This window comes from Micromonospora sp. ZG13 (assembly GCF_059359355.1).
In genome coordinates this window covers 1-113,344 of record NZ_JCADBQ010000004.1, presented here as the reverse complement: position 1 = coordinate 113,344, position 113,344 = coordinate 1, and the positions used below count along the sequence as shown (strand labels likewise).

Genomic DNA, 113,344 nt, shown 5'->3' with positions numbered 1-113,344 from the left:
GCCCGTTCCACCGGAGTGGAACGGGCCGTTCGAGGTGTAGCCCCGACCGGATTCGAACCGGCGCTACCGCCTTGAGAGGGCGGCGTCCTGGGCCGCTAGACGACGGGGCCAAGACTTCACTGCTTCCACCACCCTTGCGAGCGGTGCCGCTGTAGTCTAGCGGCGTCCCCTCGGGAGACGGAAATCGGGGCGGCCGGGCCGGTCGGGAGCGGCGCGATCTCCCGCCCCGTCGCGCCACCCGGGGAGGCGCCGGCGCGGGAGATCGTGGAGGCGTGGGCGCGGGACATGCGAAACGGCCCGCCCCACCGGAGTGGAACGGGCCGTTCGAGATGTAGCCCCGACCGGATTCGAACCGGCGCTACCGCCTTGAGAGGGCGGCGTCCTGGGCCGCTAGACGACGGGGCCAGAACCTGCTCGCGGCACCACCCTGTCGGGCGGTGCCGCTGGACTCTATCAGAGAGAACCCCGATCCCCTGTCGGGAACCGGAGCCGTCTCCTACGAGATCCAGCGCCCGAGACTCTCGCGAACCTCGGCTGCGCTGGGGTACCAGGACTCGAACCTAGACTAACTGAACCAGAATCAGTCGGGCTGCCAATTACCCCATACCCCATTGGCCCCTTGCGGTGCCGGGATCAAACTTTACCCTCCCGGCGCCAGCGGGCCAAATCGAGCCCCCCCAAACCGCCCCTGAACTGCGGAAACAGGGCCTCGACGCGGATCAGGCGACGGGCACCACCGGGTTGGTCAGGTCCCCGATCCCCTCGATCCGCACGGTGACCGTATCCCCGTCCAGGAGCGGGCTAACCCCGGCGGGCGTGCCGGTGAGCACCACGTCGCCGGGGAGCAGCGTCATCACGTGCGAGACGTACGACACGAGCGCCGGCACGTCGAAGACCATGTCGCGGGTCCGGCCGATCTGGCGGACCTCCATCTCCTCCGGGTTGCGACCCACCTCACAGCGGATCTCCACGTCGCGGACGTCGAGCCCGGTGGTGATCCACGGCCCGATCGGGCAGAACGAGTCGAAGCCCTTGGCCCGGGTCCACTGGCCGTCGGAACGCTGGAGGTCCCGGGCGGTGACGTCGTTGGCGCAGGTGTAGCCGAAGATGGCCCGCTCCGCGGCGGCCCGGTCGGCCCGTCGGGCGCCCGGCGCGCCGATCACCACCGCCAGCTCGGCCTCGTGCTCGACCTGCTTCGAGAAGATCGGCAGCCGGATCGCGTCCCGGGGGCCGATCACGGAGGTGGACGGCTTGAGGAAGAGCAGCGGCTCCTTGGGCACCTCGCTGCCGTGCTCGGCGGCGTGCTCGGCGTAGTTGCGGCCGACGCAGACGACCTTGCTGGGCAGGATCGGCGAGAGCAGGCGGACGTCCGACAGCGCCCAACGGGCGCCGCTGAAGGTGATCTGGCCGAACGGGTGGCCCTCGATCTCGGCGACGGTCAGACCCTGCGGGCCCGCCTCCGGCTCGCCCTCGACGACCCCGAACGACATTCCCTTGGCATGAGCAAAACGAGCGATACGCACCAGGCCAATCTAGCCCCGGCGAACCGCGCCCCGGCCGAGGCCGCGACGAGGCGCGCGGACCGAGCACCGGCACACCCTGACGGCCCGGGCCACCGGCGCACCCGGAGGCCGGGAGCACCTGCCCCGGACGCCGGGCGGTGCACCATACGCCGCCGGCCGCCCGGCCGGGCCGAGTTCACGACTTCGTACCCGCCCGGCGTCGCCGCGCCCCTAGCGTCGGCTCCGGAGGTTCGTTCGTATGCCTGCATCGACACGACACCACAGGGCCCTCGCAGTGTTCGTACACTGCCTCGGCATTCTCGCCGCCGTGCCGGCACTGCCCGCGGCGGCCCCACCAGCGGCGGCCGCGCCACCACCACCGGTGGTCGCACCGACGCCGGAGCCGGCGATGCCGTCGGCGCCCCCGGCGGTGCCCACCCCGACCCGGGCCGCCCCGCCGGTGGCGAAACCGCCGGTCACGGTCGCGGTGGTGCCGGAGAACACGCCGGCGCCGCGCTACCGCATCCAGGTCCGCAACAGCGGCGGTACGCCGGTGGACACCACGGTCCGGCAGGAGCTGCCGCCCGGCGCCTCGGCGACCGCCATCACCGACGGGGGCCGGGCCACCCGCGGCGCCGGGCAGTCGGCCACCGAGGTGACCTGGCAGCTGAAGCTGCCCGCCCGCAGCACCACCACCCTGGGCACGGCGCTCACCACCGCCGCCCCGGCCCGGCCGCTGACCGCGCCGGCCTGCGCGTTCGCCCGCGACGGCAGCCGGCCGTACGACTGCGCGACCGCGACCTGGAGCGCGGCCGCGCCGGCCGCGGCGCCCGAGCGGACCGAGGCGCCGCCGTGGCGCCGGACGCCGGTGCTGCTGGCGGGGCTCGCCACGGTGGCGGTGCTCGCGGTGGGCGGGGCATGGACGTGGCGCCGACGCCGGCGCCCGGTCGCGGCGGCCCTGACCGACGAGGGGCCGGGGACGGTCTACCCGCGCCCGGCCGCACCGCGCCCGGAGCAGCTGCGCCGCAAGCCGTCCGTCTGGTTGATCGTCCCGGTGGCCGCCGTGGTGCTCGCGGGCACGCTGGGCACCGCCGCCTGGACGGCCACCCGCAAGGTCGCCTCCGTCGACCCCGACAGCCAGCCGACCAGCGGCGCGTGGGTCGGCCGTGGGATCAACGGGGTGGTGGGCGAGCCGCTGCGCGAGTCGGCGTTCGAGTTCACCGTGTACCGGGTGGCGTGCGAGCCCGGCACGGCGGCCCGGCAGTGCCAGGCCACGGTCGGGGTGCGCAACCTCACCCCCGAGCAGCAGAGCTGGCACGGCCGGTTGCAACGGGCGTACCTGCCCGACGGCAACTTCGTCAGCACCGACGAGCAGGCGACCCGGGCGGCCAACCAGGGCCGGGACGTCTTCGCCCAGCCGATGGCCGCCGGTAGCCGGGCGGTGCTGCCGCTGGTCTTCACCGTCGACGGGAAGGCGCCACCGCAGCAGTTGGAGCTGCGCAGCGGGGTGTTCTCCGCCGGGGTCCGGGTGGACGTGCCCTGACCGGGCGCGGGGCGGCGGTCGTACCCTGGGGTCCGTGACCGCCCCCCTCGCCCCGACCGCCGTGCTCGACGCGGCGCGCTGGCAGGCCCGGCGCCGGGCGCACGAGCGGGACGACAAGGGTCCGGACCGTTGACCAGCATCCCCGCCGCAAGCTGGCTTCCCCTCCTGGAAGCTCACGAGAAGCGCGCCGACTCCCTTACCGCAGGCCACCGCGCCCGCAAGGCCACGAGGGAACGCCACGCGATCGATGACTTCTTGTACGACTACTACGGCACCCGCCCCTCCGTGCTCCGACGGTGGCACCCCGGCGTGGGCGTCTCCTTGGAACCGGGACCGCACGGCTCTGCCCCGCACCGGCAGTGGCGTTGGTATGCCACGGACGCGGACGGGATCGTGAGCTTCGACGTCGCAGCGTTCCTCGCCGACCGGGCCGAGTCGGTGCGCTTCATCCATCGACTCTTGTCCGCCATCTCGTCACGACCAGCCTTCACTGGCTGCTTCGGCCTGCATGAGTGGGCGATGGTGTACCGCCAACGTGAGCATCGGCATCCACTCCCCTTGCGACTTGGGCAAGAGGGAACTGACGCGGTGGTCGAGTCTCACCAGATCCGCTGCACGCACTTCGACGCGTTCCGGTTCTTCACCCCTGACGCGGTTGGCCTCAACCGGCTCCAACCAACGAGGGAGAGCCAGGTAGAGCTTGACCAGCCGGGCTGCCTGCATGCCTCGATGGACTGCCACAAGTGGGCAACCAAGCTGGGCCCTGCGGTTCCGGGGGATCTGGCGCTCGACTGCTTCGAGTTGGCGAGGGACATCCGGCTGCTCGACATGCAGGCGTCCCCGTACGACTTCTCCTCCTACGGGGAACCGGCAGTAGCCATCGAGACTCCTGAGGGCAAGGCCGAGTACGTCGCGCGGCAGCGCGAGTTCGCGCAGCGTGCCGCGCCGCTGCGGGCGCGACTGGTCGCCGAGTGCGACCGGCTGCTGTCGACGACCGACGGGTGAGCGGGCCCACCCGGCTACCGTCTGCTTCATGAGCCGTGACTGGCTGCGCCGGATCTCGACGACGGCGGCACAGCCCTGCCTGCCAGAGAGCCGCCAGAAGTGCGATCAGCCCCACCGCTTCTGAGACACGCCTAGTCGCCGTCGACGCGGCGGTCGCGCTTGCGCTGCGACCGGCGCTTCTTCTCGGCCAGACGGCGCTCCTTCGCGCCGCGCGAGGGGCGGGTGGGCCGGCGGGGCGGGGGCGGCGGGGCGGCGGCCTCGCGCAGCAGCGCGGCGAGTCGTTCCCGGGCGGCCTCCCGGTTGGCCAGCTGCGCCCGGTGCTCGCTGGCGGTGACGGTCAGCACGCCGTCGACCAGCCGGCCGGCGAGGCGTTGCAGGGCGCGCGCCCGCAGCGGCTCGGGCACGCCGGGCGAGGCGGCCAGGTCGTAGCTCAGCTCCACCCGCGAGTCGGTGGTGTTGACGCCCTGCCCACCGGGCCCGGACGACCGGGAGAAGCGTTCCCGCAGCTCGGCGGCGGGCACGGTCCATCGGTCGGTCACCCGCAGTCCGTCGTCCACTCCCCGAGGCTAACGCCCCTGCCGCTCGCTCGGGGTGGCGGACGGGCCGGGGGTCCGCCCCGGTGCGGCGGGGTCGTCGTCCGGGCCGGCGGCGGCGTACGCGACCGCGCCCACCAGCAGCAGGGCGATGATCCCGATCTTCGTGGTGGCCACCTTGATCAGCAGCCACGCGGCGCGCCGGGCGCCGGGCACGGTCTTCCTCACTGTCTGGTAGTCGGCCCACCCGCGTCGTGCCCGGGCGTACGCCGACCCCACACCGGTTCCGATCAGCAGGCCCACCAGCAGGAGGGCCACGATTTCAGGACGCTCCACCCACGCCAGTATCCATACTCAGCGTAATATTTCCATTGGCCGATCATTCCGGGCCGGGTATCCGACAGTTTTCACATTCCCAGCCCGCCGGCGCGGCTCGTACGCAGCTCAGCCGCCCTTGCCGATGATCGTGTCGGCGGTCTGCTGCACCTGCTCGATGGGAATGGCGAAGCCGATGCCGATCGAGCCGTTGCCGTCGATCGTGGCGATGGCCGTGTTCACCCCGACCACCTCGCCGCGCGCGTTGACGAGCGGGCCGCCCGAGTTGCCTGGGTTGATCGAGGCGTCGGTCTGCACGGCGGTGTGCCGGTTGTCGCCGAGGCGCACCTGCCGGTCCAGGGCGCTGACGATCCCGGCGGTGACGGTGCCGGGCAGCCCCAGCGGCGAGCCGACCGCCAGCACCGGCTCCCCCACCCGCGTGGCGCCCGGCTTGGCCAGCGGCAGCGCCGCCAGGCCGGCCGACGGCGGCACCCGGAGCACGGCGAGGTCGCTGCGCGGCTCCCGCCCGACCACCTCGGCGGCGAACCGCCGCCCGTCGGGCAGCTCCACGGTCACCGAGCCGCCGCGCCCCTTGGCCAGGATGTGGTCGTTGGTGATGATGTGCTGCTGGTCGTCGACGGCGAAGCCGGAGCCGGTGGCCGAGGCGCCGCCCGCCCCGCCCACCAGCACCGACACCACGCCCGGCACGGTCTTGCCGGCCGCGGTCACCAGCTCCGCCGGGACGGGGGCCGCCGAGGCCGCCGCCGGGCCGGGTGCGGTGTCGCGTCCGGCCACGACGCCGCCGGCCACCGCCCCGGAGACGGTCGAGAGGGCCACCACCGCCAGCGCCGCCAGCGCCAGCCCCCCCGGGCGCCGTCGGGCCGGACCGCCGTCCGGTCCGGCCCCGTCCCACCGGGGCCGCCCGTGGAGATCCAGCTCCGGCGAGATGAACCAGGGGCCGCGCGGTTCGCCCAGCCCGGTCTGCACTGCCATGCGTACGCTCCTCACGTGTCCTTCTCGACGGTGGCCGTACGGGATCAGGGCAGCCGGGCGAACCAGCGCATCGAACCGGCCGCGGCGCCCATGGCGAACACCAGCCCGAGGCCGATGAACCGGGCCGAGACGTCCTGCCGTTCGGTGCGGTAGCCGACCGAGGTGCCGATGTCGTCGTAGACGGCGCGCAGCTCGTCGCTGGTGCTGGCCTCGTGGAACCCGCCCCCGGTCTCCTCGGCGACCGCGCGCAGGGTCTGCCCGTCAACGGGCACCTGGATCGGCCGGCCGCCCCGGTCCACGGTGCCGCTGGGGGTGCCGAACGAGATGGTGTGCACCGGCACCTTCATGTCGATCGCCTCGGACGCCGCCTCCATCGGGTCCATGCCGGAGGTGTTCGCCCCGTCGGAGAGCAGGATGATCCGGGCCGGCGGCGGGTCCTTCGCCGCCTGGCTGTCGAAGCCCTTCACGGCGCCGAGCGAGGTGCTGATGGCCTCCCCGATGGCGGTGCCCTGCACCCCGGTGGCCCCCTCGACCAGCCGCTCGATGCCCTCGTGCAGCCCCTCCCGGTCGGTGCTCGGCGGCACCAGCACCGCCGCGCTGCCGGCGAACGCGACCAGCCCGACGTTGAACTCGTCCGGCAGGCCGTCGACGAAGCGCCGGGCGGACTCCTTGGCGGCACTGAGCCGGTCCGGTTCCACGTCGCCGGCGAGCATCGAGGTGGAGACGTCGACGGCGACCATCACGGTGGCCCGTTCGCGGGGCACCCGCACCTCCGCCGTGGGTCGGGCGAAGCCCACCACCAGCAGCGCCAGCATGGCCAGGAAGAGCCCGGCCGGCACGTGCCGCCGCCAGGCGGGGCGGTGCGGCGCGACCCGGTCGAGCAGCCGCAGGTTGGTGAAGCGGACGGCGTACCGGCTGCGTCGGCGCTGCATCAGCAGGTAGCCCACGGCCAGGGCGAGCACCCCGAGCAGCAGCCAGAGCCGGACGGGCGACTGCCAGATCACGCCGCACCTCCCCGGGCCGCCCGGGCCGGGGCCGCCGCGAGCCGCCGCTGGGCGTGCACGTGCCGCACCATGTCGGCGCCCCAGTCCCGGTCGGTACGCAGCGGCAGGTGCGTGGCCCCGCTGCGGCGCAGCGCCTGGCGTACCTGCTCGCGCTGGGCGCTCGCCGCGGCGGCGTAGCGCTCGCGCAGCGCGCGGTCGCCGGTCCAGACCTCGCGCCGCCGCCCGGTCTCCGGGTCGACCAGGGTGACCAGGCCGACGTCGGGCAGCTCCAGCTCCCGGGGATCGGTCACCTCGACGGCGAGCACCTGGTGCCGCACGGCGAGGCGGCGCAGGGGCGCCTCCCAGGACGGTGCCCGCCCGGGGTCGTCGGGCAGTGCGTCGAGGAAGTCCGAGACCACCACGACGAGGCCACGGCGCAGCGCCACCCGGTGCACGGCGGCCAGCCCGTCGGCCAGGTCGCCGCCCGCAGGCGGCGGGTCGTCGCCGTCGTGCCCGCCGACGCGCGGGGCGGTCAGCAGGGCCCGGAGCAGCCCGAGCAGGTGGGTGCGCCCGCTGCGGGGCGGGAACCGGCGCAGCCCGTCCGGGCCGAGCACCTGCGCGCCGAGGCGGTTGCCCACGCCGGCGGTCAGGAAGCCGATCGCCGCCACGGCCGCCACGGCCAGCTCGCGCTTGTCCAGCTCGGCGGTGCCGTACTCCATGCTGGGGCTCGCGTCGACCAGCAGCCAGGTGGTCAGCTCCCGGTCGGCGTCGACCTCACGTACGTGCGGGACCGTGGTGCGGGCGGTCACCGCCCAGTCCATCCGGCGCACCTCGTCCTCACCGGGCCGGTACTCCCGGCTACCGGCGGTCTCGCTGCCCGGCCCGGGCAGCAGGCCACGGTAGCGGCCGTGCAGCAGCCCGTCGAGCCGGCGGGTGACGGTCAGTTCCAGCCGGCGCAGGCGCCGGTCGGAGGTGAGGTCGGCCAGTCCCGGTGCGGTCGGCACGCCGGTCGGCGCGCTCCCGCGCCACCTCATGCCGCCGCCAGGTCTGCCGCGTGTTCCGGGTGGCCGGCCGCGACGCGGGGCGGCGGTACGGCCTCCACGAGCCGCCGGACCACCGCCTCGGCGGCCACCCCGTCGGCGACCGCGTCGAAGGAGAGCACCAGCCGGTGGGCGAGCACGTCCGCCGCCAGTTCCCGCACGTCCTCGGGGAGCACGTACTCGCGGCCACGCAGCAGCGCCTGCGCCCGCGCGGCGCGGACCAGGCCGAGGGTGGCCCGGGGGCTGGCCCCGTACGCGAGCAGCGGGGCGATCTCGGGCAGACCGAACCGGCCGGGGTCACGGGTGGCGAAGATCAGCCGGACGACGTACTCGGCGATCGCGTGGTGCACGAAGACGTGGGCGGCGCGGGCCTGGAGTTCGCGCAGCCGCTGCGGGTCGAGCACCCGCCGGGGGACGGGCCGGTCGGCGCTCATCCGGTAGAGGATGGCGAGTTCGTCGGCGTCGCTCGGGTAGTCGACGACGATCTTCATCAGGAAGCGGTCGCGCTGCGCCTCCGGCAGCTGGTAGACCCCCTCCGACTCGATCGGGTTCTGGGTGGCCAGCACCAGGAACGGGTCCGGTACGGCGTAGCTGTGCCCGCCGATCGAGACCTGACGCTCGGCCATCGCCTCCAGCAGGGCGGACTGCACCTTGGCCGGGGCCCGGTTGATCTCGTCGGCGAGCACCAGGTTCGCCATGACCGGGCCCAGCTCGATGTCGAAGTCCTCGCGCGAGGCCCGGTAGATCCTGGTGCCGACGATGTCGGAGGGGACCAGGTCCGGGGTGAACTGGATCCGGGAGAAGGTGCCGCCCACCACGGTGGCCAGGGTCTGCGCGGCCAGCGTCTTGGCCACCCCGGGCACGCCCTCCAGCAGGCAGTGCCCGTTCGCGACGAGGGCGGTGAGCAGGCGCTCGACGAGCCGATCCTGCCCGACGATCACGCGTTTGACCTCGAAGAGCGTCTGTTCCAGGTCGGCCGGGGTCGCATCGGGATCGGCCGGGCTGGGCACGCTGGCCAGGGTGTCCGAGATGTCCGTCACGGTGCTTGCTTCCCGTGCCGACGGCCGGACAAACGTCGGATTATCAACCCCGGGCCGCCCCTTACCGGCCCGAACCAGGACAACCTTCCCGACCACCGTCGACGGACACGGCCACGCCCCAACCAGCGTCGATCATGCGGTGGTGGCGCCCCGCGCAGGGCACGATTCCCACCACCGCCTCGTGATCGACCTGCGAAGGGGCGGGACGACGCGGCGGCGCCGGCCCTCGCGCGTGGCGGGGGCCGGCGTCGTCAGCGGACGATCAGTTGGCGATGACCAGGTGGAACGGCCGGTCGGCGACGCTTCCCGACGAGTTGCGGGTCTGGACGAAGACCGCATTCGGCGTCTGGAGCCGAGGCGCGACGGAGATCTCGCCGCCCGGGGGAACGTTGTACGGGTCGGTGGTGCCGATGGTCGCCACGAACGTCTCCAGCGAGACGTTGTAGTTGAACAGCACCTGGTACTGACCGGGGCCGTACCGGGTGGCGGAGACCGCCTCGGGCGAGCCGCGGAGCAGGGTGCCGCCGCTGGAGACGACGGCGGAGGCGACGGTGCCCGGCGCGGTCGCCTGGGCGGACGGGCCCTGCGCCAGGGCGGCCTTGGCCTTGCGGGCCTCGGCGGGGGTCACGGCGGGCTGGCCGCCGGAGCCGGGCTGCCGGACGGCTGGCTGGGCGACCTCGGCGGGTGCCTTGGCCGCCGGCTGGGCGACGGCGATCCCGCCCCCGGCCAGGGTGAGCGCCAGCGCGGCGAACGCCACCGCCACCGCCTTGCGTCGGAAGAGTGTGGTCATGACAGGTCTCCCTTTTGTTGACCGTGCGGATTCGGCCTGTCCCACCGATCGAGGGACGGCTGATTTCCATTTCGTGGGCCCGGGGAAATGAGCGACAACCGCCTGGAGCCCGCACCTCAGGCCGCACCCTAGATGTTGTCGCCTCAACAATTTCCACCGGCTCTGAGCTGGCATTACTACTCAGAGTTTCGACGTCTCAACCCACTGGAAGGTAGCACCGCAAAAAGTGGGACGTCAATAGTTGATCACGCTCTGTTAATGGTTTCGTTCCGCCCCGGGAAATTGTGAAAAGCGAGCGCTCAGCCATTCACGAATGCGTCGGAGGCGGCGCGCCGCCGCGCCTGGTGTCGCCCCGTCCGGGGCCGTACCCGGGGGGCGCGGGCGCTACCCTCCAGTGGTGATCATCGAGGCCCCGCGGCGGGCACCGGGCGGCCGGGCGGCACGGCTGCGCACCGCGCTCTGCTGGGCCGCCGTCGCGCCCGGGGCCGCCTGGGCGGCCGTACGACTCGGCGGGCTCGACCGGGGACCGCTGGTGCAGCTGCTCGCCTTCACCCCGTACGCCGCCGCCGCGAGCGTGCTGCCGCTGCTGCTCGCGCTCGCCCTGCGGCGCCGCTGGCCCGCGGCGGTCGCGGCGCTGGCAACGGCGGCCCTGGTGGCCGTGGTGGTGCCCCGGGCCCTGCCGTCCGGGCAGCCCGCGGTGACCGGCCCGACGGTGCGGTTGTTGACCGCCAACCTGCTGGCCGGGGCCGGCGACGCGCGGGCGCTGGTCGACCTGGTCCGGCGGCACCGCGTCGACGTGCTCGCCGTGCAGGAGTTCACCCCGCAGGCCGGGGCGGAGCTGGACCGGCTCGGCCTGGACCGGCTGCTCCCCCACCGGCAGCTCGACCCACGGGTCGGCACCGTCGGCTCCGGGCTCTACGCGCGGTTCCCGATCGGCGAGGGCGGCGTCCGCCACAACCGGGGCGGCTGGGGCTTCGACCAGTCCCACGGCACGGTGGCGGTCCCCGGGGCGCCGGCGGTGCGGGTCGAGTCGGCGCACCCGTCGGCCCCGTACGCGCTGGACCAGGTCGGCCACTGGCGCGCCGACCTGGCGGCGCAGCCGCCCGCCACCCCGGACGGGCCGCTGCGGATCCTCGCCGGCGACTTCAACGCCACCCTCGACCACGCCCCGCTGCGCGCCCTGCTGGACACCGGCTACGTCGACGCCGCCGACCAGGCCGGCGCGGGCCTGGTCGGCACGTGGGGCCCGTACGACGGGGACCCGATCCCGCCGGTGGTGATCGACCACGTGCTGGTCGACCGGCGCATCGCCGTGCGGGCCGTCACGGTGCACCGGGTGCCGGGCAGCGACCACCGCGCCGTCCTGGCCGAGCTGCGCCTCCCGGCCGGCTGACGGCTCAGACCCGGGCCCGGTCGAGGCCGTAGGTGAGCGCGTCGACGAGGGCGTGCCAGGACGCCTCGACCACGTTGGGGTGCACGCCGACTGTGGTCCAGTCGCGGCCGGCCCCGTCGACCGTCTCCAGGAGCACCCGGGTCACGGCGCCGGTGCCGTGGGTGCCCTCCAGGATCCGCACCTTGTAGTCGGCCAGCACGAAGTCGCGCAGCTCCGGGTAGTGCCGGGCCAGCCCCACCCGCAGCGCCTCGTCCAGGGCGTTGACCGGACCGTTGCCCTCGGCGGTGGCGATGACCCGTTCCCCGCGTACGCGGATCTTGACGGTCGCCTCGGAGACCACCGACCCGTCCTCCCGGTGCTCGACCAGCACCCGGTACGACTCCAGCGCGAACGGCCTGGCGGGCGCGGTGTCCAGTTCCGAGCGGACCAGCAGCTCGAACGACGCGTCGGCGGCCTCGAACGACCAGCCGCCGGCCTCCAGCTCCTTGACCCGCCGGGTGACCCGCGACAGCGCCTCCGGATGGCCGGCCAGGTCCAGGCCGAGCTCGCGGCTCTTGAGCTCGACGCTGGCCCGGCCGGCCATCTCGGTGACGAGGATCCGCATGTCGTTGCCCACCACCTGTGGGTCCACGTGGTTGTAGAGCAGCGGATCCACCTTGATCGCGCTCGCGTGCAGCCCCGCCTTGTGGGCGAAGGCCGCGGCCCCGACGTACGCCTGGTGGGTGTCGGGGGCGATGTTGGCGATCTCGGCGATGGCGTGGGAGACCCGCACCATCTGCCCCAGGCAGCCGTCCGGTAGGACGGGCAGCCCGAGCTTGAGCTGGAGGTTGGCGACCACGGCGAAGATGTCCGCGTTGCCGGGGCGCTCGCCGTAGCCGTTGGCGGTGCCCTGGAAGTGGCGTACGCCCGCCTCGACGGCGGCGACGGTGTTGGCGACCGCGCAGGACGTGTCGTTCTGGCAGTGGATGCCGAGCAGTTCCGGACCGACGCCGAGCCGCGCGGTCAGGTCGGCGATGGCGGCGGTCACCTGGGACGGGAGCATCCCGCCGTTGGTGTCGCAGAGCACCACCCGTTCGGCACCGGCGGCGAGCGCCGTCTCCACCACGGCGGCGGTGTAGGCCGGGTCGGACCGGTAGCCGTCGAAGAAGTGCTCCCCGTCGACGAAGACCCGCCGCCCCTCGGCGACCAGGTGCGCGACCGTGTCGCGGATCATCGCCAGGTTCTCCCCCGCGGTGGTGCGCAGCGCCCGCTCGACGTGCCGCAGGTCCGCCTTGGCGACCAGGGCGACCGCCGGCGTCTGCGCGTCGAGCAGCCCACGCACCTGCGGGTCGTCGGCGACCGGAACCCCGGCCCGCCGGGTGGCCCCGAACGCGACCAGCAGCGCGTGCTTCAGGTCGAGTTCCGTGCGCGCCCGCCGGAAGAACTCCGTGTCCTTCGGCACGGCGCCGGGCCAGCCTCCCTCGATGAAGCCGACCCCGAACTCGTCGAGCAGCCGGGCCACCGCGAGCTTGTCGACCACCGAGTAGCTCAGCCCCTCGCGCTGGGCGCCGTCGCGCAGCGTCGTGTCGTAGACCTGGAACGTCATCAGGGAGTCCTTTCTCAGAGCAACAAAAAGACCCCCCGCGGATGCGGGAGGTCTGCGCGCTCGGCGGAGGGGAGGCCGGCGCGCTAGGTGCGAATAATCAGGTGGGTGCTGGTCACGGTCGCCACTCTGCCACCCGCCCTCTCGTTTTGGGAGGCAGAATCCACATGGCGGGACGGTGACGGAGGGTCGCGATACCGCATCGACGGGCGGCGCGCCGGCACAACCCGCCGCCGGTGATCGACTTCACAAGTCACCTGGCCGCCATCCGGCGGAAACGGGGCTGCGGCAGAATCTGGAATTGATCCAGTTACCGGCCTTCGTGCCGCTGTCAAGGAGGACCTGTGCTCACTGTCGGTGACCGCTTCCCCGAGTACGAACTCACCGCCTGCGTGTCGCTGGACGCCGACAAGGCGTTCGAGTCGATCGACCACAAGTCCCACCAGGGGAAGTGGCGCGTCGTCTTCTTCTGGCCGAAGGACTTCACCTTCGTCTGTCCGACCGAGATCGCGGAGTTCGGCCGGCTGAACGAGGAGTTCGCGGACCGGGACGCCCAGGTCCTCGGCGTGTCGGTGGACAACGAGTTCGTCCACTACGCGTGGCGCAAGGACCACCCGGACCTGCGCGAGCTGCCGTTCCCGATGCTCAGCGACGTCAAGCGTGAGCTGACCGCCGCCTGCGGCGTGCTCGGCGAGGACGGCGTGGCCCAGCGGGCCACCTTCATCGTCGACCCGGACAACGAGATCCAGTTCGTCATGGTGACCGCCGGCTCCGTCGGCCGCAACGTCTCCGAGGTGCTGCGGGTGCTCGACGCCCTCCAGACCGACGAGCTGTGCCCGTGCAACTGGAACAAGGGCGGCGAGACCCTGGACGCCACCAAGCTCCTCGCCGGCGCCGGGGCCTGACCATGGGTCTGGACGCGATCAAGGCGGCTCTGCCGGAGTACGCCAAGGACATCAAGCTCAACCTCGGCTCCACCATCGCCAACAGCACGCTGACCCCGACCCAGGCCTGGGGCACCGCCCTGGCCTGCGCGGTGGCCGGGCGCAACCCGGAGGTGCTGCGGGAGATCGCCGCCGAGGCGGCCGACCACCTGAAGCCGGAGGCCGTCGAGGCGGCCAAGGGCGCCGCCACGATCATGGCGATGAACAACGTCTACTACCGGGCCAAGCACCTGATCGGCGACGAGCAGTACCAGTCGATCCCGGCCCGGCTGCGGATGCAGATCATCGCCAAGCCGGGCGTGGACAAGGCCGACTTCGAGCTGTGGTGCCTGGCGGTCTCGGCGATCACCGGCTGCGGGGTGTGCCTGGAGTCGCACGAGAAGACCCTGCGCAACGCGGGCTTCAGCCGCGAGCAGGTGCACGAGGGGCTGCGCATCGCCGCCGTCGTGCACGCCGCCGCGGTCACCCTGGACGCCCAGGCCGCGCTCGCCTGACGCGTACGCCCGGTGGGCCGGTGCCGCGCTCGCGGCGCCGGCCCACCGTCGTCTCCCACCCACCGTCGTCTCCCACCCACCGTCGTCTCCCGCCCACCGCCGTCTCCGGCACCCGCCCCGCCCGGCCCTCGTTTCCGGTGCCGACCGCCCGGGTAGCTCCCGGAGGAGGCAGAGGACACCGGACCGGCGAGACGACTGGCGACAGTCGGGGCAGGAGTTGTCAGATGGACAGGCTCGACCCGCACAGCACCCACGGCAGCCCGGACCCGCTGCGCGGCGGCGGCCAGGGCGAGTTCGCCGGTGGCGCCCCCGCCGGCACGTTCGACCCGTGGCGTTACCGGGACACCGCGAGGGTGGCCGACGCCGACCTGGTCGGCTACAAGGTCGAGGCCACCGACGGCGGCATCGGCAAGATCGACAGTGCCAGCCACGAGGTCAACGACAGCTACCTGGTGGTGGACACCGGCCCGTGGATCTTCGGCCGGAAGGTCATGATCCCGGCCGGCACCGTCAACCACGTCGACCACGACGAGCGCAAGGTGCACGTCGACCGGAGCAAGGACCAGATCAAGGCCGCCCCGGAGTACGACGAGACCGCCGACACCGACCCGACCTACCGGGACCGGCTCGGCGGCTACTACGACGAGACGTACTCGGCCATCCCGCCCGGCACCGCCCGCTAGCCCGGCAGCACCGGCGCGCCACGGCCTCCCGCGGATCGCGGGGGGCCGTTACCGTGTCGGGGTGGACGCTGTCGAGGCCGGTCGCCGGATTCCCTTCACGACGATGTTCAACTTCCGTGACGTGGGCGGCCATGCCGGCCACGACGGCCGCCGGGTACGCACCGGGCGGCTCTACCGCTCCGACTCGCTGCACCGTCTCGACGACACCGACCGGGAGGCGTTCGCCGCCCTCGGCGTCCGCACGGTCATCGACCTGCGCCGCCCGTACGAGGTGGAGCGCGACGGCCGCGTCCCCCACTTCGACGGCCTGACCTGGCACAACATCCACCCCGAGCACGCCGAGTGGGGCGAGCGGCCCTACCGCCCCGGCACCGACCTGGCCCGCTACCTGGCCGACCGGTACGCCGACCTGGCCGGCACCGGCACCGCCGGGCTCGCCGAGGCGATCGGGCTGATCGCCGAGGACGCCAGCGCCCCCGTGGTGGTGCACTGCGTCGCCGGCAAGGACCGCACGGGCATCGTCTGCGGCCTCACCCTCGCCGTGCTCGGCGTGGCCGACGACGAGATCGCCGCCGACTACGCCCTGAGCACCGAGGCCGGCGAGCGCTACCGCGCCTGGTTCGAGGCCACCGGGCGGCAGAGCGGGCACACCCTGCCGGTGCTGACCTGCCCCGCCGAGGCCATGACGCTCTTCCTCGCCGAGCTGCGCGAGGCCCACGGCTCGGTCGAGGGCTACCTGCGCCAGGCCGGCGTCACCGACGCCCAGCTCACCGCCCTCCGCGAGCACCTGCTCGACTGAGCCCGTCCCGGCGGCGGCGTGCCGTCCCCGCGCCCGACGAGGCGGGGGCGGGGACGGTGTCGCCAGGGCCGTCAGAGGATGCGGCGCACCCAGCCGTGCGGGTCGTCGACCTTGCCGCGCTGGAGGTCGACGAGCTGCTGGCGCAGGGCCATCGTGACCCGGCCGGGCTCGCCGCCGCCAACGAGGAACTCGCCGTCGGGGAAGCGCACCTCGCCGATCGGGGTGACGACCGCGGCGGTGCCGCAGGCGAACACCTCGCGCAGCCGGCCGCTCGCGGCGTCGGCCTGCCAGTCGGCGAAGCTCACCGGCCGCTCCTCGATGCGGTGCCCGGCGTTGGCCGCCAGGGTGAGCACCGACTCCCGGGTGATGCCGGGCAGGATCGTGCCCGTCAGCGGCGGGGTGACCACCGTGCCGTCGTCGTAGACGAAGAACACGTTCATGCCGCCCAGCTCGTCGACGTAGCGGCGCTCCACCGCGTCCAGGAAGACCACCTGGTCGCAGCCGTGCTCGATCGCCTCGGCCTGCGCCACCAGCGAGGCGGCGTAGTTGCCGCCGCACTTCGCCGCGCCGGTGCCGCCCGGGGCGGCCCGGGTGTAGTCCGGGGAGACCCAGACCGTCACCGGCTTCACCCCGCCCGAGAAGTACGCGCCGACCGGCGAGGCGATCACCACGTAGAGGTATTCGTTGGCCGGCCGGACGCCGAGGAACACCTCGCTGGCGAACATGAACGGCCGCAGGTAGAGGCTGCCGTCCTCGCCCTCGGGGATCCACTCCCGGTCGATCTCGACGAGCTGGCGCAGCGAGTCGACGAACGACTCCTCGGGCAGCGGCGGCATCGCCATGCGTCGGGCGGACGCGGCGAAGCGCGCGGCGTTGGCCTCCGGACGGAACATGGTGACCCCGCCGTCGGTCGTCCGGTATGCCTTCAGCCCTTCGAAGATCTCCTGCGCGTAGTGCAGCACCGCGGCGGCCGGGTCCATCGGGATCGGCGCCCGCGCCTCGACCCGGGCGTCGTACCAGCCCTTGCCGTCGGCGTAGCGGATGGTGACCATGTGGTCGGTGAAGACCCGGCCGAAGCCCGGGTTGGCCAGCAGGGCGGCCCGGTCGGCGACGGATACCGGCGCGGGATTCGGACGGATCTCGAAGTCGAGCTTGTCACCACCGCTCATCGCGCTGACCTCCCTGCGGGACAACGGCACGCGGGTCCGCATGCCGAGAAACCTGGTGCGAGAAACTTACCCCGAACGGTCGTTCAGGGGGTAGCGCCGCCCGGGCGTACCGGCAGCGCCGGACGGGTGGACGCCGCCGGGCCACGGTGCGGCCGGGCGGCGTCGCGGGGAACCTCCGGGTGGGTGGCCGGCGGCCTCAGGCGGTGGCGTACCCGGCCAGCCGGTCGCCGACCTCCTCGGTGCGCAGTGCCGCGCCCGGGGTCCGACCGGCCAGTTCCACGCCCACAGCGGCGGTGACCCGGGCGGCGGCGTCGGCGTGCCCGAGCTGGTCGAGCAGCAGCGCCGCCGAGAGTACGGCCGCCACCGGGTCGGCCACCCCGCGACCGGCGATGTCCGGCGCCGAGCCGTGTACCGGCTCGAACATCGACGGGTACGCCCCCTCGGGGTTGATGCTGCCGCTGGCGGCGAGTCCGATCCCGCCGGTGACGGCGGCGGCGATGTCGGTGAGGATGTCGCCGAACAGGTTGTCGGTGACCACCACGTCGTAGCGCTGGGGCTGGGTGACCAGGAACATCGCGGCGGCGTCGACGTGCTGGTACTCCGTGGCCACGTCGGGGTGCTCGGCGGCGACGGCCTCGAACGCCCGCGCCCACAGCGAACCGGCGTGGGTCAGCACGTTGGTCTTGTGCACGAGGGTGACCTTGCGCCGCTCCCGGCGCGTGGCGCGGGCGAAGGCGTCGCGGATCACCCGCTCCACGCCGTGCCGCGTGTTCAGGCTCTCCTCGGTGGCGACCTCCGCCGGGGTGCCCCGGTGCAGCGCGCCGCCGGCGCCCGCGTAGAGGCCCTCGGTGCCCTCGCGGACCACCACCAGGTCGACCTCGCCGGGCTTGACGCTCGCCAGCGGGCCGGGCACGCCGGGCCACAGCCGCGACGGGCGCAGGTTGACGTACTGGTCGAAGGCGAAGCGCAGCTTGAGCAGCAGCCCCCGCTCCAGCACGCCCGGCGGGACGGTCGGGTCGCCGACGGCGCCGAGCAGGATCGCGTCGTGCCCGGCCAGCTCGGTCAGCACCGAGTCGGGCAGCACCTCGCCGGTGCGGTGCCAGCGGGCGGCGCCCAGGTCGTACTCGGTGGCGTCCACCCCCGGCAGCACGGCGTCGATGACCTTGCGGGCCTGCGCGACCACCTCGGGTCCGATCCCGTCCCCGGCCACCACCGCGATCCGTGCCACGTCCCTGTGCTCCCTCGCCTCGCCGTTTCGTCGACCGTACGCCGCCGTCCCGTCCCCCGGTACGAACCTTCCAGAATGCGGGAAAGTCGGATGCACAGGATCCTCCCAGGTGGCATTCATGGGGAGGTCATCTCCGCTGCCTAGCGTGATGGCGAGCGGGTCGACGGGGGCCCGTGACGGAGGCCACGACGACGCGGCCGGCGTCAGCGAGGGAGCAGCGTCATGCGGATCGACCAGCAGCCACGGACCCGCTGGGTGGACCAGTCCGCCTTCCAGCCGCGCCGGCCCGACCTGCGGCTGGGCGCCCGCAGCCACCGCGCCGACCGGCCCGGCACCGTCGGCGAGGACCGGATCGCCGTCCAGCACACCGTGCGCACCTCGACCGCCGAATACACGCTTCTGCTCAACGCCCCCGAGTGGCTGGGGCGGCGCGGCATCGGAGAGGCGCTGCGCGACGCGGTCGCGGAGCTGCGCGCCATCGACCTCACCTACGGCCCGACCCGGCCGGAGAGCCTGGTCTCCCGACTGCGCCGGGACGAGATCAGCGCCGACTCGTACCCGCCGCTGGCCGACCTGGTGGACCGCTGCGCGGCGATGCGGGCCGCCACCGACGGCTGGTTCGACGCCTGGGCGGTGCCCGGCGGCTTCGACCCCGGAGGGCTGCTCGGCGGGTGGGCGGTGGAGCGGGCCGCCGCCCGGCTGCGCGCCGCCGGGGTGCACGACTACGCCGTGCTCACCGGCGCCGACCTGGTCGTACGCGGGCACGCCGCGCACGGCGGCCCGTGGCGGGTGGCGGTGCACCACCCGACGGACCGGCAACGGGCGCCGCTCGTGCTGGAGATGACGGCGGGCGCGGTCGGCACCTCGGGGGTGAGCGGCCGGCAGGGGCACGTGGTCGACCCGCACACCGGGGAGCCTGCCGACCAGCTCGTCGCCGCGACGGTCGTCGGGCCGGACCTCGCCGTCGCGGACGCCTACGCCACCGCGCTCTACGCCGCCGGGCCGGCCGGGCTGGCCTGGTTCCGCAACGGGTCGGACTACCGCGCGCTCTTCGCCCACCGCCGCTGAGCCCTGCTGCTCAGCGAGTGCGCCGACTGCCCGTACCGGGCGATCGGCCGGCCCCAGCCGGCCGCTGCCGCGCCATCAGCGATGTGTTGCGCGGGAGTGGGTGCGGCGTTTGGTGGGTGCGCTGCCGGCGGGCCGCCGGGAGGAATGCGCGATCGGCCCCCACGGTCTCGGCAACGACCGTGAGGGCCGGTCAGCGACGAGTGCGCGTGGCTCGCGCAATCGAGGGGTGCGGGCCGGTCGGCCGGACGTCGACCTCGCCACCCGAAGACGGGCCCACGTCGCGAGCTCGGCCAGTGACCGCACCGGTACGCTAGCGAATCGACGCAACTCAACGCAAGGGTCTCCACTGCGGACCGTCGCGACAGGAGCGTGCCGAACCGGCGGCGGGGCGATTTCGACGCGGTGAACGGGGAATGGCACGCTGTCCGCCGTGAGTTTCGATCTGAGCGTGTGGGCCCTGGCGGACGGGGCGACACCCGAGGACGTGCGGGCGGCGGTGCTGCGGTGCCGGCAGGGGCAGCACGTCGACCGGCACCCGGACCCGCGGGTGGTGGCCTTCTACCGGGCCATCACCGGCAGCTACCCCGACCGCCCGGCCGGCCCCGGCAGCCCGTGGGCCGTGACGCCGCTGCACGCGGCCGCCGACCACGTCGAGCTGAACCTGCACCCGACCTGCGAGGACCAGGTGCTGCTCGACATCGAACGGCTGGCCGGCGCGTACGACCTGATGCTCTTCGACGCCCAGGACGGCTCGGTCTACCCGCCGCCGGCCCGGCTGCCCGGCTGACCACTGCCCGAGTACGACGAAGGGCCCGGCGAGATCCGCCGGGCCCCCGCTGTCGCGCGCTCAGGTCACTCGTCGCGCAGATCCGCCGCGCTGGCCGCGACCGCGCCGATCGAGTCCGCCGCCGAGGTGAGCAGGTCCGCGCCGAGCGCCTGGTCGACGGTGAGGGTCATCAGGGTCTCGCCGCCGGCCTCGCGACGGGCCACCTGCATCGCCGCGATGTTGACGCCGGCCTCGCCGAGCAGCGTGCCGACCGTGCCGACCACGCCGGGGCGGTCGGCGTAACGCAGGAAGACCAGGATCCCCTCCGCGCCGATCTCCACGTCGAAGCCGTCGACCTCGGTGAGCTTGAGCACGTCACGGGCGCCGGCGGTGGCCACCGTGCCGGAGACGCTGACCGTACGACCGTCGGGCAGCGCGCCGCGGACGGTGACCAGGTTGGGGTGCTCGACGGTGTCGGTCTGGGCGACCAGGGTGACCTCGACGCCGCGCTCGGCGGCCAGGTGCGGGGCGTTGACGTAGGTGACCTGCTCCTCGACCACCGAGCTGAACAGCCCCTTGGTGGCGGCGAGCTTCAGCACCGACACGTCGTGGTTGGCGATCTCGCCGCGCACCTCGACGGTGACGCTGGCGGCGACCCCGCCCGCGACGGCGGTGAAGGCGCGACCGAGCTTCTCGGCCAGCGGCAGCAGCGGGCGCACGTCCTCGGCCACGACGCCGCCGGCCTGCACGTTCACCGCGTCCGGCACGAACTCGCCCTGCAACGCCAGCTTCACGCTCTTGGCCACGGCCAGGCCGGCCTTGTCCTGTGCCTCGCCGGTGGAGGCGCCCAGGTGCGGGGTGGCGACCACGTTGTCGAAGGCGAACAGCGGCGAGGAGGTGCAGGGCTCCTTGGCGTAGACGTCCACGCCCGCGCCGGCGACCCGGCCCTCGGCGATCGCGTCGGCCAGGGCCTGCTCGTCGACCAGCCCGCCCCGGGCAGCGTTGATGATCCGGACGCCCGGCTTGACGACAGCCAACTCCTTCTCACCGATCAGGCCGACGGTCTCCGGGGTCTTCGGGAGGTGGATCGAGATGAAGTCGCTCTCCCGCAGCAGCTCCTCCAGGCCCACCAGGCGGACGCCGAGCTGGGCCGCGCGGGCCGGCTGGATGTAGGGGTCGTACGCGATCAGCCGGGTGCCGAAGGCGGCGATGCGCTGGGCGAAGAGCACGCCGATGCGGCCGAGGCCGACCACGCCGACGGTCTTGCCCTGGATCTCGACGCCGGTGTACTTGGACCGCTTCCACTCCCCCGCCTTCAGCGCGGCGCTGGCGCTGGCGGTGTTGCGTGCCACGGCGAGCAGCAGCGCGAGGGCCTGCTCGGCGGCGGAGACGATGTTCGAGGTGGGGGCGTTGACGACCATGACGCCCCGCGCGGTGGCGGCCGGCACCTCGACGTTGTCCAGACCCACGCCCGCCCGGGCGACGACCTTCAGCCGGGGCGCGGCGGCGATCGCCTCGGCGTCGATCTGGGTGGCGCTGCGCACGATGACGGCGTCGGCCTCGGAGAGCGCCGAGAGCAGGGCCGGACGGTCGGTGCCGTCGACGTGGCGGACGTCGAAGTCGTGGGCGAGCACCTCGATGGCGGCGGGGGCGAGTTCTTCGGCGATCAGTACGACAGGAGTCATTGGTCCTCGTAGTTGTCGTCAGAGCGGTGGGCCGGGCTGCGGGACGCCGCGCTGCGCCCTGCGCTGATCCGGGCCATGGCCGTCAGGTGCCGGCTACGCACCTACCCGCGATCGTAGGTGGCCGGCCGGCCGGCAGGTCCCGGACCGTGGGGTGAGTGCCCTCACAACGGGTGACGACGCGCCGGTGAACGGCGCGCGACGGGGCGCCCGGGTCACCTGGGGGCGGCGAGCCGGCGCGGCGGGCGGTGGTGCGGCGGACAGGGAGCGGCCCGGTCCGGGCGCCGGGGAGAGCGCCCGGGCCGGGCCGCGGGGGTGACGCGTCAGGCGGTCTCGGTGATCGGGCGGTCGACCCAGCTCATCATGCCGCGCAGCTTGCGGCCGGTCTCCTCGATCGGGTGCGCCGCGCCCTCGGCCTGCCACTTGCTGAAGTTGGGCCGGCCGGCCTCGTCCTCGGCCACCCACTCCCGGGCGAACTCGCCGGACTGGACCTCGCTGAGGATCTTGCGCATCTCCTCCTTGACCCGGGCGTCGATGACGCGCGGCCCACGGGAGAGGTCGCCGTACTCGGCCGTGTCGGAGATGCTGTAGCGCATCTTGGCGATGCCGCCCTCGTACATGAGGTCGACGATCAGCTTCAGCTCGTGCAGGCACTCGAAGTAGGCCACCTCGGGGGCGTAGCCCGCCTCGGTGAGCACCTCGAAGCCGGTCTGCACGAGCGCCGCCGCGCCGCCGCAGAGCACCGCCTGCTCGCCGAAGAGGTCGGTCTCGGTCTCCTCGGTGAAGGTGGTCCGGATGGCGCCGGCCCGCGTGCCGCCGATGCCCTTGGCGTACGACAGGGCCAGCGCGAGGGCACCGCCGCTGGCGTCCTGCTCGACGGCGACCAGGCAGGGCACGCCCTTGCCGTCGGCGTACTGGCGGCGGACCAGGTGACCCGGGCCCTTCGGCGCGACCATCGCGACGTCGACGTCCGCCGGCGGCTTGATCAGGCCGTAGCGGATGTTGAAGCCGTGGCCGAAGAAGAGCGCCTTGCCCGCGGCCAGGTTCGGCGCGATCGACTCGGCGTAGATGCGGCGCTGGGCGGTGTCCGGGGCGAGGATCATGATGACGTCGGCCTCGGCGGACGCCTCGGCCGGCGTGAGCACCCGCAGGCCCTGCTCCTCGGCCTTGGCCCGGCTCTTGGAGCCCTCGGGCAGGCCGACCACCACGTCGACTCCGGAGTCGCGCAGCGACAGCGCGTGGGCGTGGCCCTGGCTGCCGTACCCGATCACCGCGACCTTGCGACCCTGGATGAGGCCCAGGTCGGCATCGTCGTCGTAGTACACCTCAACGCTCATGGTTTCCCTTTCGTACGGCGGCCCGGGCGGCCCGTCGTGGATCTGTGCGGTGTCGGTCCCGGGCGGCGCGCGCCGGCCGGGTCGGGCGGTCCCGGCCGGCGCGCGGGGGCGCCGGCCGGGTCGGGGTCAGGCGGCCCGGAGCGAGGGCCCGGCGGTGATGGAACGCGAGCCGCGCCCGATCGCCACCAGCCCGGACTGGACCATCTCCTTGATCCCGAAGGGTTCGAGGTCGCGCAGGAGCGCGTCGAGCTTGTCCGGCGTGCCGGTCGCCTCGATGGTCAGCGTGTCCGGGGCCACGTCGACCACCCGGGCCCGGAACAGGCCGACGGTCTCCAGCACCTGGGCGCGGGCCGCGCGGTCGGCGCGCACCTTGACCAGGAGCAGTTCGCGGGCGACCGAGACCTGCGGGTCCAGTTCGACGATCTTGAGCACGTTGACCAGCTTGTTGAGCTGCTTGGTGACCTGCTCCAGCGGGGACGACTCGGCGTTGACCACGATGGTGATCCGCGAGACGTCCGGGTTCTCGGTCTCGCCGACGGCGAGGCTGTCGATGTTGAAGCCCCGCCGGGAGAACAGGCCGGAGACCCGGGCCAGGACGCCCGGCTTGTTCTCCACCAGGACGCTCAGGGTGTGCATGGTCATCAGATGTCATCCTCGTCGAAGGCCGGGCGGACGCCCCGGGCGAACATGATCTCGTCGTTGCTGGTGCCGGCGGCGACCATCGGCCACACCATGGCGTCCTTGCCGACGACGAAGTCGATGACCACCGGCGCGTCGTCGATCGCCATCGCGGCGGCGATGGTCCTGTCGACGTCCTCGGCGTTCTCACAGCGCAGCCCCACGCAGCCGAGGGCTTCGGCCAGCTTGACGAAGTCGGGGATGCGGTGCTTGTGGGTGCCGAGGTCGGTGTTGGAGTAGCGCTCCCCGTAGAACAGGGTCTGCCACTGCCGCACCATGCCGAGGTTGCCGTTGTTGATCACGGCGATCTTGACCGGGATGCCCTCCAGGGCGCAGGTGGCCAGTTCCTGGTTGGTCATCTGGAAGCAGCCGTCGCCGTCGACCGCCCACACCACCGTGTCGGGCTTGCCGACCTTGGCGCCCATCGCCGCCGGCACCGCGTAGCCCATGGTGCCGAGGCCGCCGGAGTTCAGCCAGGTGTACGGCTTCTCGTAGGAGATGAACTGCGAGGCCCACATCTGGTGCTGGCCGACCCCCGCCACGTAGATCGCGTCCGGGCCGACCAGCTCGCCGAGCCGCTTGATGACGTGCTGCGGGGAGAGGGTGCCGTCGGCCGGCTCCTCGTAGCCCAGCGGGTACCGGTTGCGCAGGTCGTCGAGCTGGGTCCACCAGTCGGCGAGGTCGGCCCGCCGGCCGGCCGCCTGCTCGGTGCCCACCGCCGCGATCAGCTCGTCGATGACGTGCCGGGCGTCGCCGACGATCGGCACGTCGGCGTGCCGGTTCTTGCCGATCTCGGCCGGGTCGATGTCGGCGTGCACCACCGCCGCGTCCGGGGCGAACGAGTCCAGCTTGCCGGTGACCCGGTCGTCGAAGCGGGCGCCCAGGGCCACGATCAGGTCGGCCTTCTGCAGGCCGTAGACCGCGGCAACCGTGCCGTGCATGCCGGGCATGCCCAGGTGCTGCGGGTGCGAGTCCGGGAACGCGCCGAGCGCCATCAGCGTGGTGACGACCGGGATGCCGGTCTGCTCGGCCAGCCGCCGCAGCCCCTCCGTGGCGCCGGCCTTCAGCACCCCGCCGCCGACGTAGAGCACGGGGCGGCGGGCGCTGGACATCAGCCGGGCCGCCTCGCGGATCTGCTTGCCGTGCGGGTGCAGGGTGGGCCGGTAGCCGGGCAGGTCCAGCGTCGGCGGCCAGGTGAAGGTGGTGGGCGCCTGGAGGACGTCCTTGGGGATGTCGACCAGGACCGGCCCGGGACGGCCGGTGGCCGCCAGGTGGAACGCCTCGGCCAGCACCCGGGGGATCTCCTCGGCCTCCTGCACCAGGAAGTTGTGCTTGGTGATCGGCAGGGTGATGCCCTGGATGTCGGCCTCCTGGAAGGCGTCCGTGCCGATCGAGGGCCGCGCGACCTGGCCGGTGATGGCCACGATCGGCACCGAGTCCATGTACGCGTCGGCGATCGGGGTGACCAGGTTGGTCGCCCCGGGGCCGGAGGTGGCCATGCAGACCCCCACCCGGCCGGTCGCCTGGGCGTAGCCCGTCGCCGCGTGCCCGGCGCCCTGCTCGTGGCGGACCAGGATGTGCCGCACGGTGGAGTCGTAGAGCGGGTCGTACGCCGGCAGGATGGCGCCACCCGGGATGCCGAAGACGACGTCGACGCCGAGCGCCTCCAGCGACCGCACGAGGGAGCCGGCGCCGCTGACCTGGGCCGGGGCGGGTGTGCGTACCCCCGGGACGGCCGGGGTGGCCGCGGCGCGGACGGCGCCGGCGTGCTCGGCGTCGCTCGCGGGCTCGGCGGACGTGCGGGCCCGCCGGGCGGAGTGGGCGAGTGTCTCTGGCGTGGGTCTCGTCATGGCGGTTCAGGCCTTCGGCTGGAGTGGGTGCGGCTGTTCGAGCGGGTGACGCGGGCGGCGCCCGGCGTCGATGGGTCCGACGGCAACAAAAAAGCCCTCGTGCAGGATGCACGGGGCCAGCGCACTCTCGACGTGGAGAGTGCGCTCAGGTAAGTACTCGCAGCGACCGGTACGACGACATGCGGTCAAGCCTGACGCATCTCACGCGATGAGTCAACTGATCCCACATGTTGGTTCACGGGTCGCCGGCTTTCACCCGTCCGGGGCGCCTAGGGACCCCACTCCACCTGCGCGGACCCCTGCTCGGAGGGGCGCTGGGCGGGCAGCCTCGGCAGCCGCCGGGGCGGCGCCGCGGGCGGGCCGGCCGGGGCGGGCGCGGCGGGGGCCGGGCGGGCGCCCGGGGACGTGGCCGCCTCCAGCATCGCCTCCAGGTGCTCGGCCGGTACGCCCCAGCCGAAGAGCGCTCCCTGACCGAACCGGCAGCCGGCGGCGACCACGGCGGCCAGCTCGGTCGGCGTGGTCACCCCCTCGGCGATGACCTCCAGACCGAGCTGGTGGCCGAGGCGCATGACGATGTCGACCATCGGCGCGAACGCCGGGCCGTCCCTGCCCACCGGCCGTACCGGCTCGTGCTCCGCGACCAGCCCGTGGTCGATCTTGAGAATGTCGATCGGCAGCCGGCGCAGCTGCCCGAGCGAGGAGTAGCCGGCGCCGAAGTCGTCCAGCGCGATCCGGACCCCGGTGGCCCGCAGCGCCGTCAGCCGCCGGATCAGCTCGTCCAGGTCCGTCGCGACGGCGTGCTCGGTGACCTCCAGCACCAGCCGCTGCGGCGGCACGTGGTGGGCGCGCAGCGCCTCGGCCACCTGGACCACGTACTCCGGGGCGTGCAGCTCCCGGGGCGACACGTTGACCGAGACCCAGACGTCGTGCCCGTCGGCCAGCCAGCGGGAGAGCTGGTGGCACGCCTGGTGCAGCACCCAGGCGCCCAGCTTGGCGATCATCCCGCACTCCTCGGCCAAGGGGATGAACTCGTCCGGGCCGACGTTGCCGAGCACGGGGTGGCGCCAGCGCAGCAGCGCCTCCGCGCCGACCGGGCGTACCGAGGGCAGCGAGGCCACCGGCTGGAACACCAGGCGCAGCTCGTCGCGCTCGATGGCGCCGCGCAGCTCGTGCTCCACCGTGGTGCGCCGGCGTAGCAACTGGTCGTACGCGGCGTCGTAGCGCTCGATCCGGTTCTTGCCGCGCTGCTTGGCGTAGCGGAGCGCCAGGTCGGCGTGGCGCAGCAGCAGCTCCACGTCGGGCTCCCCGGCCCAGCCGGCCACCCCGATGCTCACCGACAGGAAGACGGGCCCCTCCGGCTGCTCGTAGGCGCGCCCGAGCACCCCGAGCAGGCGCTCGGCGACCCGGTCCGCTTCGGCGGGCTGGCCGTGCATCAGCACCGCGAACTCGTCGCCGCCGAGCCGGGCCGCCACGTCGCCGGGGCGCAGGTTGGCGCGCAGCCGCTCGCCCACCTCGGCCAGCACCGCGTCGCCCACGTCGTGGCCCCGCATGTCGTTGACGTGCTTGAAGCCGTCGAGGTCGAGCCCGAGCAGCACGCAGGGGGCGCCGGCACCGGCGCAGCGGTGCAGCGCCCGCAACAGCCCCCGCCGGTTGGCCAGCCCGGTCAGCTGGTCGGTGTGCGCCAGCTCGCGGAAGTGCGCCTCGCGCTCGGCCAGCCGCCGGGCGTAGCCGCGCACGTCGTGCAGCGTCAGGTACTGCCGGGTGACCAGGGCGAAGCCCTCCACGCTGCCGGCGACGATGCCGAGGGCGTCGAACCGGCCGTCCTGGAGCAGGTGGTACATCGCCGAGGCGGCCATGGCGAACATCGGGACGAACGCGTACGCGCCGTCGCGGCGGATCAGGTCGTGGGGCGGCTGGACCGCCGCGTCCAGCCGACGGGCGGCCCACGCGACGGCGACGAGGCCGGCGGCGAGCACCCCCGCCCCGGCCAGCGCCACGGTCGGCCCGGCCTGGCAGAGCCCGGTGGCGACGCCGAGCCCGCCGCAGGTCACGGCGGTGGCCCCGGCGCCCAGCCAGGCGGCGCGACCGCGCGGCGGCGGGGCGCGGAAGGCCACGATCAGGGCGAGCCCGGCGGTCAGGGCCGCGCTGACCGTGGCGAGCAGGATCGGCACGCAGGCCGCCGGGGTGGCGTCGCCGAGCAGCCGGGTGGGCTCGGAGAAGAGCACCCAGCCGACGAACCAGAGCGCCGTGGCCATCACCAGGCCGTCGAGCGCCAGCCGGGCGGTGGCCGCCGCCGGGGCGGCCACGCCGGGCAGCCGGAGCAGCCCGGCGGAGAGCAGCAGCCCGCCCACCGCCGTGCCGATCGACACGACGCCGGCCCAGCCGGTGCTGCGGCCCGGGGCGTGCCCGTCGTGCCCGGCGGTGGTGAGCGCCACGCTCACCCCGAGCAGCAGGGTCACCAGCGCCACCCCGGACGCGCCGGCGAGCAGCGCGTACGCCTGCCGGGGCGGCCCCGAGCGGCGGCGGGCCTCGACGGCCGACAGCGCGGCGGCCGCCGTGGCCACCAGCCCGCACAGCACCGCGACCGCGACCATGCCCGGGGGGAACTGCACGTGCCAACTGTGCCGGATACGCGCCCAGCGCGGGAGCCCGGGTGTGCAACCTTTGGGACACGGCGCGCACGCCCGCCGGCCGCCGGGGCGGCGGTGTCACACTGGTGGACATGCCTGAGCTGCGGTCGAAGACCTCCACGCACGGTCGGACGATGGCCGGCGCCCGGGCCCTGTGGCGGGCCACCGGGATGACCGACGACGACTTCGGCAAGCCGATCGTCGCCATCGCGAACAGCTTCACCCAGTTCGTACCCGGTCACGTGCATCTCAAGGACATGGGCGGCCTGGTCGCCGAGGCGGTGGCCGAGGCCGGCGGGGTGGGCCGCGAGTTCAACACGATCGCCGTGGACGACGGCATCGCCATGGGCCACGGCGGCATGCTCTACTCCCTGCCCAGCCGCGAGCTGATCGCCGACGCGGTGGAGTACATGGTCAACGCGCACTGCGCGGACGCCCTGGTCTGCATCTCGAACTGCGACAAGATCACCCCGGGCATGCTGCTGGCCGCGCTGCGGCTGAACATCCCCACCGTCTTCGTCTCGGGCGGGCCGATGGAGGCCGGCAAGACCGTGGCGATCGAGGGCGTCGTGCACTCCAAGATCGACCTGATCGACGCGATGATCGCCTCCTCGAACGAGTCCGTCACCGACGACCAGCTCGGCGAGATCGAGCGGTCGGCCTGCCCGACCTGCGGCTCCTGCTCCGGCATGTTCACCGCCAACTCGATGAACTGCCTCACCGAGGCGATCGGTTTGGCGCTGCCCGGCAACGGCTCGACGCTGGCGACCCACGCCGCGCGCCGGTCGCTCTTCGTCGAGGCCGGCCGCACCGCCGTGGAGATCGCCAAGCGGTGGTACGACGGCGACGACGCCTCCGTGCTGCCCCGCGCGATCGCCAGCCGGGCCGCGTTCGAGAACGCGGTGGCCCTGGACGTGGCGATGGGCGGCTCGACCAACACGATCCTGCACCTGCTCGCCGCCGCCCGCGAGGCCGAGCTGGACTTCGGCGTCGCCGACATCGACGCCGTCTCCCGCCGGGTGCCCTGCCTGGCCAAGGTCGCCCCGAACTCCCCGCAGTACCACATGGAGGACGTGCACCGCGCCGGCGGCATCCCGGCCATCCTCGGCGAACTGGACCGGGCCGGCCTGCTGCACCGCGACGTGCACGCGGTGCACTCCCCCGACCTGGAGCGCTGGCTCGCCGACTGGGACGTCCGGGGCGGGTCGGCGACGGCGCAGGCGGTCGAGCTGTTCCACGCCGCCCCGGGCGGGGTGCGTACCGTCGAGCCGTTCTCCACCACCAACCGCTGGTCGTCGCTGGACACCGACGCGGCCACCGGCTGCGTACGGGACCTCGCGCACGCCTACAGCGCGGACGGCGGGCTGGCCATCCTGCACGGCAACCTGGCGCCGGAGGGCTGCGTCGTGAAGACCGCCGGGGTGCCCGAGGAGTGCCTCACCTTCCGGGGCCCGGCGAAGGTCTACGAGTCCCAGGACGACGCGGTCGAGGCGATCCTCAACAAGCGGATCGTCGCCGGTGACGTGGTGGTGATCCGCTACGAGGGGCCGAAGGGCGGCCCCGGCATGCAGGAGATGCTCTACCCCACCTCGTTCCTCAAGGGCCGGGGGCTGGGCCGCTCGTGCGCGCTGCTCACCGACGGGCGCTTCTCCGGCGGCACCTCCGGGCTCTCCATCGGGCACGTCTCACCGGAGGCGGCCTCCGGCGGGCTGATCGCCCTCGTCGAGCCCGGCGACGAGATCGTCATCGACATCCCGGCCCGGTCGATCGAGCTGAACGTCGCCGCCGATGTGCTGGAGGCCCGGCGGATCGCGCAGGAGAAGCGCGACAGGCCGTACACGCCGGTCGACCGGCAGCGGCCGGTGTCCGCGGCGCTGCGCGCGTACGCCTCGATGGCGACCTCGGCCAGCGACGGCGCCTACCGCCGCGTCCCGGAGTAGCCGCCCGTGGCGGGGTCGGAGAACGGCAGACTCGTCACAAGAGTGCGCTGACCCGTCACCTGGCCGGCGCCCCGGCGAGGATGCCTGAGTCAGGAGAAGCGCGGTGCCCATCGTCGACATGCCTGTCCTGCACGAGCGGATCGTCACCCACATCTGCGCCACCATCGGGCCGATGTTCGCGCGACGCGCATCGGAGACGCTCTACGCGGTGGCGCTCACCACGGACAGCGACGTCATCACGGTCCGCCTGGCGGCGCACACCGAAGAAGCCCTCGGGCTGCTCGTCGATGCCGCCGACGAGCACGCCGACTACTACCGCTGGTGGCCCGACGAGTGGGTTGTCGCCGACGACGACGGGACGCCCGAGCATGGCGTCCACTCGATGGCCCGGATCAGCCGGGACATGTTCGACACCCACCTCGCCCTGGGCAACGATCCGAAGGCTCACGGCGAATGGTGCGAGCGGGCCCGCGCGACACTCGAAGGCGCCCTGGGCGACCGCCGCGTCCGGGCGAGCATCGCCGCCGTCAGTCCCGCCTGGCACCCCGTGCTGTTCGTCACGGACACGGACGGCGATCAGCGCCCCACGGTACGCAGCATCGATCTCCTCAACACCGGCCACCCGAACCCCGACCTCGTCGCTTCCGCCCGCAGCTTCTTCCACGAGACGGGAACGTGACGACGCCTCACCCGGCCCTGGTGGCCTCCTGAGCGGCGTCACCGGTCAGGCCCTCCCCGCCGGGCAGCACGACGGTGCGGGCGTACCGGATGGCGGCCGGGGTGTCGGGGAAGACCAGGCCCTCGCGGCGCAACCGGTCGGCGACGCCGAGGGTGGCCAGCACCTGGTCGTGGCCGGGGTCGATGCCGGAGAGCAGCACGGTGATGCCGCGTTCGGAAAGCCGGAGGATGGCGTCGCCGAGCACCTGCGCGCCGGTGGCGTCGAGGGTGGTCACCCGGGACATCCGCAGGATCACCACGCGCACGTCGGCCACGTCGGAGAGTTGGAGCAGGAAGTTGTGCGCGGCGGCGAAGAAGAGCGGGCCGTCCAGCCGGTAGGCCACGATGTGGTCGGCGAGCAGGGCACGCTCCTCGGCGCTGTGCTCGCCGGGATCGAGGGCAACCTGTTCCACGCGGGCCGTGCGGGCCACCGCGCGCAGGGCGATCACGATCGCCACGCCCACCCCGACCGCCACGGCGGTCACCAGGTCCAGGGCCACCGTGACCGCGAAGGTGAGCACCAGCACGAGGGCGTCGCCCCGGGTGGCGCGGGCCAGCGCCCAGAGCGACCCGGCCTCGACCATCCGGACGGTGGTGGCCAGCAGGACACCGGCCAGGGCGGCGAGGGGGATCCGGCCGACCAACGGGGCGGCGGCCAGCACGATCCCGGCGAGGGCGACGGCGTGGGTGAGCGCGGCCAGCTTCGAGCCGGCGCCGGCGCGCACGTTCACCGCCGTACGGGCGATGGCGGCGGTGGCCGGGATCCCGCCGAACGCCGGGGCGGCGAGGTTGGCCAGCCCCTGGCCGAACAGCTCGCGGTCGGGGTCGTGGCGCTGGCCGACCGTCATCCCGTCCGCCACGGTGGCGGAGAGCAGGCTCTCCAGGGCGGCCAGCGCGGCGACCGCGAGGGCGGAGGGCAGCAGGACCCCGACGGCGTCGGGGTCGAGGAAGGCCAGCGAGGGCGCGGGCAGGCCGGCGGGCAGGGCGCCGATGCGGGCCAGCTCGACCGGGGCGGTCTCGGCCAGGACCGTAGCGACGGCCACCCCGAGCAGGGAGAACGGCCAGCCGGGACGCCAGCGTGCGCCGAGCAGCATCACCGCCGCGACGCCGAGGGCCACCGCGATCGGGACCGGCCGCGGGTCCGCGACGAACCGGGCGACCGCGTCGGCGGCCACGGCCCAGACGCGGTCGCCGTGCGCGTCGGTCACCCCGAGCGCCGCCGGCACCTGTTGCAGGGCGATGACCACCGCGATGCCGGCGGTGAATCCCTCGATCACGGGGACGGGGAGGTAGTGGACGTACCGGCCGAGGCGGGCGAGGGCCAGCGCGATCAGCACCAGCCCGGCCAGTGCCCCGACCATCAGCACACCGGTGGGGCCGAACTGCTGGACCACCGGCACCAGCACCACGGTCATCGCCCCGGTCGGCCCGGAGACCTGGAGGTGGGAGCCGCCGAAGACGGCGGCGACGGCGCCGGCCACCACCGCCGTCACCAGCCCGGCCTGCGCCCCGAGCCCGGAGGTGACGCCGAAGGCCAGGGCCAGCGGCAGCGCCACCACCGCCACGGTCAGCCCGGCGAGCAGGTCACGCCGGGGCGAGCGGCGGACGGCCTGCCAGTCGGCGCGCGGCGGCAGCAGCCCGAGGAAGCGCTCACCCAGGCTGAGTGCCTGGCTCACCGCTGCGTCCCGGAGGACCGCAGCTCGTCCAGCAGCGCGTCCCGGTCGGTGAGGACCGCGCCCAGGATGCGCCGCCCGGCGGCGAGCAGGTCGGCCACGTCGGGGGTGCTGAGCGCGTACATCACCAGGGCACCCTCGCGACTGGAGGTGACCATGCCGGCCCGGCGCAGCACCGCGAGCTGCTGCGACAGGTTGGACGCCTCGACGTCGATGGCCGCCAGCAGGTCGCGGACCGGCTTCGGCCCGTCCTGGAGCAGTTCCAGGACCCGGATCCGGACCGGGTGGCCGAGGGTGCGGAACAGCTCCGCCTTCGCCTGGTAGAGCGGCACCGACACGTCAGCCTCCGTCACGCGACCCACATCCGGTTGCCGACTTTAGCACTTGCGAAAACCTTCAACTAGTGCGTCATCACCTCAGCCGGCGACGGTGTCGCTGACGTGGCGCAGGACGGGGCGGGTGGTCAGGGCCGCCGGGTCCAGTGGGACGCCGGTGCTCACCGTGAAGGTCGCCGTCTCCCCCGGTAGCAGGGTGACCAGCGCCTCGTCGACCTCGGCCGTCGGGTCGAGGCGGTCCGGGAAGAGCGTCACGTCGCGCAGGATCGTGCGGGCGGTGACCCGGACCCGCTGGCCGCCGTCGACCGGCTCGACCGTCGCGTCGTACCCGGCCGCCGGCCAGTGCGCGTCGCGGTCCTCGGCGAAGAACCACAGCGCCCGCCCGGCCGGGTCGCCCGCCTCGGCCACCAGCAGCTCGCGGCGGGCCTCCTCCGGCCGCGCCAGCTCCGCCGGCAGCGCCAGCTCGATCCTGGCGTACGCGGCGACGTCCAGCTCCAGCGTCGTCTTCGCCCGTGGCTCCCCGGCCAGGGTCAGCCGGGTCACCGACGCGCTCGCCCGCCACGGCACCGGCCCGTCGTTGACGGCGACCAGGGCCAGGCCGCCCGCGCGGGGCTGGACGGTCAACAGCCGGTCGGCGTACGCCCGACGCAGCGCGTACCACAGGGGCTTGCGGCGGCCGTCGCCGTCGACGGCCGACCACGAGGTCACCGGCCAGCAGTCGTTGAGCTGCCAGACGATCGTGCCGGCGCAGACGTCCCGGTGGGAGCGGAAGTGCTCGACGGCGAGCTGGATCGCCCGCGCCTGGTTGAGCTGGGTGAGCCAGTGCCAGTCGTCGAAGTCCGCCGGCGCCGGCAGGTGCGCGTCGAGCCCCCGCCGGAGCTTGGCGTCGCCGTCGACGGCCTTCTGATGGTGCGCCATCCCGGGCGAGTCGGGCGCGAGGGGCTCGTCCGACAGCGCCCGGCGCAGCGTCGCGTACGCGGGCGGGGCCTGGTAGCCGAACTCGGCGACGAAGCGCGGCACGTACTCGCGGTACTTCGTGTAGTCGTCGGTGTTCCAGACGTCCCAGATGTGCGTGGTGCCGTGCGCCGGGTCGTTGGGGTGGATCTCCTCGCTGCCCGACCACGGGCTGCCCGGCCAGTACGGCCGCGTCGGGTCCAGCTCGCCGACGATCCGGGGCAGCAGGTCGAGGTAGTAGCCGCGCCCCCAGCTGCGCCCGGCGAGGGGTTCCTGCCAGTCCCAGTCGTGCCAGCCCCAGAGGGTCTCGTTGTTGCCGGTCCAGAGCACCAGCGACGGGTGCGGCGCGAGCCGCACCACCTGCTCGGCGGCCTCGGCGGCCACCTCGGCGCCCAACGGCTCCTCCTCCGGGTAGGCGGCGCAGGAGAAGAGGAAGTCCTGCTGCACGAGCAGGCCCGCCTCGTCGGCGAGGTCGTAGAAGTCGTCCGACTCGTACCGGCCGCCGCCCCAGACGCGCAGCAGGTTGACGTTCGCGTCGGCGGCCTGCCGGAACCGGTGCGCCAGCCGGTCCCGGGTGATCCGGGTGGGGAACGCGTCGTCGGGGATCCAGTTGACCCCCCGGACGAAGACCGGGGTGTCGTTGACGTGCAGGGCGAACGGGGTGCCGTGCGCGTCGGGGGTGGTGTCGAGGCGTACGGAGCGGAAGCCGATCCGGCGCGTCCACGTGTCGAGCGGGCGCGCGTCGGCGTCGTGCAGCGTCACCTCCAGCGGGTGCAGCGGCTGCTCGCCGTACCCCCGGGGCCACCACAGCGCCGGGTCGCGGACGGTGAGGGTCAGCACGGCCGTGCGTCCGCCGGCCGGGATGCTCGCGTCGGCCGTGGCGCCGGCGACGGTGGCCCGCACGGTGAGCGGCGCGTCCCCGGCCCGCTCGACCTCGACGTGCAGCTCCACCCGGCCGTCGCCGGCCTCGACGGTCACCACCGGACGTACGACGGCCAGCCGCGCCGTCGACCAGGCGTGCAGCCCGATCTCCTGCCAGATGCCGGCGGTGACCAGGGTCGGCCCCCAGTCCCAGCCGAAGTTGCAGGCCATCTTGCGGATGAACGGGAACGGCTCCGGGTAGGCGTTCGGCCGGTCCCCGAGCCGGTCCCGCTGCGCCTCGGCGTAGCGGTAGGCGGAGTCGAAGCGTACGGCGAGGGTGTTGGACCCGGCGACCAGCCGCGACCGGACGTCGAAGCGGTGGCCGCGGTGCATGTTCTGGGCGCGGCCGACCTCGGCGCCGTTGAGGGTGAGCGTGGCGACGGTGTCGAGGCCGGCGCAGACCAGGTCGATCCGCTTGTCGTCGCCCGGCTGATGGTCGAAGGTGGTCTCGTAGACCCAGTCGGTCCGGCCGATCCAGGCCAGGCCCTTCTCGTTGTCGTCCCGGTACGGATCGGGGATCAGGCCGGCGGCGAGCAGGTCGGTGTGCACGCAGCCGGGTACGCTCGCCGGCACCGCGCGCCCGACAATCGCGGCCGGCACCTGCGGCCCCGGTACCGCCCGCAGGGTCCAGCCCTCGTGCAACGCTTGCCGGGTCACGACTTCACCGCACCTTCCATGATTCCGCGGACGATCTGACGGCCGCCGATGAAGAGCATCACCAGCAGCGGGAGGGTGGCGACCAGGGCGCCGGCCAGCACGCGCCGGTACAGCACGTAGTTGCCGCTGGCCAGGTCGGACAGCGCGACCATCGAGGTCGGGTAGTCGGTGCCGCCGAGGGTGATCAGCGGCCACTGGAACTCGTTCCAGGTGGCGACGAACGTCAGCAGGCCGAGCACCGCCATGGCGGGCCGGACCGCCGGCACCACCACGCTCCAGAAGATCCGCATGGTGCTCGCGCCGTCCATCCGCGCGGCCTCGACCAGTTCGTCGGGCACCGCGTCGAGGATGAACTGCCGCATGTAGAAGACCCCGAACGCGCTGACCAGTCCGGGCACGATCACCGCGAGGAGGGTGCCGTTCCAGCCACCCTCGCCGGGCATCCGGCCCATCAGGATGTAGAGCGCGACGACGCCGAGCTGGTTCGGCACCGTCATGGTCAGGATGACCATGACCATCAGCGCGTTGCGCCCCTTGAACCGCAGCTTCGCGAAGGCGAAGCCGGCCAGCGAGCAGAAGAAGAGCACCGACGCCGTCACCACCGACGACACGATCACGCTGTTGCCGAGGGACTGGAGGAAGAACACGTCCTGCATGGAGAAGACCTCCCGCAGGTTGGTGACCAGCTGCCCGCCGGGCAGCACCTGCGGCGGGATCTTCGCCAGCGCCTCGTCGGTGTTCGTGGCGATCACGAACATCCAGTAGAGCGGGAACGCCGAGAACGCGATCACGACGCTCAGGAACAGGTAGGTCCAGACGGTGCCGGGAAGGTGCTGCGGCGCCCGGCCCGTCAGCGCCGCCCGCCGGGAGTTCGAAACCTTCACCTGTGCCTCCCTCCGTTCGCGACTGCGGGGCTCGCAAGCTCACTCCTCGCGCTCACCTGTGCCTCCCTCCGTTCGCGACTGCGGGGCTCGCAAGCTCACTCCTCGCGCTCACCGCCTGCCACCGCCCAGGCGGTTGGTGAGCAGGGCGTTGACCGCCGCGACGAGCAGGATGACCAGGAACAGCGCCCAGGACATGGCGGCGGCGTAGCCGAGGTTGAGGTCCCGCCAACCGACCTTGTAGATGAGCTGCGCGACGGTCTGCCACTGCCCGTCGTCGCCGCCGAGGCCCAGCGCCGGGTTGGCGTCGAAGAGCATCGGCTCGGTGAACAGTTGCAGGCCGCCGATGGTGGAGAGCACGACGGTGAAGATGACCACGGGCCGGATCATCGGCACGGTGATCCGCCACAGTTGGCGCCACGGCCCGGCCCCGTCGACGGCGGCGGCCTCGTAGACGTCGCGCGGGATGGACTGCATGGCGGCCAGGTAGAGCAGCGCGTTGTAGCCGATCCACTTCCAGTTGACCATCGTGGCGATGGCGATCCAGGAGGACCACTTGGCGGAGCGCCAGTCGATCGGCTCGGTCTCGCCGATGCCGAGCAGCGACAGGGCCCAGTTGGCGATGCCGGTGTCGCGGGCGAAGACCACCGAGAAGATCAGCGTCGACGCGGTCACCGGGGTGATGTACGGCAGCAGCACCCCGACCCGGAACCAGGTCTGGGCCCGCAGCTTGCGGTTCAGCAGCGACGCGACGATCAGCGCCAGCAGCAGTTGCGGCACGGTGGAGAGCAGGAAGATGCCGAAGGTGTTGGAGAGCGCGTTGAAGAAGTCGTCGTCGGTGAAGAGGCGGCGGAAGTTCTCCAGCCCGGCCCAGCCGGTGCGTGTCGGGTCGTCGAGCCGCCAGTGGCGCAGGGCGACGACGCCGTTGAAGACGATCGGGAAGAGCCCGAAGACCGCGAAGAGCAGGAAGAACGGGGCGATCAGCAGGTACGGCACGTAGCGCATGTCGAAGCGGTGCAGCCGCGTACGCCATGGGCCGGGCTCGTGCGGGCGGTCGCGGCGGCGGGCAGTCGCGCCGGGGTCCCGGCCGGGCCGGGGCGTCGCGGGAGCGGCACGGGTGGTGGACATCGGGGACCTCCAGGGACCGAAGGGGTACGGCCGGCCGGCCGGGGCGGGTCGTGGGGCGGCCCGCCCCGGCCGGGGTCGGCGTGCGGTCAGGACTTGGCGGCCTTCTCGGCCTCCTTGACCGCCTCGGTCCACGCCTGGTCGGGCTTGCCCTTCAGGTTTCCGGTGGCCAGCCGGTTGAGGACGTTCTCCACCGCCACCCGGGTGGGGCCGTTGCGCCGGCCGAGGTACTGCGGGGTCAGGTTCTCGGCCGTCTTCGAGAAGATCTGCCCCACCGGGGCGTCGTTGAAGAAGGGGTTGGTGAAGTCCCTGATCGCCGGGTCCTGGTAGAGCGCCGGCTGGGAGGGCAGGTTGCCGACCTTCTTGAAGATCTCGATCTGCTGCTCGGGCTGGATCAGCCACTCCACGAACCTGTACGCCTCGTCGACGTTCCTGCCCTGCTTGGGGATCGTCAGGAAGGAGCCGCCCCAGTTGCCGCCCCCGCCGGGGATGGCGGCCACGTCCCACTTGCCGCTGGTGCCGGGGGCGGTGTTCTTGATGTGCCCCTGCATCCAGGCCGGGCAGGCGAGCACGGCGAAGTTGCCCTTGACGAAGCCGCTGTTCCACTCGGGCGAGAACGCGGTGAGGTTGGCCGAGAGGTCGGCGGCGATGGTCCGGGCCGCGACGTCGAAGGCGACCTTCGGGCCGCCGTCCATCTTCAGGGTCTCGCTCTCGTCGTAGAAGCCGACGGGCTGCTGGCCGAGGACGGGGTTGAAGACGTTGGTGCCGGAGTCGATGAACTTCTTGCCGCTGCGGGCCGTGTACTGCTGGCCGACCTCGATGAACCTGTCCCATGTGGGCCAGAGCGCGGAGACCTGGTCGCGTGCGGTGGGCAGGCCGGCTGCATTGAACAGGTCGGTGCGGTAGCACATGGCCAGGCCGCCGACGTCGGTGCCGAGGCCGATCTGGGCCTTGCCGTCGGGTGTCAGGGTCTGCTTCCACTTCCACGGCAGGTACTTCTGCTCGTACGTGCCGGCGCCCTTGTCGAGCAGGTTGACGAACTTGTCGGCCTGGCCACGGAACTGCACGACGAAGCCCTCGTCGACGGCGGCGATGTCCGGCGCGCCGGAGCCGGCGACGAGCTTCTTCTGGAGGTCCTCGTGCTGGGCGTTGTACTCGCCGGTGTTCAGGCTGATCTTGACGTTCGGGTTCGCGTCCTCGTACTTCGTCTTGAGCTCGTCGAGCCCGAAGTCGCCCCAGAAGTTGATTTTGAGGGTGACCGGGCCGCCCGCCCGGGAGTCGCCGCCACCCCCGCTGTTGCCGCTGCACGCCGCGACCATGACCAGGCTGACCGCGCCGACGGCGGCCGCCCTGGCCCAGTGCGTCAGGGACCGTCTCATGTCATCCTCCGCGCCAGATGGGAACGCTCCCGGACATCGAGAGCCGTTGACTGAACCGGATAAGTGACGCCACCGTACGGGCCGGTCCCGGTAGTGTCAACGGGCCGTCAACGCGGTCGCCTCGCGGAAACCTCCCCGCCTCATGGGAGCGCGATCGGGGGAGGTGAAGATGGCTCGCGGGGCGGCGGGAGCCCGCGCCGGGAGGGCGGATGGCGTCGCCGACACATCGAGGCCAAGGTGACTTAACCGGGAAAGGCGGTGACCCGATCCGCGCCACGTGCCGGTCGGACCGGCCCGGCCGCCGGTCGGTGCAGTAGCGTGGACCGCCGCCGGTCGTCCCGGCCTCGCGGTGACACCCGCCCGGGCGGGAGAAGTGGAGGTGTACGCCGGTGAAGCGGCCCACGATCGCCGACGTCGCCCGACGCGCCGGGGTGTCCAAGGGAGCGGTGTCCTACGCGCTGAACGGGCAGCCCGGGGTCTCCGAGGCCACCCGGCAACGGATCCTCGCCATCGCCGCCGAGATCGGCTTCAGCCCGAGCCGCGCCGCCCGCTCCCTCTCCGGCGCCACCGCCGACGCGGTCGGCCTCACCCTCTGCCGGCCGGCCCGTACGCTCGGCATCGAGCCGTTCTTCATGGAGCTGATCAGCGGCGTGGAGGCCGAACTCTCCGCCCGGTCGTACGCCCTCACCCTGCAGGTGGTGGCCGACCAGGAGGCGGAGGTCGCGGTCTACCGGCGGTGGTGGGGCGAGCGGCGGGTCGACGGCGTCCTCGTCTGCGACCTGCGCGCCGACGACCGCCGGGTGCCGGTGCTGGAGGAGTTGGGCCTGCCCGCGGTGGTGATCGGCGGCCCGGGCGGCACCGGCGGGCTGGCCAGCGTCTGGTCCGACGACGCGGCGGCGCTGGTCGAGACCGTGGAATACCTGTTCGCCCTCGGCCACCGCCGGATCGCCCGCGTCGGCGGCCTGCCCGCCCTGCTGCACACCGAGATCCGCGCCGAGGCGTTCACCGGGGTGTGCCGGCGGCTCGGCCTGACCGACGCGGTCACCGTGCCCGCCGACTACACCGGCGAGGAGGGGGCGCGCGCGACCCGGCGGCTGCTCAGCTCGGCCGGCCGCCCCACCGCCGTGATCTACGACAACGACGTGATGGCGATAGCGGGACTGTCGGTGGCCCAGGAGATGGGCCTCTCCGTGCCGGGCGACCTGTCCATCGTGGCCTGGGACGACTCGCCGCTCTGCCAACTGGTGCACCCGCCGCTGACGGCGCTCGGCCGGGACATCCCGGCGTACGGCGCGCACGCCGCCCGGCAACTGCTCGCGGTGATCGGGGGCGCACCGGCCGAGCGGGTCCAGGACGAGACGGCCCACCTGACGCCCCGGGGCAGCACGGCCCCGCCGCGCGCGAGCTGAGGCGGGGCGCGCCGGCCTGGGCGCCCCGCCCGTCGACCTCCTGCACCGCTCACGCCGTCACCACCGGCAACTGGAGCTCGGTGACGCCCTTCTCCGGGGCGTCCGGGCAGTAGTCCACGTACAGCTCGCGGGCGTACCCGGCGGCGCGCCAGCCGTTCGCCTCGATCCAGGCGGCGAGCGCCTGCATGCTGCCCGCGACCTCGTCCATCGGCCCGTGGTGGATGATCGTCGCGGCGGCGGGCACCGGGGGCAGGTCGACGACGGCGAAGCCCCGCGCCGCCGAGGGATCGGCGGCGACCGGCACGCCGGCGTGCACCACCACGGCCTCGCCCTCCCCCGCCGGCTCGTACCAGGCCAGCCCCGGGCCGCAGGGGGTGACGCCCGCCTCGTCGAGACGCCGGAACAGCTCCGGGTAGAGCGGCTGGATCACGGTGGAGATGTCCGGCGTCTCGTAGCTGCGGGCCACCCCGCTCAGTTCCGCCACGCGAACGGCGGGCAGTTGCTTGAGTACGACGTCCTGGCTGGTCATCCGACCCTCCGTCTCGATCATGCGGAGCCTCGCCTCGACCCCGGCCAGCCGGGCGGTGTCGGCCGCCAGCTGGGCCTCCAGCTGGGACCGGCGCAGCCGCAGCATGCCGCGCAGCTCGGCGACCTCCACGGTGTCGTCGAGGATGGCCTGCACCTGCCCGAGGGTGAGCCCGAGTTCCTTGAGGGCGATCACCCGGTTGAGCCGGTGGAGCTGCTCGGCCCGGTAGAAGCGGTACCCGGTGTGCGGGTCGACGGCGGCCGGGCGGAGCAGCCCGATGCCGTCGTAGTGGCGCAGCATGCGGACCGACACCCGACCCAGCCTGGCGAAGTCTCCGATGGTGAACATGGCCCCTCACACGTTCGGCCCTGACACGGTGTCAGAGTCAACCAGGCGGGGCGGCCCGGGCGGGTCTCCCGTCAGCGCGAGGCCGTCGGGAACTCCTCGAAGTACGCCTCGACCCGCTCCGCGGTGGCCGGGCGGGCCAACGCGAAGCCCTGCCCGTACCGGCAGCCGGCCCGCCGCGCGCCGTCGATCAGGCCGGCCGACTCGAGTTCCTCGGCGACGATGTCGAGCCCCAGCCGGTCCCCCACGTTCACCACCACGTCGATGAGCGGGCGCTGCGGGTCCGCCGGGTCCACCAGCTGCGGGCCGACCTTGAGCAGGTCGATCGGCAACCGGCGGAGCTGGGCCAGCGAGGCGTGCTCGGCCCGGAAGTCGTCCAGCGCGGTGCGCACGCCCAGCGAGCGCAGCCCGGCCAGCCGGGCCACCACCGTCGGCAGTTCGGCGCCCACCCGGGGCTCCGCCACCTCGACCACCAGCCGCTCCGGCGTCAGCCCGTACGCGTCCAGCACGGCGGCGGTGCGCGGCACGAAGTCGGGGGCGGTCAGTTCCCGGACGGTCACGTTCACCGCCATCCAGAGCTGCCGGCTCCCGGCCGACCAGGCGGCGAGCTGCCGGCACGCCCGGTCCAGCACCCAGCAGCCCAGCTCCCCCACGATGTCGAGGTCCTCGGCCACGGGCAGGAACTCGGCGGGCAGCACCGTGCCGAGCACCGGGCTGCGCCACCGCAGCAGCGCCTCCGCGCCGACCGGCTGCCCGTCGGCCAGGTCGAGCACCGGCTGGTAGACGAGGTCCAGCTCGCCCCGGGCCACCGCACCGGGCAGCTCCCGTTCCAGGTCGAGCCGGCGGACGAGCTGCTCCTCCAGGTAGGCGTCGTACCACTCGACCCGGTCCCGGCCGAGCTGCACGGCCCGGCGCCGGGCCAGGTCCGCCTGGCGCAGCACGTCCTCCGGGCCGCCGTTGCCGATCTCGGCCAGCCCGACACCGGCCCGCAGCCGCAGCACCGCACCGGCCACCTCGTAGGGCTGGGTGAGCGCGCCGAGCAGCCGGGTGCCCAGCGCGTACGCCAGCACCGGGCCGGCCTCGGTGACCACGGTGAAGCCGGTGGCGGTGACGTCCGCGAGCAGGTCCCGGGGGCCGACGACGGCGCGGGCGCGGCGCAGGGCCTCGGCCAGCACGGCCTCGCCGACCTGGTGCCCGTCGGAGGCGGGTCCGGCGTTGTGCAGGTCGACGACGAGCAGCGCGCCGGGGGTCGGCGCGTCCCGGAGGGCGGCGAGGGCCCGCAGCAGCGCCGGGCGGTCCAGAGGCGTGCCGGGCCGGCTCCGGTCGGTCGATCCGGACCGCTCCGGCGCGGCGTCGGCACGGGCCGGCGGCGGCTCGTCCGCCCGCAGCAGGTCGCGCAGCACCAGCGGCGGGGCCAGGGCCAGGGCGAGCAGGATCGCCGTCAGGTCCGGCGGGCCGCCGTCGCGCAACTGCCAGCCGATGGCCGCCACGGCCGCGACGGCCGGGACCACCGCCCGGGGCCACGCCGTGGTCGGCACCTCGGGCGGGGCCGGCTCCGCGCGGGTCGCCCGCCGCGCCCCGGCCGCCGTCAACAGCACCCCGCCCACCAGCGGAGGTACGGACAGCAGCGCCGCCCGCTCCGGTGCCGCCCCGGCCGGAAGCGCGGCCAGCAGCACCAGCCCGGACAGGGTGAGCGCCGCCCCGGCCCGGCAGCGGGCCGCACCCGTGCGCCGGTGCGGCCCGGTCAGCACGACGAGTACGGCGAGCGCGAGCCCGCCCAGGGCCACGGCCACGGCGAGCCGGACCGGCGGATCGAGGGGGCCGCGGGGCAGCAGCAGCCAGCCGGCCAGGACCAGCCCCAGGCCGGCGGCGCTCGCGTCGACGGCCCGGCGCAGGCGGGCCCGGGCGGACGGGTCGGAGGAGCGCGGCACCGCGGGCAACCCCGCGACGAACAGCGCGGCGGCGGCGGCCAGCCCCGCCACGGCGACGGCGGACCGGTGGCCCGGCCCGGCGAGCGGCAGCACGGCGGCGGTGAGCCCCGCCGTCACCACCGCGGCGTCGAGCAGCACGGCGACGCGGCGGGAGGCGGCCGGGCGCCGGCGGGCGGCGCGGGACCGGGCCGGAACCTGCGCGGGGGCGGGGAGCGGGGGCGCGGCGGCGAGGCGGGACAGCCGCGTACCCGCCAGGGCGCAGCTGGCGGCGGCGGCCAGCGCCACCACGGCCAGGGCGGGCATCCGGCCGAGAGCGCCGGCGAGCAGGAGCAGCGTGACGGCGGCGAGGACGAGGACGTCCGGCCGGGAGGGACGAGGGACGGACGCGTGTTGCGGGTACGCGAGGGGCACGGCGGTCGCCTTCGTGAGGGGGCACGGGCGGTGCGACGGTGCAGGGCGTCGGACCCGGGGTGAGTCCGCTGCCCATCAGTCGGCAACGACCGGCCGCGAAGGCGGTGACGCCCACCAGCCAGTGACCTCCGTCACCGACGCCGCCGGTCCGGCCGGCTCGGCCCGCCGCGTACCGGCGCCGACAGGGGTGGGATCATCGGAGGGTGACCAGCCCAGACACCGTCCACTTCCGGCACAACCAGGCGATCCTGGCCGCCGCGATCGTCGCCTTCTTCGGCGCCCTGCCGGTGGCCGGCGCCCGGTGGTACCTGCTGCCGGTGCTGCTCGTCCCGCTCGCCGTCGCGGTCTGGGCGTGGCGGGCCGGCACCGACGCGGACGCCCGCGAGCTGCGCCTGCGCGCCCTGGTCGGGCAGCGCCGGATCGGCTGGGAGCGGATCGTCGAGCTGGCCGCCGACCCGCGCGGTCGGGCGGTCGCCCGGCTCGACGACGGTCAGCAGGTCACCCTGCCGGCCGTACGCGCCGCCGACCTGCCCCGGCTCGTCTCGGCCACCGGTCAGAGCCTGCCCGGCGCGGCCGGCTGAGCACCGCCGGGCCGCTACTGAGCACCGCCGGGCCGCTCAGTAGCCGTCCACCACCGTGTTGATCAGCGGCTCACCGGCCGCGAACCGGCGGACCTGCTCGGCGACCAGCCGGTAAGCGCGCGGCAGCAGGCCGCGTACCGAGCCGGCGACGTGCGGGGTGAGCAGCACGTTCGGCATCGTCCACAGCTCGTGGTCGGCCGGCAACGGCTCCGGATCGGTGACGTCCAGCGCGGCCGAGATCCGGCCGGTACGCAGCTCGGCGGCCAGCGCCTCGGTCCGGGCCACCGGCCCACGGGCGGCGTTGACCAGCAGCGCGCCGTCCCGCATCGCGGCGAGGAAGCTCTCGTCGACCAGCCCCCGGGTCTGCTCGGTCAGCGGCACCAGCAGCACCACCACGTCGGCCTCGGGAAGCAGCCCCGGCAGCTCCTCGACGCCGTGCACGCCCTGCTCCGGGCGGGCGGTCCGGGCCACCAGCGTGAAGCTCACCTCGAACGGCGCCAGCCGGTCGCGTACCGCCGTGCCGATGGAGCCCGCCCCGACGATCAGCACCCGCTTGCCGGCCAGCTGATCGGTGGGGGCCACCTCGTCGTACGCCCACTCGCGCCGGGCCTGCGCGCGGGCCAGGGCGGGGAAGGCGCGCAGCTGGGACAGGATCGCCGCGACCACCCACTCTGCGGTGGACGGATCGTGCACCCCCCTGGCGTCGCAGAGCGTCACCCCGGACGGGACCCGGCCGGCCCACGCGTCCGCCCCGGCGGAGAGCAACTGCACCACCGCCAGGTCGGGCAGCTCGCGCAGCAGCGCGGCGGCGTCCCCGCCGGACAGGAAGGGCGGCACCCAGAACCGGACACCGGCCGTCTCCGAGGGAAGCCGGGAGACGTCCTCGGCCACCTCGACCGTGACCTCCTGCGGCAGCTCGCCGAGGAGCGCCTGACCGTCCTGGTGCGGAATCCATACCTTCACGCCCGCCGACGATAGGCTCCCGGTGCCTCCGCCCGTCGGGCGGGGCGGCTGCGGCACCCGGACGGGTGGACCGCCGGCGCAGTGATCAGGGCGACGCTGCGACGGCCGAGGCGATTGCGGTCCGCAGGGGGTATAAGGGAGGACCGGAGTGCCGGTCGGCCTCCATCCGGCACGGACAGGTGGTCAATGACCGACGGCTCGCGCGACGACGGCCCCGAGCGGGCCGATCCGATCTCGGCGCTCCGCGACCCCGATCGGCTGCGCTCCCTCGCGGAGACCCGGCTGACGGCCGCACCCGACGAGGCGTTCGACCGGTTCGCCCGGCTGGTCGGGGACCTGCTCGACGTGCCGGTCGCCCTGGTGTCCCTGGTCGACGCCGAGCGCCAGTTCTTTCCCGGCGAGGTGGGCCTGGTCCGGCCGTGGGCCGCGCGGCGGCAGACGCCCCTGAGCCACTCGTTCTGCCAGCACGTCGTCGACCTCGGGACCCCGATGGTGCTGCCCGACGCCCGGCTGCACCCCGCCCTGCGGGACAACCTCGCCGTGCCCGAGCTGGGCGTCGTCGCGTACGCCGGAATGCCGCTGACGGACCTGGAGGGTCGCGTCCTCGGCTCGCTCTGCGCGATCGACGACAAGCCCCGCGACTGGACCGCCGAGCAGTTGCGGACGCTCGCCGACCTGGCCGCCGCCTGCTCCTCCGAGCTGCGGTTGCGGATCGCCCTCGACGGTGCCGAGCAGGCGCGGCGGCGCGCCGAGGAGGCCAACGGCCGGCTGGAGCTGCTGGCCGGGCTGGCCGGCACGCTGGCCGGAACGCTCGACGTGGCCACCGCGCTGCGCCACCTGCGCGACACGATGGTGCCGCTGCTGGCCGACTGGTCCCTGGTGACCCTGGTCGGGCCCGACGGGGCGCCCCGCGACGTGACCGCCGCCCACCGCGACCCGGCCCGGGCCCCGGACGTCGCCCGCTTCGCCGAGCTGATGCGCACCGGGCTGAGCGCCCACTCGATCACCCGGGCGGTGCTGCGCACCGGCCGGCCCGTACTGGCCGCCGCGGCGACCCTCGACGACGTGCGCCGGGGCACGGTCGGGCCGGAGATGCCGGAACTCGCCGCCCGCCTCGGTTTCTCCTCGCACCTCAGCGTGCCGATCATCGACGCCGGGCGGGTGCTCGGCTGCGTCACCCTGATCAACGGCCCGCAGCGGCGCGACTTCGACGACAGCGACCTGCTCATCGCCGAGGACATCGGCCGCCGGGCCGGTCAGGCGATCGGCAACAGCCGGATGTACGGCGAACAGCGGCACGTCGCGCACGTGCTGCAACACAGCATGCTGCCGGAACTGCCGGTCACCCGGGACCTCGAACTGGCGGCCCGCTACCAGCCGGCGGCGGACCGGGTCGAGGTCGGCGGCGACTGGTACGACGCCTTCCGCCAGCCGGGCGGGGAACTGATCGCGGCGATCGGCGACGTGGCCGGGCACGACATCGAGGCCGCCGCGACCATGGGGCAGCTGCGCAACCTGGTCCGGGGCAACGCGTACGGCCGGCCCGACGCGGTCGACGAGCTGATGAGCCGCCTGGACGAGACGATCCGCGGGCTGCACCTGCGGACGGCGGCCACGGCGGCCCTGGTGCGGCTGCACGCCGACGACGCCGGCGGCCAGCGGGTCACCTGGTGCAACGCGGGGCACCCCCCGCCGCTCGCGGTCCGGGTCGGGGGCGCGGTGGAGCTGCTCGCGGGGGCGCCGGAGCCCCTGCTCGGGCTGAACCGGCCGGTACGGCGCACCACCCGGCACACCCACCTGGCCACCGGCGACACCCTGCTGCTCTACACCGACGGGCTCATCGAACGGCGGGACCGGCCCATCGACGAGGGGATGACGGAGCTGCTCGCCCGGCTGGCCGGCACCGACCGGCTGCCGCTGGGCGATCTCTGCGACCTGCTGCTGACCACCGCCCCCCGGCGGGAGGACGACGTCGCGCTGCTCGCCGTCCGGGCGATCTGACCGCACCACGGAACCGGTCCGATCCGACGGCCCCGGTCCGTCGCCGTGGCCGGCTACCCTGGGCCGGGTGAGCGCCCGTCCCCCGTACCCTCGCACCCGCCGTCTGCGGACGGCCCTGGCGGCCTCGTGCGCGGCGCTGCTGCTGGCGACCGCCGGTTGCAGCTTCGGCGAGCCGGAGCCCGACCCGGCCGGCGAGCCGCCCACCTTTCCGACGCCGTCGGCGACGGCGAGCGCTGGCGGCACCGGCCAGGAGGTGGTCACCACGGTGCTGGCCAAGGGCCTGCGGGTGCCGTGGGCGATCGCCTTCCTGCCCGACGGCGCGGCGCTGGTCACCGAGCGGGACAGCGGCCGGATCCTGCGGGTCGGCCCCGAGTCGGGGCCCGACGGGCTGAAGGTCACCCCGGTGCAGACCATCTCCGACGTGGCAGCCTCGGGTGAGGGCGGGCTGATGGGCATCGCCGTCTCGCCCGACTACCAGCGGGACAATGCGATCTTCGTCTACTACACGACCGAACGGGACAACCGGATCGTCCGGCTGGAGTTGGGCGGCACGCCCACCCCGATCCTCACCGGCATCCCCAAGGCCGGCATCCACAACGGCGGCGGCCTCGCCTTCGGCCCGGACGGCCTGCTCTACGCGAGCACCGGCGACGCCGGCGACCGGCCGCAGGCGCAGGACGTCAAGCGCCTCGGCGGCAAGATCCTGCGGATCACCAGGGACGGCAAGCCGGCGCCCGGCAACCCGTTCCCGAACTCCCCGGTGTGGTCCCTGGGCCACCGCAACGTCCAGGGCATCGCCTGGGACGCCGGCAAGCGGATGTACGCCGTGGAGTTCGGCCAGAACACCTGGGACGAGATCAACCAGATCACCAAGGGGCGCAACTACGGGTGGCCGACGGTCGAAGGGCGTGACGACGACAAGCGCTTCGTCAACCCGATCGCCCAGTGGCCGACGTCCGACGCGTCCTGCTCCGGGCTGACCGCCGCCGACCGGCTGCTCGTCACCGCGTGCCTGCGCGGCAAGCGCCTCTGGCTGGTCGAGCTGACCGACACCGGCACCGTGCTCGGCCAGCCGCGCGAGCTGCTGACCGACCGGTTCGGGCGGCTGCGGGCGGTGGCCGCCGCGCCGGACGGCTCGATCTGGGTGAGCACCTCCAACCACGACGGGCGGGGCCAGCCGGCGCCCGAGGACGACCGGCTGCTGCGGTTGGTCTTCGCCGGTGGCGGGGCCGGCCGGAGCTGACGCACCGGCTCGTCCGGGTTTCCCAAGATCCTTCAGTGGGCAGGTCAGAATCTCACCATGGACGGCCAGGAGAACGAAGAGCACGCGAACCGGGACGAGGACGTCCCGGCGACCGGTCGCGCCCCGCGCCCGGCACCCCGGCGCGACGGCGCCGGAAGGACCGGCCGGCGAGCGCTGCGCAGGACCGGGGTGATCCTGGCGGTCCTCGCCGTCGCCCTGGTCGGCGTGGTGATCGGCGTGCTCGCCGGCGGCCGGGTGAGCACCGACATCGGCCCGTTCCAGGCCGACCTCTCGGTCGCGCCGGCTGTCGGCGGCGGCACCACCGTCGACATCCCGCCGCTGGGTGCGCTGCTGCTCGACAGCCACGACGGGCCGACCCACCTGACCGTGGAGCTGGGCGCGCTGGACCAGAGCCGCACCGAGGCGCTGCTCGACGATCCGGCGAGCATCAACCGGGCGAGCCAGTCGGCCGTCGACGACGTCCGCGAGGGTGTGCTGCGGCTCGGGCTGCGGACGCTCGCCTCGGCGGTGCTGGTCACCCTGCTGCTGGCCCTGCTGGTCTTCCGCGACACCCGCCGGGCGGCCTGGGCAGGCGCTCTGGCGCTGGTGGTCACCGCCGGCAGCCTCGCCGCCGCCGCCACCACCATCCGGCCGGAGGCCATCGAGGAGCCGCGCTACGAGGGGCTGCTGGTCAACGCGCCCGCGATCGTCGGTGACGCCCGGCGGATCGCGAACGACTACACCCGCTACGCCGAGCAGCTCCAGCGCATCGTCGGCAACGTCAGCCAGCTCTACACCACGGTGTCGTCGCTGCCGGTCTACGAGCCCGCCCCCGGCACGACCCGCGTACTGCACGTCTCGGACATGCACCTCAACCCGACCGGCTGGCAGCTCATCCGCACCGTCGTCGAGCAGTTCGGCATCGACGTGGTGATCGACACCGGGGACATCACCGACTGGGGCTCCGAGCCGGAGGCCTCCTACGTCGGCTCGATCGGCCTGCTCAAGAAGCCGTACGTCTACATCCGGGGCAACCACGACTCGGGTCGGACCGCGGCGGCCGTGGCCCGCCAGCCGAACGCGATCGTGCTGAGCAACACGACCACGACGGTCGCGGGGCTGACCATCGCCGGCATCGGCGACCCGCGCTTCACCCCCGACAAGAACACGTCGCCGGCCGGCAGCGGCCTCACCCAGCAGACCGCGGACCAGCTCATCGGCGTCGGCGACCAGCTCGCGGCCACGGTTGCCAGCTCGCCGCGCCCCGTGAACATCGCGCTGGTGCACGACCCGGCCTCCGCCGGCCCGCTCTCGGGCACCTGCCCGTTGGTCCTCGCCGGGCACACCCACGCCCGGCAGGTCTCGAAGCTGCCGGAGGTGCCCGGGAAGGGCCCCACTCAGCTGATGGTGCAGGGCTCCACGGGCGGTGCCGGCCTGCGCGGCCTGGAGGGCGAGAAGCCCACCCCGCTGACGATGACCGTGCTCTACTTCGACAAGGACAAGCTGCTCCAGGCGTACGACGACATCACCGTCGGCGGCACGGGGCAGGCGCAGGTGAACCTGGAGCGGCACGTCGTGGAGGACCCGCAGGCCGGCGTGCCCGCGCCGGTCACCCCCACCCCGACCCGCTGACCCTGATCCGCGCTGATCGCTGGGTGCCGAGCGGGCCGCGCCAGTAGCCAGCCTGTCGGCGTCCCGGTGGCTGACCGTCCGCTCCGGGTTCGTCCCGACCAGTTGCCGCAGCGCAAACTCCGTTCACCGGCGTTACGCTGCGTGGCCACCAGCGTCCACGGCAACCCAGGCCCTCAGACGCTTTGCTCTGCAGCCACGGACGCACCAGTAACTCCAGGTAGCGATCTGCGGCCAGCCGCCGGTCGGTCGAGTTGACATTTTTCCTGTTCAGGAGAGTGGTGCGCCGGTGGCTGCAGAGCAAAGGGCGGGAACGGTTGGCGGCGCACCCCACACCGCCCACCACTCTCCGTAACGTCAAACAGTCGTCACTCTGAGTGACGACGAGGGCTCGCCGAACGCCGGTACGCGCCGCGCCGCAAGCCCCGCACTGACTCGACACGACACATGCCGAAGTGTCAGCGTCAGCGCAGGGACAGGGCCGCGAGGGCGGCGTTGACGATGCTGCCGGGCAGCAGGTCGTGCAGGTCGTACAGCTCGTGGACGCTGCCGGACTGGCCGAACTCGTCCACGCCCAGCGGCACCGCCGGGGCGGCGAGCGCCGAGCCGAGCCAGGCCATGGCGTGCGAGGCGGCGTCGTGCACCGTCACCACCGGCACCCGGTCGGCGAACGCCGAACGGAGCGCGCCCGGCACGCTCGGCACCGTGGCCGTGCGTACGCCCTGGCGGAGGGTGCGCTGCCAGGCCCGGTAGAGCCGGTCCAGCGAGGTGACGTCGACGACGTGCGCGGCGATGCCCTCCTCGGCCAGTTCCGCCGCCGCCGCGAGCACCTCGGGCAGCACCGCGCCGGAGGCGGCCAGCTGCACCACCGGGGCGTCGGCCAAATGCGGGTACGCCTCGTGGGCGTCGACCAGGCGGTACGCCCCGGCGACCGCCTGCCGGCGCAGCACCGCGTCGCCGAGGCGGGCCCGTGCCGCCTCGAAGGGCGCCTGGTCGATCGGGCGGGTGCTGAGCCGGAAGTAGTACGCGCCGTCCTCGGCGGGGGCGGCCGTCGCCGACGGGGCCGCCCCGCCGGCGATCTGGCCCAGCGCGTCGCAGAGCAGCCAGTCCAGCGTGGCCGCGTACGCGGGTTCGAGGAACGTCACCCCGGGCAGCTCCAGCCCCACCGAGGCGGTGATGGTGGACTGGTGGGCGCCGCCCTCCGGGGCGAGCGTGATGCCCGACGGGGTGCCGGCGACCACGAACCGGGAGCCGGAGTACGTGCCATAGAGGAACGCGTCCAGCCCGCGCAGCACGAACGGGTCGTAGACCGTGCCGACCGGCAGCAGCGGTTGCGCCGACAGGTCCCACGACAGGCCGAGCTGCCCCAGCAGCAGGAACAGGTTCATCTCCGAGATGCCCAGCTCGATGTGCTGCCCGGCGGGGCTCTCCGTCCAGCGCAGCATCCGGTCCTCGGTCCAGGAGCGCTGCTCCGTCGGGGCGAAGACGCCGGTCTTGTTGATGAACCCGGCCAGGTTGGTGGAGGTCGCCACGTCCGGCGCGGTGGTCACCAGGTAGCGGCCCACCTCGGGGTTGCGGGCCAGCTCGACCAGCACCCGCCCGAAGACCTCCTGCGTCGAGATCGGCTTGTTCGCGCGTACCCGTGTCGTGTCGGGGACCGTGACGCCCAGCGCTCGCTCGCGGGGCGCGCGGGACAGCGCCTCCCGGCGCTCGTTGGCCCGGATGCCGGCCGGAGACGCCGGGTCCAGCCGGTCCCACTCGGTCTCGCGCGTCAGCCCCCGCGCGGCCCGCAGCGCGTCGACCTGCTCGCTGCTCAGCAGCGCCGAGTGGTTGCGCGGATTGCCGGCGATCGGCAACCCCCACCCCTTCACGGTGTACGCGAAGATCACGCTGGGCCGGTCCGTGACCGCGTCGCACTGGGCGTACGCGTCGAGCATCGCCGCCATGTCGTGCCCGCCCAGGTCGGTCACGAGCGGCCCCAACTCGTCGTCGCCGACGTCGGCGATGAACGCCTCGATCCCGTCGGGCGCACCGTCGAGGAACTGCTTGCGCAGCGCCGCGCCGGTCAGCCCGAACAGCGACTGGTACTGCTCGTTGGGCATCGCGTCGATCCAGTCGCGCAGTGCCCCGCCGCCCGGCCGCGCGTACGCCTCGGCGAGCCGGCGGCCGTACTTGACCTCGACCACGTGCCAGCCGGCGGCCTCGAACTGACCCCGCCACTGGTTGATCCGCACCCCGGGCACCACCCGGTCCAGCGACTGACGGTTGAAGTCGACCAGCCACGTCACGTTGCCCAGCCCGGTCGTGGCCGGGTCGGCGACGGCCTCCCAGATGTTCCCCTCGTCCAGCTCAGCGTCCCCGATCAGGGCGACGAACCGGGAGTGTGGGCGGGCGCCGAAGTGCGCGTCGACGTAGCGGCGGGTCGCCGCCGCGAAGAGCGGCGCCGCCGCGCCGAGCCCGACGGAGCCGGTGGAGAAGTCGACCTCGTCGGGGTCCTTCGTCCGCGACGGGTACGACTGGAGCCCGCCCCGGGCGCGCAGCTTCGTCAGGTAGGAGCGGTCGAGGTTGCCCAGCAGGTACTGGATGGCGTGGAAGACCGGCGAGGCGTGCGGCTTGACCGCCACCCGGTCCTCGGCGTCGAGGTGCGCGAACCACAGTGCCGTCATGGCGGTGACCAGCGAGGCGCTGGACGCCTGGTGCCCGCCCACCTTCACCCCGTCGCCGGTGTCCCGGTCGTGGTTGGCCGCGTCCACGATCCGGGTCGCGAGCCAGAGCACCCGCTGCTGGATCTCTTCGAGGACGTCGAGGTCGGTACGGTTCACGGTCGACTCCAGGGGTCCGGCAGTCACCGTTGACGGCCGGTCGGGGGCGGGCGGGTCGCGAGGGTGGGCCTCTACGGGTGCGCAGCCGCCGCGTGCGACGGGCGCACGCGGCGGCTCGATGCGGTGGAAGGGGCCCTCCCGTACGGAGGGCGTCGGAAGGTCCCCTCCCCTGCCGGTTCAGGCGCCGAGGCGCTCCAGGATCAGCTCCCGGACCGTCTTGGCGTCGGCCTGGCCACGGGTGGTCTTCATGACCGCCCCGACCAGGGCGCCGGCCGCGGCGACCTTGCCGCTGCGGATCTTGTCGGCGATGTCGGGGTTGGCGGCGATCGCCTCGTCGACGGCGGCGGTGAGCGCGCCCGTGTCGGAGACGACCTCCAGGCCCCGGTTGGTCATGATCTCGGTCGGCGAGCCCTCGCCAGCCACCACGCCCTCCAGGACGGTACGGGCCAGCTTGTCGTTGAGCTTGCCGGCGTCGACCAGGCCCTGGAGTTCGGCGACCTGCGACGGGGTGGCCCCGATGTCGGCCAGCTCCACGCCGGTCTCGTTGGCGCGCCGGGACAGCTCGCCCAGCCACCACTTGCGGGCCGCCGCCGGGGAGGCGCCGGCGGCCACGGTCTGCTCGATCAGCTCGACCGCGCCGGCGTTCAGCACCGACTGCATGTCCAGGTCCGACAGGCCCCACTGCTCCTGGAGCCGGCGCCGGTGCAGCCGGGGCAGCTCCGGCAGCGCGGCCTTCAGCTCGGCGACCCAGGCGGCGTCCGGCGCCAGCGGCACCAGGTCGGGCTCCGGGAAGTACCGGTAGTCGGTCGCGGTCTCCTTGGACCGGCCCGGCGTGGTGTCGCCGGTGTCCTCGTGGAAGTGCCGGGTCTCCTGGGTGATCCGGCCGCCCGCGTCAAGCACGGACGCCTGCCGGATGATCTCCGACCGGACGGCCCGCTCGACCGAGCGCAGCGAGTTGACGTTCTTGGTCTCGGTGCGGGTGCCCCACTCCTCGCCGGGCAGGTTGAGGGAGGTGTTGACGTCGCAGCGCAGCGAGCCCTCCTCCATCCGCACGTCGGAGACGCCCAGCGACCGGATCACGTCGCGCAGCTCGGTGACGTACGCGCGGGCCACCTCGGGGGCGAGCGTGCCGGTGCCGGGGACCGGCTTGGTGACGATCTCCACCAGCGGGATGCCGGCCCGGTTGTAGTCGACCAGCGACTCGGTGGCGCCGTGGATGCGCCCGGTGGCGCCGCCGACGTGCAGCGTCTTGCCGGTGTCCTCTTCCAGGTGCACCCGCTCGATGCCGATGCGCACCAGCTCGCCGTCGACCTCGACGTCCAGGTAGCCCTCGAAGCACAGCGGCTCGTCGTACTGGCTGATCTGGAAGTCCTTCGGCATGTCCGGGTAGAAGTAGTTCTTCCGCGCGAACCGGCACCACTCGGCGATCGAGCAGTTGAGCGCCAGGCCGATCCGGATGGTCGCCTCGATGGCGGCCTTGTTGGCGACCGGCAGCGAGCCGGGCAGGCCCAGGCAGACCGGGCACACCCGGGTGTTCGGCTCGCCACCGAAGTCCGTCGGGCAGCCGCAGAACATCTTGGTGTTCGTGCCCAGCTCGACGTGGGTCTCCAGGCCAATCACCGGTTCGTAGCGCGCCACGACCTCGTCGTACGCGGGCAGTGTCGTCGTCATCTGAGCTCCTGCCTCACAGTGCCGGTGGGGTGAACGTGCCGACGGCGCTCTCCAGCGCGGCGGCGACCCGGTACATGCGGTCGTCGGCCATCGTCGGGGCCATGATCTGGAAGCCGACCGGCAGCCCGTCGGAGAGCCCGCATGGCACCGAGATGCCCGGCCCGCCGTACAGGTTCGTCGGGATGGTGAACAGGTCGGCCAGGTACATCTGGTAGGGGTCGGCGGTGCGCGCGCCGAGCGGGAACGCCACGAACGGGGTGGTCGGCGAGATCAGCGCGTCGACCTGCTCGAACGCGGCGGTGAAGTCCCGCGTGATCAGCGTACGGACCTTCTGCGCCTGCCCGTAGTAGGCGTCGTAGTAGCCCGACGAGAGCGCGTAGGTGCCGATCATGATGCGGCGCTTGACCTCGGCGCCGAAGCCGGCCTCCCGGGTCAGCGACATGACCTCCTCCAGCGACCGGTTGCCGTCGTCGCCGACCCGCAGGCCGAACCGGACGCCGTCGAACCGGGCCAGGTTGGAGGAGGCCTCGCTCGGGGCGATCAGGTAGTACGCCGGCAGCGCGTACCGGAAGTGGGGGCAGGACACCTCGACGATCTCGGCGCCCAGCTTGGTCAGCGCGTCGACCGACTCGCGGAACGCCGCCATCACGCCCGGCTCGGCGCCCTCGCCGACGAACTCGCTGACGATGCCGAGCTTCACGCCGGTCAGGTCGCCGGTCGCGCCGAGCCTGGCGGCGGCCACCACGTCCGGCACGGGCTGCGGGATCGAGGTGGAGTCGCGCGGGTCGTGCCCGCCGATCACCTCGTGCAGCAGCGCCGCGTCCAGCACGTTGCGGGCGCACGGGCCGGGAGTGTCCAGGGAGGAGGAGAACGCCACCAGGCCGTAGCGGGAGGTGCCGCCGTAGGTGGGCTTCGCGCCGACGGTGCCGGTGACGGCGCCGGGCTGGCGGATCGAGCCGCCGGTGTCGGAGCCGATCGCCAGCGGCGCCTCGTACGCGGCCAGCGCCGCCGCGCTGCCGCCGCCCGAGCCGCCCGGGATGCGGCTGAGGTCCCACGGGTTGTGCGTCGGCCCGTACGCCGAGTACTCCGTGGAGGAGCCCATCGCGAACTCGTCCATGTTGGTCTTGCCGAGCATCACCGTGCCGGCGGCGCGCAGGCGCTGCACGATCGTCGAGTCGTACGGCGGGCGCCAGCCCTCCAGGATCTTCGACCCGACAGTGGTCGGCACGCCCTTGGTGGTCAGCACGTCCTTCACGGCGACCGGCACGCCGGCCAGCGGGCCCAGTTCCTCGCCGGCGGCGCGGCGGGCGTCGACGTCGGCGGCGGCGGCGAGCGCGCCCTCGGAGTCGACGTGCAGGAACGCGTTCACCCGGTCTTCGACGGCGCCGATGCGGTCCAGGTGCGCCCGGGTGACCTCGACGGCGGAGGTCTCACCGCTGGCGACGAGCCCCGCGATCTCCGTCGCGGTCAGTCTGGTCAGATCGGTCATGACGCCGCCTCGCTTCGCTCACCGGCGCCCTGACCGACGAACCCGCCGAGCCTGATGATTCGCTCGCTGCGCTCGCTCATGACGCCACATCCTCGTCCAGAATCCGCGGTACGCGGAACCGCTGCTGCTCGGCGTCGGGCGCGCCCGACAGCGCCTCCTGCGGGGTCAGCCCGGGCACCACGACGTCCTCGCGCAGGACGTTGGTCAGCGGCACCGAGTGCGACGTCGGCGGGATGTCCGCCGCGGCGACCTCGCCGACCTGCGCGACCGCCTGGAGGATCACGTCGAGCTGGCCGGCGAAGGTGTCCAGCTCCTCCTCCGTTACGGCGAGCCGCGACAGTCGCGCCAGGTGCGCGACCTCCTCGCGGGAGATGGCGGCCATCGGTGCCCCCTTCGTGACGGTGCTTGCGGGTCGGACCGGGTGTCGGCCGCGCGGCCGAGGTGCGTGACGCGCGGTGACCGGAGCGAGTCTATTGTTCCGCCCCGGCGGCGCGTCCCCGACTCCCCCTCCGGCGCGGCGGGCAGGGGTCCTCGTCCGCCGCCGCGCCGCGCGGGCGGTGGCCCGGGTGCCTCGACCGACGCGCCGTGCCACCGGTGTCCCGGGTGCGTCGGGTGGGCGGCTCAGCGGGCGTGTCGGCGGGGAATCTCGGTGTCGGGGCTGGGCGTAGGGCGAACGGGCCGGTAGCGGGCCAGCCAGCCGACGAGTTCCTCGGCCGGCATCGGCCGGGCGTAGAACCAGCCCTGCGCCGCGTCGCAGCCCGCCGCGTGGAGCATGCGCCAGGTGCGCTCGTCCTCGACGCCCTCGGCGACCACCCGCAGCCCGAGCGCCTTCGCCAGCTCGATGGTCGACTTGACGATCGCCGCGTCGTCGGCGTCGTCGGCCATCCCCAGCACGAAGGAGCGGTCCACCTTCACCTCGGACAGCGGCAGCCGCCGCAGGTGCTGGAGGGAGGAGTAGCCGGTGCCGAAGTCGTCCAGGGCGATGCCCACGCCGATGCGGTGCAGCCGGGTGATGGTGGCCAGCACGCGACGTGGGTCGGCCATCAGGGCGCCCTCGGTGATCTCCAGTTGCAGCCGCTGCGGCGGCACCCCGTAGCGGGCGAGCCGGTCGGCGATCTGGTCGGCGATCTCGCCGGTGTGCAGGTCACGCACGCTGACGTTGAGCGCCGCCGGCAGGTGCGTCCCGGCGGCCGACCACTTGGCGAGCTGTTCCACCACATCGTCCACCACCCGGCGGGTGAGCAGCCGCATCACCGCGCTCTGCTCGGCGACGCGAATCAGCTCCTCCGGGTCCACCATGCCCCGGCGGGGGTGCCGCCAGCGCAGCAGCGCCTCCACGCCGACCACCTCGCCGGTCGCGATGGCGACCTGCGGCTGGTAGTACATCGTGATCTCGCCGGCGTCGGCGGCCGGAGCGGCGTCGGGGTCCCGCCGGCCGGTCGCGTCGTGGCGGGGACCCCGCCGGCCCGCCGGGGTGCGGCCGCCGCCGGGCTCCCCCGCGCCGTCGTCGACGGGCGGGCCCTGCCGGCGTACGACGGCGGCGCCCTGCCCGCCGGGGTGCCCGGCGCCGTTGCGGCGGCCCGGACCGTCGCCTTGGTCGGGGCCGTCCACCGCGGCGGTCGCCGCCCGGCGGCGGATCGGGTCGGCGGCGGTGACGATCCGGTTGATCAGCTCGTCCCCGGGCGGCGGCCCGGACCGCTGCCGACGGCGGCGCAGCCGCCAGCGACCGGCTCCGGGGGTGAGGTCCGCGACGTCGGCGGAGAGCGTGGCCCCGTCGCCACCCCGGGTGGCGCCGGCCCGCCCGTCACCCGGCAGGCGGCCGCCCGGCGTCGGCCCGGCCGCGACGGCCACCGCCTGGTCGCCCGGGGCGCCGTCGGCGCCGACGTCCGCCGGTCCGGCCGCGACCTGCCCGGCGGGCGGGGCGGTCGCCGGACGGCCCGCCTCCAGCACCCGGCGCAGGTCGGCGAGCAGGCCGAGCCGCTCGGCGGAGTTGTGGTCGGACTCGGCCGCGTAGACCGCCACGGTGTCGTTGCGGTGCTTGGCGTCGTACATCGCCACGTCGGCGTGGCGCATCAGGGTCGCGAAGTCCTCGCCGTGCTCGGGGAAGAGCGCGATGCCGATCGAGCCGCCCACGTCGAGCGGCAACCCGTCCAGCGACACGGGTTCGGCCAGCGCCCGGACCACCCGGCCGGCCAGCTCACGGGCCTCGTCGGCGTCGGTCAGGCCGGTCGTCACGATGGCGAACTCGTCTCCGCCCAGCCGGGCGACCATGCCCTCACCGACCACACCGGTCAGCCGGGCGCTCACCTCGACCAGCAGCCGGTCGCCGACCGCGTGCCCGAGCGCGTCGTTGACGTTCTTGAACCGGTCGAGGTCGATCAGGAGCAGCGCCAGCCGCGCGCCGGGCTCGCCGCGGGCCGCGCGTTCGGCGTGCACGTGCACCTGCTCGCCGACCTCGGCCAGCAGCGCCTTGCGGTTGGGCAGGCCGGTGAGCGGGTCCAGGGAGGCGAGTTGCTGCTGCTCGACGCTGAGCCGGGCCATCCGGTAGACGGCGAACAGCGGCACCAGCACCAGCGGGATCAGCGCGGCGCTGGCCCGCGCCGCCGCGACCAGCACCGGGGCGAGCAGCAGCAACGAGCCGGTGGAGAGCAGCTCGAAGCCCAGCCCCTGCCGCAGGCTGGGCCACCAGCGGTCGCCGAACCGCAACCGGACGGCCGCGCTGACCAGCGCGTAGTTGACGGCGAACCAGGCCGCCGTCGCGCCGCCCACCGCCAGCACGTCCGTGCCGCGCAGCCGGCCGCCGTCGAAGATGCTGCCGGGCCCCAGCGACGTGACCACGTACGCGGCGCCCAGGGCGGCCGCGTACTGGGCGGCGTTGAACGCCGTGCGCCACGGGGCGTGGCCCATCCGCCAGCCCGAGACGACGACGGCCACGGCCTGCACCAGCAGCGCCGGGCCGAAGCCCCAGCCGAGCAGGATGGCGAAGGTGAAGCAGGTGGACGGGAAGACCGCGGAGGTCTGCCGGCGCCCGGGCGGCACGAACGGGCGCGCGTCGCAGCCGACGGCCAGGGCCGCCATCACCCAGAACGCCACCGGCAGCCGCGGCAGCTCGGCCGGAAGGTCGAGCAGCGGGCGTACGCAGAGCACCGCGGCCAGCGCGACGACCGACCAGACGAAGGCGAAGAACGGGCGCGCCCGGCCAGGCGGAACGGAGTTGCGCGAGTCTGCGGCCTCCATCACACCTCCCGAGGGCTCGGTCCACGGGGCGTGACCCGGTCGCACGCCGTGCCACCAATGAAACGCCCTCCGTGTCGCAATGCCCGGCACGACAGTCGCGAATCGGTCGTAGTCGTAATTAAGTTGGTATCTCGACCTGCCCCGCCGGGTCCACGCGCGACGTGCCGCGCCCGCCGTCACTCCTCGACGCGGGCGACCTCCCGGGCGGCCTCCGGACCGGCGTCGAGCAGCACCCGGAAACCCCCCTCGTCCAGGACCGGCACCTTGAGGCTGGCCGCCTTGTCGGCCTTCGAGCCGGGGTTCTCCCCCACCACCACGAAGGACGTCTTCTTGGAGACCGACCCGCTGACCTTGCCGCCCCGGCTCTGGATCGCCTCGGACGCCTGGTCACGGCTGAACCCGGGCAGGGTGCCGGTGACCACGACGGTGAGCCCCTCCAGGGGGCGCGGCCCCTCGTCGACCGCCTCCTCGGCCATCCGCACGCCGGCCTCGCGCCACTTGCGGACCACCTCGCGGTGCCAGTCGACGGCGAACCACTCCCGGATGCTCGCCGCGATCGTCGGCCCCACGCCGTCGACCGAGGAGAGCTCCTCCTCGCTCGCCCGGTCGATCGCCTCGATGGAGCGGAAGTGCCGGGCGAGCGCCTGCGCGGCGGTGGGGCCCACGTGCCGGATGGACAGGCCCACCAGCACCCGCCACAGGTCGCGCTCGCGGGCCACGGCCAGGTTGTCGAGCAGCTTGGCGGCGTTGCTGCCGAGCGTGCCGTCCTTGTTGACGAAGAAGGGCGACCGGGCGAGCTGCTTCTCGTCCAGCGAGAACAGGTCGCCCTCGTCGGTGATGACCTGCGCGTCGAGCAGCGCCGCCGCGCCCTTGTAGCCGAGCGCCTCGATGTCGAACACCTTGCGGCCGGCCAGGTGGAAGACCCGCTCCCGCAGCTGACCGGGGCAGGTGCGGGAGTTGGGGCAGCGGATGTCGACGTCGCCCTCCTTCGCCGGCGCGAGCGGCGTGCCGCAGGCCGGGCAGGTGGTGGGCATGACGAACGGCCGGGCATCGGCGGGACGCAGGTCGACCACCGGGCCGAGCACCTCGGGGATCACGTCGCCGGCCTTGCGCAGCACCACGGTGTCGCCGATCAGGACGCCCTTGCGTTCGACCTCCCGGGCGTTGTGCAGGGTGGCGTACGCGACGGTGGAGCCGGCCACCTTGACCGGCTGGAGAACGGCGCGCGGCGTGACCCGGCCGGTGCGGCCGACCTCGACGTCGATGTCGAGCAGCTTCGTGTTCACCTCCTCCGGCGGGTACTTGAAGGCGATGGCCCAGCGCGGCGCCCGGCTGGTCGAGCCGAGCCGGCCCTGGATGGGGACCGGGTCGACCTTGACGACCACGCCGTCGATCTCGTGCTCGACGTCGTGGCGGTGCTCGGCGTAGTAGGCGATGTATTCGGCGACGCCGGCCAGGTCGGGCACCACCCGCCAGCGGTCACTGGTCGGCAGCCCCCACGCCCGCAGGGCCGCGTAGGACTCGGACTGCGCCACCGGCTGGAAGCCGCGGCGGGCGCCGATGCCGTGCACCACCAGGCGCAGCGGCCGGGAGGCGGTGACCCGCGGGTCCTTCTGGCGCAGGCTGCCGGCGGCGGCGTTGCGCGGGTTGGCGAACGGCGGCTTGCCCTGCTCGACCAGCCCGGCGTTGAGGTCGGCGAAGGCGGCCACCGGGAAGTAGATCTCGCCCCGGACCTCGACGAACTCGGGCACGTCGCCGAACTCGGCCGACGTGGCGAGCTGGCCCGGCACGTCGCGGATGCTGCGCACGTTGGCGGTGACGTCCTCGCCGGTGCGCCCGTCGCCCCGGGTCGCCGCCCGCACCAGCCGGCCGCGCTCGTAGGTCAGGTTGATGGCGAGCCCGTCGACCTTCAGCTCGCAGAGGTAGGGCACCGGGCCGCCCGCGTCGCGCTCGACCCGCTCGGCCCAGGCCGCCAGTTCCTCGTCGGCGAAGGCGTTGTCGAGGGAGAGCATCCGCTCGGCGTGGGCGACGGGGGTGAAGTCGGTGGAGAAGGTGCCGCCGACCCGCTGCGTCGGCGACTCGGGGGTGCGCAGCGCCGGGTACTGCTCCTCCAGCGCCTCCAGCTCGCGCAACTGCCGGTCGAACTCGGCGTCGGGGATGGTCGGCGCGTCCAGCACGTAGTAGCGGTACTGGTGTTCCGTCAGCTCCTGACTGAGCGTGGCGTGCCGTTCCCGGGCATCGGGGGTCGGCTCGGCGCCGGCGGCCGCCTCCTGTGCCGGAGTGACCTGCTGGGCGATGGCTTCCTCGGACACCGTGCGACCTCCCGTGATTCCGCTACCTCGGCACCGTATCGGTCCGGTGGGACAATCCGGCGGCCACCCGTCGCGCCCGGACGGCGTCGGGGCCCCGGCCGTGCGAGGATCGCCGGACGGCGGTGCCGCGCGGGCGGTCCGCACCGCCGTCGACGCCGCGGCCTGCGCGCCGCACCCACTGACCAGGCGGGGGTACGGATGCCGGAATGGCTGCTCTGGGCGGCGGGGATCGTGCTGGCCGTGGCCGCCGGCTGGGCGTGGAACGACCGGCGGGGCGACCGCGACGACGCCGGGCGACCGCCGAGGCGTCCGGGTGCCCGGCCCGGCCGCAGGACACCGCCGGGCGGCCCCGGACGGTCGAGCGCGCCGCCCCGGCCGCGCACCGCCGAGCGGGCCCCCGACGGGGCGCCGCGCCCGGGCGAGATCTGGTGGGCCGACGTCCCGTACGCCGACGGCACCGGCTCGAAGGTGCGGCCCTGCCTGGTGCTTCGCGCCGACGGCGGGGGCGCCGACGTCCTGAAGATCACCAGTCAGGACAAGAGCTCCCGGGACGACCACGTGCTCATCCCCACCCGCCGGTGGGACCCCGACGCCGACCACGACAGCTTCGTCGACCTGGCCGAGCCGGTGCACGTCGCGCTGGCCGACTTCGCCCGCCGCGCCGGCGACTGCGATCCCGCCCTGTGGCGTCGCATCCGCCGCCTCCCCCACCTGCCGGGTGCCTGACCCTCACCCCGGCCAGCCGGGTGCCTGACCCGACCCGCCTGTCGGGCACCCCAGCGGCGACGGCGTGGGCTCAGTCCCAGGCCCTGGCGAGGGCGGTGAGCTGGTCGGCGTACTCGATGCGGGCGGCCCAGGGCGCGGGCCAGGCCGCCATGCCCCGGGCCGTGCCGACGAAGGCGCCGGCCAGCGCGGCGATCGAGTCGGAGTCGCCGGCGGTGGTGGCGCCCCGGGCCAGCGCGGCCACCGGGTCGTCGGCGTGCCGGATCGCGCAGAACAGGGCCGTGGCCAGCGCCTCCTCGGCGATCCACCCCTCGCCGGTGTGCCGGCACGGGTCGCCGCCGTCGTCCGGGGCGGCGAGCGCGGCGTCGAGGCGGCCGAGGACGGCGAGGCACTCGTCCCAGCCCCGGGCGACGAAGTCCTCCGGGGTGTCCACCCCGGGGCGCTGCCAGAGGTCGCCGAGCCAGTCGGCGCGGTAGACCCGCCGCTGGTCGCGGGCCCGGTCGGCGAGCAGCCGGGGCAGCTCCGCCAGCGCCGCGCCGTCGCGCAGCAGTCGCACCGCGTACGCGGTCAGCTCGCTGGCGGCGAGGCCGGTCGGGTGGCCGTGGGTCAGCCCCGCCTGGAGCTGCGCCAGCCCGGCGAGGGTGTCGAGGTCGACGTCGACCAGGCCGACCGGGGTGACCCGCATGTTGGCCCCGCAGCCCTTCGAGCCGGCCACCGTCGCCTCCTGCCAACGCATCCCGCGCTCCAGTTCGGCGCAGGCCCGCAGGCAGGTCATGCCCGGCGCCCGGTTGTTCTCCGGGCTGGCCGCCCAGTCCAGGAAACGCTTGCGCAGCAGCGGCTCGACCGCCTCCGGGGTCAGCGCCGGCGCGTCGTGCAGCGCCCAGCCGACCGCCAGCGCCATCTGCGTGTCGTCGGTCACCAGCGCCGGCTCGCCGGCGAGCTCGCGGGGGCCGGCCGGCCCGTAGCGGCGAACGATCTCGGCGACGGTCAGGAACTCGGTCGGCTTGCCCAACGCGTCACCGTAGGCGAGGCCGAAGAGGGAACCGGCGGCCCGCCGGAGCGAGGTGTCGATCATTCCGCGATCATGCCGCCCGCACACAACCGGCACCACCCGGCGGGCGGCCCACCGCACCCGGCGGCGCCCGCGCGCTCCGGCGGCGGCGCAGGGATCGGCCCGGCCCGGCCGTGGTGCCGGCGGCCCGGCCCGGGCGCCGGCGACGCGTCGGCCAGCGTGGAGCGGACGCTCAGACGGAGAAGACCAGGCAGAAGGGGTGACCGGCCGGGTCGGCGTAGACCCGGAAGTCGTCGCCCTCGCCGGGCAGCCGCCGGGCACCGAGCGCCAGCACCCGCTGCTCGGCCGCGTCCACGTCCGCCACCTGCACGTCCAGGTGGAACTGCTGCGGGCGCTCCGGGTCGGGCCACGCCGGCGGGCGCAGGTCGGGCGCCGTCTGGAAGGCGAGGCGGTGACCCGAGCCGGCGATCACGACCCAGCCGTCGTCGCTGGCGTCGGCGTCGACGGGCAGGCCCAGCAGCTCCGAGTAGAACCCGGCCAGGGCCCGGGGATCGGGGCAGTCGATGACCACGGTGCGCAGTTGTCCGATCATGCCGGCCATCCTGCCCCGCCCGTACGACGGGAAACCTCAGTCCTCGGCGAGCCGCCGGCCCGCGTCCCGGCAGGCGGCGAGCACCGCGCGCGCGTACTGCCCGGTCGCGTTGGCGAGGCCGCAGGCGGGGGTCACCACGACCTGCTCGGCGAGCTGCCGGCGGGGGAACCCGAGGCGGTCCCAGAGCTGGCGTACGCGATCGGCGACCTGCGCCGAGGTCGGCGCGCGACCGGCGGACGACGGCGTGGTGGGGACGGCGCCGGCCAGCAGCCCGAGCCCCGCGTCGATCGCCTCGCCCAGCGGATCCAGGTCGGTGACCAGGCCGAGGTCGAGGGCGACGCCGATGGCGCCCGTCGAGCGGATCAGCTCCAGCGGCACGTCCGGCGCGCAGCAGTGCACCACGGTCGGCACCCCGGCCGCCTCGACGACCGTGCGCAGCAGCGACGCGGCGGCGCTCGGATCGACGGCCCGGTACGCGCCGAGCCCGCTCTCGGTGGGCACCCGCCCGGCGAGCACCGTCGGCAACGACGGCTCGTCGAGCTGGAGCAGCACGGTGGCGCGCGGCATTCGGCGGGCGACCGCCGCGACGTGCCCGCGCAGCCCCTCCGCGAGCGAGTTCGTGAGATCCCGGACGGCGCCGGGGTCGCGCAGCATCCGGCCGCCGATCGGCAGCTCCAGGGACGCGGCCAGGGTCAGCGGGCCACCTGCCTGGATCTTGACCGGCCCCGCGTACTCCTCCGCCTGCTCGGCGAGCTGGTCGAGGTCGCGTTCCATCAGGTCGCGGGCGCGGCGCACGTCCCGCCCCGGGCGCGGCGCGATCCGCCAGCGGGCGGCGTACAGCTCCACCGGCAGCTCGACCAGCAGGCCGGCGGTCCGGCCGATCAGGTCGGCGCCGGGGCCCCGCGCCGGCAGCTCCGGCAGGTGGGGCAGGGCGGGAAGCTCACCGAGGACGATCCGCTGCGCCTCGGCGATGTCGGTGCCGGGAAGCGAACCGATGCCGGTCGCCGCGCCGGCCGGCCAGGGCCACACCTGATCTGTCACGGCCGAAGACTATCCGGTACGCAGACGCCCGCCACCCGGCCGCCGGGGCACCGGACCGGGGTGCCCGGCCGGAGGCACGCTCCCGGTCGGGCGTCAGCCGGCGATGGTGGCGGAGCCGAGCACGACGTCGCCGGCCGGGTCCGGCCGGTACGCCACGATCGCCTGGCCGGCGGCGACCCCCCGCACGGGGCGGCGCAGCTCGGCGCGCAGACCGTCGGCGGTCAGCTCGACCGTCGCCGGCACCACGTCCCCGTGCGCCCGCAACTGCACCTCGCACTCCAGCGGCGCGTCGGGGCGCGGGCCGCCCGTCCACACGGGGCGCTCCGCGCGCACCCGGGAGACCTCCAGCGCCTCGGCCGGGCCGACCGTCACGGTGTTGGTCTTCGGCGTGATGGACAGCACGTAGCGCGGCCGGCCGTCCGGCGCCGGCCGGTCCAGGTGCAGCCCGCGCCGCTGCCCGACCGTGTACGCGTACGCGCCGCTGTGGCTGCCCACCACGGCGCCGGTGGCGGCGTCCACCACCTCGCCGGGCGCCTCGCCGAGACGCTCGGCGAGGAAGCCGCGGGTGTCCCCGTCGGCGATGAAGCAGATGTCGTGGGAGTCCGGCTTGTCGGCCACCGCCAGCCCGCGCCGGGCCGCCTCCTCGCGCACCTGCGCCTTCGTCGAGTCGCCGAGCGGGAACACCGACCGGTCCAACTGCTCGCGGGTGAGCACCGCCAGCACGTACGACTGGTCCTTGGGCAGGTCGACGCTGCGACGCAGCAGGCCGTCCGCGCCGAGCCGGGCGTGGTGGCCGGTGACCACGGCGTCGAAGCCCAGGGCCACGGCCCGGTCCAGCACCGCGGCGAACTTGATCTTCTCGTTGCAGCGCAGGCAGGGGTTGGGCGTACGGCCGGCCGCGTACTCGGCGACAAAGTCGTCCACCACGTCGGAGTGGAAGCGGTCGGCCATGTCCCAGACGTAGAACGGGATGCCGATGACGTCGGCGGCCCGCCGGGCGTCCCGGGAGTCCTCCAGGGTGCAGCAGCCGCGCGCACCGGTGCGGTAGGTCTGCGGGTTGCGGGCCAGCGCCAGGTGCACGCCGGTCACGTCGTGCCCCGCCTCGACGGCCCGCGCCGCCGCGACCGCCGAGTCCACCCCGCCCGACATCGCCGCCAAGACCCTCACCGGCTCACTCCCTTCACCCCACCGACCCTATCCCCATCCCCGACCCGTCCAGCCACCGGCGATCGAGCAGTCGTGGCGGGGCACGAATGCCGCCGGAGACCACGCTCCGGGCGCCACGACCGCATGGATCGACCGCCTCGCGGCGAGGTCAGCGGGGCGTGCGGAGGGCGGCGGCGCGGCGGGCGCGGTCGACGGCGGCCGGGAGGGCGGCGATCAGCGCGTCCACGTCGGCCGCCGTACTGGTGTGGCCGAGGGTGAAGCGCAGTGAGGAGCGGGCGCGGTCGTCGTCGGCGCCCATGGCGATCAGCACGTGCGACGGCTGGGCCACCCCGGCGGAGCAGGCGGAACCCGTCGAGCAGGCGATGCCCCGCGCGTCCAGCAGGAGTAGCAGGGCGTCGCCCTCGCAGCCGGGGAAGGAGAAGTGCGCGTTGCCCGGCAGCCGGTCGGTCGGGTCGCCGTTGAAGACCACCTCGGGCACCGCGTGCCGGACCCGCTCCACCAGGTCGTCGCGGAGCGCGGCGACGCGGGCCGCGTACTCCTGCTGGCCCTTGACCGCCGCCTCCACGGCGACCGCGAAGGCCACGATGCCGGCGGTGTCGAGGGTGCCGGAGCGTACGTCGCGTTCCTGGCCGCCGCCGTGCAGCAGCGGGGTCGCCGACACGTCGCGGGCCAGCAGCAGGGCGCCCACCCCGGTGGGCCCGCCGAGCTTGTGCCCGGTGACGGTCAGCGCGGCGACCCCGGCGGCGGCGAAGTCGACCGGCACCTGCCCGACCGCCTGGATGGCGTCGGTGTGGAACGGCACCCCGTACTCGGCGGCGACGGCGGCCAGCTCGGCGACCGGCTGCACGGTGCCGACCTCGTTGTTGGCCCACATCGCGGTCACCACGGCGACCCGGTCGCCGTGCGCGGCCAGCTCGGCGCGCAGCTCGTCGGGGCTGAGCCGGCCGGCGGCGTCGACGGTGAGCCAGCCCACGCCGGCGTCCTCGTGCTCGACGAGCCAGTCCACCGCGTCGAGCACGGCATGGTGCTCGACGGCGCTGGAGACCACCCGGTCGCGCCGCGCGTCGGCGGCGCGGCGGGACCAGAAGATGCCCTTCACCGCGAGGTTGTCGCTCTCGGTGCCGCCGCCGGTGAAGACGACCTCGGAGGGGCGGGCGCCCAGCGCGGCGGCCACCCGTTCCCGCGACTCCTCCACCCGTCGCCGGGCACGGCGGCCCGCCGCGTGCAGTGAGGACGCGTTGCCGACCTCGCGAGCGGTGGCGACGTACGCCTCCAGTGCCTCGTCGAGCATCGGAGTGGTCGCCGCGTGATCCAGGTAAGCCATCGCCGTTCAGCCTACGACCGGTTCGTGGCGGCCCGGATGCCGGAGGGCCCCGTGCGACGGCCACGGATGCCGGCACCGGGCGGGGAGTGCGGTCCTCCCCGCCCGGTGCCGGGCCTGCCCGGTGCGCGGCCCGGCCGTGTCGGAGGCACCGCCGTGCGACCTGTCAGGCGGGCACCGCCGTGACGACGATGTTGTCGCGGTACTTGCGGGCCTTCGCGTCGAACGGCCCACCGCAGGTGATCAGGGTCAGCCGTGGCTTGCCGTCGCGGGCGAAGTACCGGTCCAGCGGGATCCTGGTCTTGTCGTACTCCTCCCGGGCGACGACCCGGTACCGCCGGGCCTCGCCGTCGCTGCCGGTCGCGGTGAGGGTGTCGCCCTCGTCGAGCTCGCGCAGGCGGTAGAAGGCGCCCTTGCCCTGCGTGGCGCTGTCCACGTGGCCGGCGACGACCACCGAGCCGGCGTCGGTCTCCAGGCCCGGCCCGTACCGGTACCAGCCGATCTGGTCGACGCTGGGCGGCACCTCGAACTCGTTGGTGCGCGCGTTGATGCCGACCGCGTTCACCGTGGCGGTGACGTCGATCGCGGGGATCTCCAGCCGTACCGGCGGGACGACCCTCGTACCGGCCGGCAGTTCCCCCGTGGTGACCGGGACCGAGGCGGCGTCGCCGGTGGTGACCGACGGGGCCGGCGTGGGGCTGGCCAGGGCCGCCGCCTCGTCGACGCCGACGTCCTCGGCCGGCCGGGAGGCGCAGGCGACGAGGGTCGCGACGGTGAGCGCGGCGACGCCGGCGGCCATGGCCGCCAGCGCCCCGCGGTGACGCACCGTCACCTGCGACCGGTCCGGGCGGTGGCCACCCGCGCCCCGCCGCCGATCAGCAGCAGCGCGCCGGCGCCGGTCAGCACGTACCACCAGGTGTCCACGCCGGTGCCGGCCTGGCCGCCGTCGCCGCTGGGCACCCCGGCCGGGGCCGAGTGCAGGCCGGTGATGGTCTGCGCCACGACGCCGAGGTTCTTCGCGTCGGCCGAGCCGATCGCGTACACGATCGTCGCGGTGCCCTCCTTGAGGTCGAGGTCCGCCGGCCCGATCGCCACGGTGTCGGTGCCGGCGAGCACCACGTCGGCCTTGACGGCACCCGCGTCGACGTCGCCCTTGGCCTCGTTCGGGTTGGTGAGGTCCTCGAAGACCGGGGTGCCGCCGGCGCGCACGTCCACCGCCGGCGCGGCCGCGGTGTGCCGGACGATCAGCCGGGCCTTGCCGGCGGCGACCTTGCCGGTGTCGTTGACGAACGGCGTGATCTTCGGCTTGCCGGCCGCGTCGAGGTGGGCGGCGATGCTGATGTTGGCGCCGCCCGGCACCGCGGCGTCGTCGACGCTGAGGATGGCCTGGGCGATCGGCTCGCCGGGCTTGGTGAGGGCGATGTCGTACGCGCCCTCCTCCAGGTTCAGCGGGCCGGCCACGTCGCCGGGCTTGAAGTTGTCCAGCGTCTTCTCGCCGTTGACGTACACGTCGACCGGGGTGTCCGGGATGCCGTGCACGACGGAGACCTTGGACGAGGCGGCGTACGCGGGGGTGGCGGTGAGGGCGCCGGCTCCGGCGAACGTCAGCGCGGCGACCGCGCCGCCCGCGGCGACCCGACGGAAGTACGAGAGCTGCATGTCTGCCTCCTGGTAGTTAATGCTGATTCGTCAGGCCTGGTGTGCAAAACGAGTTACGCCCGGCCCACCGCCGCCGGATGCGCCCGGGAGCAACTTCTTTTCGTCCGCCGGATCCGCATCCACCGGCCGCCTCCGGAGCGAAGAGCTACCGACACCAGACCGACCGGAAAGGTGGGGCGATGACTGTGGGAGTTACAGTCGGGCATGCCCCCTGGAAGGCGAGCCGCCCTGTGACAGCGGCACGGCAGGAGCCGGACCCACCCGAGGACGACCTGGCCACGCGTTTCCGCGCGGGCGACGAACTGGCGCTCCGGCAGGCGTACGACCGGTACGGCCGCGCCGTCCTGCACCTGGCCACCAGCACCCTGGCCAACCGCAGCGACGCCGAGGACGTGACCCAGACCACCTTCGTCGCCGCCTGGCTGGCGCGGGACACCTTCGACCCCGGCAAGGGCTCGCTGGTCGGCTGGCTGCTCGGCATCGCCCGCCGCAAGGTGATCGACCGGCTGCGGGCCTCGGCCCGCGAGACCCGGGTGGTCGAGACGGTCCGGCAACTGCCGGAGCCGGCGCGTCCGGGGCCGGATCCGGACACCGTGGTCGACCGGCTGGTGGTCGCCGACGAGCTGGCCCGACTGCCCGACGACCAGCGGCGCATGCTGGAGTTGGCGTTCTTCGACGACCTCACCCACCAGCAGATAGCGACGGTGACCGGGGTGCCCCTCGGCACGGTCAAGAGCCACATCCGCCGCGGCATGGCGAGCTTGAAACGCAGATGGGAGGTGGACGGTGCCGCACCTGGACCACGACCGGCTGGTCTTCCTGGCGCTCGGTGAGACCGAGGCGGACGCCACGGAGACCACCCACCTCGACACCTGCGCGCCCTGCCGGGCCGAGATGGACACCCTCCAACACGTCGCCGGCCTCGGCGCCGACGCCCAGGGCCTGCACGACCTGCCCGATCCGCCGGAACACGTCTGGCAGGGCATCGTCGCGGAGATCCGCGCGGCGGAGGCCCTGCCGGCGCTGCCCGGGCCCCGCGCCGAGCGGTCCGCCGACGAGCGCGCCCCGACCGACCGGCCGGGCGACGCCGACGGGGCGGGCGGCGTGGTCCTCGCCCCGGCCCGGCGGCGGGGCCGGTGGTCGCGCTGGGCCACGACCGCCGCGACCGCGACGGCCGCCGCCGTGGTCGGCGTCGTCGGCACCCTCGTCGCGATCGACGGGAGCGGGCCGGCGCCGGAGCCCGCCCCACCGCAGGTGGTGCTGGCCAGCGCGCCCCTGAAGGCGTACGGCGAGACGCCGCCGGACGCCAGCGGCGAGGCCCGGGTGTTCGACAACGGCCGACTGCACCTGCACCTGGCGAATCTCCCGGACGTCCCGGGGTACTACGAGGTATGGCTCATCAACCCGCGGAACATGGAGATGTTCTCGGTCGGTGTGCTCGGCGACGCGACGGACGAACTGCTGCCGCTGCCACCGAACGTGGACCTTGAGGCATACTCGGTTGTCGACGTCTCCGCCGAGGCGTACGACAACAACACCGCCCACTCCGGCAAGAGCCTGTTGAGGGGCACTCTGACGGGCTGATCGGCGGGCCGGCTCAGCTCCCCGGCCCGCCGATCAGCTCCCATCGCGGCCCGGCCGCCACCTCCGCAGGTCAGCCGAGGCGGCGGCCGAACCGGCCGAACCGCTTGTCGAGCGCGACGACGGCCGAAGCCACGACGGCGATGCCCAGGATCCGCAGCCACGCCTGCCCGTCGATGGGCGCCGTACGGAACAGGTCGTTCATCACCGGCAGGTAGGTCAGGGCGAGCTGGCCGAGGGCCTGCACGAGCACCCCGGCGATCAGCCAGCGGTTGCTGAACAGGCCCAGGCGCCACGGCGAGCGGGTCAGGGAGCGGCAGCTGAACAGGTAGAACGCCATCACGGTGACGAAGAGGTTCACCGCCGCGGTCCGCGCCTGCGCCAGGTCGGCCCCGCCGGCACGCTCCCACTCGAACAGCCACCAGGCGCCCACCACCAGCAGCGCGGAGACCAGCAGCACCCGGACCACCAGTGCGACGGTCAGCAGGGGCTGACCGGGATCGCGGGGCGGCCGGTCCATGATCCCGGGTTCCTTCGGCTCGAAGGCGAGCGTCAGGCCGAGGAACACCGCCGTGGTCATGTTGATCCAGAGGATCTGGCTCGGCAGGATCGGCAGCGCCGAGCCGAGCACGATGGCGACGAGGATGACCAGTCCCTCCGCCGTGTTGGTGGGCAGTGTCCAGGTGATGAACTTCGTCAGGTTGGCGAAGACGCCCCGCCCCTCCGAGACGGACGCCTCGATGGTCGCGAAGTCGTCGTCGATGAGCACGACGTCGGCGGCCTCCTTGGCCACCTCGGTGCCGCTGCGGCCCATCGCCACCCCGATGTTGGCCGCGCGCAGCGCGGGGGCGTCGTTGACCCCGTCGCCGGTCATCGCGACCACCTGGCCGTCGGCCTGCAACGCCTCCACCAGCCGCAGCTTCTGCTCGGGCGAGACCCGGGCGAACACCGACGCCCCCCGTACGGCCGCGGGCAGCTCCCCGGCGGGCAGCGCCGCCAGGTCGGCGCCGGTCAGCACGTCGCCCGGGCCGGGCTCGGCCCGCAGCAGCCCGATCCGGCGCGCGATGGCGGTGGCGGTGGCGAGGTGGTCCCCGGTGATCATCTTCACGTCGATCCCGGCGCGGTGGCAGGACGTCACGGCCGCCGCCGCGGCGGCCCGGGGCGGGTCGAGCATCGCGTGCAGCCCGGTGAAGACCAGCGTGCCGGCCAGTTCCTCCTCGACGAGCCCGTCCGTCGGGCCGACCGGCCGCATCGCGGTGGCGAGCACCCGCAGGCCCTCGCCGGCCAGCTCGTGGGCGGCGGCCAGCACGGCCGGGGCGTCGAGCGGTCCCGTCGAGCCGTCGGGGCGCAGGGCCGACCCGGACCATTCGACCACCCGCTCCACCGCCCCCTTGACGAGCACCACCCGCCCGCCCTCGGGACGCTCGTGCAGGGTCGCCATGAACTGCCGTTCCGAGGTGAACGGGACGGCGGCCACCCGGGGCAGCTCGGCGGCGACCTCGTGGGCGTGCAGCCCCACCTTGGCGCCCGCCACGAGCATCGCGCCCTCGGTGGGGTCGCCGAGCACGACCCAGCGACCGTCCTGCTCGTCGAGGCGGGCGTCGTTGCAGCCCACGCCGGCCAGCAGCGACCAGCGCAGCGGGCCCTCCCCGGTCGGGGCCGGACCGCCCGCCGGGTCCCGGATCTCGCCGGTGGGCACGTAGCCGGTCCCGCCGACCTCGTAGCGGCCCTGCGGGGTCCAGAGCACCTGGACGGTCATCTGGTTCTCGGTGAGGGTGCCGGTCTTGTCGGTGCAGATCACCGTGGTGCTGCCCAGCGTCTCCACCGCCGGCAGCCGCCGGATCACCGCCCGGCGGCGGGCCATCCGGGACACGCCGATCGCCAGGGTGATCGTCACGGCGGCGGGCAGCCCCTCCGGGATCGCGCCCACGGCGAGCGCCACGGCGGCGGTGAACGTCTCCCCGGCGTCCTGCCCCCGCACCAGGCCGATGCCGAAGGTCACCGCCGCGAGGAGCAGGATCGCCACGGTGAGCAGCCGGCTGAACCGGGCGAGCTTCACCGTCAGCGGCGTGTCCAGCACCTGCGCGCCGCCGACCAGGCGGTGGATGCGGCCCAGCTCCGTCTCCGCCCCGGTGGCCACCGCGACGCCGACCGCCGTGCCGCCGGTGAGCAGGGTGCCGGAGTGCAGCAGGTTGCGGCGGTCGGCCACCGGCGCGTCGGCCGGCACCACCAGCTCGTCCTTGCGGACGGGCAGCGACTCGCCGGTCAGCGCCGACTCGTCGGCGCGCAGCTCGGCGGCGCGTACGAGCCGCAGGTCGGCGGGGACCTTCTCCCCCGCCTCCACGAGCACCACGTCCCCGGGGACCACGTCGTCGGACGGCACGGGGCGTTGCCGGCCGGCGCGCAGCACCCGGGCCTGCGTACGCACCATCGCCCGCAGCGCGTCGAGGGCCGCCTCCGCGCGGGACTCCTGGAGGAAGCCGACGACGGCGTTGACGAGCACCACCCCGAAGATCACCGCCGAGTCGACGTACTCGGCGAGCAGCAGGGTGACCACACCGGCGGCGACCAGCACGTAGATCAGCGGGTTGTGGAACTGCCGCAGCAGCCGGCGCAGCGCCCCGCCCTCGGCCGCGCTGGGCAGTACGTTGGGCCCGTACCGCTGGAGCCGCGCCGCCGCTTCCTCGTCGGTCAGCCCGTGCTCGGTGTCCGTGCCGAGCAGCAGCACGACCTCGGGCACGGCGAGCGCGTGGTGATCGCCCTCGGGCGTCCTGGCCGGCATCGGCACACTCCTGTTCGACACGGGGACGGCCGCGCTGGGCACTCCGGGTGGAGCGTCTCCATGGTCGCAGGCCGGCGCGGGGCCCCGCCGGTCGTTCCGGGGCGCCGCCTGCGGAAAAAGGCGCGGGCCGGGAACCGCGTCGCGGTTCCCGGCCCGCGCCCGGGCGGACGTCAGCTCACTTGCGCTTGCGGATCTCGTCCGCGGCCTGCGGGACGATCTTGAACAGGTCGCCCACCACGCCGAAGTCGGCCAGCTCGAAGATCGGCGCCTCGCCGTCCTTGTTGACCGCGACGATGGTCTTCGAGGTCTGCATGCCGGCCCGGTGCTGGATGGCGCCCGAGATGCCGAGAGCGACGTAGAGCTGCGGGGAGACCGTCTTGCCGGTCTGTCCCACCTGGAACTGGTGCGGGTAGTAGCCGGAGTCGACGGCCGCGCGGGACGCGCCCACGGCGCCGCCGAGCAGGTCGGCCAGCTCCTCGACCAGCTTGAAGTTGTCGGCGTTGCCGACGCCCCGACCGCCGGAGACGACCACGCCGGCCTCCGTGAGCTCCGGGCGGGAGCCCTTCTGCTCGGCCACCCGGTCGACGACCTTGGCCAGCTTGTCGGTGTCGGCGACCGCGACGGTGAGCTGCTCGACGGCCGGGCTGGCCGCCGCCGGGGTCGGGTTGACCGAGTTGGGCCGGACGGTGACGAGCGGCAGGCCGCGGGTGACCTTGGACTTGACGATGGTGGAGCCGGCGAAGGCCACCTGGGTGGCGGTGCCGTCGGCGGCCAGGCCCACCACGTCGGTCAGGATGCCGTTGTCCAGCTTGACGGCCAGCCGGGCGGCGATCTCCTTGCCCTCCTGGGAGGAGGCGAGCAGCACGGCGGCCGGCTGCACCCGCGAGACCAGCTCGGCCACCACGGTCGCCTTGGGGGCCACCAGGTAGCCGTCGATCTCCTCGCTCTCGGCCGCGTAGATCTTCTCCGCGCCGTACTCGCCCAGCTTGGCGCTCAGCGCCTCCGCGGCGCCGGGGCCGCCGAGCACGACCGCGCTCGGGGTGCCCAGCTCGCGGGCGAGGGTGAGCATCTCCAGGGTGACCTTCTTGACGCCGAATTCCCGGGTGGCTTCGACGACGACGAGAACCTCAGACATGTCCAGACCTCTCACACGAACTTCTCGGTGGCGAGGAACTCGACCAGCTTCACGCCGCCGTCGCCCTCGTCGGTGATCTTCGCGCCGCCGGAGCGCGGCGGCCGCTTGCTGTGCTCCAGCACGGCGCTGGTCGCACCCTCGAAGCCCACCTCGGCCGGGGCGACCCCGAGGTCACCCAGGGAGAGCGTCTGCACCGGCTTCTTCTTGGCGGCCATGATGCCCTTGAAGGACGGGTAGCGCGGCTCGTTGATGGTGTCCCAGACGGAGACCACGGCGGGGGTGGTGGCGGTGACCACCTCGTAGCCCTCCTCGGTCTGCCGCTCGACGGTCAGCGTGGAGCCGTCGACCGTGAGCTTGCGGGCGCCGGTGAGCGCCGCGACGCCCAGCCGCTCGGCGAGCATGTGCGGCATGACCTGCACCCGGCCGTCGGTCGACTCGCTGCCGCAGAGCACCAGATCGGCGTTGAGCTGACCGAGGGCGGCGGCGAGCACCTTCGAGGTGGCCACGGCGCAGGAGCCGTGCAGGGCGTCGTCCACGACGTGCACGGCCTTGTCCGGGCCCATGGAGAGCGCCTTGCGGATCGACTCGGTCGCCCGGTCCGGACCCATGGTCAGGACGGTCACCTCGCCCCCGTGGGCCTCCTTGATCTTCAACGCCTCCTCGATGGCGTACTCGTCCATCTCGTTGATGACGTTGTTCGCCGAACCGCGGTCGACGGTGTTGTCGTCACTGCGCAGGTTGCGGTCCGCGCCCGAATCGGGCACCTGCTTGACGAGTACGACGATGTTCATCGCGCTTCGACGACCCTCCTGTTGGTGTTGCGATCGCTCGCCCGGTCTGGGGCGCAGCCTCGCGCTTCCGTTGACGCCGGTCAACCGCGCGGTGCTGTGCAGTTGCCCACGGCGCAATGTTACCTGCCAGTAGCATCTGCCCCCGGCGACCTCAGGGTGACACAGCTCACCGACGGCCATGCGGGCGGGTAATCTGACGAATCGGGAGGTGTCGCGAAATGTCAGAAAACACCAGCGCCGGCCGCGCCGACGCCCCGCGACACCGCTGTCGCCGGACCCGACCCGAGGCGTACCGGTGCGCCTGCGGCCGGCTGCGCGACCGGTGCGTGCGGGCCACCGTCCGGGCGCTCTGGTCGCCGACCCGATGCGCCGCCCACGGCGAGACCACCCACCCCGACGCGCCCCTCGGGCCCGGGGGCGACCACGGCGGCCGCCCGCACCGGGACGCCGGCGCGGCTCACGCCGGCTGATCCAACGCGTCCCTGATCCGCTCGATGGCCGCCGCCTCGGCCGGGGCGACCCCCCGGTGCGCACCGGCCACCCGCTCGGCCGCCGAGAGCACCACCTCGCGGTAGCCGGCCACGTCCCGGGGCGACTTCTCCCGCAGGATCCGCACCGAGCGGCCCAGCGCCGGCAACACCACCGCCTCGATCTCCAGGGCCGAGTCCCGGGGCAGCTGCGGCAGCGGACCGCTGGTCAGCGCCTCCTTGACCACCCCGCTGCTGTCGGCCATCGCACCGGAGGCGGCGAAGCTCTCCCGGAACAGGGCGAGCATCCCCGGGTCCGCGTTGGCCACCAGGAACACCGCCCCGAACGCGCCCGTCTTGAGGGTCAGCCGTTCCTCGGCCGTCAACCGCTGCTCCATGATCACGGAGTGTAGACGTACGGGGTGGTGGTCGTGACCGGGACGAGACCGAGCCGCTGGAGGATCGACCGGCTCTCCGGCGAGCAGTCCACCTGGAGCAGCGTCCTGCCACGCTGCTCGGCCAGGCGCGCCCGGTACGCGACCAGCGCCCGGTAGACGCCCCGCCGCCGCCACTGCGGCAGGGTCGAGCCGCCCCAGAGGGTCGCGAAGCCGGTGTTCGCCTGGTAACGGACCCAGCCGGCGCTGACCACCGTGTCGTCCGCCTCGGCGACGACGACCGTGATGGACTGCGGGTCGGCCTCGATCTCCCTCGCCAGGCCGGTCACCAGGTGGCTGCGGTCGTCGTGCCAGACCGCCTCCTCCATCGCGGCAATCCGCTCCAGGTCCTCCCGGGCACTGACCTCGCGCAGGCGTACCCCCTCGGGCAGCACGGGCACGGCGGCGGCCAGCGCCGCGACCGGACCGACCACGACGGTCTCCTCCGCCTCCGCGACGAACCCGGCGGCGCGCAGCCGATCGGGCAGGTCGGCCGGCTGGTCGTGCCCGTTGAGCTTCCACTCCACCGCCTCGCCGCGCCGGCGGAAGAACTCCACCTGCCGGGCGATCAACGCGTCCAGCTCGGCCCCGGCGAGCCCGTCCAGCGTCCGGTACGTGAGGAAGCCGCGCTGGTCGAGGCCGAGGACGCGGACCAGCGGGCCGTCCCGTTCCACGACGACCCCGGCCGGCAGCGGATCCGGAATCTCCGGGCGGATCTGGGCGTCGTAGGCGTCGCGCAGCGTGCGGGCGTCAAGATCGGTCATCCCTCGAGGCTACGGCCGGCCGGAAACGGATAATGGTCACGTGTGGCAGGCGATCAGGCGGTGGTTCGACCCGCGCGAGATGCGGGCGGTGGGCAGCACCCCCGACTACCGCTTCTCGCTGGCCAACGAGCGGACGTTCCTGGCCTGGCTGCGTACCGGGCTGGCGCTGGTCGCGGGCGGCCTGGCCGCCGCGCAGTTCCTGCCGCCGGCGCACCTGCGGGAGGTGATCGCCATCGCGCTGCTGCTGCTCGGCGGCACGGTGGCGGTGCGCGCGGTCGACCACTGGGCGCGTACGGAGCGGGCCATCCGCCTCGGCGAGGAACTGCCCGCCTCACGCTTCCCGGCGGTGCTCGCCCTCGCCGTCGGCCTCGGCGCGTTGCTGCTGGTGGCGGCGGTACTGGCCCGGGCGGTCGGTGGCCGGTGAACCGGCCCGGCGGAGCCGGCGGCCACGGGGCGCAGCCGCCGGGGCGGGACCGGCCGGCGCGCGACCCCGGGCTGCAACCCGAGCGAACAAGGCTGGCCTGGCGGCGTACGGCCCTGGCGCTCACCGTGATCATGGTGCTGACCGTGCGGCTCGCGCTCACCGGACCGCCCGCCGGCGGGGCGTTCGGCGCGCTCGTCGCCGGGGCCGCCGTGCTGGGCTGGGGCGCGGCGCTGACGGTCTGCTGGCGGCGGGCCACCGGCACGGGCCCGGCCCCCGGCTACGGGCGCTCGCTACCCCTGATCGCCCTCGCCACGGCCGGCTTCGCGCTGCTCGGCACCCTGCTGGCGGCGCGCGGACTGGGTTGACGGGAGTCGGTGCGCCATGATTGACCCATGGCCCGGCTCTACGTCCTCCTCTTCGTCGTGCAGATCGTCCTCGCCGTCTGCGCGCTGATCAGCTGCCTCTCCGCCGAGGAGGGCGAGATCAAAGCCCTGCCCCGGATCGCCTGGGTGCTGATCATCCTGTTCTTCCCGCTGCTCGGCTCCCTCGCCTGGTTCGCCGCGGGGCGCGAGCGCGTCGCCGGGCGACCCGCCGGCGGAGCGCCGAAGGGTCGGCTCCTGCCGCCCCGGGAGCGGCCCCGCCCGGTCGCCCCCGACGACGACCCCGAGTTCCTCCGCTCCCTCGGCGAGCGCTCCCGGCAGGAGGACGGGGAGCTGTTCCGCCGCTGGGAGGAGGACCTGCGCCGCCGCGAGGACGAGATGCGCCGCCGCGACGGCGAGCCGCCGCGCGAGGAGGACCGCCCCGAGGGTTCCACCCCCGGCGCCTGAGCCCCGCGCCGTCGCCGGTCGCCCGGCGACGGCGGCGGGCCCGACTCAGGCCAGGTTCGACGAGCGGGGGTACGCGTCCGCCGGGTCGGTGAGCACGTTGACCAGGTACGGCACGCCGGCGTCGAACGCCCGCCGCAGCGCCGGCCCGAGGTCGCCGGCCTTCGCCACCGTCTCGCCGGCCCCGCCCAGGGCGCTCACCACGTGGTCGTAGCGCAGCTCCGGCTGGAGGTCGGCGGCGACGTCGTAGCCGTACATGGCGCGCATCGGGTGCTTCTCCAGGCCCCAGATGCCGTTGTTGCCGACCACGATCACCACGGGCAGCTTCTGCCGCGCGAGGGACTCGACGTCCATCAGCGAGAAGCCGGCCGCGCCGTCGCCCATGAGGACGCAGATCTGCCGGTCGGGGTGGCTGACCCGGGCGCCCATCGCGTAGCCCATGCCGGTGCCGAGGCAGCCGTACGGGCCGGGGTCGAGCCAGGTGCCGGGCTGCGCGGGCTCCAGGTAGCGGCCGGCGTACGAGACGAAGTCGCCGCCGTCGCCGATGGTGATGGCGTCGCGGGCGAGGACCTTGCGCAGCTCGCCGTAGACCCGGGCGGGCCGGATCGGGTCGGACTCGGCGGCCATCTCCTCGGCGTCGCGGGCCTTCGCGGCGTCCTCGGCCGTACGCAGCTCGGCGATCCAGTCCGCGTGCTCGGCCCGGTCGCCCGGGTGGTCGGCCAGCGCGGTGAGGATCAGCCGGAGGTCGCCGGCGGGGGCGGCGGCCGGCTGCACGTGCCCGGCGCGCTGGCTGGGCGCGTCGACGACGTGCACCACCTTCGCGTCGCCGAAGTCGCCGAAGCTGAGCCGGAAGTCGAGCGGGGTGCCGATCACGACGACCACGTCGGCGCCCTTGAGTGCCACGCGACGGGCCTTGGCGAAGGCGAGCGGGTGCTCCGGCGGCAGGGCGCCCCGGCCCATCCCGTTGGTGAAGACCGGCACCTGGAGCGCCTCGGCGGCCGCGCGCAGCGCGTCGACCGCGTCCCCGGCGTAGACGTCGGAGCCGGCGATGATCACCGGACGGTGGGCGGCGGCGATGAGGCCGGCCGCCTTCGTCACCTCGTCGGGGTCGGGCTCGACCGGCGCGATGCCCGGCAGCGGGGGCAACTCGGCGTCGGAGACCGAGAAGACCGCCTCCAGGGGGAAGTCGAGGAAGACCGGGCCCCGGTGCGGGGTGAGCGCGGTGGTCAGCGCCGCGGTCACCGCGCGCGGGATGTCGTCGGGGCTGAACACCGTCTCGGCGTGCTTGGTGACCGGGGCGACCAGCGGCAGGTGGTCCATCTCCTGGAGGCTCCCCGAGCCCCAGCGGAACTGCGGGGCCCGGCCGCCCAGCACCAGCACGGGCGAGGCGTTGAAGTACGCGCTGGTAAGCCCGGAGACGCCGTTGGTGACGCCGGGGCCGGCGGTGAGCACGGCGAGGCCGGGGCGGCGCTGGAGCTTCGCCACCGCCTCGGCGGCGAAGACGGCCGACTGCTCGTGCCGCACGTCGTAGATGGGGAAGCCGGTCTTGTGCGCGGCGTCGTAGAGCGGAAAGACGTGCCCGCCGGAGAGGGTGAACATCTCCCGCACCCCGTACGCGCGCAACGCCGCGAGCGCGAGCTCCCCGCCGTGACCTTCAATCCGCTCCGTCATCGCCGCTCCCCTTCGTCCGCATGGCCGGTGTCACACGCTACTCACCGGTAGGCGGAATGTGAACAGTTCTCGTTCGACGCCGGGACCGGCGGGTCGCCCCGCCGGCCCGCGCCCGGTCAACGGCCGGTGAAGTCCGGCTTGCGCTTCGCCACGAACGCCGCCATGCCCTCGCGCCGGTCCTCGGTGGCGAACAGCGCCGCGAAGAGCTGACTCTCCCAGGCCAGACCGGAGTTCAGGTCCATGTCCAGGCCGCCGTCGACGGCGAGCTTGGCGGCGCGCAGCGCCTGCACGGGCCCGGTGAGGTACGGGCGGACCAGCTCGACCGCGGTGTCGTAGACCTGGGCCGCCGGGGCGAGGCGGTCGGCCAGACCGATGCGCAGGGCCTCCTCGGCGTCGACCATCCGGCCGGACATGATCAGGTCCTTGGCCCGGGCCGGGCCGACCAGGCGGGCCAGCCGCTGGGTGCCGCCCGCGCCGGGGATGATGCCGAGCTTGATCTCCGGCTGCCCGAGCTTGGCGTCCTCGGCCACCACCCGCCAGTCACACGCCAGCGCCAGCTCGCAGCCGCCGCCGAGGGCGTAGCCGGTGATCGCGGCGACGACCGGCTTGGGGATCCGGGCGATGGCGCCGAGGGCGCTGGAGAGGTCGGCCGCGCGGTCCGCCATGTCCACGTAGGACATGTCGGCCATCTCCTTGATGTCCGCGCCGGCCGCGAAGACCTTCTCCCCGCCGTACACGATGACGGCGCGGACGCCCGGGTCGGCGGTGGCCGCCGTGGCGGCGGCGCGCAACTCCTCCTGCACCTGGGTGTTCAGGGCGTTCATCGGCGGCCGCTCCAGCCGGATGGTGCCGATGCCGCCCTTGGTCTCCAACCGCACGAACTCGCCCACGCTGGCCCTCACTTCCTCGTCGAAGTCGCGTGCCAACCTTACGGCCCGGATCGTTGGGGTAAGTAGTGTGGTCTCAGGCCCGCCACCGGGAGTACCGCCATGATCACGTACTACGACGACAGGTCCGTGCAGGTCACCTCGACCGCCGTCCGGGTGGACGGCCGGACCTTCCGGCTGGCCGAGATCAGCATGGTGTGGCACCGGCGTGGCAGCCGGTCCTGGCGGGTGCTCGCCGGGCGCGGCGCGATCGGCGCGGCGCTCGCCGGCCCCCTGGTCGCCGCCGCCCTCGGCATCGCCCTCGCGCTCTGGCTGGACCGCTCCCTCACCATCACCATCGCCATCGTCGGTGCCTCGGTGCTGATCGGGCTCGCGGTCGGCCCCGTCGCGGACTTCCTCTTCGAGCACCTCGACCGCTCCTACGCGCGGGGCAGCCGGCAGTTGGAGATCTGGGCCCGCTGGCGCGGCCAGCCGGTGCGGCTGCTGTGCACCGGCGACGCGCTGCGCTTCGGCCAGATCTACCGGGCGGTGCAGCGGGCCGTCGAGGCGGGCCAGCCGGTGTCCCCCCGCCGCCGCTAGAACCCGATCGGCCCGTCCGGCAGCATGCCCAGGCCGCGCAGCAGTCCGAACAGGTCCTGCTCGCCCCAGAACTGCACGATCCGGCCACCGTCCAACCGGTACATCTTGCAGGCGCTCTGCACCGCCGTCGCGCCGGTGGCGTCCCGCCGGTAGGTCTGCGCCAGCGACACCACCACGCGGTCGTCGGCGGCGAAGATCTCGACGATCTCCTGGTCGAGCACGGTCAGCCCCGGCGAGGCGACGGCCCCCTCGACGTGGTGCCGCCCCCGGACCGGGCTGCCGGAGCCGTAGATCAGCACGTCCTCGTCGACCACCGCGCGCAACTCCGCCAGGTCCTTGGTGACGAAGGTCCGCAGGTAGCGGCGGACCACCTCGACGTTGCGCTCCTGCTCCGTCATGACCGGTCACGGTACCGCCCCGGACCGCCTCGGACCGCCCCCGGACCGCCCTCGGACGCCCCCCGCCGGGCGAGGTGGCCTGCCGCCCGCGCTGTCGAGCTGCCCCGTCCGAAGGGGCAGGCGCGCCGGCCGCCCCCGGCTCGCACGCCCCGAGCGGTCCCATGAACGGGGCAGCTCGACAGCCGCCCGGACGGGCTCCCGGGAGTCGCTCCGACGCCGGTGTGCGGTGGCGCTCCGACGCCGCTTCGACACCGTTGCGGTGGTGCCCCATCGCGGTTGCAGTGAGACCAAAGGCGGACGAGGCGCACCCGTCGCAAGGCAGCGGCAGTACGCCTCGCGCGCCCTTTGGAGCTGATGACGTAAACGACTCAGCCGGTCCGGCCTCCCCGACGAGCGCCAGCGACCCAGAGGGCGATGTCACAAACGATTCAGCTCCAAAGGACGGGCGCGACACCACCCCTGCCCGACACCACCTCCGCCCGACACGGCCCCCGCCTGACACCACCTCGCCCGGCACGGCCCCGCCGACAACGCCTCCGGTAGAGCGGGCCGCGCGAGCGGCGCGACCCGGCCGGCAGTGGTTAGGCTTAGTGATGACCATCTATTACCGGGACGACGCGGTGCAGGTGACGTCGGAGTCGATCCGGGCCGGCGGGCTCGCCGTGGCGATCGCCGACGTGACGTACGTCTGGCACGCGCAGGGGCCGAAGACGCTGGCGGTACGGGGGCGGGTGCTGGGTCGCGGCGTCCTGGTCCTGCTCCTCTCGCTGCCTCCGCTGGTCGCGGTGGTCTGCGTGCTCTCGCTGGCCTGGTCGGCGCAGGACAGGGGCGAGTGGCAGCTGGCGCTGATCATCCTCGCCGCGTGCGTCGTCGGCGCGCTGGCCCTGGCCCCCTTCCTGGAGATCCCGCTCGGCTGGCTCGACCGCTCCTACGAGCGGGGCAGCAAAGTGCACGAGCTCTGGGTCCAGCACCACGGCCGGGAGGTGCTGCTGCTGCGCACCCCCGACGCGCTGCGGTTCGGGCAGATCTACCGGGCGGTGCAGCGCGCGGTAGAGCAGTACACGGACTCCTGACCACGGGGCCTGCCGCCCTGTCCGGCGGTACGGGCGCGGGCGACGCACACTTGGTGCCATGGTGATTCCCCTCCCCCGGCCCGCCGCGGTCGTCGGTCTGACCCGATCCGCCCTCGATCAGGCCCTCGGCTCGGCGGCCTCGTTCGCCGCCGTGCCGGCCCGCGCGTTCGCCGTGCTGGACTCGGTGGAGGCCCTGCTGAAGCGGGTCGACGGCATGGTGGACCGCATCGACGGCGTGGTGGACCGGATCGAGCAGACCCTCGACCGCACCGACCGGGTGCTCACCGACGCCGATGGCGCGGTGCGGGAGGTGGCCGTCATCAGCGCCGCCGCGACCACCGCGATCGAGACGGCCACCGAGGTGGCCGCCGCCGCGGCCGTCGTGGTCGGCGAGGCGGAAAAGGTGTCCCGTACGGCCGGTGCGGTGGTCGCCGAGGCCGACGCGGTGGCCGTACGGGCGGCCGGCACCGTGGGCACCGCGGCGGAGGCGGCGGCCACCGCCGCCGAGCTGCTGACGGCGTACGAGCCGGCGCTGCGCCGGGGCGCCCCGATGGCGAACCGCTTCGTCGAGCAGCTCAGCCACGAGGAGGTGAACGCCGCGATCCGGCTCGTCGACGAACTGCCGAAGCTCAAGCAGCACCTGACGGCGGACATCCTGCCGATCCTGGCCACCCTCGACCGGGTCGGGCCGGACCTGCACGACCTGCTCGACGTCACCCGCGACCTGAAGCTCGCCGTCGCCGGCATCCCCGGGCTGGGCATGCTCCGCCGCCGGGGCGAGAAGCTCACCGACGACACCGAGGCGTGACCGAAGGACGTACGGCCCGTGGCCGGGCGGCTCAGGCAGGAACGTAAAGCTCGTCGATCTCGGCCCGGGTGGGCAGCGCCACGGAGGCGCCGAGCCGGCGGGCGCAGGCCGCCCCGGCCGCCGCCGCCCAGCGCACCGCGTCGACCACGTCCCGGCCCTCGCCCCAGGCCACCGCGAGCGCGGCGGTGAAGGCGTCCCCGGCGGCCGTGGAGTCCACCACGTCGACCTTGACCGCCGGCACGTGCACGGCGGTGCCGTCGCGGTCGCCGTACCAGGCGCCCTGCGCGCCGAGGGTGAGCACCGCCCGGGGCGCCAGGTCGAGCAGGGCCGACGGCTCGTCCAGGCCGTGGCCGGTGAGCGCATGGGCCTCGGTCTCGTTGACCACCAGCAGGTCCGTCGCCGCCAGCAGCTCCGGCGGCACCGGCACCGCCGGGGCGGCGTTGAGCACCACCCGGGCGCCGGCCGCCCGGGCGACGACGGCCGCCTCGGTCACCGTCGCGACCGGGATCTCCAGCTGCGCGAGCAGCACGTCCGCCCCGCGTACGGCGGTCAGCTCGGGCTCGGTCAGGCCGGTCATCGAGGCGTTGGCCCCCGGGCTGACCAGGATCGCGTTCTCGCCCTCGGCGTTGACCATCACCAGCGCCACCCCCGACGTGCCGTACGTCGTGCGGAGCTGCCCGGTGTCGACCCCGGCGGCGGTGATCCGCGCCCGCAGGGTGACGCCGAACGAGTCGGAGCCGATCGCCCCGAGGAAGGCGCAGGAGGCGCCGGCCCGGGCCGCGGCGACGGCCTGGTTGGCGCCCTTGCCGCCGGGCACCATGACGAAGTCGGTGCCGAGCAGGGTCTCCCCCGGCCGGGGCAGGGCGGGGGCGGTGCCCACCAGGTCCATGTTGGCGCTGCCCACCACGACGACCCGGGTCTGCCGCATCGTCACCTCCCCGTCAGGCGGCGCGGGCGGTGAACCGGTCGCCGGAGCGCTGCACGGCCAGCGGCAGCCCGAAGGTCTTGGAGAGGTTGTCCCCGGTCAGCGTGGCGTCGAGGAGCCCCTGCGCCACCACGCCGCCCTCGCGCAGCAGCAGCGCGTGCGTGAAGCCGGGCGGGATCTCCTCCACGTGGTGGGTCACCAGCACCAGCGCCGGGGCGTCCGGGTCGTACGCCAGCTCGGCCAGCCGGGCGACCAGGTCCTCCCGGCCGCCCAGGTCGAGCCCGGCGGCGGGCTCGTCGAGCAGCAGCAGCTCCGGGTCCGTCATCAGCGCGCGGGCGATCTGCACCCGCTTGCGTTCCCCCTCGGAGAGGGTGCCGTAGGTGCGCTCGGCGAGGCCGCCGATGCCGAGCTGGCCCAGCAGCGCGCGGGCCCGGGCCTCGTCACTGCTGTCGTAGCTCTCCCGCCAGCGCCCGAGCACCGACCAGGCGGCCGTGACGACGACGTCGCTGACCCGCTCGTCGGCGGGTACCCGCTCGGCGAGCGCGGCGGTGGAGAGCCCGATGCGGGTGCGCAGCTCGTTGACGTCGGTGCGGCCGATCCGCTCGCCGAGCACGTGGGCGGTGCCGGTGGTCGGGTGCAGCCGCCCGGCGGCGAGGTTGAGCAGGGTCGTCTTCCCGGCGCCGTTAGGCCCGAGCACCACCCAGCGCTCGTCCAGCTCGACCCGCCAGTCGACGTCGTGCAGCAGTGCCGTGCCCGCCCGGCGTACGCCGACGCCGTCGAGGCTGACCACCAGATCCTCGTCCCCAGTCACCCGACCATCCAACCACGCAACGCCGGGGCGCCCCCCACGGGCGGCGCCCCGGCCATAGGGTGGGGCGCCGTGTCGTTGGTCACCACAACCGGAGGACGGTCCATGCCCGGTCGCAGCGGGGAGCCACGCGGATGAGCGCGGTCATCGAGATCGAGGGTCTGCGTAAGACCTTCCACAGCGTGCGGCAGGGCCGCCGGGTGGCGGTCGACGGCTTCGACCTGCTGGTGGAGGCCGGCCAGATCCACGGTTTCCTCGGCCCCAACGGGTCGGGCAAGACCACCACGCTGCGCGCCCTGCTCGGGCTGGTGCGGTCCGACGCGGGCCGGATGACGGTGCTGGGCGTCCCCTCGCCGGCCGGGCTGCCCCTGGTGTCCGGGCGGGTCGGCGCGATCGTGGAGAGCCCGCAGTTCTTCGGCAACTTCACCGGCCACCGCACCCTGCGCCTGCTCGCCCGGGCCGGCGGCGTGCCGGTCGCCCGGGTCGACGAGGTGTTGGAGCGGGTGGGCCTGCGGGACCGGGGCGACGAGCGGGTCAAGGGCTACTCGCTGGGCATGAAGCAGCGGCTTGCGGTGGCCTCCGCCCTGCTCAAGGACCCGGAGCTGCTGATCCTGGACGAGCCGGCGAACGGGCTGGACCCGGCCGGCATCCGGGAGATGCGGGACCTGATGCGTTCGCTGGCGGAGGCCGGCGTGACCGTGCTGGTCTCCAGCCACATCCTCGCCGAGATCCAGTTGATCTGCGACCACGTGACGATCATCTCGCGGGGCCGGCGGGTGGCCGCCGGGCGCGTCGACGAGGTGCTGGCCGGCTTCGACCGGCACGAGCTGCTGGTGCGGGTGGACGATCCGCAGCGTGCCGTGGAACTGCTGACGGCGGCCGGGCTGGCGGCGACCGGGCACGACGACCACCTGGTGGTGGCCGACGTGGACGACGCCACCGAGGTCAGCCGCACCCTCGGCGAGGCGGGCCTCTGGGTACGCGAGCTGACCCCGCTGCGGCCCGACCTGGAGAGCGTCTTCCTCGAACTGACGGGCACGGCGGCGCACCCGGCGCTGCCCCGGCAGGTGGACGACTCGGTGCTGCCCGACGGCGGGCCCTCCGAACCGGTGATCGACCTCGACGTGCGGGGAGTGGACGCGTGAACCTGGTCCGTGCCGAACTGGAGCGTCTCGGCGCCCGGCGCTTCGTGCAGCTCATGCTCGTCCTGCTGGTGCTCGCGTTCGGCGTCACGGCGGCGACCACCCTGGCCAACTCCCACCGGCCCAGCGCCGAGGAGATCTTCGAGGCCCAGCGCAGCGCCGCCGCGGCGCGCGGCGAGCTGGAGCGCGTCCACCAGCTCTGTCTGGACCGGCAGCGCGGCGCCGTGCTGGCGGACGACGTGCGGGAGTACGTCCCGGACGACTGCGGCGAGGTCGACCCGGCCCTGATGGAGCGGGCGCCCGTGGCGGCCGACTTCCTCCACGGGGTGTTCACCTTCGCCGAGGAGGCCGGCTCGCTGCTCTACTTCCTCATCGCCTTCCTCGCGCTCTTCGGGTTCCTGGTCGGCGCCTCCTACATCGGCGCCGACCTGAATTCGGGCGGCGTGGTCAACCTGCTGCTCTGGCGTCCCCGGCGGATGACGGTGCTCGGCACCAAGCTGGGCACCCTGCTCGGCGCGACGGCGCTGCTGTCCGTGCTGGCCTCGGCGGCGTACCTCGGGACGTTCTGGCTGATCGGTCGGTTCGCCGGGCGGCCGGGGCGGCTCGACGGGGAGTTCTGGGGCTCGCTGGGCGCGACCTGGGGCCGCGGCCTGCTGCTGGTGCTGCTGCTCACCGTCATCGGGTTCGCCGTCGCCACCCTGGGCCGGCACACCTCGGCGGCGCTCGGCGCGATCGCCGGCTACCTGGTGGTGTGGGAGCTGGGCGCCCGGCTGGTGATGGAGATCCTGGACGTCGTCAAGGTGGACCGGTACATGCTCTCCAGCCACGCGGCCGCCCTGCTCAACGGCCGGATCGAGTTCTGGGACTACCGGGCGTGCGACAACGGGGTTTCCAATTCCTGCAACGGCCTCTACGTGATCACCTGGCAGTCGTCGCTGGTCCTGCTGCTCGGGCTGACCGCTGCCCTGACTGCCGCCGCCTTCGTGGCGTTCCGCCGCCGCGACCTGATGTGACGCCCGGCCGCCGGCGACGTCGCGGGCACGGGGCGCGGGGCGGGAACCGCGCGGGCGCGGCAAGACCTTGCAGGATGCCGGCCGGCGATGAAATATTCCTTCACATGTCGCCCGCCTGCCGCCGCACCCGCCGAACCCGGTCGGCGGCCGGCGGCGCGCGGCCCGCGCCGGCGGGCGGCCGGGCCCGGTCAGCCGACGGTCGAGCCGAAGACCTCGTCGCGGACGGCGTCCAGGGCGGTACGCAGCGCACCCCGCAGGATCGGCTCCTCGGTCAGCCCGGTGGGCACCACCCGGGGGCGGACCAGCGTGATCGCCGCGACCTCGTGCTGCACCCGCTCGGCCAGCGCCGCCCCGCCGGCCTGGCCGACCTCGCCGGCGAGCACCACCAGCGGCGGGTCCAGCACCACGCAGGTGCTCGCCACGCCCAGCGCCAGCCGGCGGGCCACCTCGTCGAGCATCGGGCCGCCGGCCGTGCCGTCGGCCACCGCCGCCCGCACCGCGGCGGCGGCGCTGTCGTCCGGGTAGCCGTGTGCGCGGGCCAGCTCGCGGACCGCGTCGCCGCCGATCAGCTGCTGGAACGCCGGCTTCGCCCGGCGGGAGACGTCACGCGGGATGGGCGCGCCGGGCACCGGCAGGTAGCCGATCTCGCCGGCCGCGCCGCTGCTGCCGTGGTGCAGCCGGTTGCCCAGCACGATCGCCAGGCCGACACCGGCGCCGACCCAGACCAGGACGAAGTCCGTCAGGCCCTGGGCCGCGCCCGACTGCGCCTCGGCGACGGCGGCCAGGTTCACGTCGTTCTCGAAGACCACCGGGGTGTGCAGGTCGTCCCGGAGCGCCGCGAGCAGACCGGTGTGCCAGCGGGGCAGGTTGAAGGCGAACGTGATGTCCCCGGTGCCGGGGTCGACGAGGCCCGGGGTGCCCAGCACGATCCGGCGTACGCTCGACAGCTTCGCCCCGGCGCTGCTCGCGGCCTGGACCACCGCGTTGTGCACGACCCCCACGGGGTCGTCGGTGTCCTGGGTCGACTGCTCGACGCGGCCGATCACCGCCCCGGTGATGTCCGCGCAGGCCGCGACCACCCGGTCGGCGCCCACGTCCACCCCGACCACGTGCGCGCTGCCGGGCCGCACGGCGTAGAGCTGGGCGTTCGGCCCCCGCCCGCCGGCCTGCTCGCCGACCCGGGTGACCAGGCCCCGCTCCTCCAGCCGCTCGACGAGCTGGGAGGCGGTGACCTTGGACAACCCGGTCAGCTCGCCGAGGCGGGCCCGGGTCAGCGGCCCCTGCTCCAGCAGCAGCTCCAACGCCGCGCGGTCGTTCAGCGCCCGCAACAGGCGGGGGGTGCCGGGCAGCCGGGTCGCACTCATGCCACGTCCTCTAGTTTTGGTAAACCTTGCTAACTGTAAACCGACCTGCGAGCGGGTAGCCGACAGCGTATCGGCCGCCCGGGAGCGGGGTGGTCGGCCGACCCGGTACGTCACCGACCCCCGCCGGTACGACCTCCGTACCGCCGGGGACGAAAGGGGAAGATCACGTGGGGCTGGATCCAGGACTGCGCCGGCTCGCGCTCGGCACGCTGCTCGCCGCGTACCCGGGGCCGGTTCCCCCGGGCTGGGCGGTCGACCTGGTGGCCGAGGGGCTCGCCGGGCACACCCTGTTCGGCACCAACGTCCACGACCCGGCGCAGGTGGCGGCGAGCACCGCCGCCCTGCGGGCCGGCCGCCCGGACGTGCTGATCGCGATCGACGAGGAGGGCGGTGACGTCACCCGGCTGGCGCACGCCACCGGCAGCCCGTACCCGGGCAACGCCGCGCTCGGCGCGATCGACGAGGTGACGCTGACCCGCCGGGTCTACGAGGCCATCGGCGCGGAGCTGGCCGGCCTCGGCGTGACTGTCAACCTCGCGCCGACGGTGGACGTGAACACCGCCGACGAGAACCCGGTGATCGGCACCCGCTCGTTCGGCGCGGACCCGACCCGGGTCGCCGCGCACTCCGCCGCCGCCGTGAGCGGGCTCCAGGCCGCCGGGGTCGCCGCCTGCGCCAAGCACTTCCCCGGGCACGGCGCGACGGTCGCCGACTCCCACCACGAGCTACCGACCGTGGACGTACCCCTCGACGTGCTGCGCCGCCGCGACCTGCCGCCCTTCGCCGCGGTCGTCGCGGCCGGCGCGCAGGCCGTGATGACCGCGCACATCCGGGTGCCGGCACTGACCGGTGACGGCCCCGCCACGTTCAGCCGGGCCGTCCTGGTCGACCTGCTGCGCGGCGAGTACGGCTTCACCGGCACGGTCATCACCGACGCGCTGGAGATGAAGGGCGCGGCGGTGGCCGCCGGCGGGGTGGGCCCGGCCGCCGTGCGGGCCCTCGCCGCCGGCGCCGACCTGCTGTGCATCGGCGCCCAGGTCGACGCCGAACTGGTCGAGCGGGTGGTCGCGGAGATCGTCGGGGCGCTCGGCGACGGCCGCCTCGACCGGGCGCGGGTGGAGCAGGCGGCCGGCCGCGCCGCCGCGCTCGCCGCCTGGACCCGGGCCGCCGGCACGACGTCCGTCGCCCCCGACGGGCTCGGGTACGCGGCGGCGCGGCGCGCCGTCCGGGTGGAGGGGGAACTGGCCGGCCTGGACCGCCCGCTGGTCGTCCAGCTGCACGCCGCGTCGACCATCGCCGAGGGGCGGGTGCCGTGGGGCCTCGGCCCGCACCTGGACGGCGCGGAGGAGTTGCGGGTGGTCGCCACCGAGACCGGGCCGGCCGCCCTGCGCCAGCTCGCCGGGGACCGGCCGATCGTGCTGGTCGGCCGCCACCTGCACCGGCTGCCGGGCGGGGCGGAGCTGGTGACCGCGCTGGCCGCCGAGCACCCGGTGACCGTGGTCGAGATGGGCTGGCCGTCGCGGTGGCGTCCGGTGGGAGCGCGGGCCTTCGTCACCACGTACGGCGCGAGCCACGCCTGCGGCCGGGCGGCAGCCGAGGTGCTCGGCCTGGCCGGCTGACGCCGGCGCATACCCCGACCTGGCCCGATCGGCTTCGACCAGGCCCGGTCGGGGTATGCGACGGCATGACCGCCACCGATCCCTGGCACCGGGCCCTGGCCGACCTCGTGTCCCGGTCCCACCGGTTGCCGCCGGACGAACTCGCGGCCACGGTCGACGCCGCGCTCCGGCCACTGGGCGCGGCGGCGACCGTCTACCTGGTCGACGCCGAGCAGCGCGACCTGCGCCCGCTGCCCGGTTCGCAGCGGCCGGCGCCGACGGTGCTGCCGATCGACACGAGCCTCGCCGGCCGCGCCTTCACGCAGGTCGAGGTGCACGTGAGCCCCGGGCCGCCGCCCCGGCTGTGGGTGCCGATCGTCAACGGCACCGACCGGCTGGGGCTGATGGAGGTGTTCCCGCCGCCCGACGCCGACCTCGCCGACGAGGCGCTGCGCGACGGCTGCCGACTCGTCTCCGGGCTGGTCGGTCACCTGGTCACCAGCAAGCGGGACTACGGCGACGTCCTGCACCGGGCGCGGCGCAGCCGGCCGATGGCGGTCTCCGCCGAGCTGCTGTGGCACCTGCTCCCACCGCTGACCTTCGCCACCGGGGAGGCGGTCGTCAGCGCCCTGCTGGAGCCCTGCTACGAGGTCGGCGGGGACGCCTTCGACTACGCGGTGCACGGTGGGGTCCTGACCCTGGCGATCCTCGACGGCGTCGGGCACGGCCTGCCGGCGGTGCTGACCACCTCGGTGGCGCTGGCGGCGCTGCGGGCCGCCCGGCGCACCGGCGCGGACCTGCCGGGTCTGGCGCGGGCGGTGGACGCCGCGATCCTCGCCGAGTGGCAGGACGCGCGCTTCGTCACCGCGGTGCTCGCCGAGTTCGACACCGGCAGCGGGCTGCTGCGCTACGTCAACGCGGGGCACCCGCCGCCGGTGCTGCTGCGCCGGGGACGGGCCGTACGGGAGCTGGCCGGGGGCCGTCGGCTGCCGCTGGGCCTGCCGGACGGCGACGTCGAGGTGGCCCGTGCCCGGTTGGAGCCCGGTGACCGGCTGCTGCTGCACACCGACGGGGTGACCGAGGCGCGCGACCCGGCGGGCGAGATGTTCGGGCTGACCCGCCTGGCCGACCTCGCCGAGAGGCACATCGGCTCCGGGCTGCCGGCCGCGGAGACGCTGCGCCGGCTCAGCCACGCGGTGACGGAGCACCAGGGCGGGACGCACCAGGACGACGCGACGCTGATGCTCGTCGAGTGGTCCGCCGAGGCGTCGGCGAACGCGGAGCCCTGAGCCCGGTCAGTCCAGTCCGCGCCACCCGCGCGCGACGGGCCGGCCCGATTCGACGTCGGCGAGCCCGAGCAGGGCGCCGACCCCGGTGATCCGCAGGACCCGCGCCACCCCCGGCTGCGGGGCGGTCACCCGCAGCGGCACGTCGCGCTCGCGGCCCACGGCGGCGCCGTGCACCAGGACGCGTACGCCGCTGGAGTCCATGAAACGCACGTCGGCGAGGTCGACGACGACCTCCCGGACGGCGGGCCGGCGCAGCGCCTCGGTGAGCGTCGCCTCGAACTCGGGGGCGTTGGCCATGTCGATCTCGCCGGCCGGGCGCAGGACGACCCGCCCCGGCTCCGTGTCCCGCGTGTCCGGGTCCATGGCTCGCCTCACCGTCGAAGGGACGCGCCGGCACCGGCGCGCCTCGACGATACCGGCCCCCGCCCGCCCGGGACGCTTCGAGGACCCGAGGAGCTACTTGAACACGTTCAACAAGTCGCCTACGCTCAGGCGGCAAGAGTTGAACACGTTCAAGAAGGGCGTCCGCGATGGACACGAAGGTCTGGATGTACCTGGTCTACCTGGCGATCAGCATCGGGTTGACCGTGTGGGTGGCCCGGGCGCTGTCGCGCAACGGGTTGGTCTTCCTGGAGGAGGTGTTCGCCGACGAGCGGCTGGCCAAGGCCGTGAACAGCCTGCTCGTCGTCGGCTTCTACCTGCTCAATCTCGGCTACGTCACGGTGGCCATGAAGCATCCCGACCCGGTCGGCTCGACCGCCCAGGCGATGGAGGAGCTCTCCCTCAAGATCGGCCTCGTGCTGCTGGTGCTCGGAGCGCTGCACTTCTTCAACGTCTTCGCGCTCGGCCGGTACCGCCGCGGTCGGCTCCGCCAGTACGCCACCCACCCGCCCGTCGCCCCGGTCGGCCGGCTGCCGATGCCACCCGCGCCGCGCGACGCCCAGCCCGCCGGGGCCCGGCCCGCGGGGCCGTACCCCACGGGGCTGCAGCCCGCCGCCGGACCGCACCCCGGCGGACCGCACCCCGCCGGACCGGGAGCGGGGACCGGGGCGGTCGGCGGACCGCCGGCCCGATGAGCGCCCGACCCACGGGCGGGTCGGGCGGATTCCCGGACGCCACCGCGCACGGGGGCGGTGGCGTCCGGGGGTTCACCGTCCTCTACGACGCGCACTGCCCGCTCTGCCGCTCCGCGCGGCGCTGGCTGGCGTCCCGCGCCCAGCTCGTACCCCTGGAGTTCGTGCCGGCCGGCTCGGCCGAGGCCCGGCGGCGCTTCCCCGGCCTGGACCACGACGCCACGCTGCGGGACCTCACCGTGGTCGCGGACACCGGCGAGGTGTACGCGGGCGACGGCGCCTGGTTCGCCTGCCTCTGGTCGCTCGCCGACCACCGGGCGACGGCGGAGCGGCTGGCCCGCCCGCACCTGCTCCCGCTTGCCCGGCGGGTGGTCGCCGCCGCCTCCTCGGTCCGGCAACGGGTGCGCGACCCGTGGGCGGAGCCGGCCGACGACCCGGCGGGATACGGTGGCCCCGATGACCGAGCAGACTGCGCCGACGACCGCTGCGGGTGAGCCGGCGACCGCGCGCGGCGAGCAGACCCGGCAGCTCATCCTGGACACCGCCATGCGGCTGTTCCGCGAACGCGGTTACGCCCGGACCACCATGCGCGCCATCGCCCAGGAGGCCGGGGTGGCGGTGGGCAACGCCTACTACTACTTCGGCTCCAAGGATCACCTGATCCAGGAGTTCTACGCCCGCTCGCAGACGGAGCACCGGACGGCGGCCGGGCCGGTGCTCGCCCGCGAGAGCGACCTCGCCGCCCGGCTGGCCGGGGTGATGCACGCCGGGATCGACGTGCTCACCCCGTCGCACTCCTTCGCCGCCAGCTTCTTCAAGACGGCGGCGGAGCCGACCTCACCGCTGAGCCCCTTCTCGGCCGAGTCCTCCGGGCCACGCGAGGCGGCGATCGGGCTCTTCGCCGAGGCGCTGGACGGCTCCACCGCCCGGGTCGACCCGGAGCTGCGCCCGCACCTGCCGGAGCTGCTCTGGCTGGCGTACATGGGGGTGGTGCTCTACTGGGTCTACGACCGCTCGCCCGGCCAGGCCCGCACCCGGCAGCTCATCGACGGCGCGGTGCCGCTGGTCGACCGACTGGTAGGGCTGTCGCGGTTGCGCGTGCTGCGCCCGGTGACCCGGCAGGTGCTCGACCTCATTCGTACGCTGCGTCACTAACTGCCGAACGCGGCCATCCTCCAAATAGCCGCAGGTCAGAGTCCGTTAGTCGACACCCGGATCGCACCAGTGGCACCTTGCCGACGCCCTCACCGATACGTAGCGTGATGGGTGCGCACACCACCCGCGGGCCCTGGGGGGAGACTGCGGACCGTGGATCCGGCCCGGGAACCACGGTCCGCGCCCCGCCCTCGGGCACGCTCAGGGCGGATAGACGCCGAACGACCGCCAGCCCCGGTCGGCGAAGCCGGCAGCGGTCGCCACCCGGGCGGAGGCGGTGTTCGCGGGGTCGTGCAGGTACGTCGGGACGGCCCCCTCGTCGAGCACCCGGCGCGCCGCCTGGGCGACCAGCCGCCGGGCCAGTCCCCGCCCCCGGGCCGCCGGCACGGTGCCGACCGCCAGCTCGTGGCCGTACGCGTCGTGCCGCTTGATCCCGACCCCGGACAGGTAGCGGCCCTGGGCGTCGCGTGCCACCAGGACCGGCCGGTCGAACAGGCGCAGCCAGGACGGCAGCCCGGCGGCGTTCGGGGCCGTCCACTCCCCCGCGTCCGGCAGCGGGGTCGGCGCAACGCTCCACCGGAACACGTCGTCGTGCACCGCCCAGCCGGGTCGGCCGACCGCGGCGGGCAACGCCGCGAGCGGCGGGCCGCACGGCCGCCGGGCCAGCTCGCGGACCGCCGCGACCCGGTCGGGGGCGACGGAGAGCACGGTGCTCGCGCCGGCAGCCACCGCGACGGCCGGCCGGAGCCTGCCGTCCCAGGCCGGTCGGGCCCGCCGGTGCGAGCCGACCACGTGCAGCCCGGGCCCGGCCGGCCACTGGCCGAGCCAGCTCGCCAGGTGCAGATGCAGCCGCCGGTCGAGCATCGCCGGTCACCTCCCCACGGCCGTCGGTCGTCACCCGGAGGCCGGGCCGCCGACGCCGCCCGCCTCGCCGACGATCACCGTACGCGGGCGCGGCGCGGTGCGCGCGCGAACCCGTCGGGGGTGGACCGGCGCGGGTCCCCGTGACCCGACGGAACCCGCCCCGCGCAGCGGGGACGCGCGCGATGATTGGGTGGCGTGGCGGGCGGGTAAACGTATCGACACACCGATGGCCGCCGATTCGTGGGACGAGGGCCGATCACGGGAACCAGACGCATCGACCGGCCGTCATATTCATTTTCATACATGGACAACTTTGTTTGGGACGGTATGGTCATGCCGAATCAGCCGAACGACCGGTACCACCAGGACCCGGAGCGACTCTGGCGATGCACCGAGGCCACCGGGTGGTTCCCGGCCCAGTCGGCGTACCGGGGCCACCGCGCCGGGCCCGAGGCGCTCCCGTGGAGCGAGGTCGACAAGCAGCCCGCCGGCGCCGCGTCGCGCGGCGGCCGGAACACCCACTGACCACCCCGCGCAAGGCCCGGTCGTACCGCGACACACCCGGACGGTCCACCGGCGGCTTTCGCACACCTGTCGGGTAATTTCTTCTGGTCCGGCATCCCGGCCTACGACAGGAGAAGCTCCGCGCATGGGCAAGAAGACGATCCACGTCTCCGACTTCAGCGGCACGGTCATCCAGCCCGACGACGAGGTGGTCCGCGTCGTCGTCCTGGAGCACCCGGACCTGGTCGCGGGGCCCGTACGGCTGGACGCCACCCCGGTCGAGGTGGAGAGCATCGACGACGCCGCGCTGGACGTCGCGGTGGTCGAGATCCACGACCGGCACGGCGACGGCGAGCCGCGCCGGGTGGTGCTCACCGCGAGCGAGTTCGACGCGATGGCGACCGACGTGCCGATGGCGCAGCTGCTGAAGACCGCCGAGCGGGTCCGCCCGCCGAAGGCCCGCAAGGGCGCGGAGCGGGTCGACTACGGCACGATCGAGCACGCCGGCCGGCCGCACCGGGGCCGGGTCACCGAGGAGGAGGCCCGGCTGGTGCGCGAGCGGCTCGACGAGGTCAACAAGCGGCTCGCCGACGCCGGGATCCGCCAGGTGGACCCGACGGACCCCGAGCACGCCGCCCGCTACGGCTTCCCCGCCGCGCCCTGAGGCGGGTCATTCCCGCATCTGGACGGCCCGCAGGGCCGCCGCCACCCACTCCTCGGTCGCGGCCTTGGTCACGCCGAGCCCGCTGAGGACCCCGGCGCCGTTCTCGTGCTCCAGCAGCGCGAGCAGGATGTGCTCGGTGCCGACGTAGTTGTGCCCGAGGCGCAGGGCCTCCCGGAAGGTCAGCTCCAGCGCCTTCTTGCCCTGGGCGTCGTACGGGATCAGGTCGGGCACCTCGGCGGTCGAGGGTGGCAGTGCCGCCGTCGCGGCCTCGCGTACGCGTTCCAGCGGCACCCCCTGGGCGACGACGGCCTTCGCGGCCAGGGCCTCCGGCTCGTTGAGCAGTCCCAGCACCAGGTGCTCGGGGCGGATCTCGGCGTGCCCGGTGGCCCTGGCCTCGTTCTGCGAGGCCATCACCACGTTGCGCGCGCGGGGGGTGAACCGGGAGAAGCCCTGCTGCGGGTCGGGCGGCGTCTCGTCGGCCTTCGGCACGAAGCGCTTCTGCGCCGCCTGCTTGCTGACGCCCATGCTGCGGCCGATCTCGGTCCAGGACGCGCCGGAGCGGCGTGCCTGGTCGACGAAGTGGCCGATCAGGTGGTCGGCGACCTCCCCGAGGTGGTCGGCCGCGATGACCGCGTCGGTGAGCTGGTCTAGCGCGTCGGTGTGCGCCTTCTTGATCGCCCGGATCAGGTCGTCCAGGCGTACGGGGTTGGTCATCTGCACTGGATCCGTCATGCGTCAACCATAGGTTGACGCACGCATGCCGTCAACCCAAAGTTGACGATCGGCACCACAGCTCCCGCGGGCTCGTCGGCCTCGGCAGACGACGGCCGGTGATCACCCGTAGGAAAGTTTCACCATTGCCTCGCTCGATATAGAAGTTTTACGATTCGGCCTCCATCGTCCAACCCTCCCCACGGTACGAACATCGGAGGCAACAATGTGTGACGCACCGGAGACAGGCACGCTGCTCCACGTACCGGCCCGGCGCCGCGCCCTGTTCACGGCGCTGGGCGTCGGCGCCGGCATCGGGGTGCTCGGTCTGCCCAGCCCCGCGCTGGCCGCCGTCGCCGGCTGGAGCAACCCGACCCGCGGCACGCTGACCTCCGGCTACAAGAGCCCCAGCCGGCCCGGTCACCTGGGCTGGGACGTGGCCAACAGCCAGGGCACCCCGATCTACGCCACCGCCGACGGAACCGTCCGGGACGTCAAGACCAACTCGTACCCGGGCGACACGACGAGCGGGCCGCTGGCCGGTCGCACCGGCAACAGCGTCCACATCAACCACGCCGACAGCTACTTCTCCTACTACGGCCACCTGCACCGGGTGCTGGTCAGCGCCGGTCAGCGGGTCAGCTGCGGGCAGCTGATCGGCCTGATGGGCAACACCGGCAACTCGACCGGCCCGCACCTGCACTTCGAGATCCACCGGCCCCGGCTGACCTCGCTGGACCCCCGGGTCTTCCTGGCCAACCGGGGCATCACCCTCGGCTCGACGGCCCCGGTCGGCAGCACCGGCTACCCGAGCGTCAGCCAGGGCGCCTCGGGCTGGATGCCCCGGGTGATCCAGTACCTGGTGCGGGCCCGCGGCATCTCCGTCGTGGTGGATGGGATCTACGGACCGGGCTGCGCCGCCTCGGTCAGGTCGTTCCAGAGCAGCCGGGGCCTCTACGCCGACGGCATGGTCGGCCCGATCACCTGGACCGCGCTCGTCCTGCCCCTGCGCGAGGGCAACTCCGGCGACCTGGTGCGCGGCCTCCAGACCGCCCTCAACGCCCGGGGTGCCAGCCTCCTCGTCGACGGCGGCTTCGGCTCGGTCACCACCAGCGCGGTGCGCGCCTTCCAGAGCCGCAACGGCCTCGTCGCCGACGGCCTCGTCGGGCCGGTGACGTGGAGCGTGCTCATCTGAGCGGCACCGTCAGAGCCAGCCGTTGTCCCGGGCGGTGCGGAACGCCTCCGCGCGGTTGGCCACGCGGAGCTTGCTGACCGCGGCGGAGAGGTGGTTGCGGACGGTGCCCGCCGACAGGTGGGTACGCCGCGCCACCTCCGCCACCGGCGTGTCGTACTCGGCCAGCCGCAGCACGTCCAGCTCGCGGGGCGTGAGCGGGCACTCCGGCGCGGTGAGGGCGTCCGCGGCCAGCGCCGGGTCGACGTACCGGCCGCCGGCGTGCACCCGGCGGATGACGTCGGCCAGCGTCCCGCCGGGAGCGCCCTTGGGCAGGAACCCCTTGGCCCCGGCGGCCAGCGCGCGTTGCAGGTGGGGCGGCCGGCCGTGCCCGGTCAGGATCACCACCTTGCAGGCGGGCAGGACGCGCGCCAGCTCCGCGGTCACCTCCAACCCGTCCAGGGCCGGCATCTGGAGGTCCACCACGGCCACGTCCGGCCGGTGGGCGAGCGCGGCGGTCACCGCAGCCCGCCCGTCCGACGCCTCGGTCACGACCTCCAGGTCGGACTCCAGACCGAGCAGAGCGGCCAGCGCCGCCCGGATCAGGTCCTCGTCGTCGGCGAGCAGCACCCTGATCACGGGCGGGTCCGTACCGTCACGTCGAGGCGGAACACCCCGTCGTCGGTCCGGTGCCGCAGCGAGCCCCGGGCCTCGGCCATCCGCTCGGCCAGCCCGCGCAACCCGAAGCTGTGCCGGTCCGGCGACGCACCCTCGGCGCCGTCGTTCGTCATGGTCATCCGTACCTCGTCCTCGTCCTGGCTGATCTCGATGGTGCACCAGGTGGCCCGGCTGTGCCGCAGCACGTTGGTGCTGGCCTCCCGCAGCACCGCGACGAACTGCCGGGCGATCTCCGACGGTACGTCGTCCGGCGGCAGCGCGACCGCGCAGCGGATGCCGGAGGAACGCAGCACCTGCTCCACCGCGGCGATCTGGTCCCCGAGGTCCACCGCACGGTACCCGTGCACCACCTCGCGCAGCTCGACCAGCGCCGACGCGGCCAGTCGCTGCACCTCGGCCGCCTCGGAGCTGGCCCGCCCGGCGTCCGTCGCCGCCAGGCGGGACGCCAGCTCCGCCTTGAGCGCGATGACCGAGAGGCTGTGCCCGAGCAGGTCGTGCACGTCGCGCGCGAAGCGCAGCCGCTCCTCGGTCGCGGCGAGCCGCCCCTGGGCGGCCCGCCCCCGCTGCGCCTCGACGAGCAGGCCCCACAGCCAGAGCTGCAGGGCGTTCCACGCGGCCATGGAGACGCCGGCGACCAGCACGATGGTGACCTGGTCACGCACCGACGCCCCGTTGCGCAGCGCCACCCCGGCGGCCACCGCCACGGTCAGCAGCGCCGCCGGGCCGGCGGCCCACCAGCGCGACAGCATCGGCACCGAGCCGATCACCGACGCGCCGAGGAAACCCCAGGTCGCCCACTCCGGCGCCCCCACCGGCCCCACCAGGGGTACGGAGACCACGGCGGCCACGACGAACGCGACGAGCAGGCGGCGCCGCACGGCCCCCGCCAGCCACGGGGTGATCGCACCGTAGAGCGCGCCGGCCTGCGCGACGACGAACAGGACGATGCCCACCGCCCCGGCAGCCGTCCACCCCGGATCGTCCTCCCGCGACAGCCCGGCGGCGGCCAGCAGCAGCGTCCCCAGGACGCCGCTGCCGACGGTGGTGAGGGTGACGACGCGGGCGCGGCGCAGGCCGAGATCCCGCTCGACCTGCGCCCGGTCCATGTTCACGTCCCCGTGGCCGGGTGACGCGATCGCTGCCCCGATCATCCGTGCCGGGGCTCCCACCGGAAGTACCGGCCCGCCGTGAGCAGCGACACCACCAGCCAGACCAGCAGCACCCCGAAGGACGGCAGCGTCTCGATGAAGGTGCCGGCGAAGCTCAGGGTCTGGCCCTCGTCGGTACGGCCGAGCCAGCCGACGCGCATGACCTCGGTGAACGGGCCGTTGGGCAGGAACCAGAGCACCCGCTCCAGCGACTCCGGCAACGCGCCGAGCGGCAGCAGCGCACCCGGCGTGGCCAGGAAGACCACCACGGTCGGCAGGGTGGTGAGCATGGCCGCCTCGGAGCTGCGGGTGATCGCGGAGAGCGCGGCCGAGAACGCCGCCATGATCGAGGAGCCGATCAGCAGCGCCACCACCATGACCAGCGGGTTCCTGGGCATCGGCAGGTCGAGGACCAGGACCGCGTAGACGGCCAGCGCGAGGAACTGGGCGAGGAAGATCGCCACCGTGCTGCTGGCCGTGCCGAACAGGATCGTGCGGTCCGAGGCCAGCCCGGCGCGCAGCCGCTTGAGCACCAGTTCCTGGCGGCGCGAGGCGTACACGGTGGTCAGGTGGTGGTGCACCAGGAAGACCATGATCAGGGTGGTGACGCTGACGACCCGGCGCACGCCGGGCACCGTCTGGCCGCGGTACTCGCTGACCAGCAGCAGAGCGATCATCAGCGGCGTCACCACGGACATCGCGGTCGACGTCCAGCTGCGGCGCAGCGCCAGCAGCTCCATCTTGAGCATCGCGGCCATCTGCCAGATGGGCCTGGTCGCGCGGTCGCCCGAGGCGGCGGCGGTGGTGGGGCTCGGCGTCGTCATCGTCCCGCTCATCGGGCAACCTCCGCTTCCGCGTGCTGGTCGGTCGGGTCGTGGTCGGCGGCGATGTCCAGGAAGACATCCTCCAGGGTGGCCGGTCGGGCCGACAGGGAGGCCAGCCGGATGTTGCCCGCGTTGGCCCACTCGAGCAGCCGGGTCAGGTCGGTCTGGAGCTGGCGGGACTCGTACGTGACCCGGTCGCCCTCGACCAGGCGGGCGGCGTGCGGCAGGTCGGGCAGCGACTCCGTGGCCGGCAGCCGGAAGCTGATCCGGGCGGGCAGGGTGCGTACGACGTCCTCCGGCGCCCCGGTGGCGACGATGCTCCCACCCCGCATGATCGCCACCCGGTCGGCGAGGACCTCCGCCTCCTCCAGGTAGTGCGTGGTGAGCAGGACGGTGGTGCCGCCCTTTTGGAGCTCACGGACGACGTCCCAGGTGCGGCGGCGCGACGCCGGGTCCATGCCGGTGGTGGGCTCGTCGAGGAAGAGCACCTCCGGGCGGCCGAGCACGGCAAGCGCCAGCTCCAGCCGCCGGCCCTCGCCGCCGGAGAGCTGCTCGACGGCGACGTTCATCCGGTCGCCGAGGTCGACCAGGTCCAGCACCTCCGCGGTGGTCTGCGGCCGGACGGTGAGCGACCGCCAGATCTCCACCGTCTCGCGGACGGTGAGCGCGCCCGTGAACCCGCCGTGCTGGAGCATCACCCCCGTCCGGGGGCGCACCGAGTTGCGGTCCCGGACGGGGTCCAGCCCGAGCACCCGGACCCGGCCGGCGGTGGCCGGTTGCAGGCCCTCCAGGACCTCGATGGTGGTGGTCTTCCCGGCACCGTTGGTGCCCAGCAGCGCGAACAGCTCGCCCCGGCGGATCCGCAGCGAGATGCCGCGCACCGCCTCGAACTCCCCGTAGCTGCGGCGCAGCCCGTCCACTTCGATCACGACGTCATCCATGCTCATCAGGCTGCCGTCGGTGGGCGACAGTTCCAACCCCCGTCGCGTCATGTTCCCACCGTGTCGTACGCATGCCCGACCCGTGTGTCCCCCACGTCCGGGGCAGGCGCGCCGCCCGGGGTCAGCGGACGCGCGGACGCGGACACGACGCCGAGCGGTCGGTGGCCCGGTGCATCCGGGGGGCGCTCAACCGGCCGGGTGGGCGGCGAACGGCGCCACGTCCACCGGGAGTTCCGGCAGCACCCCGGCAAGCGCCTCGACCTTCGTCCACGTCATGGTCACCTGGTCGAGGTCCCCGTCCCCCAGCGGGACGCCCAGCTCGCCGAACGCCCGCGCCAGCCGCTCCCGGCGTACGGGGTCGACGCCGTCGGCGGGCGCCTCGGGCACGCAGACGGACGCGAGGTCCGTCACGACCTCCAGCTTCGGCTCCCGCTCGTGCCAGCCCGTACGCCGCTGGTAGACGTCGGCGACGGCGGCCAGCTCGAAGTCGCGGCCGGGCGCGGCGGCGAGTTGCAGCGACAGCGGCATCCCGTCGCCGTCGACGCCCATCGGCAGCGCCAGCGCGGGGAAGCCAACCGCGCTCCAGGCGCTGGGCAGGAAGGAGATCATCTGGAGGCTGGCCTGGTCGTCGTAGCGGGGGGCGCCGGACGGCCAGGCGGGCGTGGCGATGACGTCGACGTCACGCAACCGCGCCCGCAGGGCGTCGGCGCCCCACCCGCGCACCCGCTGGGCCCGCAGGTACGTCTCCGCCGGGAGCACGCCGCCGAGCGCGACGTTCCACCGGAAGGGTCGCCCGTAGTCGCTCCAACGCGCCCGCAGCTGCGCCCCGTGCACCTCGAACGCCTCCACCAGCATCGTCACGAGCTGCGCGGCGAAGAGCGGGAACGCCTCGTCGAACGGCACGTCGACGACCTGCGCCCCGGCGGCCCGCAACTCGTCGAGCGCGGCGTCGAAGGCGGCGGCGGTGTCCTCGGTCAGCGCGGCGGCGTAGCGCACCAGGTCGCCCGGGACGCCGACGCGTACGCCCGCGAGGTCGGCCAGCGGCGGCCGGGACAGCTCCGCGGGCCGGTCCGCCATCACGGCGAGCAGCCGCGCGCACTCCCGGGCCGTGCGCGCCAGCGGGCCCGTGGTCTCGACCGAGCGCGCCAGCGGGCGGACGCCGGTCGCCGGCAGGAGGCCCTGCGTCGGCTTGAGCCCGGTCACGCCGCACAGCGCGGCCGGGATCCGGATGCTGCCGTTGCTGTCGGTGCCGACGCCCGCGTCGAAGAAGCCGGCGGGGATGCCGTTGGCGCTGCCGCAGCTCGACCCGCCGGTGAACCGGTGGGGGTCCCACGGGTTGCGGGGCACCGGGAAGGGCGCCTCCGGGTCCGGCCGGGACAGCGCGTGCTCGCCCATCGTGGTCTTGCCGACGATCAGCGCGCCCGCGGCGCGCAGCCGCGCCACCACGGTCGCGTCGCGGTCGGCCCACCAGTCCGCGTCGTGCACGACGCTCTGGCAGGTGCTCGGCGCGCCGGCCACGGCGACGACGTCCTTGACGCCGATCAGCGTGCCGCGCAGCGGCCCGTCCGTGCCGGCGTCGACGGTCGGGAAGCGGTGCAGGAAGGTGCCGAGCATCGGCCCGAGCCGGTCGGCCCGCTCGGCCGCGGCGGCGACGTGGTCCATGTCAGCTCACCGCCGCGTGACCCGGCCGGCCGGTCGCGACGACCCGCGGCGAGGGCCGGTCGCCGGTCAATTCCGATTCCGCGTCCATTCTTGTGTGCCGGAAGAAGTCGCTGTGCGGAAAAACGAACGACTCGGCCGTGACATCGTCACCGACCATGACGTCCGTCTTCGCGTCACCGTTCGACGAATGACGGTCACCGTTCCGCTTCTGGCGTGCCACGAACACCTCCCCGCACGGGCCACAAAAAATGCGCGGCCCAGGACCACGACAACTCCGACGATGGCGGTCGCGGCCGTCGCGGGGTAACCCCTACGGTCACCCCTCACCACCCCGGAATGAGGCGCCTCGGACGCCGATCCTCGCGGCGACGGCCCCGGAGTTCCTGGCTCCCCGCTCCGCGGCGCTGATAAATACTATTCGCATACCCGCACCGATCTAAATGGGGAAATCAATGAGCAACGCAATCGCGAACCTCGTGGCGACACCCACGGCCGGTGCGGTGCAACCACAGGCGATCGACGTTTCGGCCGTGCACAAGAGATACGGCGACGTACGGGCCGTCAACGGCATCGACCTGCGGATAGCGCCCGGCGAGGTGGTGGCGCTGCTCGGGCCCAACGGCGCGGGCAAGTCCACGCTCGTCGACATGATCCTGGGGCTCACCCGCCCCGACCGCGGCGAGATCCGCGTCTTCGGGCACACCCCCCGGGAGGCCATCACCCGGGGCGTCATCGGGGCGACGCTCCAGGACGGCGCACTGCTCGACGACGTGTCGATTCGCGAGCTGCTCACGATGGTGGCGTCGCTGCACGCCGCCCCGCTGCCGATCGCCGAGGTGCTGCGCCGCACCGACCTGACCGACATCGCCGACCGCCGCAGCCGGCTCTCCGGCGGTCAGCGCCAGCGGCTGCGGCTGGCGATGACCCTCGTGTCCGACCCGAAGCTGCTGGTGCTGGACGAGCCGACGGTGGCGATGGACGTCGAGTCGCGCCACGTGTTCTGGGCCGCCATGCGGGAGTTCACCGACTCCGGGCGCACCGTGGTGTTCGCCTCTCACTACCTGGAGGAGGCCGAGGAGTTCGCCGACCGGGTGGTGCTCGTGCAGGCCGGGACGGTCATCGCCGACGGCACGGTCGCCGAGATCCGTTCCGTGGTGGCGGGCCGCTCGCTGTCGGCCACCGTCCCGGACGCGACGGTGGAGCAGCTGCGCCTGCTGCCCGGCGTGCTCAGCGCCGAGTCCCGCGGCCAGCGCTTCGAACTCGTCTGCTCCGACTCCGACGCCGCCGCCCGGGAGCTGTTCGCGCGCCATCCCCGGGCGTACGACGTCGAGATCGGCGCCCTCGGCCTGGAACAGGCGTTCCTGGCCCTCACCTCCACGAAGGGCGGGGCCGCCTGATGAGCACGGGCTTCCTCAAGATCGAAGTGAAGCGGGTGATCCGCGCCCGCAAGTTCTGGATCGTCGCGTTCCTGTTCCCGACGCTGCTCTACCTGATGCAGGCCAACCTGTTCCGCGGCGAGGTCGTCGAGCGCACCGGCATCAACTTCAGCGAGCACCTGCTGGGCGGTCTCGCCGCCTTCGGCGCGCTCTTCGTGGCGTTGAACGTCGGCACCCGGGTGGCGATCGAGCGGTCGACGGGGTGGCAGCGCCAGTTGCGCATCACCCCGCTGTCGCCGACGTCGTACCTGACCGCGAAGCTGGCCGCGGCGATGGTGGTGGCGCTGCCGGCGATCACGGCGGTGGCGCTCACCGGCGCGCTGTTGCAGGGCGTCCGGCTGCCGCTGGGCGGCTGGCTCCAGCTGGTGCTCGGGGTCTGGATCGGCACGCTGCCGTTCGCGCTGCTGGGCGTCTTCATCGGCCAGGTCGCCACGGCCGAGAGCGTGCAGGTCCTCACCTCCGTCTCGCACATGCTGCTCGGGGTGCTCGGCGGCGCGCTGTTCCCGTCGGTCGCGTTCCCCGAGTGGCTCCAGGCGGTGTCCGCCGTCATGCCGAGCCACTGGCTGGCCGTGGTCGGCCACAGCCCGTTCGAGGCCGACTCCCGCCTCGGGCTCGCGGCCCTGGTGCTCGCGGGCTGGACCATCGTGCTCGGCGCCGCCGTGACCCTGCGCTACGTGCGCGACAGCGCCCGCGTCTGAGCCGGGAGCCGACGGACCTCCCACACCCCGCACGACGAACGTACGCACCGCTACGACGAGGGATTGCATCGTGAAGAAGAACTCCTGGCAGATACTGCGCAAGGGCGGACCGGGCGGCCTCACGCTCACCGTCGACTTCACCAGCACCGGCCGCACCCAGGCGTGCTTCCGCGACCTGGTCCCCCTGCTGAGCGCGCCCGGCGAGATCTGGGAGACCGTGGCACCCGCCTCCGGCGCCGAGGACACCATGTCCGGCGCCGACTACGTCGAGCGGTGGGCGAAGGGCGTACGCCGGCGGGAACGCACCGTCGACACCGTGATCGGCTACTGCGTGGGCGCGGTCTTCGCCGCCCCCCTCGCGTCCCGGCTGGCCGAGGCGCAGGACGAGGCGCCCCGGCTGATCCTGCTGGACCCGGAGCTGCCGAACATCGTCGGGCTCTACCGGGACTTCCACGCCGCCGCCGACGCGCTGCGCACCATCCTCTCCCCGGAGGAGATCGCCGCGTTCCACGCCGACGGCCAGGCGGTGCGGGAGAAGTACGGCCTCGAGGACCTCACCCTCATCGGTCCCGCGCTCGCCGGGATCTTCCGCGGCGCGATCGACGTGGCGGGCCGCAGGCTCGGGCTCGACGACGACGTCCGGGGCGAGCTGGGCGGCAGCTTCGCCTCGTTCGTCGGGTACCTGCGGGCGGCGGCGGAGATCGACCCGACCCCGCAGTGGGCGACGGCGACGGCGATCACCTCCGCCCACTCGACCCAGGGCGGGCAGGGCTTCGGGCGTACCGTCCCGCTCGACGTCGACCACGACCAGATGCTGCGCCATCCCGACGTCGCCGCGACGGTCTCCGCCCTGATGACCGGCGCGGACGCCGGTCTGCGGATCGCGGGGTAGCGCGGTGGCACCGGGCCCGGCGGGCGGTGAGCCCGCGCTCTTCACCGACCTGTTCGCCGAACAGGTGCGGCGCACCCCGCACGCGACCGCCGTCGTGTGGGGCGAGCACCGCAGGACGTACGCGGAGCTGGACGCCGAGGCGAACCGGCTCGCGCACCGGCTGGTGTCGCTCGGCGCGGGCCCGGACCGGCTCGTCGCGATCGGGATCCGCTCCGCGCACCTGGTGGTGGCCGCGCTGGCCACCCTCAAGGCCGGGGCGGCCTACCTGCCGCTGGACCTGAGCTACCCGCCGCAGCGGCTGGAGCACATGCTCACCGACGCGCGGCCGATGCTGCTGCTGACCACCGGCGACGACCAGCACGCGGTGCCGGCGTCCGACGCGCCCCGGGTCCTCCTCGACGACCCGGACGCGTACGCCGGCCAGCCGGACACCGACGTCACCGACGCCGACCGGCTCGCCCCGCTGCGGCCCGCCAACACCGCGTACGTCATCTACACCTCCGGCTCCACCGGCAGCCCCAAGGGCGTGGTCATCGAGCACCGCCAGCTCGGCACGTACCTGCGCCACGTCGTGCGGTCCTACCCGGGCGTACGCGGGCGGGCGCTGCTGCACTCCTCGTTCGCCTTCGACCTGACGGTCACCGCGTTCTACGCGCCGCTCATGACGGGCGGCTGCGTGCACGTCGGCGCCCTGGAGGAGATGGGCACGCCCGCCGCCGGGCCCTTCGGGCAGGAGCGGCCCACGTTCGTCAAGGTGACGCCCTCGCACATCCCGCTGCTCACCGCGCTGCCCGCCGAGGCGTCCCCGACCGGGGAGCTGATGGCCGGCGGCGAGCTGCTGCTCGGCGAGACCGTCGACGCCTGGCGCCGCCGGCACCCCGGCGCGCGGGTCGTCAACGAGTACGGCCCGACGGAGACGACCGTCGGGTGCAGCACGGTGGTCATCGAGCCCGATCAGCCGGTGCCGCCAGGGCCGCTGCCCATCGGCCAGCCCATGCCCGACGTGCGCTTCCACGTGCTGGACGAGGAGCTGCGCCCGGTCGTGCCCGGCGAGATCGGCGAACTGCACATCGCGGGCGCCCAGCTCGCCCGGGGCTACCTGGGCAGGCCGGGGCTGACCGCCGAGCGCTTCCTGCCGGACCCGTTCGGCCCGCCCGGCTCGCGCATGTACCGCTCCGGCGACCGGGTCCGGCCCACCGAGGACGGCGAGTACGAGTTCTGCGGGCGGGTCGACAACCAGGCGAAGATCCGCGGCTACCGCATCGAACTGGGCGAGATCGAGGCGGCGCTGCTGCGCAGCCCGCAGGTGCGGCACGCGGCGGCGGTGATCCGCACGGACGCGCCCGAGGTCAAGCAGCTCGTCGCGTACGTCGTGGCCGAGGCGGACGCGACGCTCGACCCGCAGCAGCTGCGCAAGGACCTCGCCGAGACCCTGCCGGACTACATGGTGCCGAGCGCCGTGGTGAGCCTCGCGGCGCTGCCGCTGACCGTCAACGGCAAGCTCGACACGGCGGCCCTGCCGGCGCCGGAGGTCACGGCGACGCCGGGCGGGCGGGCGCCGGCCGACGAGTTGCAGGCGCTGCTGTGCGAGCTCTTCGCCACCTACACGGCCGTCTCCTCGATCGGTGTCGACGACGACTTCTTCGTCCGGGGCGGCACCAGCCTCGGCGCCGCCCAGCTGGTCAACGAGGCACGCCGACGCGGACTCACCCTGTCGCTGCGTGACGTGCTGGAAAACCGGACCGTGGCGCGACTCGCCGAGGTCTGCGCCGACACCGACCGAGGGGACGAGTGAGCATGAGCATCGCGGCCAGCAGGAAGGAAGCAGCCATGTGGCTGCTCGAGCGGCTGGTGCCGGACACCGGGGTCAACAACGTGGCGGTCGCCTTCGAGGTGGCCGGCCGGATCGACCGCGAGCTGTTCACCGCGGCGCTGGGGGCGGTCCTGGCCCGCCACGAGGTGCTGCGCACCGTGTTCCGCACCGACGACGCGACGCTGACCCGGGAGGTGCTCGCCGCCGACCGGATCGACGTGCCGGTGGTGGACGTCCCGGCCGGCGACGACGGGATGGACGCCGACCTGACCGCGTTCGCCGCCGAGCCCTTCGCGATCGACGGCCGCCCCCTGGTGCGGGCGGGCATCCGCGCGGGAGCCGACGGCGACGTGTGCTGCGTCGTCGTGCACCACCTGAACTTCGACGCCATGTCGACCACGATCCTGCTCCGCGAACTGCTCGTCGCGTACGAGACGGTGGCGGCGGGACGCCAGCCCGACGACGCCCCGGTGGCCGCGCTCGCGGAGCGCGCGCCGAACGAGCGCAGCGTCGCGTACTGGCGGAAGAACCTCGACGGGCTGCGGGCCGCCGAGGCGGGTCTGTGGTGCGCCCGGCCGCCCGTCGGGGCGCCGTCCCTGCGCGCCGAGACCGTCCACCACGAACTCTCCGCGCCGGCCCGCGCCGTGGTACGCCGCTTCCAGCGCGAACTGCGCGCCTCCGAGGCGGTGGTGCTGCTCGCGGCGTACTCGGTGCTGCTCGCCCAGCACGGCGCGGGCTCCGACGTGGTGATCGGCACCCCGGTCAACGTCCGGGACCAGCGCAGCATGAACGCCATCGGCTACCACGCGAACCTGGTGCCGCTGCGGGTCCGGCTCGACCCGGACGCCGACTTCCGCGCCGTCGTGAAGCAGACGCGCAGCACGTTCCTGGAGGCGATCAGCCACGCCGACGTACCGCTGGAGCACGTGTCCCCCGCCGTGCTCGGCGACGCGCCGTCGTCGTGGCGCAGCTCCTTCTTCCGGCACCTGTTCAACTACGTGCCCGGCACCGTCGACACCTCCGCCACGCTGACCGGGATGCCGGTGCGGCACGTCATGGTGGAGAACGGCTACAGCCGCTTCGACCTGGAGTTCTTCATCATGCCGGGCGAGGACGCGACGACCGTCCGCGCGGCGTTCTGCGTCGACGCCTTCGAGGCGGCCGACGTCGTGCTGCTGCTGCAACGCTACGACGCGCTGCTCGTACGGCTGGGCGAGGAGCTGGACCGGCCGGTGGCGCAGCTGTCCCGCCTGGGCACGAGCGACCTCGCCCTGCCGGCGTCGCCGTCGGCGCCGGCCGCCACCGCGTCCGTGCTGGACGCGGTGCACGCGACGGTCGCCGCGAGCCCGGACCTCGTCGCGGTGCAGGACGGCGCGGACGCCGTGTCGTACGGCCGGCTGTGGTCCGCGGCGCTCGCCACCCGGGACCTGGTCGCGGCCTCGGGCGGCGGCACGGTCGCCGTGCTCGCGCCGCGCGGCGCGCTGCTGGCCGCCGCGTGGCTCGGCGTGTGGCTGGCGGGCGCGCGCTGCGTCCTGCTCGACCCGGCCCAGCCGATCCCCGACCTCGCCGCCCGGCTGGCCGACTCGGGTGCCGCCCCGGTGCTGGCGGCCGAGGGCCTCCCCGTGCCCGGCGCGCTGCCCCTCCCCGCCGTCCCCGCCGCCACCGACGCGATCCGCGCCGACGCGCCCACCGGCGGTGACCTCGACGCGGTGGCCTACCTGGAGTACCACCTGGACACGCCCGCGCCGCTCGCGGTGACGGTCACCCACCGGGCCCTGGCCGGCGCGGTCGCGCGGCTCGTCGACCGGGTCGGCGTCGGGCCGGCCGTGACCGCCTGGCTGAGCAGCGCCGCCACGGACGCGGCGCTGACGGAGCTGCTGGTCGCGCTGAGCACCGGCGGCCGGGTCGTCGTCGCTCCCGACGCGGCCCGGACCGACGGCCACGCGCTCGGCGAGCTGGTGCGCGGGCAGGCGGTGGACGTGGTGCAGGCGACGCCGGCGGTGTGGCGCCAGGTGGCCGAGCACGCGGGCGACCGGCTCGCGGGCCGCGTCGTCCTGGTGGCGCACGAACCGCTCCCCCGCCCGCTGGCCGCGCAGCTGCGCGCCACCGGCGGCACGCCGCACCACGGCTACACCACGCCCGGCGTCGCCGGGTACGCCGCGCTCGACGACAGCCTGGACGAGCCGGGCGTCCGCCCGGCGACCCGCGTGTTCGTCACCGAGCCCGGCACCGGACACGAGCTGGGCATCGGCGTACGCGGTGAGCTGTGCGTCGCGGGCGACACGCTGGCCTCCGGCTACCACGGCCGGCCGGAGCTGACCGCCGCGCGCTTCGGCGAGCACCCGACGTACGGGCGGTTCCACCGCACCGCGGACCTCGCGCGCCTGCTGCCCGACGGCCGGGTGGACGTGGTCGGCCCGCTGTCGGCGCAGGTACGCGTCGGCGGCCAGCGGATCCATCTCTTCGACGTCGAGTCGGTCCTCGCCGCCCACCCGGACGTGGAGGCGGTCGCCGCCGTCGGGTCCGGCGGCGACGCGCAGGACGGCACGGTCGTCGCGTTCGTCGAGTCCCGCAAGCCCGACGTGACCGACAGGCTGCGCGAACACGCCCGTGCCGCCCTGCCGCTCACGCCCGAACTGGTCGTGCTCAACCAGCTGCCAGTCACCGTGGCCGGCACCGTGGACCGCGCGGCCCTCGTGGCGCTCGCCGCCGCGCGGGCGTCGGCCGACGCCGACCCGCCGGACGAGACGACCCTCGCCCTCGTCGGGATCTGGACCGAGATGCTCGACCGGCCGGGCCTGCACGCGGACTCGAACTTCTTCGCCAGCGGTGGCCACTCGCTGCTGGGCGCCCAGCTCGTGCAGCGGGTGCGGACCGACCTGTCGATGCCGGTCCAGCTCGCCGACCTGTTCGCCAACCCGACGCCCCGGCAGCTCGCGGAGCACCTGCAGGACGCGTTCTGGGACGACGACGAGGACGACGACTGACCGATCGCTCAACCCCCACACCGTCTCGAACCTCAGCAGAGGAGGCTCGGCGTGACCGTCGACGTCCAGCCCACCCGCGGTACCGACCGCATGATCACACTGACCAGAGAGGAGAACATCGAGGTCGACACGATCGCCCGCTACCTGGCGGGCCGGCCGCCGCGCATGGTCGACGCGACCGCCTGGCTCGCGTCGGCCCGCGAGCTGTCCAGCAACCTGCCCGTACGACTGCGCCAGATGGTGCGGCGCTTCGCCTGGGATCCCGGGCTCGACGCCGTACTGCTCGTGCGGAACCTGCCCGTGGACGTCGACGAGTTGCCCGCGACGCCCACCGTGGCCGGCTCGGTGCAGCGGGAGTCCACGGTGCCCGCCGCCGCCCAGGTGCTGCTCGGCCTGCAACTCGGCGAACTCATCGCCTTCAAGGAGGAGAAGAGCGGCGCGCTCGTGCAGGACGTCGTGCCGGTGCCGGGCATGGAGAAGTTCCAGGGCAACGCGGGCTCGGTGACGCTCTCCATGCACGTGGAGAACGCCTTCCACCAGCACCGCCCGGACTACGTGGGCCTGCACTGCCTGCGCAACGACCACGACAACGTCGCCGGGTTGCAGGTGACGTCCGTGCGCAACGCGCTGCCCCTGCTGTCCGAGCAGGTCCGGCGGGTGCTGCACGAGCCCCGGTTCGTCACCGAGCCGCCGGCGTCGTTCGGCGACCTGCACAGCGCGCCGGAGCCGCACGGCATCCTCGTCGGCAGCTTCGAGGACCCGGACGTACGGGTCGACTTCGAGAGCTCCTTCCCCCTCGACCCCGAGGCCACGCAGGCGCTGTCGATGCTGGGCGACGCGCTGCGCACCGTCCGCCGTACGTTCATCCTGGAGCCCGGCGACCTCGCGTTCGTCGACAACCGGCTGGCCCTGCACGGCCGCACCGAGTTCACCCCGCGCTACGACGGCCGCGACCGCTGGCTGCAACGGATCTTCGTGCACCGCGACTTCCGCCGCTCCCGCGTGATGCGGCCCGCCGACGGGCACGTGCTCAGCAGCACCAACTGATCCACCGGCCCTGGGCGAGGGGCGGATCGCCGCGGGGCGCAAGACCGGTTGAACCCGAAGCCGCCAGCGATTCCCTTCCCACCGACCAGAGTGAGGCCAACATGGTGAGCAGGTGCCCCGTGCACGGGCTGGAGAAGCTGATGGACGCCGACTACTTCGCCAGCCCGTACGCGGCGAACGAGCGTTACGCGGTCATGCACGAGCGGGGCACCGTCCACCAGACATGCCTCGACGACCACGGCCGGGTGTGGCTGGTCACCGGCCACGCCGAGGTCTACACGGCGCTGCGCGACAAGCGCCTGGCGCGTCCCCGCGAGTACTCCAACGGCGACTTCACCAGCCAGCGCTTCCCGGAGGGCACGCCGACCGGCACCATCGTCACCCTCGACCCGCCGGACCACACGCGGCTCAAGAAGATGATCAACTTCACCTTCCTGCCCCGCAACCTGGAGACCTTCCGACCGCGAATACAGGAGCTCGTCGCCGGGCGGCTGGACGCGCTCGAGGCGGCGGGCGGCGGAGACCTCGTCGAGGATTACGGGGCCATCCTGCCGATCACGATCGTCTGCGACGTGCTCGGCATCCCCGACGAATACCGCACGGACCTCAAGAGGATGGCGGACCTCGGCTTCGGCAGCGACGACGAGACCAACGCCCAGCTCCGCGCGGACATGTTGCAGATGCTCGACGAGATCAGGCGGCGCAAGACGGCGGAGCCCACCGAAGACCTCTTCTCGTACTGGATCCACACGAAGGACGCCGATGGCACCCCCGTGCTGAACGTCGAGCAGGTCCTGGTCCTGGCCGCGCTGACGATGCTGGGCGGCTACGACACCACCGCGGGCATGATCAGCCGGGGCGCCCTGGCCCTGCTGGACGACCCGGAGACGCTGGAGCGGCTACGACGGCAACCGGAGCTGTTCGACGCGGCCGTCGAGGAGATGCTGCGCAAGAACCCGTCGGTGCACCACGCCTTTCGTCGCTTCGCCACCGAGGACATGGAGATCGACGGCACCAGGATCGGCAAGGGCGACACGGTGCTCCTGCACGTCGCCGCCGCCGGCAACGACCCGAGGCGGTTCGCCGACCCGCAGGTGTTCGACATCGACCGCGCCGACAAGACGCACCTGGTCTTCGGCGGTGGCCCGCACTTCTGCGCGGGGGCCGAACTGGCCCGGATGGAGGTGACCATCGCCCTCCGTGAGCTGTTCCTGCGCTTCCCCGACATCGCGCTGGCCGCCCCCCGGGAGTCGCTGAAGCTGCGCGCCTACCCGTTCATCCCCGCACTCCTGTCGCTACCCGTCACGGTCTGAGGGCTCCCCACCCGCCCCCGGAGAGGGGCGTGTCGCCGTCGGGACGTGGATCCGGTCACCCGGTTCCGCGCCCCGGCGGCGTCGTGGCGTGTGACCGTATTTCGACAGCGGGATCCGACGGCGGCATTCGCCCGTCAATTGACCGCCGTTAGCGACGGCACGATTCCGCGGGGCGCCTTTCCCCGGTTATTCGTGCGCGGGTCACCAGCTGAATGTGACGGTCTCATGCCCCACCGCCGGCCCACGACACCTGACCAGCACCAGCGCACTTCCACACCAATGACCACCACCA

General features: G+C 74.1%; 102 protein-coding genes and 3 tRNA genes (1 of these 105 cut by a window edge). 44 read left to right on the top strand and 61 right to left on the bottom strand.

Translation table 11 applies throughout. From position 1 onward, the window contains the following. Positions 1-40 carry the 3' end of a hypothetical protein gene (locus AC5L34_RS11000; protein WP_441175398.1) on the top strand. Its footprint begins 134 nt before the window's first position, so the window shows 40 of its 174 coding nt (coding positions 135-174); the start codon falls outside the window, past its left edge; the stop codon is at positions 38-40. Here the strand turns inward: AC5L34_RS11000 and AC5L34_RS10995 are convergent. From AC5L34_RS10995 to AC5L34_RS10980, 4 genes are all read right to left on the bottom strand, one after another. Continuing rightward, a tRNA-Glu gene (locus AC5L34_RS10995) sits at positions 38-110 on the bottom strand. The two genes, AC5L34_RS11000 and AC5L34_RS10995, sit on opposite strands and share 3 nt — an antisense overlap. A 222-nt stretch (positions 111-332) precedes the next feature. Beyond that, positions 333-405, bottom strand: a tRNA-Glu gene (locus AC5L34_RS10990). Positions 406-539: 134 nt separating this feature from the next. Beyond that, a tRNA-Gln gene (locus AC5L34_RS10985) sits at positions 540-611 on the bottom strand. A 108-nt stretch (positions 612-719) separates the two neighbouring features. Next, the gene (locus AC5L34_RS10980; RefSeq protein WP_441175399.1) at positions 720-1,523 is read right to left on the bottom strand and encodes a fumarylacetoacetate hydrolase family protein; all 804 of its coding nucleotides are present in this window, start codon (positions 1,521-1,523) and stop codon (positions 720-722) included. A 238-nt stretch (positions 1,524-1,761) separates the two neighbouring features. Between AC5L34_RS10980 and AC5L34_RS10975 the strand changes: the two genes are divergently transcribed. Together AC5L34_RS10975 and AC5L34_RS10970 are read left to right on the top strand one after the other, a co-directional pair. Beyond that, on the top strand, positions 1,762-3,045 hold the full coding sequence (locus AC5L34_RS10975; protein WP_441175400.1) for a hypothetical protein: 1,284 nt from the start codon (positions 1,762-1,764) through the stop codon (positions 3,043-3,045). A gap of 129 nt (positions 3,046-3,174) precedes the next feature. Beyond that, on the top strand, positions 3,175-4,050 hold the full coding sequence (locus AC5L34_RS10970; protein WP_441175401.1) for a 3-methyladenine DNA glycosylase: 876 nt from the start codon (positions 3,175-3,177) through the stop codon (positions 4,048-4,050). A gap of 131 nt (positions 4,051-4,181) precedes the next feature. Here AC5L34_RS10970 and arfB read toward each other — a convergent pair whose 3' ends face one another. The 7 genes from arfB to AC5L34_RS10935 all read right to left on the bottom strand — a co-directional run bounded on the left by arfB (position 4,182) and on the right by AC5L34_RS10935 (position 9,744). Further along, positions 4,182-4,607, bottom strand: a complete 426-nt coding sequence (gene arfB, locus AC5L34_RS10965; protein ID WP_089001601.1) for an alternative ribosome rescue aminoacyl-tRNA hydrolase ArfB — start codon at positions 4,605-4,607, stop codon at positions 4,182-4,184. A gap of 9 nt (positions 4,608-4,616) precedes the next feature. Beyond that, positions 4,617-4,919: a hypothetical protein gene (locus AC5L34_RS10960; RefSeq protein WP_144082355.1), complete on the bottom strand. Its 303-nt coding sequence runs from the start codon at positions 4,917-4,919 to the stop codon at positions 4,617-4,619. Between the two features lie 108 nt (positions 4,920-5,027). After that, a complete protein-coding gene (locus AC5L34_RS10955) occupies positions 5,028-5,891 on the bottom strand; it encodes a S1C family serine protease (RefSeq protein ID WP_441175402.1) in 864 nt (287 codons plus the stop codon). Between the two features lie 44 nt (positions 5,892-5,935). Further along, positions 5,936-6,895 carry a VWA domain-containing protein gene (locus AC5L34_RS10950; protein ID WP_494824726.1) on the bottom strand — a complete coding sequence of 320 codons (960 nt, stop codon included), beginning with the start codon at positions 6,893-6,895 and terminating at the stop codon, positions 5,936-5,938. Further along, the gene (locus tag AC5L34_RS10945; RefSeq protein ID WP_494824998.1) at positions 6,892-7,878 is read right to left on the bottom strand and encodes a DUF58 domain-containing protein; all 987 of its coding nucleotides are present in this window, start codon (positions 7,876-7,878) and stop codon (positions 6,892-6,894) included. The genes AC5L34_RS10950 and AC5L34_RS10945 overlap by 4 nt, the downstream gene beginning before the upstream one ends. Before the next feature lie 26 nt (positions 7,879-7,904). Beyond that, a complete protein-coding gene (locus AC5L34_RS10940; RefSeq protein WP_441175404.1) occupies positions 7,905-8,954 on the bottom strand; it encodes an AAA family ATPase in 1,050 nt (349 codons plus the stop codon). A 262-nt stretch (positions 8,955-9,216) separates the two neighbouring features. Then, positions 9,217-9,744, bottom strand: coding sequence for a hypothetical protein (locus tag AC5L34_RS10935; RefSeq protein ID WP_441175405.1), 528 nt, complete (start codon positions 9,742-9,744; stop codon positions 9,217-9,219). Between the two features lie 403 nt (positions 9,745-10,147). Between AC5L34_RS10935 and AC5L34_RS10930 the strand changes: the two genes are divergently transcribed. Further along, the gene (locus AC5L34_RS10930) at positions 10,148-11,137 is read left to right on the top strand and encodes an endonuclease/exonuclease/phosphatase family protein (RefSeq protein ID WP_494824997.1); all 990 of its coding nucleotides are present in this window, start codon (positions 10,148-10,150) and stop codon (positions 11,135-11,137) included. Between the two features lie 4 nt (positions 11,138-11,141). On the opposite strand, the gene cimA is transcribed toward AC5L34_RS10930, so the two are convergent. After that, positions 11,142-12,722: a citramalate synthase gene (cimA, locus tag AC5L34_RS10925; protein ID WP_441175406.1), complete on the bottom strand. Its 1,581-nt coding sequence runs from the start codon at positions 12,720-12,722 to the stop codon at positions 11,142-11,144. A 341-nt stretch (positions 12,723-13,063) separates the two neighbouring features. Between cimA and AC5L34_RS10920 the strand changes: the two genes are divergently transcribed. From AC5L34_RS10920 to AC5L34_RS10905, 4 genes are all read left to right on the top strand, one after another. Next, entirely contained in the window at positions 13,064-13,624 is a 561-nt protein-coding gene (locus AC5L34_RS10920; protein ID WP_089001610.1) for a peroxiredoxin, read from the top strand. Between the two features lie 2 nt (positions 13,625-13,626). Then, complete coding sequence (gene ahpD / locus AC5L34_RS10915; protein WP_441175407.1) at positions 13,627-14,157, top strand: alkylhydroperoxidase, AhpD family; 531 nt, start codon at positions 13,627-13,629, stop codon at positions 14,155-14,157. 224 nt (positions 14,158-14,381) lie between these two features. Next, entirely contained in the window at positions 14,382-14,840 is a 459-nt protein-coding gene (locus AC5L34_RS10910; protein ID WP_357086715.1) for a PRC-barrel domain-containing protein, read from the top strand. Positions 14,841-14,874: 34 nt separating this feature from the next. Then, positions 14,875-15,639: a tyrosine-protein phosphatase gene (locus AC5L34_RS10905; protein WP_494824995.1), complete on the top strand. Its 765-nt coding sequence runs from the start codon at positions 14,875-14,877 to the stop codon at positions 15,637-15,639. A 71-nt stretch (positions 15,640-15,710) separates the two neighbouring features. Here the strand turns inward: AC5L34_RS10905 and AC5L34_RS10900 are convergent, their stop codons facing one another. Next, the gene (locus tag AC5L34_RS10900; protein WP_494824724.1) at positions 15,711-16,808 is read right to left on the bottom strand and encodes a branched-chain amino acid aminotransferase; all 1,098 of its coding nucleotides are present in this window, start codon (positions 16,806-16,808) and stop codon (positions 15,711-15,713) included. 196 nt (positions 16,809-17,004) lie between these two features. Continuing rightward, entirely contained in the window at positions 17,005-18,036 is a 1,032-nt protein-coding gene (locus AC5L34_RS10895; RefSeq protein ID WP_089001618.1) for a 3-isopropylmalate dehydrogenase, read from the bottom strand. Positions 18,037-18,258: 222 nt separating this feature from the next. Between AC5L34_RS10895 and AC5L34_RS10890 the strand changes: the two genes are divergently transcribed. Together AC5L34_RS10890 and AC5L34_RS10885 are read left to right on the top strand one after the other, a co-directional pair. Continuing rightward, entirely contained in the window at positions 18,259-19,104 is an 846-nt protein-coding gene (locus AC5L34_RS10890) for an FAD:protein FMN transferase (RefSeq protein ID WP_441175408.1), read from the top strand. A gap of 430 nt (positions 19,105-19,534) precedes the next feature. Continuing rightward, complete coding sequence (locus AC5L34_RS10885; RefSeq protein WP_089001620.1) at positions 19,535-19,891, top strand: hypothetical protein; 357 nt, start codon at positions 19,535-19,537, stop codon at positions 19,889-19,891. A 65-nt stretch (positions 19,892-19,956) separates the two neighbouring features. Here AC5L34_RS10885 and serA read toward each other — a convergent pair whose 3' ends face one another. From serA to AC5L34_RS10860, 5 genes are all read right to left on the bottom strand, one after another. Next, positions 19,957-21,555, bottom strand: coding sequence for a phosphoglycerate dehydrogenase (gene serA, locus AC5L34_RS10880; protein WP_089001621.1), 1,599 nt, complete (start codon positions 21,553-21,555; stop codon positions 19,957-19,959). A 320-nt stretch (positions 21,556-21,875) separates the two neighbouring features. After that, positions 21,876-22,889 carry a ketol-acid reductoisomerase gene (gene ilvC / locus AC5L34_RS10875; RefSeq protein ID WP_089001622.1) on the bottom strand — a complete coding sequence of 338 codons (1,014 nt, stop codon included), beginning with the start codon at positions 22,887-22,889 and terminating at the stop codon, positions 21,876-21,878. Positions 22,890-23,015: 126 nt separating this feature from the next. Beyond that, positions 23,016-23,531: an acetolactate synthase small subunit gene (gene ilvN, locus AC5L34_RS10870; RefSeq protein ID WP_089001623.1), complete on the bottom strand. Its 516-nt coding sequence runs from the start codon at positions 23,529-23,531 to the stop codon at positions 23,016-23,018. Beyond that, positions 23,531-25,417, bottom strand: a complete 1,887-nt coding sequence (locus tag AC5L34_RS10865; protein WP_441175409.1) for an acetolactate synthase large subunit — start codon at positions 25,415-25,417, stop codon at positions 23,531-23,533. Before AC5L34_RS10865 ends, ilvN begins: the two co-directional genes overlap by 1 nt. Before the next feature lie 269 nt (positions 25,418-25,686). Then, positions 25,687-28,029: a putative bifunctional diguanylate cyclase/phosphodiesterase gene (locus AC5L34_RS10860; protein WP_441175410.1), complete on the bottom strand. Its 2,343-nt coding sequence runs from the start codon at positions 28,027-28,029 to the stop codon at positions 25,687-25,689. A gap of 110 nt (positions 28,030-28,139) precedes the next feature. On the opposite strand from AC5L34_RS10860, the gene ilvD reads away from it, so the two are divergent. Both ilvD and AC5L34_RS10850 read left to right on the top strand, forming a co-directional pair. After that, positions 28,140-29,987: a dihydroxy-acid dehydratase gene (gene ilvD / locus AC5L34_RS10855; protein ID WP_494824721.1), complete on the top strand. Its 1,848-nt coding sequence runs from the start codon at positions 28,140-28,142 to the stop codon at positions 29,985-29,987. A gap of 103 nt (positions 29,988-30,090) precedes the next feature. Further along, entirely contained in the window at positions 30,091-30,666 is a 576-nt protein-coding gene (locus AC5L34_RS10850) for a DUF4303 domain-containing protein (RefSeq protein ID WP_494824719.1), read from the top strand. Between the two features lie 7 nt (positions 30,667-30,673). Here the strand turns inward: AC5L34_RS10850 and AC5L34_RS10845 are convergent, their stop codons facing one another. The 6 genes from AC5L34_RS10845 to AC5L34_RS10820 form a co-directional block, all read right to left on the bottom strand. Further along, positions 30,674-32,380 carry a SulP family inorganic anion transporter gene (locus AC5L34_RS10845; protein ID WP_494824717.1) on the bottom strand — a complete coding sequence of 569 codons (1,707 nt, stop codon included), beginning with the start codon at positions 32,378-32,380 and terminating at the stop codon, positions 30,674-30,676. Further along, entirely contained in the window at positions 32,377-32,715 is a 339-nt protein-coding gene (locus AC5L34_RS10840) for an ArsR/SmtB family transcription factor (RefSeq protein WP_089003636.1), read from the bottom strand. The genes AC5L34_RS10845 and AC5L34_RS10840 overlap by 4 nt, the downstream gene beginning before the upstream one ends. A 78-nt stretch (positions 32,716-32,793) precedes the next feature. Continuing rightward, a complete protein-coding gene (locus tag AC5L34_RS10835) occupies positions 32,794-35,244 on the bottom strand; it encodes a glycoside hydrolase family 2 protein (RefSeq protein WP_441175414.1) in 2,451 nt (816 codons plus the stop codon). After that, positions 35,241-36,128: a carbohydrate ABC transporter permease gene (locus AC5L34_RS10830; protein WP_441175415.1), complete on the bottom strand. Its 888-nt coding sequence runs from the start codon at positions 36,126-36,128 to the stop codon at positions 35,241-35,243. The genes AC5L34_RS10835 and AC5L34_RS10830 overlap by 4 nt, the downstream gene beginning before the upstream one ends. A 108-nt stretch (positions 36,129-36,236) precedes the next feature. Next, complete coding sequence (locus AC5L34_RS10825) at positions 36,237-37,253, bottom strand: carbohydrate ABC transporter permease (protein WP_441175416.1); 1,017 nt, start codon at positions 37,251-37,253, stop codon at positions 36,237-36,239. 86 nt (positions 37,254-37,339) lie between these two features. Then, the gene (locus AC5L34_RS10820; protein WP_494824715.1) at positions 37,340-38,629 is read right to left on the bottom strand and encodes an ABC transporter substrate-binding protein; all 1,290 of its coding nucleotides are present in this window, start codon (positions 38,627-38,629) and stop codon (positions 37,340-37,342) included. Positions 38,630-39,018: 389 nt separating this feature from the next. Here AC5L34_RS10820 and AC5L34_RS10815 point away from each other — a divergent pair, with 389 nt between their 5' ends. Beyond that, positions 39,019-40,038 (top strand): LacI family DNA-binding transcriptional regulator, encoded by a 1,020-nt coding sequence (locus AC5L34_RS10815; RefSeq protein ID WP_441175418.1) that lies wholly within the window; start codon positions 39,019-39,021, stop codon positions 40,036-40,038. Between the two features lie 49 nt (positions 40,039-40,087). Here AC5L34_RS10815 and AC5L34_RS10810 read toward each other — a convergent pair whose 3' ends face one another. Continuing rightward, positions 40,088-40,912 carry a MerR family transcriptional regulator gene (locus tag AC5L34_RS10810; RefSeq protein WP_441175419.1) on the bottom strand — a complete coding sequence of 275 codons (825 nt, stop codon included), beginning with the start codon at positions 40,910-40,912 and terminating at the stop codon, positions 40,088-40,090. A 71-nt stretch (positions 40,913-40,983) separates the two neighbouring features. Then, a complete protein-coding gene (locus AC5L34_RS10805; protein WP_494824713.1) occupies positions 40,984-43,251 on the bottom strand; it encodes a putative bifunctional diguanylate cyclase/phosphodiesterase in 2,268 nt (755 codons plus the stop codon). Between the two features lie 203 nt (positions 43,252-43,454). Here AC5L34_RS10805 and AC5L34_RS10800 point away from each other — a divergent pair, with 203 nt between their 5' ends. Next, entirely contained in the window at positions 43,455-43,832 is a 378-nt protein-coding gene (locus AC5L34_RS10800) for a PH domain-containing protein (protein WP_101414506.1), read from the top strand. 36 nt (positions 43,833-43,868) lie between these two features. On the opposite strand, the gene AC5L34_RS10795 is transcribed toward AC5L34_RS10800, so the two are convergent. Further along, positions 43,869-44,795 carry a 2-hydroxyacid dehydrogenase gene (locus AC5L34_RS10795; protein ID WP_494824710.1) on the bottom strand — a complete coding sequence of 309 codons (927 nt, stop codon included), beginning with the start codon at positions 44,793-44,795 and terminating at the stop codon, positions 43,869-43,871. A gap of 186 nt (positions 44,796-44,981) precedes the next feature. Here AC5L34_RS10795 and AC5L34_RS10790 point away from each other — a divergent pair, with 186 nt between their 5' ends. From AC5L34_RS10790 to AC5L34_RS10780, 3 genes are all read left to right on the top strand, one after another. Then, positions 44,982-46,796 (top strand): SpoIIE family protein phosphatase, encoded by a 1,815-nt coding sequence (locus AC5L34_RS10790; protein ID WP_441175422.1) that lies wholly within the window; start codon positions 44,982-44,984, stop codon positions 46,794-46,796. Between the two features lie 67 nt (positions 46,797-46,863). Next, on the top strand, positions 46,864-48,039 hold the full coding sequence (locus tag AC5L34_RS10785) for a PQQ-dependent sugar dehydrogenase (RefSeq protein WP_494824708.1): 1,176 nt from the start codon (positions 46,864-46,866) through the stop codon (positions 48,037-48,039). A gap of 57 nt (positions 48,040-48,096) precedes the next feature. After that, on the top strand, positions 48,097-49,671 hold the full coding sequence (locus AC5L34_RS10780; RefSeq protein ID WP_441175424.1) for a metallophosphoesterase: 1,575 nt from the start codon (positions 48,097-48,099) through the stop codon (positions 49,669-49,671). Positions 49,672-50,132: 461 nt separating this feature from the next. Here AC5L34_RS10780 and AC5L34_RS10775 read toward each other — a convergent pair whose 3' ends face one another. From AC5L34_RS10775 to ligA, 6 genes are all read right to left on the bottom strand, one after another. Further along, complete coding sequence (locus AC5L34_RS10775) at positions 50,133-52,490, bottom strand: thiamine pyrophosphate-binding protein (protein ID WP_494824706.1); 2,358 nt, start codon at positions 52,488-52,490, stop codon at positions 50,133-50,135. A gap of 177 nt (positions 52,491-52,667) precedes the next feature. Further along, positions 52,668-54,161, bottom strand: a complete 1,494-nt coding sequence (gatB, locus tag AC5L34_RS10770; RefSeq protein WP_441175426.1) for an Asp-tRNA(Asn)/Glu-tRNA(Gln) amidotransferase subunit GatB — start codon at positions 54,159-54,161, stop codon at positions 52,668-52,670. A 13-nt stretch (positions 54,162-54,174) separates the two neighbouring features. After that, the gene (gatA, locus tag AC5L34_RS10765) at positions 54,175-55,650 is read right to left on the bottom strand and encodes an Asp-tRNA(Asn)/Glu-tRNA(Gln) amidotransferase subunit GatA (RefSeq protein WP_441175427.1); all 1,476 of its coding nucleotides are present in this window, start codon (positions 55,648-55,650) and stop codon (positions 54,175-54,177) included. A 76-nt stretch (positions 55,651-55,726) separates the two neighbouring features. After that, positions 55,727-56,032 carry an Asp-tRNA(Asn)/Glu-tRNA(Gln) amidotransferase subunit GatC gene (gene gatC / locus AC5L34_RS10760; protein WP_089001642.1) on the bottom strand — a complete coding sequence of 102 codons (306 nt, stop codon included), beginning with the start codon at positions 56,030-56,032 and terminating at the stop codon, positions 55,727-55,729. A gap of 239 nt (positions 56,033-56,271) precedes the next feature. Further along, entirely contained in the window at positions 56,272-58,887 is a 2,616-nt protein-coding gene (locus AC5L34_RS10755; RefSeq protein ID WP_494824703.1) for a putative bifunctional diguanylate cyclase/phosphodiesterase, read from the bottom strand. Between the two features lie 176 nt (positions 58,888-59,063). Further along, positions 59,064-61,199, bottom strand: coding sequence for an NAD-dependent DNA ligase LigA (ligA, locus tag AC5L34_RS10750; RefSeq protein WP_441175429.1), 2,136 nt, complete (start codon positions 61,197-61,199; stop codon positions 59,064-59,066). 198 nt (positions 61,200-61,397) lie between these two features. On the opposite strand from ligA, the gene AC5L34_RS10745 reads away from it, so the two are divergent. Beyond that, entirely contained in the window at positions 61,398-61,925 is a 528-nt protein-coding gene (locus AC5L34_RS10745) for a type II toxin-antitoxin system PemK/MazF family toxin (RefSeq protein WP_441175430.1), read from the top strand. A 70-nt stretch (positions 61,926-61,995) separates the two neighbouring features. On the opposite strand, the gene AC5L34_RS10740 is transcribed toward AC5L34_RS10745, so the two are convergent. The 7 genes from AC5L34_RS10740 to AC5L34_RS10710 form a co-directional block, all read right to left on the bottom strand. Then, positions 61,996-62,997 (bottom strand): ADP-ribosylglycohydrolase family protein, encoded by a 1,002-nt coding sequence (locus AC5L34_RS10740; protein ID WP_441175431.1) that lies wholly within the window; start codon positions 62,995-62,997, stop codon positions 61,996-61,998. Positions 62,998-63,166: 169 nt separating this feature from the next. Then, on the bottom strand, positions 63,167-63,526 hold the full coding sequence (locus AC5L34_RS10735; RefSeq protein WP_441175432.1) for a VOC family protein: 360 nt from the start codon (positions 63,524-63,526) through the stop codon (positions 63,167-63,169). 36 nt (positions 63,527-63,562) lie between these two features. Next, a complete protein-coding gene (locus tag AC5L34_RS10730; protein ID WP_494824700.1) occupies positions 63,563-64,567 on the bottom strand; it encodes a methionine synthase in 1,005 nt (334 codons plus the stop codon). A gap of 93 nt (positions 64,568-64,660) precedes the next feature. Then, on the bottom strand, positions 64,661-65,734 hold the full coding sequence (gene mnmA / locus AC5L34_RS10725) for a tRNA 2-thiouridine(34) synthase MnmA (protein ID WP_089001649.1): 1,074 nt from the start codon (positions 65,732-65,734) through the stop codon (positions 64,661-64,663). 148 nt (positions 65,735-65,882) lie between these two features. Then, positions 65,883-67,058, bottom strand: coding sequence for a cysteine desulfurase family protein (locus AC5L34_RS10720; RefSeq protein ID WP_494824699.1), 1,176 nt, complete (start codon positions 67,056-67,058; stop codon positions 65,883-65,885). A 163-nt stretch (positions 67,059-67,221) separates the two neighbouring features. Next, positions 67,222-67,887, bottom strand: coding sequence for a class F sortase (locus AC5L34_RS10715; RefSeq protein WP_494824698.1), 666 nt, complete (start codon positions 67,885-67,887; stop codon positions 67,222-67,224). Next, complete coding sequence (locus AC5L34_RS10710) at positions 67,884-68,714, bottom strand: DUF4397 domain-containing protein (protein WP_101414491.1); 831 nt, start codon at positions 68,712-68,714, stop codon at positions 67,884-67,886. The genes AC5L34_RS10715 and AC5L34_RS10710 overlap by 4 nt, the downstream gene beginning before the upstream one ends. Before the next feature lie 230 nt (positions 68,715-68,944). On the opposite strand from AC5L34_RS10710, the gene AC5L34_RS10705 reads away from it, so the two are divergent. Together AC5L34_RS10705 and AC5L34_RS10700 are read left to right on the top strand one after the other, a co-directional pair. Next, on the top strand, positions 68,945-69,547 hold the full coding sequence (locus AC5L34_RS10705) for an RNA polymerase sigma factor (protein WP_441175437.1): 603 nt from the start codon (positions 68,945-68,947) through the stop codon (positions 69,545-69,547). After that, positions 69,501-70,298, top strand: coding sequence for an anti-sigma factor (locus tag AC5L34_RS10700; protein ID WP_494824696.1), 798 nt, complete (start codon positions 69,501-69,503; stop codon positions 70,296-70,298). Before AC5L34_RS10705 ends, AC5L34_RS10700 begins: the two co-directional genes overlap by 47 nt. 70 nt (positions 70,299-70,368) lie before the next feature. Here AC5L34_RS10700 and AC5L34_RS10695 read toward each other — a convergent pair whose 3' ends face one another. The 3 genes from AC5L34_RS10695 to AC5L34_RS10685 form a co-directional block, all read right to left on the bottom strand. Beyond that, entirely contained in the window at positions 70,369-73,077 is a 2,709-nt protein-coding gene (locus tag AC5L34_RS10695) for an HAD-IC family P-type ATPase (RefSeq protein WP_494824695.1), read from the bottom strand. A gap of 175 nt (positions 73,078-73,252) precedes the next feature. Beyond that, the gene (locus AC5L34_RS10690; RefSeq protein ID WP_494824694.1) at positions 73,253-74,212 is read right to left on the bottom strand and encodes an electron transfer flavoprotein subunit alpha/FixB family protein; all 960 of its coding nucleotides are present in this window, start codon (positions 74,210-74,212) and stop codon (positions 73,253-73,255) included. A gap of 11 nt (positions 74,213-74,223) precedes the next feature. After that, positions 74,224-75,003 (bottom strand): electron transfer flavoprotein subunit beta/FixA family protein, encoded by a 780-nt coding sequence (locus tag AC5L34_RS10685; RefSeq protein ID WP_089001656.1) that lies wholly within the window; start codon positions 75,001-75,003, stop codon positions 74,224-74,226. 218 nt (positions 75,004-75,221) lie between these two features. Here AC5L34_RS10685 and AC5L34_RS10680 point away from each other — a divergent pair, with 218 nt between their 5' ends. Beyond that, positions 75,222-75,473: a hypothetical protein gene (locus tag AC5L34_RS10680; RefSeq protein ID WP_441175441.1), complete on the top strand. Its 252-nt coding sequence runs from the start codon at positions 75,222-75,224 to the stop codon at positions 75,471-75,473. On the opposite strand, the gene AC5L34_RS10675 is transcribed toward AC5L34_RS10680, so the two are convergent. Next, positions 75,461-75,868, bottom strand: a complete 408-nt coding sequence (locus AC5L34_RS10675) for a hypothetical protein (protein ID WP_441175442.1) — start codon at positions 75,866-75,868, stop codon at positions 75,461-75,463. The genes AC5L34_RS10680 and AC5L34_RS10675 overlap by 13 nt on opposite strands. Positions 75,869-75,870: 2 nt before the next feature. Then, positions 75,871-76,668, bottom strand: a complete 798-nt coding sequence (locus AC5L34_RS10670) for a GNAT family N-acetyltransferase (RefSeq protein WP_441175443.1) — start codon at positions 76,666-76,668, stop codon at positions 75,871-75,873. Between the two features lie 79 nt (positions 76,669-76,747). On the opposite strand from AC5L34_RS10670, the gene AC5L34_RS10665 reads away from it, so the two are divergent. The 3 genes from AC5L34_RS10665 to AC5L34_RS10655 are packed head-to-tail and all read left to right on the top strand — an operon-like array spanning position 76,748 to position 77,919. Beyond that, entirely contained in the window at positions 76,748-77,092 is a 345-nt protein-coding gene (locus tag AC5L34_RS10665; RefSeq protein WP_435871823.1) for a YidH family protein, read from the top strand. After that, entirely contained in the window at positions 77,089-77,457 is a 369-nt protein-coding gene (locus AC5L34_RS10660) for a DUF202 domain-containing protein (RefSeq protein WP_441175444.1), read from the top strand. Before AC5L34_RS10665 ends, AC5L34_RS10660 begins: the two co-directional genes overlap by 4 nt. 27 nt (positions 77,458-77,484) lie before the next feature. Then, positions 77,485-77,919 carry a PLD nuclease N-terminal domain-containing protein gene (locus AC5L34_RS10655; RefSeq protein WP_089001662.1) on the top strand — a complete coding sequence of 145 codons (435 nt, stop codon included), beginning with the start codon at positions 77,485-77,487 and terminating at the stop codon, positions 77,917-77,919. A 45-nt stretch (positions 77,920-77,964) separates the two neighbouring features. On the opposite strand, the gene AC5L34_RS10650 is transcribed toward AC5L34_RS10655, so the two are convergent. Beyond that, positions 77,965-79,587, bottom strand: coding sequence for an acetolactate synthase (locus AC5L34_RS10650; RefSeq protein ID WP_441175445.1), 1,623 nt, complete (start codon positions 79,585-79,587; stop codon positions 77,965-77,967). A 116-nt stretch (positions 79,588-79,703) separates the two neighbouring features. Beyond that, positions 79,704-80,477, bottom strand: coding sequence for an enoyl-CoA hydratase-related protein (locus AC5L34_RS10645; RefSeq protein ID WP_441175446.1), 774 nt, complete (start codon positions 80,475-80,477; stop codon positions 79,704-79,706). Between the two features lie 99 nt (positions 80,478-80,576). On the opposite strand from AC5L34_RS10645, the gene AC5L34_RS10640 reads away from it, so the two are divergent. Continuing rightward, entirely contained in the window at positions 80,577-81,053 is a 477-nt protein-coding gene (locus AC5L34_RS10640; RefSeq protein WP_441175447.1) for a DUF6232 family protein, read from the top strand. Here AC5L34_RS10640 and AC5L34_RS10635 read toward each other — a convergent pair. Further along, the gene (locus AC5L34_RS10635) at positions 81,050-81,451 is read right to left on the bottom strand and encodes a nuclear transport factor 2 family protein (protein WP_441175448.1); all 402 of its coding nucleotides are present in this window, start codon (positions 81,449-81,451) and stop codon (positions 81,050-81,052) included. The two genes, AC5L34_RS10640 and AC5L34_RS10635, sit on opposite strands and share 4 nt — an antisense overlap. Positions 81,452-82,044: 593 nt before the next feature. Between AC5L34_RS10635 and AC5L34_RS10630 the strand changes: the two genes are divergently transcribed. Together AC5L34_RS10630 and AC5L34_RS10625 are read left to right on the top strand one after the other, a co-directional pair. Further along, positions 82,045-82,524, top strand: coding sequence for a DUF6232 family protein (locus AC5L34_RS10630; RefSeq protein WP_441175449.1), 480 nt, complete (start codon positions 82,045-82,047; stop codon positions 82,522-82,524). 58 nt (positions 82,525-82,582) lie between these two features. Then, positions 82,583-83,332, top strand: a complete 750-nt coding sequence (locus tag AC5L34_RS10625) for a hypothetical protein (RefSeq protein WP_441175450.1) — start codon at positions 82,583-82,585, stop codon at positions 83,330-83,332. Positions 83,333-83,363: 31 nt separating this feature from the next. Here AC5L34_RS10625 and AC5L34_RS10620 read toward each other — a convergent pair whose 3' ends face one another. Both AC5L34_RS10620 and AC5L34_RS10615 read right to left on the bottom strand, forming a co-directional pair. After that, positions 83,364-84,260, bottom strand: coding sequence for a ribokinase (locus tag AC5L34_RS10620; protein WP_441175451.1), 897 nt, complete (start codon positions 84,258-84,260; stop codon positions 83,364-83,366). Between the two features lie 13 nt (positions 84,261-84,273). Next, complete coding sequence (locus AC5L34_RS10615; RefSeq protein WP_441175452.1) at positions 84,274-85,080, bottom strand: ABC transporter ATP-binding protein; 807 nt, start codon at positions 85,078-85,080, stop codon at positions 84,274-84,276. A gap of 119 nt (positions 85,081-85,199) precedes the next feature. Between AC5L34_RS10615 and AC5L34_RS10610 the strand changes: the two genes are divergently transcribed. Both AC5L34_RS10610 and AC5L34_RS10605 read left to right on the top strand, forming a co-directional pair. Then, positions 85,200-86,210 (top strand): ABC transporter ATP-binding protein, encoded by a 1,011-nt coding sequence (locus AC5L34_RS10610; protein WP_441175453.1) that lies wholly within the window; start codon positions 85,200-85,202, stop codon positions 86,208-86,210. Continuing rightward, complete coding sequence (locus AC5L34_RS10605; RefSeq protein ID WP_441175454.1) at positions 86,207-87,220, top strand: DUF2705 family protein; 1,014 nt, start codon at positions 86,207-86,209, stop codon at positions 87,218-87,220. The genes AC5L34_RS10610 and AC5L34_RS10605 overlap by 4 nt, the downstream gene beginning before the upstream one ends. A gap of 188 nt (positions 87,221-87,408) precedes the next feature. Here AC5L34_RS10605 and AC5L34_RS10600 read toward each other — a convergent pair whose 3' ends face one another. Beyond that, positions 87,409-88,584 (bottom strand): ROK family transcriptional regulator, encoded by a 1,176-nt coding sequence (locus AC5L34_RS10600; RefSeq protein WP_441175455.1) that lies wholly within the window; start codon positions 88,582-88,584, stop codon positions 87,409-87,411. A 167-nt stretch (positions 88,585-88,751) separates the two neighbouring features. Here AC5L34_RS10600 and AC5L34_RS10595 point away from each other — a divergent pair, with 167 nt between their 5' ends. Both AC5L34_RS10595 and AC5L34_RS10590 read left to right on the top strand, forming a co-directional pair. Beyond that, entirely contained in the window at positions 88,752-90,203 is a 1,452-nt protein-coding gene (locus AC5L34_RS10595; protein WP_441175456.1) for a glycoside hydrolase family 3 N-terminal domain-containing protein, read from the top strand. A 65-nt stretch (positions 90,204-90,268) separates the two neighbouring features. Next, on the top strand, positions 90,269-91,471 hold the full coding sequence (locus tag AC5L34_RS10590; protein ID WP_441175457.1) for a PP2C family protein-serine/threonine phosphatase: 1,203 nt from the start codon (positions 90,269-90,271) through the stop codon (positions 91,469-91,471). A 6-nt stretch (positions 91,472-91,477) separates the two neighbouring features. Here AC5L34_RS10590 and AC5L34_RS10585 read toward each other — a convergent pair whose 3' ends face one another. After that, positions 91,478-91,834, bottom strand: coding sequence for an STAS domain-containing protein (locus AC5L34_RS10585; protein WP_441175458.1), 357 nt, complete (start codon positions 91,832-91,834; stop codon positions 91,478-91,480). Between the two features lie 167 nt (positions 91,835-92,001). On the opposite strand from AC5L34_RS10585, the gene AC5L34_RS10580 reads away from it, so the two are divergent. From AC5L34_RS10580 to AC5L34_RS10570, 3 genes are read left to right on the top strand one after another with little or no spacing between them, the layout of a single operon-like run. Then, a complete protein-coding gene (locus AC5L34_RS10580) occupies positions 92,002-92,547 on the top strand; it encodes a hypothetical protein (RefSeq protein WP_441175459.1) in 546 nt (181 codons plus the stop codon). Beyond that, positions 92,544-93,038: a thiol-disulfide oxidoreductase DCC family protein gene (locus AC5L34_RS10575; RefSeq protein WP_441175460.1), complete on the top strand. Its 495-nt coding sequence runs from the start codon at positions 92,544-92,546 to the stop codon at positions 93,036-93,038. Before AC5L34_RS10580 ends, AC5L34_RS10575 begins: the two co-directional genes overlap by 4 nt. Then, positions 93,001-93,699, top strand: coding sequence for a TetR family transcriptional regulator (locus tag AC5L34_RS10570; RefSeq protein ID WP_494824689.1), 699 nt, complete (start codon positions 93,001-93,003; stop codon positions 93,697-93,699). Before AC5L34_RS10575 ends, AC5L34_RS10570 begins: the two co-directional genes overlap by 38 nt. A 201-nt stretch (positions 93,700-93,900) precedes the next feature. On the opposite strand, the gene AC5L34_RS10565 is transcribed toward AC5L34_RS10570, so the two are convergent. Then, positions 93,901-94,563 (bottom strand): GNAT family N-acetyltransferase, encoded by a 663-nt coding sequence (locus tag AC5L34_RS10565; protein WP_441175462.1) that lies wholly within the window; start codon positions 94,561-94,563, stop codon positions 93,901-93,903. A gap of 333 nt (positions 94,564-94,896) precedes the next feature. Here AC5L34_RS10565 and AC5L34_RS10560 point away from each other — a divergent pair, with 333 nt between their 5' ends. Together AC5L34_RS10560 and AC5L34_RS10555 are read left to right on the top strand one after the other, a co-directional pair. Continuing rightward, positions 94,897-95,088 (top strand): DNA repair protein, encoded by a 192-nt coding sequence (locus AC5L34_RS10560; RefSeq protein WP_363903089.1) that lies wholly within the window; start codon positions 94,897-94,899, stop codon positions 95,086-95,088. A 124-nt stretch (positions 95,089-95,212) separates the two neighbouring features. Beyond that, entirely contained in the window at positions 95,213-95,731 is a 519-nt protein-coding gene (locus tag AC5L34_RS10555; protein ID WP_089001680.1) for a hypothetical protein, read from the top strand. Between the two features lie 6 nt (positions 95,732-95,737). Here AC5L34_RS10555 and AC5L34_RS10550 read toward each other — a convergent pair whose 3' ends face one another. Beyond that, positions 95,738-96,463: a Clp protease N-terminal domain-containing protein gene (locus tag AC5L34_RS10550; RefSeq protein ID WP_441175463.1), complete on the bottom strand. Its 726-nt coding sequence runs from the start codon at positions 96,461-96,463 to the stop codon at positions 95,738-95,740. 205 nt (positions 96,464-96,668) lie between these two features. On the opposite strand from AC5L34_RS10550, the gene AC5L34_RS10545 reads away from it, so the two are divergent. Beyond that, positions 96,669-97,637, top strand: a complete 969-nt coding sequence (locus tag AC5L34_RS10545) for a peptidoglycan DD-metalloendopeptidase family protein (protein WP_441175464.1) — start codon at positions 96,669-96,671, stop codon at positions 97,635-97,637. Positions 97,638-97,646: 9 nt separating this feature from the next. On the opposite strand, the gene AC5L34_RS10540 is transcribed toward AC5L34_RS10545, so the two are convergent. From AC5L34_RS10540 to AC5L34_RS10515, 6 genes are all read right to left on the bottom strand, one after another. Beyond that, positions 97,647-98,252, bottom strand: coding sequence for a response regulator transcription factor (locus AC5L34_RS10540; protein WP_101414466.1), 606 nt, complete (start codon positions 98,250-98,252; stop codon positions 97,647-97,649). Further along, entirely contained in the window at positions 98,249-99,442 is a 1,194-nt protein-coding gene (locus AC5L34_RS10535) for a sensor histidine kinase (RefSeq protein ID WP_250102381.1), read from the bottom strand. The genes AC5L34_RS10540 and AC5L34_RS10535 overlap by 4 nt, the downstream gene beginning before the upstream one ends. After that, on the bottom strand, positions 99,439-100,275 hold the full coding sequence (locus tag AC5L34_RS10530) for an ABC transporter permease (RefSeq protein ID WP_494824685.1): 837 nt from the start codon (positions 100,273-100,275) through the stop codon (positions 99,439-99,441). The genes AC5L34_RS10535 and AC5L34_RS10530 overlap by 4 nt, the downstream gene beginning before the upstream one ends. After that, positions 100,272-101,204 (bottom strand): ABC transporter ATP-binding protein, encoded by a 933-nt coding sequence (locus AC5L34_RS10525; RefSeq protein WP_494824683.1) that lies wholly within the window; start codon positions 101,202-101,204, stop codon positions 100,272-100,274. Before AC5L34_RS10525 ends, AC5L34_RS10530 begins: the two co-directional genes overlap by 4 nt. Before the next feature lie 186 nt (positions 101,205-101,390). Next, the gene (locus AC5L34_RS10520) at positions 101,391-102,866 is read right to left on the bottom strand and encodes an amidase (RefSeq protein WP_441175467.1); all 1,476 of its coding nucleotides are present in this window, start codon (positions 102,864-102,866) and stop codon (positions 101,391-101,393) included. 1 nt (position 102,867) lies between these two features. Beyond that, the gene (locus AC5L34_RS10515; protein WP_441175468.1) at positions 102,868-103,086 is read right to left on the bottom strand and encodes a hypothetical protein; all 219 of its coding nucleotides are present in this window, start codon (positions 103,084-103,086) and stop codon (positions 102,868-102,870) included. A gap of 232 nt (positions 103,087-103,318) precedes the next feature. Between AC5L34_RS10515 and AC5L34_RS10510 the strand changes: the two genes are divergently transcribed. From AC5L34_RS10510 to AC5L34_RS10480, 7 genes are all read left to right on the top strand, one after another. Next, positions 103,319-104,263: an ABC transporter ATP-binding protein gene (locus AC5L34_RS10510; RefSeq protein WP_441175469.1), complete on the top strand. Its 945-nt coding sequence runs from the start codon at positions 103,319-103,321 to the stop codon at positions 104,261-104,263. After that, positions 104,263-105,000, top strand: a complete 738-nt coding sequence (locus AC5L34_RS10505; RefSeq protein WP_441175470.1) for an ABC transporter permease — start codon at positions 104,263-104,265, stop codon at positions 104,998-105,000. Before AC5L34_RS10510 ends, AC5L34_RS10505 begins: the two co-directional genes overlap by 1 nt. A gap of 70 nt (positions 105,001-105,070) precedes the next feature. After that, positions 105,071-105,892, top strand: a complete 822-nt coding sequence (locus AC5L34_RS10500; RefSeq protein ID WP_441175471.1) for a hypothetical protein — start codon at positions 105,071-105,073, stop codon at positions 105,890-105,892. A 4-nt stretch (positions 105,893-105,896) separates the two neighbouring features. Then, entirely contained in the window at positions 105,897-107,687 is a 1,791-nt protein-coding gene (locus AC5L34_RS10495) for a non-ribosomal peptide synthetase (RefSeq protein ID WP_441175472.1), read from the top strand. Positions 107,688-107,689: 2 nt separating this feature from the next. Then, positions 107,690-110,692: a condensation domain-containing protein gene (locus AC5L34_RS10490; protein ID WP_494824679.1), complete on the top strand. Its 3,003-nt coding sequence runs from the start codon at positions 107,690-107,692 to the stop codon at positions 110,690-110,692. A gap of 51 nt (positions 110,693-110,743) precedes the next feature. Further along, a complete protein-coding gene (locus tag AC5L34_RS10485) occupies positions 110,744-111,739 on the top strand; it encodes a TauD/TfdA family dioxygenase (protein ID WP_441175474.1) in 996 nt (331 codons plus the stop codon). Positions 111,740-111,840: 101 nt separating this feature from the next. Continuing rightward, a complete protein-coding gene (locus AC5L34_RS10480; protein WP_441175475.1) occupies positions 111,841-113,052 on the top strand; it encodes a cytochrome P450 in 1,212 nt (403 codons plus the stop codon). The last annotated feature ends 292 nt before the right edge of the window (positions 113,053-113,344 follow it).

Excerpts from the sequence above, each read along its gene's own strand:
- AC5L34_RS10555 (WP_089001680.1), top strand. The coding sequence starts at position 95,213 with ATGGGCAAGAAGACGATCCACGTCTCCGACTTCAGCGGCACGGTCATC.
- AC5L34_RS10755 (WP_494824703.1), bottom strand. The coding sequence starts at position 58,887 with ATGGAGGCCGCAGACTCGCGCAACTCCGTTCCGCCTGGCCGGGCGCGC.
- gatA (WP_441175427.1), bottom strand. The coding sequence starts at position 55,650 with ATGACCGATCTGACCAGACTGACCGCGACGGAGATCGCGGGGCTCGTC.
- AC5L34_RS10685 (WP_089001656.1), bottom strand. The coding sequence starts at position 75,003 with ATGAACATCGTCGTACTCGTCAAGCAGGTGCCCGATTCGGGCGCGGAC.
- AC5L34_RS10820 (WP_494824715.1), bottom strand. The coding sequence starts at position 38,629 with ATGAGACGGTCCCTGACGCACTGGGCCAGGGCGGCCGCCGTCGGCGCG.
- ilvD (WP_494824721.1), top strand. The coding sequence starts at position 28,140 with ATGCCTGAGCTGCGGTCGAAGACCTCCACGCACGGTCGGACGATGGCC.
- AC5L34_RS10535 (WP_250102381.1), bottom strand. The coding sequence starts at position 99,442 with ATGATCGGGGCAGCGATCGCGTCACCCGGCCACGGGGACGTGAACATG.
- AC5L34_RS10720 (WP_494824699.1), bottom strand. The coding sequence starts at position 67,058 with ATGGCTTACCTGGATCACGCGGCGACCACTCCGATGCTCGACGAGGCA.
- AC5L34_RS10680 (WP_441175441.1), top strand. The coding sequence starts at position 75,222 with ATGTCAGAAAACACCAGCGCCGGCCGCGCCGACGCCCCGCGACACCGC.
- AC5L34_RS10600 (WP_441175455.1), bottom strand. The coding sequence starts at position 88,584 with ATGAGTGCGACCCGGCTGCCCGGCACCCCCCGCCTGTTGCGGGCGCTG.
- AC5L34_RS10900 (WP_494824724.1), bottom strand. The coding sequence starts at position 16,808 with ATGAGCGGTGGTGACAAGCTCGACTTCGAGATCCGTCCGAATCCCGCG.
- AC5L34_RS10610 (WP_441175453.1), top strand. The coding sequence starts at position 85,200 with ATGAGCGCGGTCATCGAGATCGAGGGTCTGCGTAAGACCTTCCACAGC.
- AC5L34_RS10530 (WP_494824685.1), bottom strand. The coding sequence starts at position 100,275 with ATGAGCGGGACGATGACGACGCCGAGCCCCACCACCGCCGCCGCCTCG.
- AC5L34_RS10630 (WP_441175449.1), top strand. The coding sequence starts at position 82,045 with ATGACCATCTATTACCGGGACGACGCGGTGCAGGTGACGTCGGAGTCG.
- AC5L34_RS10525 (WP_494824683.1), bottom strand. The coding sequence starts at position 101,204 with ATGGATGACGTCGTGATCGAAGTGGACGGGCTGCGCCGCAGCTACGGG.
- ilvC (WP_089001622.1), bottom strand. The coding sequence starts at position 22,889 with ATGAGCGTTGAGGTGTACTACGACGACGATGCCGACCTGGGCCTCATC.
- gatC (WP_089001642.1), bottom strand. The coding sequence starts at position 56,032 with ATGGCCGCCATCTCCCGCGAGGAGGTCGCGCACCTGGCGCGACTGTCG.
- AC5L34_RS10570 (WP_494824689.1), top strand. The coding sequence starts at position 93,001 with ATGACCGAGCAGACTGCGCCGACGACCGCTGCGGGTGAGCCGGCGACC.
- AC5L34_RS10550 (WP_441175463.1), bottom strand. The coding sequence starts at position 96,463 with ATGACGGATCCAGTGCAGATGACCAACCCCGTACGCCTGGACGACCTG.
- AC5L34_RS10955 (WP_441175402.1), bottom strand. The coding sequence starts at position 5,891 with ATGGCAGTGCAGACCGGGCTGGGCGAACCGCGCGGCCCCTGGTTCATC.
- AC5L34_RS10655 (WP_089001662.1), top strand. The coding sequence starts at position 77,485 with ATGGCCCGGCTCTACGTCCTCCTCTTCGTCGTGCAGATCGTCCTCGCC.
- AC5L34_RS10745 (WP_441175430.1), top strand. The coding sequence starts at position 61,398 with ATGCCGGAATGGCTGCTCTGGGCGGCGGGGATCGTGCTGGCCGTGGCC.
- AC5L34_RS10635 (WP_441175448.1), bottom strand. The coding sequence starts at position 81,451 with ATGACGGAGCAGGAGCGCAACGTCGAGGTGGTCCGCCGCTACCTGCGG.
- AC5L34_RS10580 (WP_441175459.1), top strand. The coding sequence starts at position 92,002 with ATGGACACGAAGGTCTGGATGTACCTGGTCTACCTGGCGATCAGCATC.
- AC5L34_RS10480 (WP_441175475.1), top strand. The coding sequence starts at position 111,841 with ATGGTGAGCAGGTGCCCCGTGCACGGGCTGGAGAAGCTGATGGACGCC.
- AC5L34_RS10670 (WP_441175443.1), bottom strand. The coding sequence starts at position 76,668 with ATGACCGATCTTGACGCCCGCACGCTGCGCGACGCCTACGACGCCCAG.
- AC5L34_RS10865 (WP_441175409.1), bottom strand. The coding sequence starts at position 25,417 with ATGACGAGACCCACGCCAGAGACACTCGCCCACTCCGCCCGGCGGGCC.
- AC5L34_RS10695 (WP_494824695.1), bottom strand. The coding sequence starts at position 73,077 with ATGCCGGCCAGGACGCCCGAGGGCGATCACCACGCGCTCGCCGTGCCC.
- AC5L34_RS10665 (WP_435871823.1), top strand. The coding sequence starts at position 76,748 with ATGCGGGCGGTGGGCAGCACCCCCGACTACCGCTTCTCGCTGGCCAAC.
- AC5L34_RS10735 (WP_441175432.1), bottom strand. The coding sequence starts at position 63,526 with ATGATCGGACAACTGCGCACCGTGGTCATCGACTGCCCCGATCCCCGG.
- AC5L34_RS10565 (WP_441175462.1), bottom strand. The coding sequence starts at position 94,563 with ATGCTCGACCGGCGGCTGCATCTGCACCTGGCGAGCTGGCTCGGCCAG.
- AC5L34_RS10690 (WP_494824694.1), bottom strand. The coding sequence starts at position 74,212 with ATGTCTGAGGTTCTCGTCGTCGTCGAAGCCACCCGGGAATTCGGCGTC.
- ilvN (WP_089001623.1), bottom strand. The coding sequence starts at position 23,531 with ATGACCATGCACACCCTGAGCGTCCTGGTGGAGAACAAGCCGGGCGTC.
- AC5L34_RS10575 (WP_441175460.1), top strand. The coding sequence starts at position 92,544 with ATGAGCGCCCGACCCACGGGCGGGTCGGGCGGATTCCCGGACGCCACC.
- AC5L34_RS10890 (WP_441175408.1), top strand. The coding sequence starts at position 18,259 with ATGCGGATCGACCAGCAGCCACGGACCCGCTGGGTGGACCAGTCCGCC.
- AC5L34_RS10910 (WP_357086715.1), top strand. The coding sequence starts at position 14,382 with ATGGACAGGCTCGACCCGCACAGCACCCACGGCAGCCCGGACCCGCTG.
- AC5L34_RS10675 (WP_441175442.1), bottom strand. The coding sequence starts at position 75,868 with ATGGAGCAGCGGTTGACGGCCGAGGAACGGCTGACCCTCAAGACGGGC.
- AC5L34_RS10505 (WP_441175470.1), top strand. The coding sequence starts at position 104,263 with ATGAGCACGGGCTTCCTCAAGATCGAAGTGAAGCGGGTGATCCGCGCC.
- AC5L34_RS10780 (WP_441175424.1), top strand. The coding sequence starts at position 48,097 with ATGGACGGCCAGGAGAACGAAGAGCACGCGAACCGGGACGAGGACGTC.
- ahpD (WP_441175407.1), top strand. The coding sequence starts at position 13,627 with ATGGGTCTGGACGCGATCAAGGCGGCTCTGCCGGAGTACGCCAAGGAC.
- AC5L34_RS10590 (WP_441175457.1), top strand. The coding sequence starts at position 90,269 with ATGACCGCCACCGATCCCTGGCACCGGGCCCTGGCCGACCTCGTGTCC.
- AC5L34_RS10560 (WP_363903089.1), top strand. The coding sequence starts at position 94,897 with ATGCCGAATCAGCCGAACGACCGGTACCACCAGGACCCGGAGCGACTC.
- AC5L34_RS10490 (WP_494824679.1), top strand. The coding sequence starts at position 107,690 with ATGAGCATCGCGGCCAGCAGGAAGGAAGCAGCCATGTGGCTGCTCGAG.
- AC5L34_RS10790 (WP_441175422.1), top strand. The coding sequence starts at position 44,982 with ATGACCGACGGCTCGCGCGACGACGGCCCCGAGCGGGCCGATCCGATC.
- cimA (WP_441175406.1), bottom strand. The coding sequence starts at position 12,722 with ATGACGTTCCAGGTCTACGACACGACGCTGCGCGACGGCGCCCAGCGC.
- AC5L34_RS10825 (WP_441175416.1), bottom strand. The coding sequence starts at position 37,253 with ATGTCCACCACCCGTGCCGCTCCCGCGACGCCCCGGCCCGGCCGGGAC.
- AC5L34_RS10520 (WP_441175467.1), bottom strand. The coding sequence starts at position 102,866 with ATGGACCACGTCGCCGCCGCGGCCGAGCGGGCCGACCGGCTCGGGCCG.
- AC5L34_RS10620 (WP_441175451.1), bottom strand. The coding sequence starts at position 84,260 with ATGCGGCAGACCCGGGTCGTCGTGGTGGGCAGCGCCAACATGGACCTG.
- AC5L34_RS10585 (WP_441175458.1), bottom strand. The coding sequence starts at position 91,834 with ATGGACCCGGACACGCGGGACACGGAGCCGGGGCGGGTCGTCCTGCGC.
- AC5L34_RS10545 (WP_441175464.1), top strand. The coding sequence starts at position 96,669 with ATGTGTGACGCACCGGAGACAGGCACGCTGCTCCACGTACCGGCCCGG.
- AC5L34_RS10510 (WP_441175469.1), top strand. The coding sequence starts at position 103,319 with ATGAGCAACGCAATCGCGAACCTCGTGGCGACACCCACGGCCGGTGCG.
- AC5L34_RS10975 (WP_441175400.1), top strand. The coding sequence starts at position 1,762 with ATGCCTGCATCGACACGACACCACAGGGCCCTCGCAGTGTTCGTACAC.
- gatB (WP_441175426.1), bottom strand. The coding sequence starts at position 54,161 with ATGACGACGACACTGCCCGCGTACGACGAGGTCGTGGCGCGCTACGAA.
- AC5L34_RS10640 (WP_441175447.1), top strand. The coding sequence starts at position 80,577 with ATGATCACGTACTACGACGACAGGTCCGTGCAGGTCACCTCGACCGCC.
- AC5L34_RS10710 (WP_101414491.1), bottom strand. The coding sequence starts at position 68,714 with ATGCAGCTCTCGTACTTCCGTCGGGTCGCCGCGGGCGGCGCGGTCGCC.
- AC5L34_RS10650 (WP_441175445.1), bottom strand. The coding sequence starts at position 79,587 with ATGACGGAGCGGATTGAAGGTCACGGCGGGGAGCTCGCGCTCGCGGCG.
- serA (WP_089001621.1), bottom strand. The coding sequence starts at position 21,555 with ATGACTCCTGTCGTACTGATCGCCGAAGAACTCGCCCCCGCCGCCATC.
- AC5L34_RS10935 (WP_441175405.1), bottom strand. The coding sequence starts at position 9,744 with ATGACCACACTCTTCCGACGCAAGGCGGTGGCGGTGGCGTTCGCCGCG.
- AC5L34_RS10740 (WP_441175431.1), bottom strand. The coding sequence starts at position 62,997 with ATGATCGACACCTCGCTCCGGCGGGCCGCCGGTTCCCTCTTCGGCCTC.
- AC5L34_RS10625 (WP_441175450.1), top strand. The coding sequence starts at position 82,583 with ATGGTGATTCCCCTCCCCCGGCCCGCCGCGGTCGTCGGTCTGACCCGA.
- AC5L34_RS10810 (WP_441175419.1), bottom strand. The coding sequence starts at position 40,912 with ATGTTCACCATCGGAGACTTCGCCAGGCTGGGTCGGGTGTCGGTCCGC.